This window comes from Prauserella halophila (genome assembly GCF_024171895.1).
Lineage (GTDB): Bacteria > Actinomycetota > Actinomycetes > Mycobacteriales > Pseudonocardiaceae > Prauserella > Prauserella halophila.
Genome location: NZ_JAMTCQ010000010.1, coordinates 57,397 through 172,739, shown reverse-complemented (window position 1 = coordinate 172,739; position 115,343 = coordinate 57,397). Strand labels below are relative to the sequence as shown.

Below are 115,343 nucleotides of genomic sequence, written 5' to 3'. Positions count from 1 at the left end.
GCGAGAACCTCAACCTGATCCTCGACGCCACGAAGTACGCGGCCGACTCGTGCCAGATCAAGTCCGGCGAGCTGGGCCCGCTGATCAACACGTTCCAGACCACCCACGACATGGATCTGCTCCGCACCCTGCTCGGGCGCGACACGATCAACTGGGTCGGCTACTCCGCGGGAACGTGGCTCGGTGCACACTACGCGCAGCGGTTCCCCGAGCACACCGGCCGATTCGTGCTGGACTCGGCCACCGAGTTCACCACGACGTGGCAGCGCTCGTTCGACTGGCAACCGCTGGGCTTCGAGCGTCGCTGGCGGGAGGACTTCCTGCCGTGGCTGGCGCGCTACGACGAGCAGTACGGCTTCGGCGATTCCGGCGAGCGCACGCGGCAGACGTACGAGCAGGTGCGCGCGGCACTGGCCGAGAAGCCCGTGAAGCTGGACGGCAAGAAGGTCGGGCCGAACGAGCTCGACTCGGCGATCGCGGGCATGCTCTACAGCAAAACGGCGTTCCCGCCGCTGGCCGAGTACCTGGTGTCGGTCCGCGAACTGACCGGCAACGACACGCGCATCGCGTCCACGACGGCGATGGACAACGTCCGCAAGCTGCTCGAGAACACCAAGGCACGCGGGCCGCAACCGCTCGTCGTGGACAACGGCCACGGCGCGCAGCAGTACGACGACGCCTACGACGCCAGCTTCTGGACGATCCCCTGCAACGAGGGCCGCTGGTACGGCAACCGGATGACCGCGATCTGGCAGTCCGAACTGATGGGCCGCCAGTGGCCGCTGCTGGGATGGGGCTGGCTGATCCAGCCGTGCATCTTCTGGAAGGGCAAGCCGATCGACCTGCCCGAGCTGGACGGCGAGGGCGTGCCGCCGACACTCATCGTCCAGTCGGAGAACGACCCGGCGACCCCGATCGAGGGTGCCCGCCGCGCCCACGAGAAGTTCGCGGGCTCGCGGATGATCACCGTGACCGACGAGGGTGATCACGGCATCTACGCGGGCGACAACCCGGCTGTGGACGAGGTCGTCGAGGACTACCTGGTCGACGGCGTCGTGCCGGAGGACCAGAGCATCCCCGGCGCACCGATGCCCACACCGAACGGATCCTGACCGGGCGTCGGCTCCCGGGGATTCCGTAGCCGACGGTGCCCGCCTTCCCGGCAACACAGCAGGGGAGGCGGGCACTGTCGTCGGCAGGTCCACCGCCCGCAGGCACCGCCGTTCACAGGCACCGTCGTCGGCAGGCCCTGTCGTCGGCGTTGGGCGGGCACGGGTCCACGACGGGCTACCGACACGTACACAGGCTTGTGCACAACTTCCCCATGCTTTCCACAGAGTTGTCCACAAGCTGTGTTCACCGGTGCACGAATCCTGTGCACACCCTCGTCGCCGGCCCGCATCTGCGCCTGTCGGTATTGCTGCCTGTCGGTATTGCTGCCTGTCGGTATTACTATTGGCGCCGTGGTGCGAGTGCCGCTGAGCGAAGCCGAACGCCTGCGCGGGGAACGACTCGGCCTCGCCCTGCGCAGCGCACGCGGCGCACGCAGCATGGTCGGGGTCGCCGCCGACGCGGGTATCTCCGTCGAAACGCTGCGCAAGATCGAGACCGGGCGCATCCCGACGCCTGCGTTCTTCACGGTGCTGGCGATCGCCGACAGCGTCGACCTACCCCTCGACGACCTGCGCACGGCGCTCGCGGCGCCGCCCGGCGAGACGGCCGACTCGGCCCTGTCCCGCCGGGCCGACGCCGGTTAGATTGCTGCGCATGTCGTCCGATCCGAGCCACGGCAAGGTGGCAGAGCCCGAAGTCCCCATCGGCCTCAAAGCGAAAGCGCGCCAGATCGGCCCCGGCATCATGGCCGCAGCGACCGGTGTCGGCGCAGGCGACCTCGTGGCCACGATGGTCGCGGGCTCGCGCTACGGCTACACCCTGCTGTGGGCGGTGATCGTCGGGACGATCTTCAAGATCGCGCTCGGCGAGGCCGTCGGCCGGTGGCACCTGACGTCCGGCCGCACGATGCTCTCGGGCTGGCGCACCCTCGGCCGCTGGGTGCTCGTCTACTTCGGCATCTACGCCGTGGTCTGGGGCTTCGTCTACGGAGCCACCGCCATGTCGGCGAGCGGCCTGCCCCTGAACGCGCTGTTCCCCGCCGTCGACGTGCGCTACTGGGCGATGCTCTGCGGCCTCGCCGGGTTCGTTCTGGTGTGGTTCAGCCGGTACGCCGTGATCGAGAAGGTGATGACCGCGCTCGTCGGCGTCATGTTCGTCGCCGTCGTCGGCACCGCGATCCTCGTGACGCCGAACCTCGTCGAGACGTTCCAGGGCTTCGTGCCGCGGCTGCCCGACGGCTCGTTCGTCTACGTCCTCGGCCTGATCGGCGGCGTCGGCGGAACGATCACCATGGCCGCGTACGGCTACTGGACGCTCGCCAAGGGATGGCGCTCGTCGCGGTGGCTGTCGATGATGCGGCTCGACAACGCGACCGGCTACGTCACCACGGCGATCTTCGTCGTCGCGATGCTCATCGTCGGTGCGGAGCTGCTCGCCGGGCACAACGTCGTCGACGGCGACGAGGGCCTGCTCATGCTCGGCAACACGCTCGCCGCGGACTACGGCCAGTGGGCGCGCATCCCGTTCCTCGTCGGATTCTGGGCCGTGTCGTTCAGCTCGCTCGTCGGCGTGTGGAACGGCGTCAGCCTGCTGTTCGCCGACTGGTGGCGCACCTGGCGCCTGCCGCGGTACACGGTGGGCGAGGCCGAGGAACTCGCGGACTACGACCACCGCGCCGGCATCGGCAGCCCCGTGTTCCGGGGTTACATCGTGTGGCTGACATTCCCGCCGATGGCGCTGCTGTTCCTCGACCAGCCGTTCCAGCTGACCGTGACCTACGGCGCGCTGGGTGCACTGTTCATGCCGTTCCTCGCGGGCACGCTGCTGTTCCTGCTCAACTCCAACCGCGTCGAGCGCGTGGGACGGTCGGGCTGGTTGTCGAACACGCTGCTTTCGTTGTGCCTCGGCCTGTTCGGCTATCTGGCGGTGGACAAGCTCATCGGCCTGTTCTGACCGGGCCCGGTTCTGCACGGACGCGCCCCTGAACCAGCGCATCCCTGAACCGGAACGTCCAGAAAAGCACGTCCCTGAAACAGCTCAGCGCAGCAACGCCCAGCCGATGCCCGCGGCAGGCACGATCAGTGCCGCGGGCATCGGCAACGCGGCGAGCAGCGCCACGCCCATCACCAGGAGGTCCGGACCACGCACCAGCTGCGCTATGAGATGCACCGGTGCCTGACCGAACGGTGTGTCCGTGGCGGCGGGCGTGGCGTAGTCGACCGGCGGGCGGGTCGCGGTGCGGACCACGGCTGCGGCCACCACGGGCAGGAGCGCCCAGGTACCGGCCGGGACCGAATCGCCGCCCGCCAGCGTGACGACCAGCAACAGCGCCCCCGCCCACACTGCGGCGACGGCGAGCAACGCGACGAGGGTGCAGGCACGCAACCCGACGTCCGATTCGTCCAGCCATCGTCGCAACCCCGGCGAACGCCAGAGCGAGGCGGCACCGCCACCGAACGGCACGAGCGCGGCGAACGCGCACCCGCCCGCGAGCACCACGTCCGGAACGGCGGGGAGCACCGGACGGGCGAGTGCCGCCAGCACGGCAAGTCCGGCCGCAACCGGCACGAACCGCGCTCTGCCCACCATGCCCGCGGCGACGAACGACCACACCGAGCGCAGCCTCGTCGAAACCGGGGACGCAGGTGGGAACAGCATCCCCGGATCGAGGAACGTCACGCCGACCGCACGGACGACGCGTTCGCGCCAGCCTGCGACGAGACGTTCCCGACCGGCCTTCGCAGCCGCGGGAAGCCGCCACGGAACGCCGACACCCGCGGCCGCCGGAAGCACGAGTAGCCCGCATACGCCGACGGCGCCCACCATCACCTGCCACGCCCACGGCGGTATCCACCAGACGGTGCCGAGGAACGCGCCGACGTACGCCAATCCCGCGATCCGGGCCAGCCAGCCGAACCAGACGCGGCCGCTGATGACGAGCACGCGGTCCTGTCCACCGCCGAAGTCGCGCCACGTCAGCGCGGCGGGGTCGGCCCAGAGGAATCGCCGCCGCAGCAACGACGACCAGACGGCGACCGCCGACACGCAGAAGAACGCCACCACTGCCACCGCGCGCGTGCCGGTATCGACCTCGAGGACCTCGCGCCACCACTCGATGCGGTAGAACGCGCTCACCAACCATGCGCCTGCGAACAGGGCGAGCAACGAGCTCGTGTCACCACTGAAGAGTCTGCGCAGCGTCATCTACGGGTCGTCCCTGCTACCGGACCGGTTCGAGCGCTCCGAGCTCGAGCACGTGATCGGCCGCGCCGAGCAACGGCGGGTGATGCGTCGCGAGCACGACGACCGCGCCGTCTCCTGTCGCACGGGCGATGACGTCGGTCAGCCACCGTTTTCCCGCGGCGTCGAGCGCACGCTCCGGTTCGTCGAGCAGGAGCACGTCGAAGGGCCTCGCCGTGGCCCCGAGCAGGAGCAGCCGCCGCCGCTGGCCCGCCGACAGCGAACCGGCCGTGACATCGGCGCGGTCGGCGAGTTCGGCGCCGGCGAGCAGCGTATCGACGTCGAGGTCGACACCGAACGACGTCGCCAGCAGGTCCAGGTGCTGTGCCGGCGTGAACTCGGCGAAGAAGTCGGAGTCGTCCAGCAGCACGGACAGGCGTCTGCGGAAGTTCCGGTCACGTTCGTCCGGGGCGGCACCTCCGACCGTGACGATGCCCTCCGCGGGTTCCTGCATGCCGTACACGGCTCGGAGGAATGTGGACTTGCCGCTGCCGTTGGGACCGGTGAGCACCAGGCATTCGCCCGGGCTCACTCGCAGGTCGACGTCGCGCAGCAACCACACCTCGCCCGCGCGCATGCCGAGGCCGTCCGCAACGATCTCCATCGGCCCGGCACTTTCCCTCAGCGCAGCTGTTCGACGACGGGCGCGAAAGCGGCCATGTCCTTCTCCATCACCGTGATGTAGGTGAAGCCGAACCGCTCCCGGTGTGCGCGCAACCGGTCGGCGATCTGCGCGGCGGTGCCGACGAGCAGCATGGGCAGCTCGCCCAGCTCGTCGGCGGACTTCGTCGTGTCGTACTCCCGCAGGCGCTCGAGCGCTCCCGCGCGGTCGTCGGTGACCTCGACGTGCTGGATGAGCAGGTTCAGCTCGGGATCGCGGTCACCGGCCTCGGTGACCGCGAACGCCACGCGCTCGTCCAGTTCGGACGGTCCGGCGAGCGTCGCCCCGTCACCGTCGCGGGTGAAGTGCGCGCCCGTGAACCCGACGACGTCGGCCTCCCGCGCCGCGATGCGCAGCATCCGGTCACGCTGGCCGCCCAGAACGATCGGCGGCAGGCTGCGATCGCCGTAGTGCTGGCGGAGCACGGTCAGGCACTGTTCGAGATGGTCCAGACGTGCGCCGGGGCGGGGGAACGGCAGCCCGGCGGTGTCGAACTCCGCCCTGGCGTACCCGGTGCCGAGACCGAGTTCGAGCCTGCCGTCGAGGAGGAGATCGGTCGTGTCGACGTCACGGGCGAGCAGGGTCGGGTTGTAGAAGGCGGTGTTGACGACGAACGTGCCGAGCTGCACCCGCTCGGTGGCCTCCGCCGCCGCGACCAGCGACGGGAACGGCGACGGCATGCCGAGGTGGTCGGCCACCGCGACCACGTCGAAGCCGAAGTCCTCGGCCCTGCGGCACTTGTCCAGCCACTGGGGCCGCTCCCCAGAAGCGAGCATGTTCACGCCGAATCGGAAATCCATGACCCCGACGGTACCGACATCCGCGCAGGGCCACGGTCGTTTCGAGCGGGGTCCACTCCGCTTCCGCAGTGCGCGAAAATCCGTTCGCCCGCCTGCGATTCCCGGCCGTACGTTCCGTGAATGCCCGACGCGATCTTCGCCGACCCACGGCTCGCTGCCCTCTACGACGTGTTCGAGAGCCCCCGCGACGACCTCGCGCTGTACCTGGGCCTCGCCGACGAGGTGGGCGCGGCTCGCGTGCTCGACGTCGGCTGCGGCACCGGCGAGCTGGCGGCAGCGCTGGCGAGCCGCGGCTGCGAGGTCGTCGGCGTCGACCCGGCCGAAGCGTCGTTGGAGATCGCGCGCGCCAGGAACGCCGACGTCACGTGGCTCCGCGGAGACGCAAGTGCCGCGGCAGCGCACCTGGCGGAACTCTCACAACGGGCCGAGTTCCGCGCCGACCTCGCCGTGATGACCGGCAACGTCGCGCAGGTCTTCCTCACCGACGACGACTGGCACGCAACGTTGACGGCCGTGCGCGCGACACTGCGCCCTGGCGGCCGCCTCGCGTTCGAAACGAGGAGGCCCGGGGCCCGCGCCTGGCAGCGCTGGGCGGCCGCTCCCGACGTGACACGGGACGTACCCGGCGTCGGCGCCGTGGCCATGGCGACGAACGTGACCGACGTGGCACTGCCGTTCGTGTCGTTCCGGCACGCCTATCGGTTCCCGGACGGCTCGGTGGTCACGTCGGACTCGACGCTCCGCTTCCGCAACCGCGACGAGATCACGGCGAGCCTGGACGCGGCGGGCTTCACCGTGACCGACGTACGCGACGCCCCTGACCGCCCCGGCGCCGAGTACGTCTTCCTCACGCAGCGTGCAGACGCCCCGAGACCGTAATTTGCCCCCAAGGGCACCTTCGGGGCACTGAGTGCCCCGAAGGTGCCCTTGGGGGCGTGGAGCGTGAGACGGACGTTGTCACGCCCTGTTACGAAGTTCAGCCGAGGCGCTGCTTGAGAGCGGCGAGCTCGTCCTTCAGCGCGGACGGGATCTTGTCCTCGCCGATCGAGGCGAACCACTCCTCGATGAGCGGGATCTCCTGCTTCCACTCCTCGACGTTCACGTCCAGCGACGCCTGGATGTCCTCGAGCGGCTCCGACAGGTCGGACGTCTCGATGTCCTCGGCGGTCGGCACGAGGCCCACCGGCGTCTCCTGGGCGTTCGCCTTGCCCTCGAGGCGCTCGACGATCCACTTGAGAACGCGCGTGTTCTCACCGAAGCCCGGCCACAGGAACCGGCCGTCGTCGCCGCGGCGGAACCAGTTGACGTAGAAGATCTTCGGCAGCTTCGACTGATCGGCGTTCTTGCCGGTGTCCAGCCAGTGCTGGAAGTAGTCGGCGGCGTGGTAGCCGAGGAACGGCAGCATCGCCATCGGGTCGCGGCGCACCTCGCCGACCTTGCCCGCAGCGGCCGCGGTCTTCTCCGACGACATGGTGGCGCCCAGGAACACGCCCTGCTGCCAGTCGCGGGACTCGTTGACCAGCGGCACCGTCGTCTTGCGGCGGCCACCGAACAGGATCGCCGAGATCGGCACGCCCTGCGGGTCGTCCCACTCGGGCGCCAGCGTCGGGATCTGCGAGATCGGCGTGCAGAACCGCGAGTTCGGGTGGGCGGCGGGCTCGTCGGAGTCCGGCGTCCAGTCACGGCCCTTCCAGTCGGTCAGGTGGGCGGGCGCCTCCTTGGTCAGGCCCTCCCACCAGACGTCGCCGTCGTCGGTCAGGGCGACGTTGGTGTAGACCGTGTTGCCCTTCTCGATGGTCTTCACGGCCACCGGGTTCGTCTTCTCGCCGGTGCCGGGCGCGACGCCGAAGAGACCGAACTCGGGGTTGATCGCGTACAGCCTGCCGTCCTCGCCGAACCGCATCCACGCGATGTCGTCACCGATGGTCTCGGCACGCCAGCCCGGCAGGGTCGGCTGCAGCATCGCCAGGTTGGTCTTGCCGCAGGCACTCGGGAACGCGGCCGCGACGTAGTAGGCCTTGTTCTCCGGCGAGATGAGCTTGAGGATCAGCATGTGCTCGGCGAGCCAGCCCTCGTCCCGCGCCATCGCCGAGGCGATGCGCAGCGAGTAGCACTTCTTGCCGAGCAGCGAGTTGCCGCCGTAGCCCGAGCCGAAGCTCCAGATCGTGCGCGACTCCGGGAAGTGCGTGATGTACTTCGTGTCGTTGCACGGCCACGGCACGTCCTGCTCACCGGGCTCGAGCGGCTTGCCGACCGAGTGCAGGGCGGGCACGAACGAACGCTCGGTGCCGTCGGCCTTGACGAACTTGTCCAGTGCCTTCCGGCCCATGCGGGTCATGACCCCCATGGAGGACACCACGTACGCGAAGTCGGTGACCTCGATGCCGAGCTTCGGGTCGTCGTCGCCGAGCGGACCCATGCAGAACGGGATGACATACATCGTCCGACCACGCATGCAGCCCCGGTAGAGCTCGGTCATGGTGGCCCTCATCCGGTCCGGGTCCATCCAGTTGTTGGTGGGCCCTGCGTCCTCCTCCCGCTCGGAGCAGATGAAGGTGCGCTCCTCGACCCGCGCGACGTCGCTCGGGTCGGAAGCGGCCCAGTAGGAGTTCGGCCGCTTGTCCAGCTCGACGAACGTGCCTGCCTCGACCAGTTCCCGGTTGATGCGCTCGGCTTCTTCCTCGGAGCCGTCGACCCACACCACCCGGTCGGGCGTGGTCAGCTCCGCGACCTCCCGCACCCAGGACAGCACGCCACTGTGCGTGGTCGGTGCGTCGTCCAGTCCTGGGATGGCTACTGCAGTCATCTCTTCTCCTGTCTTCGACGACAAGAGCCCACACCGAACTGCAGCGTCCTGGTGCGGGCTCCGTTGCCGGCGACCGAAATGGCTTCACCCACCGCGGCCAAGCGGTGCGTGCGTTTCTTGGGGATTCCCAGAGACTAACGGCCGTATCGCGGCTTCAGGCAGGTCAGCGCTGTCGGTTCTCTCACAAGAACGATCAGGGAATCGATTCAGTTACAGCCGATCGGCCCAGTCGGAGGAAGACTTTCGCCAGGTGGGAACGGCGAGATCGCCACGGAAATGCCCGCGAACGGGTGCGGCCCGGCTCCCACTGGGGAACCGGGCCGCAAAACCCTCGCAATTCGCGTGCGGTCAGTTCTGGCTGATCCACTGACCGGTGGCCGGATCGATCTTCGCCACGCCTTCGACGCCGGCACCGGCCGCGGCGCCCTCGCCCCACGGGTCGGCGGTCTCCGGCACCCGTGCGGCACCCGAGGAACCGCCGTAGCCGCCGGTCTCGTCGGTCTCGGTCCACTCGCCGTCGCCGTCGCTCTCGAGCACGACCTCGTTGCCATGCTCGTCGATGACCACGGCGATGTCGGCCTCGCCGTCGCCGTCGGCATCGGTGAAGGCGATCGTGTCGCCGTCCTCGGTCTCGACGATGGCGGTGTCGTTCGTGCCGTCCTCGTTGGTGTCGATCGTCGCCGGGCCGACCTCGACGTCCCCGTCGCCCAGGTCGGCGGTGATCATGCCGCCGGCGCCGGCGTCGGTCTCCGGGGCGTCGTCGGCGGACCCGCCGCCCATCTCGACCCACTGGCCACTGGCCTCGTCGTACTCCGCTTCCACGACCACGTTGCGGTCGGAATCGGCTTCGGCGTACGCGTCGGCATCACCGTCACCGTCGGTGTCGACGAACAGCTGCGCGGTGCCGTCCTCGTGCTCGATCAGGGCGGCGTCGTACACGCCGTCGCCGTCGACGTCCTGGTTGAGCTCGGCCGTGTACTCCTCACTGTCGACCGTCACCGTCATGTCTTCGGCGGTGGTCGTGGCGTCAGCGCTGCCGTCGTCGACCCACACTTCAAACTCCCCCTAGCTCAGGGCTGCTGATCCTTTCGGCACCTACCGGCCGCGCCGCGGACTCCGCGACGACCACCGGCCTCCCCGGTGCACCCGCCGTTGCGGGTCGTGTCATTGGGACTCACGTTATGCCGGTTCGGTTCCCTGCACCAGGCGACACCGCCCGAGCGGATGGGACCGTCACCCCTGCTCGCCCGCCCGGGGCCGATCCCGCAGCGCCCGGATCCGTCCGAGCAGCGTTTCGGCACGTTCCCGGCCGTCGGCCAGGTCCTTGACCCGCTTCGTCGCCACCGCGAGCTTCTGCTTGCGCTCCTGGGCATCCATCTTGATGTTCTTGTCGACCTCTTTGAGCTCGGCCTCGATCGACTCGATCCGCCTGCTGACCGCCTCGTCGAGCGCCAGCGACAGCTGCTGCTCGGCCTCGATGAGCTGTTCGGACACGAGCTGGTCCAGCGTGGAGCGGGCGTCGGCGATCGACTCGATCAGCCATTGCTTCGAGTGCTGTTTGTCCGCGGAGTGCCTGCGCGTCCGGCCGACCCACCAGCCCGCGCCGAGACCGACGACGACCGTCGCGGGCAACACGACCGGGTTGAACAGTGCGAACCCGGCCAGCGGCGCGGCTGCGAGCTTCGCGGCACCCGCACCGCTGGTCAGGCCCATGAACACCAGGAGCTTGTCCTCGGCCGACGACGGGCGCTTGTCCGGCGGCCGCAGCTCCACCGGCGGCGTCACCCCGCGCAGGAACTGCGAGCGGATGACGGCCAGCTCCTCCTCGGAGAACAGCTCGGCCAGGGTCGCGTCGGCGACCTGGTTGAGCCGCTGCGCCAGCAGCCCCGAGAGCTGTTGCGACGACGCCTGCAGCACGGCGTCGACCTGCGCGGGAAGGTCCTTCAGATCCTGCCGTCGCGCCCCGTCGATCTCCTGCCGGAACCGGGCCTGGGCATCCCGCATGCGCCGGGCCGACTCGTGCGTCAGGTCGCTGCGGGCCCGCTGGATCTCGCCGCGCAGCTTGAGCTGCCACCCGCGGGTCGACGAGCGGCGGGCGGCGTTCAGCTCGTCCCTGCGCGCCCGCAGCGCGGCCGCCTCGTCCTCGCCGGAGGTCAGCGCACGCTGATCGGCGACCGCCCTCGCCTGCCGTTCCGACAGCGCCGTGGCCAGTGCACGCATCGTGTTCGCCTCGGCCAGCATCGCGGCCCGCCCGACGAGCGCCTCCTGCAGCGCGCCCTGCAGCTCGGCCACGCCCGACTTCTCCCGCAGCGTCACCGCGGCCTGCTCGCTCGGGGCCTTCCCCGCCATCTCGAACATGCGCGCCGACACCGGGTGGAACGGCGCATCGGTGAACCGGGGCGCGTGCTCGGCCAGCAGCCTGCGGTCGGCCTCGAGGATCTCCCGCCAGCCGCGGAACTGGTCGGTCTTGGCGAGCGCGAACAACACGGTCTCGACGCGATCGCTCATCTCGGCGAGGAACTGCAGCTCGCTCGACGTGAACGGCGCGGACGCGTCGACGACGAACAGCAGCGCCGTCGCGTTGGCTGCCGCTTCCATGGCGAGGTCGGCGTGCCCCGCGTCCAGCCCGCCGACGCCGGGGGTGTCGACCACGGTGATGCGCTCCAACAGCGGAACCGGACCGTCGACCTGCACATACCGCGGCGGAATCTGCCCGGCCGGCAGTTCGTGCGACACCGATGACCACGCGGGCAGTTCGGCCAGCGGGAACCCCACCGGCGCGAGCTGCCCCGGATAGCACGCCTCGGCCGACCACTCGTCGGCGTGATCGAAGACCAGATACGTCGACGTCGCGACCTCGGCGTCCACGGGCGAGAGCCCCGGCGCCGCCAACACGGCGTTGACCAGGGAGCTCTTGCCGCGGTTGGTCTCACCGACCACGACGACGGTCGGCTTGGCCGCCGCCGACTTCCGCTGCCGCTCCACCCAGTCGGCCGACTCCGCCGCCTCGCCGCGCAGCAACGTGAGCAGCGACTCCCGCACCTGCTTGACCTGCGCGGGCAGACCCGCCTTGCCGAGCGAACGTGTGGATGCCGTCACAATGCGCAGCCTATCGGGGACCCGCCTGCGGGCTCAGCGACGCGTGTACACCGTGACGACGGGTGCGCGCAGCAACCGATCGTGGTCGACGAAGCCGGGTACCTCGGTCTCGGCAACCGTGCCTTCGAGGTTCGCGTCGTCGGTGCGCACCGCGCCACCCGCCTCGTGCTGCGCCGGGTCGAACCGCGCACCGTCGGGCCGCAGCGCGTGCACTCCGATGGCGGCGAGCCCCTTCTCGATGCGCTCGGCGACACCGCCACTGTGCGCGCGATCCATGGCGTACAGGCAGAGCTGGATCAGCGCCTGGCGATCGGCCAACGCCTGCTCCGGCTCGATGCCGCTGGCGAGAGCTACTGGGTCCACATCGGGTTCTGACGCGCCGTCCGCCGGACCGGTTCCCTCCCCGTCGGGAGGCGAACTCACCGGCGTGCCCGCTGCGGACCGGGTGCCGGACCCGGGTTCACCCCGGGCTGCGGTGCGGACGGCACGTCGGGACGGCGGTTGCCGGGGTGCGGGCCATCGGGGTGCGGGTTGCCGGGTCGAGCATTGCCGGGAGCCCCGGCGGGTCCCACAGGTCTCCCCGCGTTGGGACCCGCGGCCTGACCGTCGCCGGAACCGGCTGCACCGCCGCCCGCGGCCTGGCTCACCTGCGTCTTGAGCCGCTGCCACAGCAGGAAGTACGCCCGGTGCACCACGTGCGCCACGCGCGCCTGCGCGGGCGTCGCCCCGAACGACGCGAAGGAGCGCCACCAGCCGGCGCGCTCGAGCGCGAACGCCGACAGATCGTCGGCCGGGGCGCCGGGCATCCCGAGCTGAGCGGCGATGTCGGCGCTGCTGCCGACGCGCAGTACCTCGTCGGTGAGATCCTGCGGCATGTCGACGGCACCCGACGTGACCAGCGTCAACGCCTCCAGCAGCCGCAGCTGATGCGCCTCGGGGCGGGCGAGGAGCACCTCGATGGCATCGTGCACCCGCTGCCGTTCGGCCTGGTCGCCGGAATCGTGGGCGAATGCGGTGATGGAGGCGAGCGCGGCGGCGGCCTTGATGCCGTCCGCACGCGCTGCGAACACGCTCGACAGCCGCCGGTGCACCGCGTCCAGCCCGGAGACGTCGAGCAGCCGCCGGTGCAGCGCACCCACCGTCACCTGCTCGTCCGCGCGGATGACGTCGATCGCCCTGCGGATGCCGAACAGGTCCAGCTTCTCCAGCAGGCGCACCCGCACGCCCGCGGGCACGTCGCACTCCCACGTGGTGAAGATGTCGGCCGAGACGAGCATGACCTCCAGGTCGCCGTCGTCGAGACCGGCGAGCGTGCGCAGCGCGTCGGCCTCGGTGTCGGTGAACGCGCCCGTCTCCGTCGACTCGGCGAGCAGCCCGATCACCGGCAGCACGTCGGCCACCCGCGGCCGCAACAGGCTCGCCTGCTTCTCGGCGAGCGTCGTCGCGGCCCGCCACACGTCTCCGTCGGCCCCTTCCACCGACTCGGGCGGGATCGTGTCGGCCTTGTTCAGCACCGCGATGGCATTGACCGGGCCTGCCTCGCGGCTCGCCGTCGCGGCCGTGAACGCGGCGAGCGCCTGCTGATCGTCGGCCCGGATGCCCTGCGTGACGACGTACAGCACCGCCTCGGCGCCGACCAGCGCGCTGCGGGACGTCTCGTCGAGCGCATCGGCGTCGGAACCGGCGGTGTCCCCGGAACCGCCTGCGCCGTCGGCGCCGGGGGAGGGCCCGGCGCCCGGGGAGATCCCGGCTGACCCGGCTGCTGCCGGTTCGTCCCCGTCGGAGAGCGAACCGCTCAGCCGCGCCGCACCGAGTGCCTGCTGTGTCCGCGCCACCGACGAGGTGTCGAGCGACCCCAGGCCCGGCGTGTCGATCACCGTCATGTCGCGCAGCACCGCGTTCGTCAGATACGCCTCGATGTGCGACACGCTCTCGATGTCGACGCCCAGTTCGGCCGGGATCCCGCCGTCGGGCGCAAACGGTTGCACCTGCTTCGAACCGTCGGTGAACACGACCTCGATGCGGTCGACCGTGCCGTACTGGAACCGGGTGACGAGCCGCGTGCACTCGCCGACGTCGGTGGGCGCCACGCGACGTCCGATCAGCGCGTTGACCAGCGTCGACTTGCCCGATTTGATCCGCCCCGCCACCGCGACCTGCAGCGGCGCCTCCAGTCTGCGCAGCACCTCGGCCAAACCCGCCGCCGTGCGCTGGGAGACCTGACCACGCAGCCGGTTGCACAGATCCGCCACCGACTCCGACAGCGGGCCGGCCGGTCTGCCTCCACCTGCCGCCGTCATCGAACCCCCTGCTGACCGTGCCTGCCGCCGCTACTTGCGGGCATATCCTCCCACCCGAATCCCACCCCGACCACCTCGGACGCGCGGCCCCACCGGAGCTGCGACACCGGGTCAGCCAACACCGGGTCAGCCAACACCGAGTCATCCCACGCCGAGTCATCCCACGCTGGGTCATCCCACGCGACGACCCGGCGTGCGACCTCAGGGCGACGCGCAGCCGGCCCTCGACCGCCTACCGTGAGCCGGTGCGCCGGATCAGTCTCTGGATGAGGGCCCGCCCCATGGTGGGCGACAGCCTCATCGCCATCGTGCTGTTCGCACTCGACGCGCTGGTATACAGCCTGTTCGTGGCCTTTCCGGCGCCCGGCGTGGCCACGCCGCCGTGGTACGTGGGCCTGCCACTGGCCGTGTGCCTGCTGGCCGTTGTCCCGTTCCGGCGCAAGTACCCGCTGGTCATGGCGTACTGGATACTCGTGTGGACGATCCCGTACGTCGCGTCCGGGTTCGGCGACGTGGGGCTCGGCGTCGCTGTGGTCAGCTGCATCGCCCTGTACACGGTGGTCGTCTACAGCGGACGCCGGCAGGCCGCGCTCTACACCGCGTTGACGCTGGTCGTGATCCTGACCCACCAGATCCTCCAGTACCCCGGCGACTGGATCGTCAACACGGTGACGGTCGTGCTGTCCCTCGCACTGTGCTGGGTGCTGGGTGAGTTCGTCGGCGCTCGGCGTGCCTACCAGGCCGAGGTCGAGGCGCGGCTGCACCTGCTGGAGAACGAACGCCACCAGGCCACCCGCATCGCCGTCGCCGAGGAGCGCGAACGCATCGCCCGCGAGCTGCACGACGTCGTGGCGCACGCGGTCAGCGTGATCGTGGTGCACGCCGACGGCGCGTCCTACGCCGTCCGCAAGGATCCCGACCTGGCCGAACGCGCCATCGGCACCATCTCCGACACGGGCCGCAGCGCGCTGAGCGAACTGCGCAGGCTGCTGGCGATCCTGCGCGACGACGACCGCGACGGAGACCACGACGACGAAGGCAGCCGCGGCGGTGGTGAGGGTGCGCGCACCCCGCAGCCGACGGCAGCCGACCTCGTCGAGCTGGCCGACCGCATCGAAACGGCGGGGCTGACGGTGCGGCTCGACCTGGACGAGGCCATCGACGAGCTGCCCGCGGGCGTGTCGCTCGGCGTGTACCGGATCGTGCAGGAGGCGCTCACCAACAGCCTCAAGCACGCGGGCATCGGCACTCGCGCGCAGGTACGCGTGCGCTGGGATCGCGGGGCGGGACGCAACGCCGAGCACGCCGGGTCGGTGCACGTCGACGTCGACGACGACGGCGCCGGAAAGGCCAATCCCGTACTGGCAGGCGGGTCGGGTGCACGAGCCAGGAGGACCGCGGACCGCGCGCCCTCGACGTCGGGCGGGAACGGGCTCATCGGCATGCGTGAACGCACGAACGTCCACGACGGCACCCTCATCGCCGGGCCGGCACCCGGCGGCGGCTGGCAGGTCCGCGCCGAGCTCACCGCGAGGTTGGGCGATTGACGTGCTCCCCGTCTGATGATCCCCGTCTGATGAACTGGTTCCCGGCCGCTGGACCGGACTTCCCGGTCGATCCCGGCGTCCTACCCACCGGCAATGCCGGGTTCCGCCGATTGGAGTTCCGATGATCCGAGTGCTCGTCGTCGACGATCAGGAACTGATGCGCGTCGGCTTTCGCATGGTGCTCGACGCCCAGGACGACATCGAGGTCGCGGGGGAGTCGGGCAACGGTGAGGAGGCGGTGCGCCTCGCCGCGGAGCACAGCCCGGACGTCGTGCTGATGGACGTGCGCATGCCCGTGCTGGACGGGGTCGAGGCGACGCAGCGGATCGTGGCGGCAGGCAGTTCGCGGGTGCTGGTCATGACGACGTTCGACCTGGACGAATACGTCTACTCGGCATTGCGGGCGGGCGCGTCGGGATTCCTGCTGAAGGACACGCCGTCCGGTGACCTGGTGTCGGCGCTCCGGTCGGTGGCAGGCGGCGATGCGGTCGTCTCACCTGCGATCACGCGGCGACTGCTGGACCGGTTCGTCGACACGGGACGGATCGCGCCGCGGGATGCCGCCGCGCTGGAGGCTCTGACCGGCCGCGAACGCGAGGTGCTGGCCCACGTCGCGAAGGGGTTGTCGAACACGGAGATCGCGGGGGAGCTGTTCCTGTCGGAGGCGACCGTCAAGACCCACGTGGGCCGCATCCTGACGAAACTCGACCTGCGCGACCGGGTCCAGGCCGTCGTCCTCGCCTACGAAACCGGCCTGGCCAGCCCCGGGAGCTGATCCCACCGCGTCCGAACCGCCGACGGTTGATCACAGCTACGGTTGTTGTTGCCGCCACCGCGAGGAGGGGACCGTTTCATGAGCAGCGCTTTCGACGACAGCGCTGTCGGCTCCGATGGCAGGGTTGTCGGCTCTGATGGCACTGTCGGCTCCGATGATTGGGACGCGCTGCGGGAACGCAGCAGACGTCTGGACGAGTGGCTCGGCGCCGACGGACTCAGCACGCGTGAACTTCTTCGCCGGGTGAAGACCGCCGACACGTCGGTGTGGTGGGAGGCCGCGCAGGTGTCGAGGCAGGTCGCGGCGGACAGCAGGCGCTCGACCGACCTCTCCGATGAGATGACCGACCTGCTGGAATCCGGATGGACCGGCGACAGCCCGCAGCCGCCGACCTCCGAGATGCGCGAGTCCGCGGCCGCCGCCAGGAGGATGGCGGACGTGTACGACCGCATGGCCGAGCACTACGCCGCGAACGCCGCGGAGCTGGAACGGCTGCAACGAGAACTGCCCGACGAGATCCCCACCCACGACGACCGGATCCTCGACGCGGAGCCGTGGTACGACGGCGACCCGGCGGTGCGGCAGCACGAGATCAACGAGGCACTCGAACGAGTCCGCGAGCTCTACGGCGACTTCGAGGCGCGGATCCAGCGCTCCATCCACGAGATCGGCACCGAGGACGTCTGAACCGCCAGGAGGCGGCAGCGACCGCGGTGACGATTTCGCCATTTTTCCTTCCGCTGTGTCCGGGTTCGACTACTCTGCGGCGCGGACTGTGTCGTGAATGACCGCGAGATGGGGAGGGGCCATCAGTCATGGCCGAGAACACGCAGTCGGACGACTTCTGGGACAAGATCACGCCGTGGAAGTCGTCGGATTTCGTCATCACACCCTGGTTCGACGTCGACGACGGCGGCGCGGGTGGCGCGAGCGGCTTCGTGCTCGACGAGGAAAGCGCGGACGACATCTACAAGGCCCTGCTGAAGGTCGTGGACAAGTTCGACGTCCTCAAGCGTGAAGCTGGCTGGTTGACGCGGACGGAACCGCCGGCGCAGGACCCCGCGAGCGTCGACTTCAACACCGTGGGCAACAAGGCCTTCGAGCTGGGCTCCGATCACGTGGCCGCCGAGTACATGTACTGGCGCAACCTGACCCAGGCGCTCGGCAAGGCGCTGGAGGCCTACCGCACGGCGGACGAGGACGCCAAGGATGATATCACCAAGACTGGCGGTGACGGCGACTCCGGTGGAGGACTGCTCGGATGAGGCGAGCGATGGCGGCAGCGGCGACCGGCGCCCTGTTGGTGCTGGTCGCGGGCTGTTCAGACGGCGCCGAGGGCGAGGCGCAGCCCTCACCCGAACCGTCGGCACCGGCATCCGACTCGACGACCGCCGCGCCCAGCACATCGGCACCGGCGCAGGAACCACCCCACAGCGGCGCACCCGCAGTGACCAACCCGCTGCCCGAATCGGTCCTGTCCGCCGAGCCGTGCGACGTGGTCACCCCCGAACAAGTCACCGAACTCCTCGGGAAGTCCGTCGAAGGCACCGATCGCGATTTGGACGAACTCGGCGAGGGCTGCGAATGGAAGAACCCGCAGCGGATGTCCGCGTTCGACGTGCAGTACGACACGGTCATGCGCCAAGGCCTCAGTTCGGCGTATGCGAACTCGCAGCCCCAGATGGAGCACTTCGAAGCAACCGGACCGATCCAGGGGTTCCCGGCTGTCGAGTACAACAACGACCAAGGAGATCTGACCTGCCATGTAGTCGTTGGACTCGCCGACGAGTACAGCGTCGGGACCGCCGTCACGCTCGGCCAGGATGCGGAGATGCAGGATTCGTGCGAAGCGGCTAACCAGGTCGCCGACATAATCGTGGGAAACCTGAAGAACAACGCAGGGGGGTAACAGCAATGGGGAAGCTCTTCGGTCCGGACAATCCGGAAGAGCGGTGAGGCGAGCGATGGCGGCAGCGGCGACCGGCGCCCTGTTGGTGCTGGCCGCGGGCTGTTCGGACGACACGACCGGCCAGGCCCAGCCCTCGCCCGAACCGTCGGCACCGGCATCCGACTCGACGACCGCCGCGCCCAGCACATCGGCATCGGCGCAGGAACCGCCCCACAGCGGCGCACCCGCGGTGACCAACCCACTGCCCGAATCGGTCCTGTCCGCCGAGCCGTGCGATGTGGTCACCCCCGAACAAGTCACCGAGCTCCTCGGGAAACCTGTCGAAGGCACCGAAGCGGATTTGGACGAACTCGGCGAGGGCTGCGAGTGGCAGAACCCTCAGCGGATGTCCGGGTTCGACCTGCAGTACAACACGGTGATGCGCCAAGGTCTTAGTGCCGCGTATGCCAATGTGCCGTCCCAGATGGAGCACTTCGAGGAAACTGGTCCGATCCAGGGGTTCCCGGCTGTCGAGTACAACAACGGCGAAGAAGAAAACTTGTGCACGGTGGTCGTGGGACTCGCCGACGAGTACAACGTGTCGACCAACGTCACGCTCGGCCAGGATGCGGAGGACCAGGACTCGTGCGAAGCGGCTAACCAGGTCGCCGACATCATCGTAGGCAATCTGAAGGACAATGCAGGGGGGGTAACAGCGATGGGGAAGCTTTTCGGCATCGGCAATCCGGAAGACCGCAGCTTGCAGGACGAGCAGGACCGGATCCAGTTCGAGAACTCCATCCCGTTCTTCAATGATTCGCCCACGATCCAGGAGATCGTCACCCGGGTGAAGGCGGGCGAGTCGGCCAAGTGGCAGAACGCGTCCAACGGCACGGACCGGGTGATGGCAGGCCACGAGGAAGCCGTCGACCTGGCGAAAGGCGCTGCACAGGCGCTGGAAAGCTCGTGGTCCGGTGCGGGGGCCGACGCCGCGAGTGAGAAGATCAAAATTGGTTCCGACGCCGCCGCGAAGACCTCCGACGTGTACCGCCAGAACCGGCAACATTACGACGAGAACATCTCCGCATTCGACGCGTTGAAGGCGAAGCTTCCCGAGAACCTGCCTGCGCAGGAGCCGGAACTGTCCGCGTGGGACAGCGTCACCCCGTGGGACACCGACCAGGAGGACAAGGCCAACCAGTACAAGGCGCAGGTCCAACAAGCGCAGAGCCAGTACAGCACCCACCAGTCGAGCTCCCTCGACTCCAGCATGGCTGTCGAGGGCAACTTCGGCCAGCTGCAGGAATTCGACGGCAAGTTGGGCGACATCTTCCAGGGTGGGGACGCCGATGGGCCGACGGATTCGGGCGTGATCGACATTCCCGATCCGGACTCCGGTGGCGGGGATGGTGGTGGCCCGGTGGCCACCGGTGATCCCGCAGGTGGTCGCCCTGTCGGTGGCGATCCCGTCGGTGATCGCCCCGTCGGTGGTGGTTACCAGTCGCCCGACAGGCCGGGTGATGTTCCGGCTCCCAGTTACGCCTCACCCGACGACAGCACGGGCACAGCCGGGTACACGCCGCCATCGACGGCGATGCCGCCTGCGGCGAACTATCCGGGGTCGAGTTACCCCGGGTCCGGCGGTTTCGGCCCCGGCGGTCCCGGTGCGGCCACCCCGGGTACGGGCGGCGCCGGCCCGATCGGGACGACGGGTTTCGGTCCGACCGGTGGCGGCACGTCCGGTTACGGCGGTTCGGCCGGTGGTGCGGGCGGTTCTTCCGGCGGCGCGGCAGGAGGTTCCGGAGGTGCCGGTGGTGGCGCCCGCGCGGGTTCTCCGGGTGCGGGCAGGATGACCGGCGCCGCTCCCGGTGGCTTCGGCCCGACCGGTTCCGGTGGTGCCGGTACCGGTGCCGGATCCGGAGCGGCCGGTTCCGGTGGTGCCGGCGCGCGTGGTGGCATGGGCGCGATGGGCGGTGCCGGCAAGGGCGGCGGCCAGGGCAGCGAGGACGAGGAGCATCAGCGCAAGTACGTCGCCGATACCGACGAGGCGTTCGACCTCACCGAGGGCGACGAAGTGCTGCGCGACCCCAGAACCGGCTTCGTCGCCACGCCGCCCACCATCGGCGAGTAACCGATGGCGGTACTCGACAGACCCGTGACGCTGCCGCGGGTGATCGCGCTGTATGCGTGGGAACTCGAAGAACTCGGCGAGGCCCACCCGATCCTCGGCGCACGGGAGACGTACATCCACGTGGACCGCACCGGCGAGGCCGAGCGCCAAGCCCTCGGCCTGCTGCAGGACCTCGGCCTGTCCGACGGGCAGATGCCCACACGGGAGCTGCGGGTGGCATTGCGGGTGCTGCGCTCGCCGGTCCGGGAACTATACTCGCACTCCAAGATCCACACCCGTGACGGCGGAACGTTGGAGTTCAAGTCCGCCGCTGCGGTCGCGGGCGACGTCGGTGTGGCGCTCGAGGTGCGCGGGGACATGGTGACCCTCAGCCGGTTCGACGCCGACGACCTCGTCGACGGGTTCCTGTCCGAGCTACCGGCGCTGCGGCCCGCGCAGATTCCCGAACTGCACACCACGAGGCGTGACTACGAACTCCGCGACGAGAACCACGACATGTTCGCCGCCCGCGAGTCGCCGGAAAAACGCATCGAAAAACTCGTGAAGGCCCCTCGCCTCGGCGTACACCAGGTGTTCGTCGCCGGGCGCACCACCGGCGGCGGCCACGAACGCAGCCTCCCGTTCACGCTGATCGATGCCCGCGACCAGGGCCGCATCCTGACCTTCACCGACCCCGGCGGCGGCATCCACTGCCTGCCGGCCGATTCCGGAACCCTGACGAAAACCTTCCTCGCCACCTGGCAATCCATCCCCTGACGCAGCGTCAGGGGAAATCTTCCGCACCCTCCCGTGATGCGGGCGCCCCGAAGGGCACCTTCGGGGCGCTCAACGCCCCCAAGGTGCCCTTCGGGGCATCACCCGGAAAGGTGCGGGGTGGAGGAATTGCGGTGGGGCGCTCAGCGGTACACCGACATGTCGACCGTCTGCGGGTCGAGTCCCGCCTGGAAGACCTCGCGGAAGCAGCGGCCGAAGTCGGGGCGGCTGCCGTCGACGTCGGTGATGCCGTACCTCGACGACAGCGTCCACGAGGCGAGCGTCCGCCCCGCCAGCCGCGCCACGTCGGGATCCGTCGCCAACGCCGCGACACCCCGCGCCAGGTACGCGGGCGTCTCCGACACGGCGAACTCCGGACGCTCGTCGGTCACGGCATCGCGCCAGTTCTCCTCCGTGACGCCGAACAACTCGAGCATCGCCTCCGAGCGCAGAAATCCCGGCGTGACCGACAACCCGGTGCAGCCGTGGGAGGCCAGTTCGGCGCCCAGCGCCCGCCCGATCGCCCGCACCCCGCATTTGACCAGGTAGTACGGGATGCCCGCGCCGAGGTACTCGTCGTCCTCACCGTCGGTCACCTCGACGACGAGCCCGCCCGGATTGCGCACGACGAGCGGCAGCAGCCGGTGGAGCGCGATCAGATGCGTTTCCAGCCCGCCACGCACCAGCGTCAGCGCACTGTCCACAGACGAGTCCCAGTACGCGTTGCCGAAGTCGACGTACGGATCGCCGCCCCACACGTCGTCGACGAGCACGTCGATCCGGCCGCCCGCTTCGGCGTCGACCCGCGCGACGAGAGCGTCCACATCGGCCACGTTCGAGAAGTCGCAGCGCACCGCGATCCCGTGGCCCCCGGCCTCGTCGACGAGCGCAGCCGTCCCCTCGATCGTCTCGGGCCGCGCCATCGGCGACGCCTGTTCGCGCGTCGTCCTGCCCGTGACGAACACGGTCGCCCCGCAGCGCCCGAGTTCCACGGCGATCGCCCTGCCGCATCCTCGCGTCGCACCCGTCACCACGGCGACCTTGCCCCTCAGTGGGCCCGTTCCGGTCATGGCAGCCATCCCTTCATGATCACGTCGACGGTCTGGGCCAGGCAGGCCGACAGCGTGCCCCTCTCGGACGCCGTCTCCCTTTCCTTCGCCACCGCCTCACCCGCAGCAACCGCCTCATTCGCAGACGCCGACTCGTCCGCCGGCGCCGACTCGTCCGCCGGCGCCGGCTCATTCGCAGACGCCACCTCGCTGGTCGACGTCGTGTCAGTCGTCCTCAGTGACCAGTCCAGCGCCGCCCCGTTGACCGCCGACAGCAGTACGCGTGCGGCGACCCCGGGCGGCGGTCCGCACCACCGGTCATCTGCCGCCACCCGCAGCAGCACGGTCAACTCCTCCCGGCATGCCGCGTAGTGCTCACCGAGCAGTCCGCGCAGTTCCGGGTCGGCGAGGTCGGTGCCGAGCTGGGCCAGATGGTTGGCCACTCCGGAGTCGCCTGCCGTGTCCAGCTCGGCGAACACCGCGAGCAGTGCCGCCCTGACGGCCGTCGCCGGGGAGTCGGCCGCACCGCCCGCGCTGCGCATCCGCTCGACGGCCTGCACCCGGCCGAGCTCCGTCAGCGCCCGCAGCAGTCCGGCTTTCGAACCGAACCGGTGCGCCACGCTGCCGACAGCCACCCCCGCCTGGCGAGCGACCTGCGCGAGCGTGAATCCCGGCCCGGCCTGCTCGATGACGGTGGCGGCCGCCGTCAGCAACCGTTCGTCGGTGATGGTCCGCGGTCTCGCCACCCCATTAATGAATCATAGTTCAATAACTATCGCAACCGTATCCGTGCCGTATCCCGTGCCGCCGCGTTCCACGGCCGCCACCCGCGCGCCCCGACGTCCGAAACGGACGGTTCAGGGAGAACTCAGGGTTGTCACCGATCGCGTGCACACCCGCGGATGACCGAAGCTGTCACCACACCGAACACGGCCGGGGCACCACCCCGGGCCGGCACAACCGGCCGCCTACGACCGCAGGCCAACCCGATTTCGACCTACAGGATGACGCGCGAGCGGGCGGGTATCCGGAAAGATGAAACCTGCCACGGGCGATGACCGGCGACATCGCCGCACCGGGGACGACACCGGCGTTCGTCGCGGCCACCGCAGTGACCACGGGACCTTCCGGGGCCATCCCGCGCACCCGGATCCCGCCACACCGACGGCCGCTCCCGCGCCGCCACAGGAGGAGAACACCATGATCGAGGCGCACAGCCTCACCAAGAGGTACGGCGGCAAGGTCGCCGTCGACGACCTGTCGTTCAGCGTCAAGTCCGGACGCGTCACGGGCTTTCTCGGGCCGAACGGTGCGGGCAAGTCGACGACCATGCGGATGATGCTCGGACTGGACAACCCGACGGGCGGCTCGGTCACGATCGGGGGCAAGCGCTACACCGAACTGCACCATCCGCTCAGGACCGTCGGCGCCCTGCTCGAGGCGAGTTGGGTTCACCCCAACCGCTCCGCACGTGCGCACCTGGCGTGGATGGCGAAGTCGAACAAGATCTCGCCGAAGCGCGTCGACGAGGTGCTCGACATCGTCGGCCTTTCCGAGGTCGCGAGCAAGCGTGCGGGCGGGTTCTCGCTGGGCATGTCGCAGCGGCTCGGCATCGCGGCCGCGCTACTCGGCGACCCGGAGGTGCTGCTGTTCGACGAGCCGGTCAACGGCCTCGACCCCGAAGGCATCCTGTGGATCCGCAAGTTCATGCAGCGCCTCGCCGACGAGGGCCGCACCGTGTTCGTCTCCAGCCACCTGCTCTCGGAGATGGCGTTGACGGCCACCGACCTCGTCGTGATCGGCAAGGGCAAGCTGGTCTCGCAGAGCACCACCGAGGAGTTCGTCGCACGCGCCACCGACAGCACGGTGAAGATCCGCAGTCCGCACCTCGACCGGCTGCGCCCCGCCCTCGACCGGGTCGGCGCGACGGTGACGGCCGCCGACGACGGCCTGATCGTGTCGGGCGCCAGCAGCGACAAGATCGGCGAACTGGCGATGGAGAACCAGGTGACACTGCACGAGCTCGCCCCGCAGCAGGGCTCGTTGGAGCAGGCGTTCATGCAGATCACCGGCGACTCGGTCGAATACCACGCCGACCTGGAGACCGAGGACGCCGCCGAGCAACCCGCCGGTCACGCAAGCACCACGAACTGACGGCGGCAGCCACGAACCGGCGGCGCCACGAACCAACAGGGGAAAACGATCATGACTCTTCTCGCAGTCGAACGCATCAAACTGCTCAGCACACGGTCACCGTGGTGGTGCGCGCTCGCCGCACTACTGATCACGGCCGGCTTCTCCACGCTCGTCGTCAGCAACGCCGGTGGCGGGTTCCCGGCGACGGTCTCCGCGACACAGTTCGCCTACACCTTCGGCATGGCCGTGATCATGGTGCTCGCGACGCTCGCCGTGACCACCGAATACCGCTTCGGCACCATGCGCACCACGTTCCAGGCCATACCCAACCGCGCCGCGGCACTGCTGGCCAAGGCGACGGTCGTCGCCCTGGTCGCACTCGTCATCGGCGAGGTGATGGCGTTCCTGTCCTGGGGCCTCGGCAATCTGCTCAGACCCGAGGACGACCTCGCGCTCAACAGCACGGCCGACTGGCTCAACGTCGCCGGCGTCGGGCCGGTGTGTGCACTGGGCGCGGTGATCGCCGTGGCCACGGGTATCCTGATCCGCCACTCGGCCGGTGCGATCTCACTGGTGCTGATCTACTTCCTGGCGGTCGAAAGCCTGGTCCAGGCCATCCCCACCGTCGGTGCCGATATCTACGAATGGATGCCGTTCAACGTCGCGCACAAGGTCATCACCGGCGACGGAGAGTCGGCGGGCGCCTCGGGCGAGATGCTCACACCGCTGTCGACGTCGACGCTGAGCCCGTGGTGGGCGCTGGCCTATTTCGCAGGCTTCGCCGCGGTGCTGCTGGCCGTCGCGATCACGACGGCCCGCAAGCGAGACGCGTGACCTGCGCGGCGCCCTCGGGGGAGGACGCCGCGACGGGAAGACCGCCCACCAGCGAACGGGGCTGCGGGTGAGCGGTACCCACCGGGGAAGAACGGGCCCGGGCCGCGATTCGGGGGCGGCCCGGGCCCGTTCGCGTGTTCGGGGCGTTCGGGGCGTTCGGGGCTACGGGAGGGTGGGCTCGCGGGTCGGCTCGCGGACGGGCTCGGGTGACGTGCGAGTGGGCTCGAATCGTTCCCGGCGGTTTTCCCGTCGGTAGAATGTGAGGTGAGCACTCCCACGGAGGACGCGCACAGCCGGCCGTTCGAGGATGCTGGATGCCAGCCCGTCGGGACTCTACGGAGGTGATCCTTGGCGGTGTCCGAAATTCAACAGGAGTCCGACAGCACGCGATCGGACAAGAGCACGCGACCCGATGACGGTGCGCGATCGGGTTACAGCGCGCCGTCGGGCGGCGACGCGCTGTCCGCTGGTGCCCTGTCCAACGGCGCCCTGTCCGACGGCGCCCTGTCCGACGGCACCCTGTCCGCTGGTGCCCTGTCCGGCGGTGACCTGCCCGGCGGTGACCCGTCCGGCGGTGACGACGCGTCGCTCAGTCTGGAACCGATGGTCGGCCTGGAATGGTCGCAGGCCATCGAGCTTCCCCTCGTGAGCGGCGACGCCGCGAGCCCGGCCGACCTGCGCAAGGCATGGGTCCACCGCGGACCGCTGAGTCAGGTACTCGCGCTCTACCGGGCCGTACAGAAATCCGACGAACCCGTGCCGTCCCCGTGGTGGTTGCGCGCACTGTCCGACGGCCGGCTCGAATCGCGCGAGGCCGGTTTCCGCGTCGAGGACCGCGTGCACAAATTGCTCAGCCGCCGCCCCGGATGGGAATTCGTGCCGTGGGCCGACGACGGCGAATCCGGGTACTGGGAGTTCATGCCGTCCGAGGGCACGGGCGGGAACCGGCGCACTCCGACGACGATCGTCAACACTTCCCGCCACACCGGGTGGATCGACATGCTCCCTGCTCACGCGGCTGCCACGCCGGAGCCCGCCGCGATCGACGGGCTCGCCGGACTGCGGGCACGACTGGGGGAGATCGAGGCCGTCCGCTGAACCGCGGCTATCGTCGGCATCCGTGGAGAGTCAAGAACAGCCCCGGCTGCGCAGCGTCGTCAGTTACGTCAAGCGCGGCGGGAGGATGACGGTCGGGCAGCAGCGCGCGTGGGACACCCGGTGGCCCGAGCTGGGCGCGGCGGTGTCCGAGCTCGAACCGGGGCCGATCGACTTCGACGCGTGGTTCGGCAGGCCCGCGCCGGTGGTGTTGGAGATCGGCTCCGGCATGGGCGAGGCGACCGCCCAGCTCGCGGCCGCCGCGCCGGATGTCAACTACGCCGCGACCGAGGTCTACGAGGCGGGTCTCGGCCAGCTGATGCTGCGCGCCGACAAGCTCGGCGTGACGAACCTGCGCCTGCTGCACGGCGACACCGTGCCGCTGCTGCGCGACCACGTCGAGCCCGGCTCGCTGGCGGGCGTGCGCGTCTTCTTCCCCGACCCGTGGCCGAAGAAGCGCCACCACAAGCGGCGCCTCGTGCAGCCCGCCTTCGTCGAGCTCGTGTCCTCCCGGCTCGCAGACGGCGGCACGCTGCACCTCGCGACGGACTGGCAGGACTACGCCGATCAGATGCTCGAGGTGTGTTCGGCGGAGGAATCGCTGGTCAACCGGTTCGACGGCTGGGCCCCACGCCCCGAGTGGCGCCCCGTGACCAAGTTCGAACAGCGCGCCGAGGAGGAGGGCCGCGTCTCCCACGACCTGATCTTCGAGAAGCACTGAACCACGGCGGCCCGGCGACGGACACGAGCAGCCGCGCGGAGGTGTCGACGGAGTACCGGTCGGCACCCGTGTTCCCGATCACCTGTCGCTGATCATCGGCGGAAAGCAAGCAGAGCTGGCACCTGCCCCGGCCGCCTGACACGCGCGAAGGTGCACGGCGGGGCGTCCCCCGATGAACGCCCCGCCGTGTCTCCCCGATCCCCTCGGTTCCCCAACCCCCTGTTTCCCGTCCCCCTGTTTCCCCGGCTGTTCCCCGTCGCGGTTGCCCGCCCCGGTTACTCGTCGGCCAGGGGTTCGGCCTGTACGCGGCGCAGGGCGGGCGTGCACACCGACGACGCGATCAGCGCGACACCGATCCCCAGCACCACCGGCGCCGCGAGCCACGGCGTGAGCACCCTCGCGCCGTCGTCGACGACGACGGCGAACAGCCCGATCCCGACGAGCGTCCCGGCCACGCCGGCGCCGACCGTCGCGACCAACGCGGGCAGCGCCGCCTCCGCGCGCAGCGCCCTCGCCAGCACCCGCACCGGCGTGCCTGCCGCCATGAGCGCACCGAACGTGCGCCGCCGGTCGAGCACCGATCCGGCCGTGCTCACGGCCGCGCTACATCCGCCGAGCACCGCCGCCACGATCAGACCGATCACCGTGACCCGCTGCAGATCGTCGAGCTGCGAGTTCTGCCCGGCGAGGCGCGCCTGCCTGCTCTGCACCTGCAGTCCGTCCGCGGCGGATGCCAGCGCCGTCCGGACGACGTCGACGTTGACGGGCGTCGACGGCACCGCAACCACACCCGTGCTCGGGGTGAAGTCCGAGGGGATCACCGCCGAGTCGACGATCGCCTCGGGTGCCGCCTCGGACGTCGCCGTCATCGGCCGCACCGGCACGTCGGCGGCCAGCGATGTTCCGGGCCGATCGAAATCCGCCGAAACGGTGAGCTCGCCCCGCGAAACACCCGGGTACGGCGTGTACACGCCCGGCTCGCCCTCGCACGCCCCGCGCATGTCGACCGCCAGGAGTTGCTCGGCCGCGTCGCAGTCGACGACCTTGGCGAGGGCATGCTCGTCACCGAGGAAGGCGTCGCCGATCGTCGCCGCACGCTCGTCCTGGCCGTAACGCGCCAGCGCGTCGTTGGTGTCGGCCGCGATCTGCCGCAGTGAGTCGTGGTCGGTCTCGACGTACAGCACGCCGTCGGCGTACTCCCGCAGCGCGCCCGCCTGGCCTTCGATGCTCGGCAGCACCGTCAGCGCCATCGAGCCGGTGAACACGGCCAGCACCACACCGGCGGTCGCCCGGTAGGCGCCGCGGGGATCGTCCCGCAACCTGCGACCGGCCAACAACGCCGACGGCTTGCGCCAGCGCCGCACGAACAGACCACCGATCGCCGCGGTGATCCACGGGCCTGCGAGCGTCAGCGATCCGATCACCATCGCCATCGACAGCAGCAGCAGCGTCCCTTCGAACTGGCTTTCACCCGTCGCGACCAGGAAGGCGAACAGCGCGCCCGACACCGGCAACGGCACCAGCCGCCACCAGCGCAGCGGCTTGGGCGTGTGCCCACCCGCAGCACCCAACGGTGCCGACAGCACCCGCCGCAGTCCGAGGACCGCGGCCAGCAGAACCAGCACCGGCACGCCCACGACGATCGCCACCGTCGGCGCGGGGCCGAGCACGAAGTCGGCGGCCTGCCACGTGCCGCCGTTCCAGGGCACGACGGTGGCCGCCTGCCGCAACAGCGGGCTCACCGCCCAGCCGAGCAGTGCACCTCCGGCCGCGGCGATCGCCGTCTCGGCCGTGACCATGCTGATCACCTGGCGTGGCGTCGCGCCCGCCAGCCGGAACGCGGCGAGCCTGCGCTCCCTGCGCGCCGCGATCAGCCTCGCCGACGACGCGACCAGCACCATGCTCGGCACCGTCAGCACCACCACCCCGACACCGGCGAGCAGGCCGAGAAACGAGTCGGCACCCTGCCCGGAGGGGTTGAACCCGTCCTGCGGCATCGCCGTCCCGGGCAGGTCATCGGGCGTGTGGCCGACCAGCGCGACCAGCTGCTCCGGATACTCCAGCGCGTCGTCACCGAGTACCCCCGCCTTCTCGCCGAACCGCTCACCGAGTTGCGAACCGGCCGTGTGGTCGACCACGTCGGCCAGTTCGGGAGACAGCAGCGTCTCGCCGGGTGCGGGCAGCCGGTCGATGCCGGGTGGAAGGTCGATCTGCGTGGGGTCGGCCAGGGCGGCGACGTCCACCCGCTGGATCTCCCTGCCGTCCGGCGCCACGTCGTCGCTGACGGCCAACTCCAGTGACGCCCCGTCCTCCGACAGCTCGCCGTAGTGCTGCCACGCGGCCCGGTCCGCGCGCGTCTCGGTGGCGCCCGGCAACGCGACGAGCAGCAGCACCAGGGCCGTCGCGACGGCCACGCCGACGGCGATCAGGATCGCCGAGACGCGGGTGCGGCCGTCGGTGCGCAACACGCGCAGCGCGAGCTGGAAGCTGTTCACGTCGGCACCACCGCTCCCGTACGCGTGTCGGCGTCGATCCGGCCGTCCCGCAGGCTGACGGTGCGCGGCACCGACGCTGCCAGGTCGCGGTCGTGCGTCACGACCACCACCGCCGCGCCGGATCCGGCCGCCGCGTCGAGCAGTGCCTGCATGGTTTCGCCACCGGTTCGGGTGTCGAGCGCTCCGGTCGGCTCGTCGGCGAAGATCACGCTCGGCCGATGCGCCAGCGCCCGCGCGATCGCCACGCGCTGTGCCTGCCCGCCGGACAGTTCGCCGGGGCGGTTGCGTTCCTTGCCGGAGAGGCCGAGGTGTTCCAGCCACCGGCGCGCCCCGGCCAGTGCCTCCCTGCGACCGGTGCCCGCCAACAGCGTGGGCAGCGCGGCGTTCTCCTCCGCCGACAGCTCGCCGACCAGCATGCCCGACTGGAACACGAAGCCGAACTCGGTGCGCCGCAGCTCGCTGCGTTTGGTCTCGCCCAGCGAGTCGATACGCCTGCCGCCGAGCGCCACCTCGCCGTCGTCGGCGGGAAGGATGCCCGCGAGCACGTGCAGCAGCGTCGATTTGCCGGACCCGGAGGGCCCGACGATCGCCATCGCCTCACCAGGCGTGACGTCGATATCCACTCCGGACAACGCGTACTGCGTGCCGTACCGCTTGCTGAGGCCGCGGCCGCTCAGCGCGGGCCGGGCCCGATTCTCCGATGAGGGTGGTCGTTCCGAGGTCCGTGTCGTCATGGCTGTGCAGCTTGCCGTGGGCGGACGGCCGCCCACTTCGGACGGACGGCCGGAACGGTCCGGTGGGGCATCGGCCGATCGGCCGACCCGACGCGAGCCGTCCGGCCGGGCCGCACCCGGAACCGGCTCGACTACCGTCCGCGGCATGCCCGACACGTCCCCGGTCCGCGACCGCGCCACCCGCCTGCTGCGCCAGGTCGATCCCGCGGACATGGTGCTGCTCGCCGCCGTGCTGGCGGACCTCGCCGTGCTGCTGCCCGCGTCGGTCGACGGCGCGGGCTCGCCCGGCCTCGATCTGCTGCCGTTCCCGGGGATCCTGCTGCTGGTGGCCTGTGCGGTGACCGGCAAGTCCAGACCCGTGCTCGCGGGCTGGTCCGGCGCCTGCGTGCTCGGCGCGAACTCGGTGCTGATCGACTTCGCCGACGCCCCGACGTTCTCGACACTGCTGCCGGAGACGTCGTTCGCCGAATGCGTCGCCGGCATGCTGCTCGTCTACTACTGCGCGCGGTCGGCGCCCGCCCCGATGGCGATCGTGACGATCTCCGCGCTCGTGACGGCCGAACTGGCGACCGCGGTGCTGCGCGATGCGAACGTGCACCTACTGCAGCTGGCCGGTATCGGACTGGTGCTGCTGGTCGTGTCCGTCGTTCCCGGCGCCAGTGCCCGCCAGGGGATCGGCGACGGCGCGCTGGGCACGCTGCTGCGACAGCGGTGGCTGCTCGTCGGCGTGCTCGCGGTGGCGCTGTTCTTGGACGCATCGATCCTGCTCTCCGAGCTGTGGCCCGAGCTGGTGATGGCCGTGCCCGCGATCGTCGCCGCGGTGCTGGCGCTCCGCGCGCCGAACTCGCCCCTGCGATCCGCGTTCGGCTTGGCCGGCGTGGTCGTGGCAACCACGGTGCTGGCGGTGGCGGTCGACACCGACCGGTACGTCTCGTTCGGCGGACTGCCCGTCGCGGCCACCGTTTCGGGCATGATCGTCACGGCGCTGCTGGTGCGCCTCGAATCGCCGCGCCGTGCCGTCACGGCCATCATCACGCTCGCCGTTGCGGTCGCCGCAGGGACGATCGCGCAGGTCGTGACGTTCATCGAACCGGCCGTGTACGGGACAGGCCTACGGGCCGAGCTGCTGAACGGCATGAGCATGTTCGCGGTGCTGCTGCTCGGCATCAGCGTGGCGGTCGGCCTGTTCCTGCGAGCCCGCGACTCCGAACGCAAGACCACCGTCGAAGCCGCGGTCGCCGAGGCGCAGACCGCCGAGCGGATGGCGCTTGCCCGCGAACTGCACGACGTCGTGGCACACCACGTCACGGGCATCGTGGTGCAGGCGCAGGCGGTGCGGATCGTCGCCGAGCAGAATCCGCACGTCGTCGCCGATTCGCTGGGGCAGATCGAGCACGCCGGCACCGAGGCGCTCGCGGCGATGCGACGTCTCGTGCGCAGCATGCGCGGGGAGACGGGCGAAACGAGCGAGTCCGCCACCGGGGAGCAGCCTGCGGCATCCGGGGAGCAAGCGACCACGAACCTCGATGCCGACCTGCGCAAACTCGCCACCTCGGCGGCACACGGCATGCCGGTGGAACTCGACGTCGAGGTGCCGCCGGAACTACCGCAGGAGGTGGCGCGCTCGGCACTGCGCATCGTGCAGGAGGCGCTCACCAACGTCAGCAAGCACGCCGCGGGTGCCTCGGCGGTCTGGGTGAGCGTGCACGGCGAAACCGGGGACGGCTTGCCCGGCGGCGATTCCGGTGGCGATTCCGGTGGCGGCCCCGGCAGCGGAGCGCGCGACCTGCTGCACATCCGGGTGGCCGACGACGGCGCACCCGGCGACCCGGGACCGCTGGCTGCGGTCGGCGGCTACGGTCTGGTGGGCATGCGCGAGCGGGTGGAACTGCTCGGTGGCACGCTCAGCGCCGGCCGGATCGACGACGGGCACGGCAGCGGCTGGGTCGTCGAAGCGTCGCTGCCGTTGCGGGGAGAAGGAGAATCGCAGTGATCCGGGTACTGATCGCCGACGACCAGGACATGGTGCGCACCGGCTTTCGCATGATCGTGGACGCCTCCGAGGACATGGAGGTCGTGGCCGACGTGGCGGACGGGATCGACGCCGTGAGCAAGGCACGCGAGCTGCGCCCGGACGTGTGCCTGCTCGACATCCGCATGCCCGGCATGGACGGCCTCGAGGTCACGCGGCACCTGGCGGGCCCCGGCGTCGCCGACCCGCTGAAGGTCGTGGTCGTGACGACGTTCGACCTCGACGAGTACGTCCACAGCGCGCTCACCGGAGGGGCGTCGGGATTCCTGCTCAAGGACGCGGGGCCCGCGCTGCTGCTGGAGGCGATCCGCGCGGCCGAACGCGGGGACGCGCTGGTGTCGCCGCAGATCACGGTGCGGCTGCTGCAGCACTTCGCCGACGCCCCTGCCGACGATGCGCCCACAGTGGAGGAGCCAGCGGAACCGCTGACGGCGCGGGAACTCGACGTCGTCCGGGCTGCGGCCCGCGGGCACACGAACACGGAGATCGGGGAGGAGCTGTTCCTGTCACTGTCGACGGTGAAGACGCACCTCGCCGCGGTGCAGAACAAGATCGGCGCCCGAAACCGGGTCGAGATCGCCGCATGGGCCTGGCGGAGCGGCATCGTCGCCGACTGAGCTGCACCCGGCCACGCGATTGGTGACAGTGTGTCTGATCGAACGTGGCGTGGAGGGGTGGCGATGGCTCGACCTGGCCTCGCTGTCGATGTCGCTGATCAAACCGCATGCATGGCCGGGGCTCGCTCGGAGCGACTGTATAGCTGAGGACACAAGACCCGGGTGACGGGCGAGTCGCTCGATAGAGTGGGCACATGATCCACCGCCTGACAGCGCCCGTGGTGCTGCCCGCCGATCCGGAGTGTTCCGTCATCCGCGATGGCGCCGTCGACATCGACGAACACGGCCGCATCACGTACTGCGGACCGGCGAGCGAAGCCCCGGCGACGGCCGCGACGACGACCGCCAAACAGGGAATCCTGCTACCTGGTCTGGTCAACACGCACGCGCACAGCCCGATGGTGCTGCTCCGCGGCATGGGCGGCGACCTCCCGTTGCTGCGCTGGCTCCGCGAGGTCATCTGGCCCACCGAGGCGAAGCTCCAGCCCGCCGACGTGCACGCCGGCATGGTCCTGGGATCGGTCGAAATGCTCCGCCGCGGCGTCACGACCAGCGCGGAAATGTACTTCCACGCCGAACAGCTGGCCGACGCAGTGCTCACCACGGGCGCACGCGGCGTCATCGGCGGTCCGATCATCGACCTGCCCGGCCTCGACTGGCGCGCGCTGCTGGCCGACGCGAGCAAGTGGATCGACGCCGACGGCCTGCGCTTCGGGCCGGGCGAGCGCATCGAGCTGTCGTACGCGGGCCACTCGGCGTACATGCTGCCCCCGGAGGCGCTCGGCGCGATCGCCGACGAAGCCGCCGCGCGCGATGCCCTGGTGCAGATTCACGTCGCCGAAGCCGCGGACGAGGACGCCGCGCAGCGCTCCGCACACGGTTCGGTGCCGAAGCTACTCGACGAGGTCGGCCTGCTGCGCGGCAGGATCGTGGCTGCCCACGCGGTTCATCTGTCCGATGAGGACATCACACTGCTGGCCGACCGCGGCGCCGGTGTCGCCCACTGCCCCGGATCGAACGCCAAGCTGGCTTCCGGTATCGCCCGGCTGGCCGACCTTCGCGCCGCGAACATCCGCATCGGACTCGGCACCGACGGCCCTTCCAGCAACGACGACCTCGATCTGTGGGAAGAGGTGCAGCTGTCGGCGATGCTCTCGCGCCTCTCGCAACAGGACGCGACGGCGCTGACGGCGGCCGCAGCGCTCCTGCTCGCCACCCGCGGCGGCGCCGACGCCCTGGGCCGCAACGACATCGGCGCGCTCGAACCCGGCCGTTGGGCCGACCTCGTGCACGTCGACGTCGACGACCCCGCGTTCGCCACCGGCCTCGACGTTCCCGACGAACAGCTGCTCGGCAACCTCGTGTGGGCCGCGGGTTCCCGCCGGGTGCGGGACGTCTGGGTCGCGGGCGAGCAGGTCGTCGCCGACGGCGAGTCGTCCCGCGTGGACCGCGGGCAGGCTCAGGCGGACGTCGCCGCCGCGGCTCAGCGCCTCCGCACGGCCTGACCGCACCCGACGCGACGCCTGCGACGACGGCACGTCAGCGCGGGCGATCACACGGCGGACTTCCTCACCGTGATCGCTGTTGGGTTGTCGAAGGCCGGTCGTAGGCGGAGGCGTTGTTCGAGTGCGCTGTCGGTAATGCTCAGGTGTCGCTTGCTGTTGTCTCGACGCTGTGGATGGGCATAGCGGTGGCGTTCAAGGCGGCGGTGAGTGCGTGGGTGGGATCGGGCGGGGCGGCGATGGTGCGCCAGGCGATGTAGCCGTCGGGGCGGACCAGGGTGACCCCGGTGGATTCGAGGCCGTAGGCGGTGCGGAAGGCGTTGGGCTCCACCGGTTTCGCGTCAGTGCCGAGGTGTACGAACGTGACCGGGATATCCAGCTGCTCGGCGGCGCGGGCCGCGGCGGCGGCCCAGCGGTCGTCCTCGGACAGCAACACCCAGTCGCGCCGGAACAGATCCAGCGTCGAGTTTTCCTCGCCGTCGATGGTGACCCACAGGTGCGGGGCCCGGGTGCCGGGCTGACCGGCCCATTGGTCGGGTCGCTGCGCGGGCGGCAGGTCGGCGTCCGCGCCCAGGACCGCGGCCGAGCGGTAGAGCTGGCCGAGTTCGATGGACGCGTCGTCGAGCACCGGCACGTCTGTTCTGGGGGTCGCCAGGTAGGCCTTGTAGTCGGCGCGGGCGAAGAGCTGGTCGTGGCGCAGGTCGGCGATAGGCTGGCGTTCGGCGTCGTAGGTGTCCAGCAGTCGCGGCTCGGATTTCCCGGCCAGCACGGCGGCCAGTTTCCAGGCCAGGTTGTGCACGTCGTCGATACCGGTGTTGGCGCCGAAACCGCCACGGTTGGGCGGCAATTGGTGGGCGGCGTCGCCGGCGAGCAGCACCCGGCCACAGGAGAAGCGGTCAGCGATCAGCCCGGCCAAGTCCCAGCGGCCGGTGGTCACCAATTCGATGGGGATGTCGGTGCGGCCGATCGCCTGCTGCACCACCTGGATCTGCTCGTCGACGGCACGCTCGACGTCGTCGCTGAGCATCAGCACCCAGCGCCCGTCGGAATAGGTGGTCAGGAATGCCTTCAGGTCGGGCTGCTCGATCTCGAACTGGACCACACCGCGTCGCAGGTACTCGTCCAAGGGGGCGCGGAACAAGATGCTGCGCTGCACCGACAGCGGACCTGCCCCGTGGCGGCCGATGCCCAACGCCTCACGCACGACACCGGTCGCGCCGTCCGCGGCCACCACATACTGGGCGCGCAGGCGGTACTCGTGACTGTCGTCGCGACGGCGCAGAGTGGCTGTCACGCCGTCGACGTCCTGGACGAAGCCGAGCAGCTCGGTGCCCGGTCGCAGGTCAGCGCCCAGTTCGACCGATCGGTCACGCAGGAGGGGTTCGAGCCGGTCCTGGGTGATCGCGATCGCGTGCACCGGGGAGTCTTCCGCGCCGTAGGCACCCTTGCCGCCGGGCGTCCACGGGTATTCCTCGAGCCAGGTCCCGGTCAGGCTCTCCACCCGAGCCCGCCGCGGCGGCTTCATGCCCTGCAGCGACGGTGGCACCTCGACCCCGACCTGCCGGAAGTGTTCCACCGTACGGGTCGTGAAACCGATCGCCCGCGGATGCGGGGAGCTGCCGCGGTGCTTGTCGACCACCACGACCGGAACGCCCTGCCAGGCCAGAAACACCGCGGCGGACAGCCCGACCAGGCTGCCGCCGACGATCAGTACCGGTGTCGTTTCGTTGCCGTCCATCTCGATCATGCCTTCGCACCGTTGAGTCGAACTCTGACCCACCCAGGAAAACACAACCTGATTAAAAAGACAACTGAGTTAATATATTTAGTGACTTAAGCAAGGTGCTAGGGTGGTGACATGCCTGTTGAGCCACCCGGACGCCGGGAACGCAAGAACGCCCAGGTTCGCCGGGCGCTGGCCGAGGCCGCGCAGCGACTGTTCCTGGAGAAGGGCTACGACCAGGTCAGCGTCAAACAGATCGCCGACGCGGTGGACATCTCGGGCCCGACGGTGTTCAAACACGTCCCCGACGGCAAGGAGGCGTTGATGTTCGACGATGGCGTCGAACGCCGGGAAAGCCTGCTGTCGGCGGTGCATGAACGCCCCGCCGGAGTGTCGGTAATGGCGGCACTGCGGGAGTTCATGGCCGGGCGTGGGCCGTTCGTGGCCGACCCCACCCCGGAGGTCCGCAGACTCACCGAACTGATCATGGGCACCCCCGCCCTGCGCGACTACTCCCGCAAACTGTGGATTCGCTGTGAGGAACCCCTGGCCGAAGCCATCGCCACCGAACTCGGCCGCGACCCCGACGATCTCACCGCCCGCGCCGTCGCCCGCTACGTCCTCGAGATCCCGCAATTCCTCAGCGACGAACCCGCCCCCCGCGCCGCCCTCGACACCGTGTTCGACCTGCTTGAACACGGACTCCACGGCGCACCCTGACCGCACCGGCGCCTTTCGCCGAGACGGCCAACACGGGTTCGAACAACGATCTCGACATCCTCATTGGGATTCCCCTCGGCCTTCGCCGGGCCCAGCGAGCTGCGTGTTCGCCGGAGAAGGTGTTCGCCGGGGCAGGCCTTCGGCGCTGGGTGTTCGGCCAGCTGGGTGTTCGGCCAGCTGGGTGTTCGGCCAGCTGGGTGTTCGGCGCGTGTCGGGTACTCGACGTCGGGCAGGCTTCCCCTCGACACCAGTCTGCGCCGGTTCCGGGCATCCCCCGATGCCCGGAACCGGCGCAGATCCCCTCTTCCTCTTTACCGGAAGGCGCCGACGACCACTGCGGCGGCACCGGCCTTCACCTCACCGGCCTTCACATCACCGGCCGTCACGTCACCGCCGGTCACGGAACCGCGCGACGGCTGGTCGCATAGGTCGCGGCCGCCAGTATCGCGGCGATCAACGTCGGATAGCCGGCGAACATCAACAGCGTCGGCGTCTCCGCGAAGAAGTCGAAGACCTGTTGCCACCAGCCCTGCGACCCGACCAGCGCCATCAGGCCGACGAGCAGGGCACCGAGGGCCAGCCCCAGCACCCACACGCCCAGCTGTCCCCAGCGGTGGAACACGATTCCCGCCCACAACCCGGCGAACGACAGCAGCAGGAACGGTCCCGCATACACGAGAACCTGCGTCACCACGTTGCTCTCCTGCAGGAACGGCAGGTCGAACATCGCGAGGCCGAGTCCCCAGCCACCGGTGGCTCCCTCGATCAGCGCCATGACCCAGATGATGACGCCGTACAGCAGCGCCTGGCCGACGACGACGAGTCCCGCAGCGGCGACGAAATCGCGTCGTGTGACGCTGATTCCGAGCGCGAACGGGAACATCTGCGTCATCGTCTGGATGTGCGTCACCAGCGTCACGATGTAGACCGACACCAGCGCGCCGGTGATGGCGGGCTCGCCCGGCATCTGGATCGCCATGAAGATCACGATGTTGGCCGCCAGCACGCAGGCGAGCACCAGTAGCGGCAGGCCGAGCACCATGCGCGCGTTCACGAGCTGGATACGCGCGACTTTCACGAGCTGTGCCGGCGTCATGACCGGACCCCCTTGCCGTTTCCGTTACCCGCGCCCGCGAGCGCGGCGTCGTGGAACTGTGTGGTTCGGACGACGAGCTGCTGCAGCGACACCGGTTCGACCTGCAGGCTCGCCGTTTCACGATCGGTGGGAACCCCGGAGACGAGCACGCGCGTGAAGCCGCCCAAGTCCTCCCGGTGCAGTACCTCGTGGCCGTCGGAGAACTGTTCGACCGCCTTCGTGGGACCGCTGACCGTCACGGCCTGGCTGCGCAGGTTCTCGGACGAGTCGTCCATGACGATGCGGCCACGGTCGATCACGGTGACGTCCTCGATGATGTCCGCGACCTCGTCGATGAGGTGTGTCGACAGCACGATCGTGCGCGGGTGTTCGGCGTAGTCGGCGATCAAGTGGTCGTAGAACGCCTGCCGTGCCACGGCGTCCAGTCCGAGGTACGGCTCGTCGAACAGCGTCACCGGCGCACGCGCCGCGAGTCCGATGATCACGCCGACGGACGAGAGCTGCCCGCGCGACAGTTTCCTGACCCGCTGCTTGACCGGCAGCCGGAACTCCTCGATGAGCCGTTCGGCGAAACCCTGGTCCCAGTTCGGGAAGACCATCGCGGCGGCCTCGAGCGCGTGCCGGGCCAGGAAGATGTCGGGATAGCGCTGCGACTCCTTGATGAAGCACACCTGGTGCAGCACGTCGGCGTTCTCGTACGGGTTCTCCCCGAACACGCGGATCTGCCCCGACGTCGGCACTTCCTGGCCCGTGAGCATCCGCATCGCCGTGCTCTTACCCGCGCCGTTGCGGCCCAGCAGGCCGTGGATCCGGTTCTCGTGCAGGTCGAAGGAGACGTCGTCGACGGCCCGGGTGTCGCCGTAGCGTTTCGTCACCCCACGCAGACTCACCGCGCTCATCAGTCGTCCCTCCAGGTGTCGATCATCTTTTTCACGTCCTCGGCGTCCATTTCGAGTCGTTTCGCCTCGGCGAGCAGCGGAGTGATGTAGGAGCGACCGAACGCTTCCTGCCTGCGTTCGACGAGCTTTTCCCTTGATCCCTCCTGCACGAACATTCCGACTCCCCGTTTCTTGTAGAGCAGGCCATCGGCCACGAGCTGGTTGATGCCGTTCGCCGCGGTGGCCGGATTGATCCGGTGGAAGGCGGCCAGCTCGTTCGTGGACGGCGCCCTGCTCTCCTCCGGCAGGGATCCGTCGATGATCGAGTCCTCGATCTGCTCCGCGATCTGCTGGAACAGCGGTCGCGCGTCGTCCATCACGATCGCCACCAGATGAACCACATTGGTTCATTAGTCATGTAGGTAACCATGGCACCAGGGTGGTCGGGTGTCAACTCGGTGCGGAGGCGAGGGGATCGAGGAAACACCGCAGGCGGCATCCGCCGTTAGGGTCCGTGTTGTGGGACCGATCGCAGCCGCGGGGGAGTTTTCCCCGTACGGGGTGTCGCACTGGCTGGCCGTGGGAGTCTTCGCGGTCGGTGCACCGCTGGTCGTCCACCTCGGCCTGCGGCAGCGGCCGGCTGCGCGAGCACGGCGCTTCAGCCGGGCGTTCGCGGTGACGATCTTCATCGCCAGCGTGGCGGACCTGTGGTACGAGCTGGTTCCCCCGACTCTCGAACGCTCGGTGCCGTTGCACCTGTCCGACCTCGTACCGCTGGTCGCCGCCTACGCCTTGTACTTCCAGCGCGCGTGGGCCCACGCGCTCGCCTACTACTGGGGGCTGGTGCTGAGTACCCAGGCGTTGATCTCACCGGCGCTGACCGGCCCGGACTTCCCGCACGCCAACTACATGCTGTTCTGGGGGAGCCATCTACTGGCCGTGTTGGCCGCGATCTATCTCACCTGGGGGCTGGGGATGCGCGTCGACTGGCGCAGCTACCGGCTCGCGGTCGCCGTCACGCTGACGTGGGCGGCCGTGACGATGACCTTCAACGCCGCCGCCGGCACCAACTACGGTTTCCTCAACGGCACATCCGACACGGCGTCCGTGCTGGACCTGTTCGGCCCGTGGCCCTGGTACCTGCCGCCCGTCGCCGCGCTACTGCTCGTGACGTGGGCGCTGATGACCTGGCCGTGGGTACGGCTCCACGATCGCGGCCGCGTCACGTGATGCCGGGGTATCGGAGTCCGGCCATGACGAATCGCGCAGGGGACGGCGCGTGGCCGGTGTGACCGAGCCGGACCGCTGGCGGCACCTGGCGGAGGGCAACGCCCGGCAGGCCCGTAAACGCGTCGCGGCGAACGTGCTGATCCGCGACGCGGCCGGACGTGCCCTGCTGGTGAACCCGACCTACAAGGACTTCTGGGACCTACCCGGCGGTATGGCCGAAGCCAACGAACCACCCTGCGCCGCTGCCGAGCGCGAGTTGCGCGAGGAGCTCGGACTGACGATCACGACGGGGAGCTTGCTGGCACTGGATTGGGTCGCGGCCCACGGCCCGTGGGACGACCAACTGGTATTCGTGTTCGACGGCGGCACACTCTCCCCGGAGCAGACGGCCAACCTCCGGCCCACGGATGCCGAGCTGGAGGAGCTGACGTTCGCGGCGCCGCACGAGGCCGGGAAGCTTCTCCGGCCGGACGTGGCAAGCCTGCTGGAGCGGGCGCGGAGCGCGCTTGCCGACGGAACCGTGCGCTACACCGAACGCCCCGGGTACGTCCCGGAGTGAGTCGCCGGGGCCGACCATCCGCAGGACCCGGCGTAGACCTACCGGTGGGGGCGGGGACGGACGGTGATGTCGGTCAGATGAGCGTCCGCGCCGGCCAGCACGGCTGCCGACACCGCACCCGCGACCGACTCCGGTCGCAGGTACTTCTCCGGCCGGTACTCGCCGCCCTCGCCCGCGACCACGGCCTGCTGCATCTCGGTGTCGGTCCGGCCCGGGTACACCGACGTCACGCGCAGGCCGTTCGGCTCTTCCTCCGCGCGCAGGGCATCCGCGAACGCACGGACGCCGAACTTGCTCGCCGCGTACGGTCCCCAGCCTTCGCGTGCGGACAGTCCCTGGCCCGAGTTGATCACCACGACGTGGCCGTGGGCGCTGCGCAGCGCGGGCAGCAACAGCCGGGTCAGCTCGGCAACGGCGACGACGTTGACCTCGAAGTTCGCGCGCCACGACTCGGCGGGCGAATCGACCACGTCGCCGAGCCGGGCGAGGCCCGCGGAGTGAACGAGCACGTCGAGCCGGTCGAGCCGCGCGGCGGCGTCGGCGACGGCGGTCTCGTCGGAAAGATCGACGGCCCAGGGGTGCGCGTCGGGCAGCTCGCTCGCGAGGGCGGCGAGAGCGGCCTCGTCCCTGCCGCCGAGCAGCACCCGGTGAGTGTCGGCGAGTTCGCGGGCGACGGCCGCGCCGATACCGCGCGACGCTCCGGTGACGAGTGCAAGAGGACGATCGGTCATGGCAGCCACGGTAGTTCGCGTGTGCCGGCCTTGAACAACGAGATCAACAACGATCGAGGAGAAACACGGCATGCGCACGGTCGGCAGCGGCGAACACGTCGTCATCGCACTGCACGGATCGTTCGGCTCGAGCCGGGCATGGACGGCGTTCGAACCTCACCTCGACCGGCGGCAGTTCACCTACGTCTTCCCCGATTACCGCGGCTACGGCGATCGGCGCGGCGTGAGCCGCCCCGACCGGGCCACCCGGTCGGGGTGACCCGGTCAGGGTGACTCAGACGCCGATGCGGCCGCCGTCGGACTTACGGACCGCGACGATCGCGGGCCGGGCGTGGCCGCCGTCGGGCCAGCTCGAACCGGGCTCGCCGCCCTCTCCCGGGTGCTGCACCGCCACGAGCACGAGGTCGTCGCGCACCACCGGACCGCACGTCTCGGCACCCACCGGCACGGTCAGGAACTGCTTGACCTGCCCCCGGTCCGGGCCCGTGACCGGCACCGAGAACAGCCCGTCGTTCGAGCCCAGCTCGTTGCCGTCCGTGGAAATCCAGAGGTTGCCGTAACCGTCGAAGGCCAGGTTGTCCGGACACGAGATCGGGCTGACCCGGCTCTTGTCGAACCCGCCGAAATACGTGTCGGCCGCAGCCGGATCGCCGCACACGAGCAACAGCCGCCAGCGGAACCTCGTCTCGGTGCCGTCCTCGTCCCATTCGAGGACATGGCCGTTCTTGTTGCCGTCCCGCGGATTCGGCTCGTCGGCACCGGCCTTGCCGGCCGCACCGCGGTCGCTGTTGTTGGTCAACGCGGCGTAGATGCTGCCGGTGACCGGGTTCGGCTCGATGTCCTCGGGACGGTCCATCTTCGTGGCGCCCACCTTGTCGGCGGCCAAGCGCGTGAAGACGTACACCTCCTCGGCGGTGAAACCGTCCACAAACGACTCGTTGCCGCTGGCGAGGGCGAGCCATTCGCCGGTGCCGTCGAACTCGCCGTCCGAGGGAAGTGTGCCGCTGCCGTCGATCTCGGAAGCCGGGCTGTCGCCGGTGAACTTGGCGACGTACAGCGTGCCCTCGTCCAGCAACGCCATGTTGTGCCTGCGGGCATGCGCACTGCGGCCCGGCTTGTACCGGCCCTTGGAGACGAACTTGTAGATGTAGTCGAACCGCTCGTCGTCACCCGAATACGCGACCACCCGGCCGTCGGCAGCGATCTTGATGTTCGCGGCCTCGTGCTTGAACCGGCCCAGCGCGGTGTGCTTGATCGGCTTGGCGTTCGGATCGTTCGGGTCGATCTCGACGACCCAGCCGAAGCGGTGGACCTCGTTCGGCTCCCGCGAGATGTCCCAGCGCTCGTCGAAGCGCTCCCACTTGCGGGTGCTCTCACCGGCGACGAGGCCGTACCGGTCGAGACGTTCGGCCTGCTGCGGGTCGGTGATCCGGTCGCCGTGGGCGAAGTACTGGTGGAAGTTCTCCTCACCGGACAGCACCGTGCCCCACGGCGTGACGCCGCCGGCGCAGTTGTTCAGCGTGCCGTGGACGATCGTGCCCGTCGGGTCGGCGGACGTCGTCAGCAGCTCCGAACCCGCGACCGGTCCGCGTACCTCGAACTCGGTGTCGAGCGTGATGCGGCGGTTGTACCGGCTGTGCCTCACCTCGAGGCCACCGTCGCGGGTGCGGTCGGCCTGCATCACCGAAAGGCCGTGCGCGGCCCACCCGATGCGCACCTGCTCCTCGGCAGGGTTCGCCTCGTCGTACGTGCCTTCCGGGAACATCTCCGTCTCGGAGGTGTACTCGTGGTTGACCACCAGGAAGTTGCGCTTGCCGGAGCCGTCCTGCGGGATGAGGCCGACGAAGTCGTTGTTGTAGCCGAACTGCTTCGCCTGCGCCGCCGCCGTCTGGTTGTGGACGTCGAACTTCGGCGCGTCCGCCACCACGGGATCGCCCCAGCGGATGACGACCTGCTGCTCGTAGCCCTCCGGCACGGTCACGGCGTCGCGGGTGTTCGGCGCAACGGGATCGAAGTCCGTGCCCGGACCGGGGTGTCCACCCGGGCGGCCGTTGCCGTTGCCGCGCCCCGGCTGCGCGGCGAGCGCCGGGACCTCGGCCGCGGCGGTACCCGACAGCGCCGCGAATCCGGCGGCCGCCGCGGCCATGACGCCACCGGCACGCAGCGCGCCGCGCCGGGACACGACGTCTCGCACGACATCGCCGAAGTACTCGTTGCCGGAGGTGTTCGGGGCTGGGTGGGAACACTGATTGCCGCACCGGTATTCACACGTCACCGGCGAACGACCGGTTCGGTGGGTAGTCAGCAGTGGGAGAAAACGCCCAGGCTTGGCGGACACACGGCCTCCAGTCACTCGGTCAGGGGAACAGTCGTGACGTTAGGTGCCGAACTTGAGTACCTCTCATCTGCGACATGAACGACGAGAGAACGCCGCCGCAGACGTTCAGACCTCCTCACCGACAAACCCGGCCTCCGCAGGCACCTGAGTGAAGTCCTCCTTACCGGCCCCGGGAACGAGGAGCAAGCCCGCCGCGATCGCCGACAGCACCGCCGCGGCCAGGAACGGCGCACGGTCGAATCCGGACCACTCGGCGACATGCCCCACGAGCGTCGCCGCAGCGGCGCCGCCGAGCCAGCGGCAGAAGTTGTACCCGGCGCTGGCCACCGGGCGCGGCGCATCGCTGACCGACATCGCCGTCCCGGTGAACAACGTGTTCAACAACCCGGAGATCAGGCCACTGACGACGATCGCCACTACGAGCAGCGCCTTGCTGGGCACCACCATCACCAGCAACAGCACCGCGTAGCCGGCGACGGCCAGCGCCGTGGCGTGGCGTTCGCCGAGCCGTGCGGCCAGCTTCGGCGCGAGCACCACGCCTGCGATCGCCACGCACAGTCCCCAGCCGAAGAAGATCAGCCCGATCTCGATCGCACCCCATTCGAGTACGAACGGCGACCACGCGAGCACCGCGAAGAATCCGGCCGTGTACAGGGCCGATCCGACGGACGTGCGCAACAGCTCGGCATCCCCGAGCGCGCGCAACGGGTCGAGCAGCCGCACCCGCGACCGCGGCTGCCCTGCGTCGCTGGTCAAGAACACGGAACACAACACCAGCGCTGCACCCATGAGCACCGCGGTGCCGATGAACGGCCCCCGCCACGACAGGTGGCCGAGCACCGCGCCGAGCAGCGGCCCGACCGACAGCCCGAGACCGAGCGCCGCCTCGTACAGCAGGATCGCGCCCGACTGACCGCCCGCGGCAGCCCCCACGATCACCGACAGCGCCGTGGCGATGAAGAAGGCGTTGCCGAGCCCCCACACCGCGCGCAGTCCGATCAGCTGCTCGATCGAACCCGCCGCGGCGCACAGCGCGGTGGCCAGCACGATCAGTGTCAGGCCGACGACGACCGTGCGTTTGGCGCCGAACCGCGTGCTCGCCGCACTCGTGAACAGCATCGCGACGACCTGGATCGCCAGATACGACGAGAACAGCAACGTAGTCTGCTGCGGTGTCGCGTCGAGTCCCTCGGCGATGGACAGCAGGATCGGGTCGACCAGGCCGATCCCCATGAACGCGATGACCGCGGCGAACGCGGTGATCCAGACCTGTTTCGGCTGACCTCTGACGGCCGACAGCAGCGAATGCTGCTCACTCATCGGCGCGAACCTCCTGACGCGGATGTCGATGTACTGCCCGGAGTGCCGGCACGGGCCCGACTGCGGTCGCGGGGGTGGCGCCGCGAACCGCAGCGGCAGTGGCTCCGCGGTGAGCGGCACTACGCGACGTTTCAGTTAGCTATGCTAATCAACAACACTTAGCTATACGAAGTAAGTTCGCTCACGCGGGTGCCATGCCTGCCGGACGATGTGGCCCCGGCCCGCGGGGCCGTGACTGCCTAGGATTCGGACATGCAGGCAGTGATATTCGACATGGACGGCGTGCTCGTCGACTCCGAGCAGCTGTGGGACGAGGTCCGGCGATCGGTGGCGGCCTCCCACGGCGGCACCTGGAACGCCGAGGCCACCCGCGCGATGCAGGGGATGAGCACCCCGGAATGGGCGGCGTACCTGGCCGAGGAGGTCGGCGTGGCGCTCCCGCCCGACGAGATCGCCGACACGGTGATCGCCGAGATGCGCAACCGCTACGCGGACGCGCCGCCCGTGCTGCCCGGCGCGTCCGAGACCCTGAGCCGCATCGCCTCGGAATACCCGGTGGCGATCGCCAGCTCGTCACCACCGGTACTGATCGAGTCGTTCCTGACCGCCACCGGACTCGCACCGCAGGTACCGGTGGCCGTCTCGAGCGAACAGGTCGCGAAGGGCAAACCGGCACCGGACGTCTATCTCGAAGCGGCGTCGCGGCTGGGGGTCCACGCGCGGGAGTGCGCTGCCGTCGAGGACTCGACCAGCGGATTGCAGGCAGCGCTGGCTGCCGGGATGACCGTGTTCGCCGTGCCCAATCCACACTTCCCACCGGACAGAACGGTCGTCGCGAAGACACACCGCACCCTCGACGGCATCTCCGAGCTGCCCGCCGCCCTGGGTTTCTGAGACCGGCGCCCGCTCGCGGGCCACGGCCACGAAGGGCGCGCCGGCAGCCCGGATGCAGAACACGCGGGTCCGAGCGCAGGTAACGCGCGAGGGCGGGGCGGGTGCTGCACCCGCCCCGCCCTCGCGCGTTACCTACCTGACTTACTGCCTACCTGACGTATTGCCTACGTGACTACTTGTCGACTGCAGCTTCGTTGTCGATTGCGGCTTCGTCGTCGGCCGCGGGGTCGATGAACTTCTCCACCGCGTCGCGGGCGGTCGAGTCGTCGTACTGCACCGGCGGCGACTTCATGAAGTACGACGAGGCCGACAGCACCGGGCCGCCGAAGCCGCGGTCCTTGGCGATCTTCGCCGCACGCAGCGCGTCGATGATGATGCCCGCGGAGTTGGGGGAGTCCCACACCTCGAGCTTGTACTCCATGTTCAGCGGCGCATCACCGAACGCACGACCCTCGAGGCGCACGTACGCCCACTTGCGGTCCGACAGCCACGCGACGTGGTCCGAAGGGCCGACGTGCACGTTCGACCTGCCCATGTCGCGCTCGACCTGCGAGGTGACGGACTGCGTCTTCGAGATCTTCTTCGACTCGAGACGCTCGTTCTCCTTCATGTTGAGGAAGTCCATGTTGCCGCCGACGTTCAGCTGCATCGTGCGGTCGAGCTGCACGCCGCGGTCCTCGAACAGCTTCGCCAGCACCCGGTGCGTGATCGTGGCGCCGACCTGCGACTTGATGTCGTCACCGACGATCGGCACCCCGGCCTGCTCGAACTTCTCCGCCCACACCGGGTCGGAGGCGATGAACTCCGGGATGGCGTTGACGAACGCGACGCCTGCGTCGATCGCGGCCTGCGCGTAGAACTCGGTCGCCTCCCGCGAGCCCACCGGCAGGTACGACACGAGCACGTCGACGTCGGCGGCCCGCAGCGCGGCGGCCACGTCCACCGGAGCCTCGTCGGACTCATCCATGACCTCGCGGTAGTACTTGCCGAGACCGTCGAGCGTGTGGCCGCGCTGCACGGCCACGCCGACCGGCGGTACGTCACAGATCTTGATCGTGTTGTTCTCGCTCGCGACGACCGCTTCGGCCAGGTCCTGGCCGACCTTCTTGGCGTCCACGTCGAACGCGGCGACGAAGTCGATGTCACTGATGTGGTAATCGCCGAACTGGACGTGCATCAAGCCGGGAACACGCGAACCCTTGTCGGCGTCGCGGTAGTAGTGCACACCCTGAATCAGCGAGGCCGCACAGTTGCCAACACCCGCGATGGCCACCCTCACGCGGCGATTCTCGCCCATGCCGGTATCTCCCTTACTCGTGTTCCGTACTACCTGGGTCACGCCGAGTGGTCGCCTGTGTCGACGTCTCCTGCTCGGCCTGTTCATGCGCGATGAGCTCGTTGAGCCAGCGCACCTCCCGCTCGCTGGTCTCGAGTCCCAACTCGTGCAGCTCGCGGGTGTAGCGATCGATCTTTTCCTCGGCCCTGGCCAGCGCTGCCCGAAGGCCTTCGCGACGTTCCTCGACCCGCCTGCGCCTGCCCTCCAGGATCCGCATGCGGACGTCCGCGGGCGTGCGCGAGAAGAACGTCAGATGGACGCCGAAGCCCTCGTCGTCCCATGTCTGCGGACCGGCGTCGGCGAGTAGTTCGCCGAACCGCTCCTTGCCTTCCGCTGTGAGCTTGTACACGCGCTTGGACCTGCTCGCCCTGCGATTCCACGGCGTCGTGGCGGAGGCGTGCGCTGCCGAAGCGGGACCGCCCGCCGAGGCGGCCGCGGCGTCCACGTCGGCCGTGTCCTCGGCGATCCAGCCGGCCCGCTGCATCCGGCGCAGTGTCGGATACAGCGATCCGTAGCTGAACGTGCGGAACATCCCCAGCGATTCGTGGAGACGTTTCCGCAGTACATAGCCATGCATGGGGGCCTCGTGCAACAGGCCGAGAATTGCGAATTCGAGCACACGGGCACCCCCTTCGGGAACCAATCGACGTCGCCCGGCGTTTCGGTCTGCCGGGTGACCGGCGCGGCCGGTCACTACGACCCGTCGGTGACTACGACCCAATGTACCGGCTCATTATATCGCGTTGATACATCGCAGTGGTGTAGCTAACCGACGGGCAACCCGAGAGGCGGACAACCGTCACCCGACCGTTATCCACTGCGACGGCGTGTCGCCTCGCTGCTGCGGTGCCTCATCGGCGAGCGGCCGGTGGCCGATCGTCCGGAACCACGTACTCTGTTGAGGTGCAGAACCAGCGGCAAGTCGTCGACTACGCGCTTCGGCGTCGTGCGTTGCTGGCCGAGTTCCGGACGGGACGGGCCAGCACCATGGACGTCTGCGACGCCACCCCGCAGTTGCAGCAGGCAGCCAAGTTCCACGGCGTGCCTGACGACAACGCCTGCCCGGTGTGCGGAAAGCACTCCATGGCGCAGGTCAGCTGGGTGTTCGGCGACGAGCTCAAGCACGCAGCGGGTTCGGCGAGGAAGCCGGACGAACTCGAGCGCATGGCCTCGCTTTTCGCCGAGTTCACCGTCTATGTCGTAGAGGTCTGCCGCGCGTGTGCGTGGAACCACCTGGTGCTCTCGTACGTCCTCGGGACGGCGGAGACACCGGAGGCCGCTCCCCGCACCACGCGGAACACACGGAGGACCGCGGGACAGTGACGACGTGACGACCGCGACCACGCGGCCGGGGTCCGGATGCCCTCGGCCGCTCGGACAAGAGGGTTGGGTCCGCAGAACGGCGTTCCCCGACGCGCCGATCTGGGAGGGTCTTAAGTGAACGACCAGGGAAATCACGGCTGGCCGGAACAGGAGCCAGGCCACCCGCGGCAGCCCCGGCGCCCCGAAGCCGGTGACACTCCGCAGTGGCCCGGTGACGGACCGGACGAACCGCCGAGACCTCAGGGCGCACCGCGGCAGGCACCACAGGGCGACCAGCCCCGCCGGCCCGAGCGCCCCCCGCAGCAACACCCCGAGCAGCAGCAACACCCCGAACAGCAGCACCCCCGGCAGCAGCGGCCCCCACAGCACCAGCGGCCGCCGCAGGACGGGCAGCAGCCACCGCGCGGGCAGCGGCCACCACAGGACCCCGGTCAGCAGCCTCCCCGTAGACCGCAGCAGCCCGGTCACCCCGACCAGCCGCGACCGCCCCGCGACGGTGCGCAGGGCGGCAGGCCGCCGGGACAGCCGCAGCAACCGCGGCAGCCCCGCAACCCCGGACAGCACCCGCCACCCGCGTGGCCGGACGCCGAAGGCGATCGCGGCGGCAGGCACGCCGCGCCGGAGGGCGGGCAGCCTCAACGACCGCAGCAGTCCCAGCCCCCGCAGCAGTCCCAGCCCCCGCAGCAACCCCGGCGTCCCCAGCAGTCCCAGCGCGCGCCCGAGCAGCAGGGACGGCCGCAGCACCCGGAGGCACAGCACCCGGAGACGGGCCGTGCCGCAGGAGGCCGTCCGGCCGGCGGCCCGCAGGACGCCCCGCAGCAGGACCCGAGGCAGGACCCGCGACGCAGGCAGGCACCGCCCGGTGGCGCAGACCGACCCCGCCACGACCGGCGCGGGCCGGACGACCGGCGTCGCCCCGAGGACCGCCGGCCCGACGGACGTCCCGAGGGGCGTCCCGGGGAACGCCCGCCTCACCACCCCGGAGCCGGTACGGCCGGTGCCGCGGGAGGGGCGGCAGGTGGATACGCCGCGCACCCGTCCGAACAGCCCGAGCCGGGGCTGATCACGCACGAGGGCGTCGGCCGACGCGACTACTCCGACCCGTACGGCCAGCAGGCGTACCGCGCGGACCCGCTCACCGGTGCCTACGACGAGGACGACTTCTCCGACGAGGACGCGGCGGTCGCGTCGAGCTCGCACGCCGAGGGCGGCCTCGACCCCGACGACGAACCCACCGGCCGCAAGGCCAAGAAGGTCCTCACGCCCGCCCAGCGCAAGAAGCGCCGCTGGCGCCGGGTTCGGCGCACGCTCTACGCCGGTGTCGGCGTGTTCGTCGTGATCCCCGCGATCGCGTTCGTCGTGACGTACTTCCTCGTGGACGTGCCGACCCCGGAGGAGGTCGCCGCCCAGCAGGGCAAGGTCGTCAACTACTACTACTCCGACGGCGAGAAGATGGCCGAGGAGGCACCGCCCGAGGGCAGGCGCGTCACCCTGCAGCCAGGGGACCTCCCGGACACGGTCAAACACGCGGTGTACGCGGCCGAGGACGCGACGTTCGAGACCAACTCGGGCTTCGACGTCACCGGCATCCTGCGCGCGGTCTGGAACCAGGCGACCGGTGGCACCGGCGGCGGTTCGACGATCAGCCAGCAGTACGTCAAGGTCGCGACCGAGAACGACGAATACTCGTACACGCGGAAATGGACCGAGCTCGTCAAGTCGTTCAAGATGAACAACGAGCAGTCCAAGGCCGAGATCATCACGGCGTACCTGAACACCATCTACTTCGGTCGCGGCGCGTACGGCATCGAAACGGCGGCGCAGTCGTACTACGGCAAGAGCGCGAAAGACCTGAACGCCTCGGAGTCGGCGCTGCTGGCCGGCATGATCCAGCAGCCGGGCCGCGTCGAGGACGAACAGGTCCGGGAGCAACGCTGGTCGTACGTGATGGACCAGATGGTGGCCAACAACTGGCTGTCCGGGCAGAAGCGGGAAGCCGCGGAACCGCCGACGCTGATCCCCGACGAACAGGCCAGGCCCGAGGCGCTGACGGGCCCGGACGCGTTCGTCAAGAACCGGGTCATGGCCGAGCTCGCCGCGAAGGGCTACTCCCAGGAGAAGATCCAGACCAGCGGCTACAAGATCCACACCACGATCGACAAGCGCGCCCAGGCCGCGGCCGAACAGGCCGTCAACGAGGTGATGGAGGGCGAGCCGGGCGAGCTCCGCAAGTCCCTCGTGGCCGTCGACCCGAAGAGCGGCGGGGTACGTGCCTACTACGGCGGCCCGAACGAACCCGGCGTCGACGAGATGGACTGGGGCAACGTCCAGCGCAACCCCGGCTCGTCGTTCAAGCCGTTCGACTTCACGGCCCTGCTGCAGCAGGGCGAGAAGGGGCTGTACTCGACGTACGACGGCAGCTCGCCGCGGCAGTTCGGCACCGTCACGGTCGGCAACTCGAGCGGCGTGGAATGCAACCCCTGCACCGTCCGCGAGGCGATGGAACGGTCCATCAACACCGTGTTCTACGACATGGTGACCAACGACGTCGGCCCCCGTGCGGTGGCCGACGCCGCGAAGGCGGCGGGCATCCCGGACAAACACGGCGAGCAGCCGACGATGGGCAGCCTCGACGGCAACATCTCCATCGGCGGCGGTCAGACCCAGGTGACGCCGACCGACATGGCCGGCGCGTACGCGACGTTCGCGGCCGACGGCATCCAGCGTGACAGCCACTTCGTGGCGAAACTGGAAACGGCCGACGGCGAGGTGCTGTTCGACGAGACGACCCCGGCCGCGAAGAAGGGCGAGCAGGCGTTCGACCCCGATCCGGAGGAGAACCGTCAGATCTCGCGCAACGTCACCGAGTCGATGCTCGATGTGCTGCCCGGCTCGGGCCTCGCGTGTCCGAGCGAGCACTCCTGCGCGGGCAAGACCGGTACGCACCAGTACGACCAGGGCGACGTCGACTCGGAGGAGAACTCGCAGGCCTGGATGGTCGGCTACTCACCGCAGATCTCGGCGGCCGCGTGGGTCGGCACCGGTGGCGGTGAACCGATCCGTGACGCGAACGGCGGCCCGATCTACGGCAGCGGTCTGCCCGGTTCGATCTGGGAGAAGTTCATGACCCGCTACCTCGAACCGCTCGATCCGGAGGAGTTCAGCGACCTCTCGTCCGAGCAGATCTTCGGGCCTGCGCAGGCGTCCGTCGCCGACGACTCGTCGCCCGTTCCCGAGGAACCGACGGAGCCGTCGTCGAGCGAGGAGTCGACCAGCGAGGAATCGAGCAGCCCGGAATCGACGACGCGGCCGTCGCGCCCGAACCCGTCGCACGGACCACCGACCAAGTCCGAATCCCCGACCTCGGCCAGCGAGAGCGACGAAGAGGACGGCGACGGTGGCTGGTTCGGTGGCCCGGACGAACCGGCCGACGACGTGAACGGCAACGGCAACGGCAACGGGTCATCGGACGGCTGATCGTCACCGGAGGGCCGATCGCGTGACGGAACGCCCGCCACGGTTACCGGAACGCCGCGGTCGCCGCTTGTAACATCCGACGCGTGCCCAGCGATACGCCTTCTTCCTCGTCGCGGTCCGGCCCGGCGGACGGACCGGACCGCGATTCCGGGGACGAACCGGCCCCGACGGGCACAACCGAGCAGGAGCACGAACCGGGCTCCGAACCGGACGTGACCTCGGACGGCGAAGCGGCGGACCGCACTCCCGAGACGGCGTCGCTGGACCCGTCCCAGCGGGTGGTGCCGAGCCGCATCGATCCGCTGGCCTCGCGGGTCACCACACCGATCGGCGGCCCGCTGGGGGAGCACGCGGCCGTCGGCAGGCACTGGTTCTGGTCGCCCCTGCGAGTGTGCCTGCTGCTCGGCGTGCTCGCGCTGATGCTGTCGTGGTTCGGCAAGGCAGCCTGCATCCAGCAGTACGAGGACGCCGCCGGGAACCTGCAGCTGGACTGGCAGTCGAACCGCCAGTACGTCGCGATGTGCTACTCCGACATCGTCCCGCTGTACACGGCGGAACGGCTCGACCAGCCGGACACGTTCCCCTACGTCACGCACTGGAGCGAGGAGGTCGGCGAGGGCGAGTTCCAGCGCCGCTACATGGAGTATCCGGTGCTGACCGGCCTGTTCCAGTGGGTCAACGCGAAGCTCACCCACGGGTGGGTGGGCGTCGCCGACGAAGGCCTGCTGCCGGGGGCATTACCGGTGGCGGTGTACTTCAACATCACGGCACTGTTCCTCGCCGCCGCATGGCTGACGACGATCTGGGCCACCGCACGCATCGCCCGGCGCAGACCGTGGGACGCAGCACTGGTGGCCGTATCACCGCTGGTCGTCGTACACGCGTTCACCAACTTCGACGCGCTCGCCGTCGCACTGGCGATGTGCGGACTGCTCGCGTGGTCCCGGCACAGACCCGTGATCGCCGGACTGCTCCTCGGGCTCGGCGCCGCGACGAAGCTGTATCCACTGCTGCTGCTCGGCCCACTGCTCGTGCTGTGCATCCGGGCGGGCAGAGCCGGCGAGTGGACGAGGACGGCACTGGCCACGGCGGGTGCCTGGCTGGCGGTGAATCTGCCGTTCCTGGCCGTGTTCACCGAGGGATGGCGCGAGTTCTTCCGGCTCAACACCGAACGCGTCATGGATCCGGACTCGATCTACAACGTGGTCTCGCACTTCACGGGGTGGGCCGGGTTCGACGGGCCACTCGAACCCGGCCAGGCGCCGAGCGTGCTCAACACCGTCAGCGCCGCGCTGTTCCTGCTGGGCTGCGTGGGCGTGGCGTACGTGGCGCTGACCGCGCCGCGGCGGCCGCGCCTGGCACAGCTGTGCTTCCTCGTCGTGGCGGTGTTCCTGCTGACGAACAAGGTCTGGAGCCCGCAGTACTCGCTGTGGCTCGTGCCGCTGGCCGTGCTCGCGATCCCGCGCTGGCGCCTGCTGCTGAGCTGGATGCTCATCGACGCGTGCATGTGGGCTCCGCGGATGCTTTCCTACGTCGACGTCGAGGACAAGGGCCTGCCCGACGGCTGGTTCCTGGCGACGGTCGTCGTGCGCGATCTGGCCGTCGTCGCCCTGTGCGTGCTGATCCTGCGGGAGATCTACCGCCCGTCGGCCGATCCGGTGCGCTGCCCTTCCGGCCCCGGTTCCGGGGACGACGATCCGCTGGGCGGAGCGCTGTCCGGGTCGGCCGACGCCGTCGTCGTGCCCGGGCTGTCGGCACTGCTGCCGCGAAACCGGTCCGCGCGATCGCGGTCGCCGGCGTCCCTGCGGTCGCCGGAGTCGGACACCGAATCGGCACCGAACGGGCGGTGACCGGGCAGCAGCGACCGCGCCGGATCGTGATCGGTGACCGCGCGGGCTCCCAGGAACGCCGCGAACAACCCCACCAGCAGCGCCGCCTTGCCCCACACACCGATGACGACCGCCTGCGCCGCGAAGCCGTCGGCGATGGACTGGCCGAAATCGCCGTACCAGCGGAAGACACCCACGCCCAGCGCCACGTCCGCCACGAGGTAGGCCGCGATCCAGCCCCATCGCACGCGCAGCAGCACGAACATCGGCAGCAGCCACAGCGTGTACTGCGGCGAGTGGACCTTGTGCAGCAGCAGGAACCCGCACAGCGCCGCCGCGCACACCGGCAGCAGCGGAAAGCTCCCCTCCCGCCGGGCCCGGTCCCAGCCGATGCCGCACGCCAGTGCCAGCGCGGTGAGCACCGCCAGCGGTGACACGACGTCGGTGAACTGCTGGAACGCCACGTCACTCGAGAACAGGTGCCGCACGCCCCAGTACCAGATCGAGTTCGTGGTGACGTCCGCTTCCCGCTGCCCCTGGAATTCGATGGAGGCCCACCAGCCGTCGAACCCGGCCAGCACGAACGGCAGGTTCACCGCGGCCACGACACCGCCTGCCAGCAGCGGCACCCGCAACGCCTCCGACAGCGCCTCCCGGACGCTGCGGCCGGTCTCGCCCCCGCGTCTGCTCTCGGCGCCGCGTGAGCTCTCCGCACCACGCCTGCTCTCGACGAACACGTAGAGCGCGAGGGGCACCACGAACAGCCCGGGATACAGCTTCAACGCCGTCCCGGCACCGAGCAGTACAGCCGCCCACCCGGCGCGGCTGCGCAGCGAACCGCGGGTGCGGTGGAGCACGAAGAAGGCCGCCACCGACGCCGCGACCACCGGCAGGTCCCAGTTGTGGAACCCGTACAGCACCAGCGGCGGGCCGAGCGCCCACAGCAGCGCACGCCACCCGGCGAGCCTGCCCAGCAGCCACGCCGTGACCAGGCCGAACGGCGCGAGCAGCACCGCGGACCAGAGCAGGAACTCGGCGTCGGTGTCGGCGAAGACCGCACCCGCCCAGATGAGCACGCCGGTCAGCACGGGGTATTCGAGCGTGCCGCCGACCAGCTGCCCGTCGGCGGTGATGTCGCCGTGGACGTACGGGAAGACGTGGTTGTCGACGTCCCTGCCGAGCCAGAGGAACTGGATGTCCGAGTAGCACGCGTCGTGGTAGTTGCGCTCGGCGTAGTTCGGGGTGCTGCGCCCGTTCTCGTCGAACTCGGGACCGGTGCAGCGGTGCTTGTTCAGCAGCCCGAACACCAGCGTGATGCCGCACAGCAGGATGGCCGCCGCGGCCACGGCACGCGTCGACGGCGAAGGGCCGAACCCGGTGGCCGGATCGTGCCCGGAACCGCCGGGCGGGTCGCTATCCGCGGAGGTACGCGATGTCGTCTCGCTGGCCATCGGGAGGAGTCTCCACGATCACCGGTGCCCGGGCGGCGAGCGCCACGGCCCGCAGCACCTCGGCGTCGATCGCGCCCCCGCCGCCGACGACGCCGGCGTGCCGGTCCCGCTGCGAGCCCGCCTCGTCACGCGAGTTGTTCAGGTGCACCAGGTCGATCCGCCCGGTGATCGCCAGTACGTCGTCGACCACCGTCGTCAGGTCCCAGCCCGCCGCGTGCGCATGACACGTGTCGAGGCAGAACCCCGCACCGAACTCACCGATCGCGTCCCACAGGCGCGCGAGCATGTCCAGGTCGCGCGCCATGGCGCCGTCGCCGCCTGCGGTGTTCTCGACGAGGATCGGCACGTCGAACGACGACCTCTCGAACAGCTTCCGCCAGTTCGCGATGCCCTCGGCCGGGTCCTCGCCCTTGCGGACATGCCCGCCGTGCACGACGAGTCCCTTCGCTCCGACCGTCGCGGCCGCCTCCGCGTGCTGCGTCACTGCCTTGCGGGACGGGATCCGGATGCGATTGTTCAGCGACGCCACGTTGAGCACGTACGGCGAGTGGATGAACACCTCGACGTCGCTCGCGAGCAGCTCGTCGGCACGAGGATGCGGTTGCGGCTTCTTCCAGCCCTGCGGGTCGGCGAGGAAGAACTGGACGGCGTCCGCCCCGACCTCACCCGCCGTGGTCAGCGGATCGTCGTCGCGGACATGCGCGCCGACACGCGTAGTCAGCTCCATCGGCCGAGGGTATCGATCACCTCCGACACCCATCGAGTACCTTCACCCTGCAACGCTGATCGTTCGGTGCGGCACGCAGAGTGACACCTGCGGCGGCCGACGCGACCTCGCCGCGGCAGCGCATCGAACGGCAGAGCGGCAGCGGGAACGAACGGCACCGCGGCAGCGCATCGAACGGCAAGGCAGTTGACACGAGGGTGGGTCCTGTGAGGAACGTCCGGAAGACGAGGCGCACGACCGGTGCCGTGCGCACGGGCGTCGTGGCGGCGGCGGCCGGCATCGCCGCGTTCGGCTTCGGCGGCGTGGCGCATGCCCAGGACAGTGCACACCAGGACGGCGCACGTCAGAACAGCGCACACCAGAACAGCGCACGTCAGGACGGCGAGCCGAAGGTCGTCGACGGCGAGTGCGACTCCACGCTCAAGGGTCAGGCCGGCGAAGCGCTGACCGTCGACGCCGGCGCCGCGGCGGGCGTCGACGGCGTCGCCGACATCGGCACCGCCTCCACGGGCAACGGCCCGGGCGGAGGCACGGGCGGCGAGAGCACGCTGGTGTCGCTGCCGCTCAAGGAGACGCTCGTCGGCACGGGCCTGAGCGAGTCCGGCGTCGTGGTCGACTCGCTCGGCCGGGTCTGCGACACCGCACAGGGCACCGTCAACACCCTCGGCGCCACCACCCGCGACGTCGCCGACGGCCTCACGCCCGGCGAACCGGCGCCGGATGAGCCCGGCGACCCGGAACAGCCCGGCGACCCGGAGCCCGAACCCGAACCGAACCCGGACCGCCCGGCACCCGGCGGCCCCGGCGGCCCCGGCGAGGACGCTCCCGGCACGGACGTCCCGCCCGCACCCGGCGCACCGATCCTGCCGCCCGCCGGCCAGGGCGTGCTCGCCGAGCCGCTCGATCCGGTATCGCTGCCGCCCGCCGCGGACGTCACGGTGCCGAAGGCCCCCGTCGGCCCGAGCATGGACGTGCCGGACCGGGGCAGCAGGCCCGGCCAGCAGGAGAACACCACGCGCCAGTCCGGAACCGCCAGGGCGATGCCGCAGGCCGCCGAGACCGACCGCACTCCGCTCGTGCTGTCGGTCGGCGCACTGCTGGCGGTCGTGGCGGGCCTGAGCAGAGCCTGGATCACGCGCAAGAACGCCTGATCGCCACGCAGTGCGTGACGCTTTCCCGTGTGATTCGTTGGTCCTAGTGAGCCGACCTGGGGAGGCCCCGGAATGCGCACACCCGGCAATGAGGCCGACAACCGCGCCCGCGAGGACGTCGAGACCGGCAACGCGGGCCACTCCACCAGGGGAAAGGTGGCGTCGGCCGTGGCGAAACCGGCCGCCGTGGCCACCGCAGGCCTGCTTCTCGCGGCCGGTGCCGGCCTGGCCGCTCCCGCGACGGCGGCCGCCGAGACCAAGCAGGTCCGCTGCGGCGGCACCGTGACGGTCGAGCCCGGCGACCGCGTGCAGGGCATCACCGCGCTCGGCGTACCGCTCGACCTCGGCGTCGTCACCGATACGGTCGGCTCGCTGCTCGACGGGGTCTGCAAGGTGACGGTCAACGTGGTCGACACGGCGGTGCGGCCGGTGCCCGAGGTCGGCGATCCGGTCGCGGACGGCGTGAACGACGCGGTCGACGAGGTCACCAGCGGCGCGAAGCGGGTCACCGACACGGTCGGCGGGCGCGAAGCCGTCGTGCCCGACCCCGGCGAGGACGCGGACGAACCGGCCGATCCCGGAGACGACGACGCGAACTCCGGATCCGGCTCGGACCCGGGTTCGGATCCCGGCTCAGGTTCCGGCAACGGCAACGGCTCCGGTTCCGGCAACGGGGCTGGCGGTGACTCCGAAGCCGATCACGGCGCGTCGGGCACCCGCGAGCCGAACAGCCCCGTCGTGGCCGCGCCGGGATCGGGATCCTCCTCCGGCGGCGCAGGCGGCCCTTCCGCGATGGCCGCACCCGCAGCCGTGTCGCCACAGCTCCGGTACGCAGGCATCCCGGTGGCACAAGGCGCTGACTTCGACACCGCACCGGGCCTGCGCTACGGCGGTCAGATCCCCGGTTACAACCCGGAGTTCGGCGTACTGGGCAGCCCCGACGGATCCGGGAACACGACCGACGGCGCGGAGCGGAACGCCGGGAACTCCGAAGCCGTCCCCGACCGGCAGGCCGCCGCGCCCGCCCGGGAGAACGCCGACCTGCGCACCGCGGGCGAGGCGGCATCGCTGCCGTCGGCAGCGGGCGACAACGAAGGAGGTCCGTCGATGCCGCTGCTGCTCGCGGTACTCGCGCTCGCCAGTGTCAGCGCGGGCCTGGTCCGCACCTGGGTCCTCCGGCGCGCGAGCGTGGCGTGACCGGCCGAGACCGTCGCACCCGGCCACACCCGGTCGACACCACACGGACCGGCGATGACGTGCACCAGAAACCGTCACCGTACCGTGGGCCGCACCACGCCGATTCCGCGACGGTGAGTGACTACCGGCCCGTAACCGTCCGCCCACACGGTCGTTTATCTTGATAACGCCTTGCCGCACCGACGCTGAAGGCTTCAGGTCCGGGCCGGGCATCGCCGTTCGGAAAGGGATACCGTTCGAAGTGCGTACCAAGACCGCTCTGACCCGCGCGATGGGCACGGCCGCTGCCACGGCGGTCGCCGCGGGCCTGACCGCGATCGCCGCGCCGGCCGCCAATGCCGAAACCCAGACGATCGTCGACTCGTGCACCTCGACGGTCTCGGCTCCGATCGACGCGAAGGTGCTGGTCGACGGCGCTGTACTCGCGGGCCCCGTCGAACGAGGAGCCGAAGAGGCCGATCGGTTCCTGCAGTTCACCTACCCCGACCGGCTGGCCGACGAGATCTCGGAGCACCAGCTCGAGGTCGGTACGGTGCCGAACAAGGCCGCCACGACCATCGGCGGTGAGTCCGTCGCCGCGGCCGTCGCCGAAGTACTCGACGGCCACTGGGCGCTCGGCACCAAGAAGGAACGCGTCCTGGAGTCGATCAAGAACAAGGTCGCGGGCGTCTGCGGCATGCCGGTGGAGGCGACGAACTACTCGGCGCCGACGAGTTCGCGGCCCACACAGTCTCCGGACCAGAGCTCGAACCCGCAGCAGAACGGCGGCTCCGGCGGCCGGCAGCAGCAACCGCAGCAGTCGTCGCAATCCGGCGGCGAGCAGCGCGGCGCGCCGGCCACGCCGGACGGTCCGCAGGGCAGTGGCGACGCCTACGCGGCTCCGCGGGACTACAGCGACCTCCCCGAGGCCTCCGTGCCGACCGGGGGCGACGCCGTTCCGCCGGACATGCGGTACTCGCCGCAGGACGGCGTCCCCGGCGCGCCCGATTCGCCGGAGTACGGCGTGCTGAGCGACGGCGGCATCGGCGAGGGCGGCATCGGCGAGGGCGGAAAATCGGGTGCAGGCGATGTGCGCAACGCGGGCAACGCCGACGCGCTCGCCGCCGACGACGCGGCTCCGAACCAGGTGCAACTGCCGATGCTGCTCGCCGTGGTCGCCCTCGCGGGTGTCACCGCCGCGCTCGTGCGCACCTGGGTCCTCCACAAGACCACCTGACACCCCGCACCCCTCGTGCCCCGAAGGGCACCTTCGCGGCACTCAACGCCCCGAAGGTGCCCTTCGGGGCGTCACCATGCGGGGCGTCACCATGCGGGGCGGTGGCCGGGCCCACGGGCGGGCATGTGGGTGTTCCGGTGCGGTGACCGGCCCCGGAGCCGGTCCGGTCGGCCCCGGCGGCTAGACTGCCGGTTCGACATTGCCCTCCTGCCACGGATCGTCCGTGGCCGCCCGAGCCCATAGGAGGTGAGTGGTTGTGTCACGCCATTACGAGGTAATGGTCATCCTCGACCCGTCGCTCGACGAGCGGACGGTCGCACCCACCCTGGAGAACTTCCTCAAGGTCATCCGCGACGCGGGTGGCAGCGTGGAGAAGGTCGACATCTGGGGTCGCCGCAGGCTCTCGTACGAGATCAACAAGAACGCCGAGGGCATCTACGCCGTTCTCGAGCTGATCTGCGAGTCGGACGACGTCCAGGAGCTCGACCGGCAGCTGTCGCTGCAGGAGACCGTGCTGCGCACCAAGGTGGTCCGCCGCCAGGAAGTGCGTGGAGCCAAGCGCGCCGCCAAGATCGCCGCGAAGGCCTGAGGCGGCAGCCATGGCCGGAGACACCATCATCACGGTGGTCGGCAACCTGACCGCGGACCCGGAACTCCGGTTCACGCCGTCCGGCGCCGCCGTTGCGAACTTCACCGTCGCCTCCACCCCGCGCCAGTTCGACAAGCAGAGCGGTGAGTGGAAGGACGGCGAGGCGCTGTTCCTGCGCTGCAACATCTGGCGCCAGGCCGCGGAGAACGTCGCCGAGACGCTCACGCGAGGCGCCCGGGTCGTCGTGCAGGGCCGGCTCAAGCAGCGGTCGTTCGAGACCAAGGAAGGCGAGAAGCGCACCGTCGTGGAGCTCGAGGTCGACGAGATCGGCCCGTCCCTGCGGTACGCGACGGCCAAGGTCAACAAGGTCAGCCGCGGTGGCGGTGGCGGCGGCGGTTTCGGTGGCGGTGGCGCTGCGGCGCCCGCGTCCGCCGGCTCCGGTGCTCCCGCCGACGACCCGTGGGGTAGCGCGCCCCCCGCCGGCGGCGGTGGCGGCGGTTTCTCCGACGAGCCGCCGTTCTGAGCCGCTCGCCAGTCCCGACATCAGCATCCACGCACTAAGTTCCCCAGGAGTACACAGTGGCTAAGCCACCGGTTCGTAAGCCGAAGAAGAAGGTCTGCGTCTTCTGCAAGGCCATCAAGCAGGGCCAGCCTGAGGCCATCGACTACAAGGACACCAATCTGCTGCGGAAGTACATCTCCGACCGCGGCAAGATCCGTGCCCGTCGAGTCACCGGTAACTGCAGCCAGCACCAGCGCGACGTCGCCATCGCGGTGAAGAACTCGCGCGAGATGGCGCTGCTGCCCTACACGTCGACTGCGCGCTGAGAAGGGAGTCAGTCATGGCGAAGATCATTCTGACGACCGACGTCGACCACCTGGGCGGCCCTGGCGACATCGTCGAGGTCAAGGACGGCTACGCACGCAACTACCTGTTGCCGCGCGGCTACGCGATCCCGTCCTCGAAGGGCGCGGAGAAGAACGTCCGCACCATTCGGCGTGCCCAGGAAGCCCGGCGGATCCGCGACCTGGACCACGCGAAGGAGCTGAAGACGCAGCTCGAGGGTCTGGGCCACATCGCCGTCGGAGCGAAGGCGTCCCCCGGGGCGAAGAAGCTGTTCGGCTCGGTCACCACGGCCGACATCGTCGGCGCCATCAAGGCCGCGGGCGGGCCGCTGCTCGACAAGCGCGTCATCCACGTCGACGGTCACATCAAGACCGTCGGCAAGCACGCGGTCACGGCCCGGCTGCACCCGGACGTGAAGGCTGACGTGAAGCTGGACGTGCAGCCCAAGTAGGCACGAGCTCACGCGAACGAGTGGCGGGTCCTCCGATACGGAGGGCCCGCCACTCGTCGTAGGGCGACCGCAGGCCCCGGCCCGGTGGGTGACACCGGGCCGGGGCCTGAAAGATTTTCGGACGCGAACGAAACCTTTCCGCCGCCGGGATCGTCCTACTTTCGACACGGTTGACGCCCTCGGCCGGGGGCGTGAAGCTTGCGGACAGACGGTGTGGACCGCTCTGGGGGACGACGAGGAAGGGGCAGGACGTGGAAGCGGATTTCGCCGGCGGCGCCATCACGAGAATGCCGGTACCGATGGTGCACCTGGCAAAGAACGCTGCGAGTCCGGGCGAGTTCGCCAAGAAGGCCGCGAGCTCCACGGCCGGCGGTGGCTATTCCTTCAGCCCCGAGGAGATCGACGCGGTGTTGAAGCAGTGGGAGGACCTACGCGACGACCTGCAGAACGACCTCGACGAGGCCAACAAGATCGCAAACGTGCAGGCGCCGGGCAACGAGCCGGCCAGCAACACGTTCGTCGGCTCGGCCAACCCGGCCGGGCAGGCACTCCTGCAGCAGACCAAGAGCATGCTCGAGCACACCAAGCAGTACATCGACGCCTTGAAGCAGGCCAAGGGCGTCACCGAGCAGGCGGAGGAACAGGCCACCGAAGACGCAGGCAAGGCGGGCAACGGAGTCCTCGGATGAGGCACCGCCGTTCCGCAGGTGCGGTAGTCGTCGCCGCAGTCGCAGGCCTGGTGCTGTCGGCCTGCGGGTCCGAGACCGAGGGTGACCCGGTCGGTGCGGGAGGCCCGTCCGCACCGGGCACATCGGCGACCGTTCCGGCCCCGTCGTCGACGGTGGGCGGATCCGGACCGGCACCGCAGGTGAGCGATCCGGTCGACGTCGCCGCCCTCGAACAGAACCCGTGCGCGGCACTGTCGGACGAGCAGACGCAGGAGCGCAACCTCGAGCAGGGCGAATCGGAACCGATGTCCGACGGTTCGCCCACATGCATCTACCGCTACTCCGACGACTCGGGCAGCCGGATCCGGTTCGTCCAGGTGCAGGATTTCGCGAACGGTCTCGACGACGTCTACGCCCGCGCCGACAGTCTCGCGGTGTTCGAGCCGACCGAGGTCGAGGGCCATCCGGCGGTGATCACGCAGACGCACCAGGACGACCGCGGAGACGGTTTCTGTGACCTGCAGGTCGGCCTCACCGACGAGTACGTGGTGTCACTGATGGCCCAGATCGACGAGGCCAGCGACGACTACCCGCAGGGGTGCGAGGTCACCGAGGTACTTGCCGGCGACATGATCCACAACCTTCGGGGGCAGGCGTGACACGTCAGGAACCGCGCACCGATGCGTCACGTCAGAACCACACCGACCAGGGGAGTTGAGCTGAGATGGTGCTGCCAGTCCTAGTTCCGATCGCCGCCGGTGCGGGCGGCTACGTCACCGGTTCGGTGGCGAACAGCCAAGACGGCCAACCGCAGGTCAGCTCGTCGGGCTGCATCGACGCACACCAGATCTACCAGGCCGTCACGAGCGGTCCCGGCACGGCGTCGCTGCACGACGGGCAGCTCGCGACCAGCACGCTGCAGAGCAAGTACCAGCAGCGGGTGGCGCAGATCGATCAGCTCGACCAGCAGATGGACGCCGCCTGGACCGGCGAGGGCGCTTCGAGCGCACGGATGGGCGCCGAGCCGATGAAGGTCTGGATGGAGGACTCCAACGCCAACCTCGCCAAGAGCGGCGCGGTCCTGAACAACCAGTCGGGCGCGTTCGAGAAGGTCCGCACGACGGTGAAGCCCCTGCCCGAGAACCCGCCGGAGAGCGGCTTCTGGAACGACGTCGCCCCCTGGGAGACGGACACCGACAAGAAGATCGCCGAGTACAACGAGAACGCCAAGCTGAACGTCGCGGCGTTCGAGGCCTACAACACCCAGAGCACGCAGAACGCAAGCATGATGCCGCAGTTCAGCGAGATGCGGGGTTCGTTCGGCGACGTGTCGATGACCGAGTCCGGTGTCGTCGAGAGCGGCACGGCCAAGGACTTCATCCACGACGGCGGCGGCTCCGGCGGCAGCGGCAGCGGCTCGTATCAGCCCGGTCCCGGTGGTTCGGGTTCCGGCGCACCCGGTTCGGGTGGTTCGGGTTCGGGTGGTGCGGGTTCCGGCGCGCCCGGTTCGGGTGGTCCCGGTACGGGTGGTCCCGGTTCGGTGAACCCGGGTCCCGGTTACCCTCCCGGCACTCCCGGCCCCGGCGACCCGAACAACCCGAACGATCCGAACGCGCCATGGGGCTCCGTCGACCCCTGGGATCCGTCCGCCCCGGGCAACCTGCCCGAGGACGACAGCACCGGTTCGTCGGGCTTCGACCCGACCGTGCCGAGCGTTCCGAACAGCCCGATCGGCACCGGCCCCTACCCGCCGGGCACGCCCGGTCCGGGCTCGGGCGGTTTCGGCCCGGGCGGTAGTGGCTTCGGTCCCGGTGGCGGCTCGTTCGGCCCTGGTGGCAGCGGATTCGGCCCCGGCGCCGGCTCGTTCGGTCCCGGTGGCAGCGGCTACGGCTCCGGTTCGGGCTACGGCTACGGCTCGGGTTCCGGTGCGGGTTACGGCTCCGGTTCGGGCGGCGCGGCAGGTGCCGGTGGCGGCGCAGGCGCGGGCGCGGGCGCGGGCAGCGGCGCAGGTGCCGCCCGCGGCGGCATGGGCATGAGCGGTGCCGGTGGCGGCGCGGTGGGCGGCGCCTCGGGTGCCGGCGGCGCAGGCGCATCGGGCCGCGGCGGCATGATGCCGATGGGCGCCGGTGGGCGTGGCCAGCAAGGCGATGACGACGAGGAGCACGAGCGCAAGTTCATGATCGACGAGGACGGCAACAAGCTGTTCGGGACCGATCAGAAGACCGCTCCGCCCGTCATCGGCGAATAGGACACGCCACCAGGACGGGTCGAACACCCCTGCAGTCACTCGATCGGGCCGCTGCCACGTAGCTTTTCGGCAGCGGCCCGATCTCTGGTCCGTCCATCCCCACGACTCAACCCCTGGCCCGATTCCGCGGTCCGAACCCCGGCCCGCGGCCCCGTGGGCCGTGCACCCCGAAGAGGTAGCACCGTGCTCGAGCACCAGGAGATTCTCCGTACCCGCACCCTCGTCCGCCTGCTCCAGCGGGCGGGCACCGAACCACACCCGACCATCGAGAAGGGCGCCACGTGGTACAGCCGCGACGTGCTCCAGCAGCTCGACGCCGAGGTCCACGCCGAGCTGGCCCGCGTCGGGCTGGCGAACGACAGCGGTGTGCACCCGGATCTGCTCGCAACGGTCGAAGCCATCGCCCATCCCGAACTGGAGTTCTACGGCTGGATCAGCAGCCTGAACGACGGAGCACCCGTCGACCTTTCCGTGCTGGCGGGAAGCGGTCGCGGCGAGGCGTTCACGCTGGTCAACAACGAGGCGGCAGGCGTGGTCGTGCTGGCCAGCGTGCCCGCGCGAGAACTGCTCGACGCGTTCCTGTTGCAGCTGCCGCAGCAGGCCCCCGCGAACTCGCCGACGATCTCCGTACCCAAGGCCACGGTGGAGGGGCGGGCCCGTCCTGCGGCCAACGAGGACATGCCGTTGATGCGCTCCAACGTCCCGGACGCGGCCCAGCAGGACGTGACCGAGTTCAAGCGCATCATCGGACTCGAGCGCACCGGCGGCGGGCAGCTGTACGTGGCGGCACGGTACCGCTCCGGGCAGCGGCAACGCGCGGAGAAGCCGGTCACGTACCTCGACACCGTCGAGGGCCGCTGGCTGGTCGAGGAGACGCCGGGCGCGGGCGAGCCGATGCTCGCCGCCGCACCCGCGACACCGGATCTGCTGCGAACCCGACTGCGTGAGGCACAGAGCACGCTTGCCGGCTGACGGGCGACAGCACCGGCGGGCCGATCAGCTGAACGCCGGCAAGCAGGCCGATCGCCGGTCCGTCACCGGCGGTGACGGCAGCCGTCCGCCCGATCGGTCGCTGGACAACCCGCCTGCAGCACCGGCCGTGATCGCACGGGCATCCCCGGTATCCACAGGTGGGTACCGCGGCCACCTCGCCGCGACACGCCGAAGGAGCAACCCCGGACGACACGCCGGAAGTGTGACCACAAACTTATCCACAACCTACCCACAGGGTTTGCGCAGGTGTTTTCCCTCGACCGGACGACGGATTCCCCACGTTGTACACAGGTAGACAACCGCTTGTGGCCGGATCGGCCCACTCATCCACAGGCAATGCACAACGCGGCACGGACCGGTCCCCAGGGCCGATTGCACTGGGCCGTCCGAGCGATCTAGCGTGCACCTCGCGCGCCCGTCCACCGTGCACGAGATGTCGTCCCAGCGCCGCAGGCGACGGCGCGACAGTGCGACAGTGCGACAGTGCGACCGGACTGCGCTGGACCGGACTGCGCTGGACCGGACTGCGCTATAGTAGTTCGAACCCCCGTTCGATGATGTCCTCGGTTCGGAACGGATGCCCTGACGACGAAGGAGGTGTGTGAACCGGTGGCGATCACCGACGACCGCGGTCCCGCGACGACCGGTGGCGAGCACGGCACGTTCGACCGGCAGCCGCCACAGGACGTGGCCGCGGAGCAGTCCGTGCTCGGCGGCATGCTGCTGTCGAAGGACGCGATCGCCGACGTCGTCGAGGCGCTGCGGCCCGGCGACTTCTACCGGCCCGCGCACCAGGCGGTGTACGACTGCGTGCTCGACCTCTACGGCCGCGGCGAGCCCGCCGACCCGATCACGGTGTCGGCGGAGCTGGAGCGCCGCGGCGAGCTGAGCCGCGTCGGCGGGGCACCGTACCTGCACACGCTCATCGCGACCGTGCCCACGGCGGCGAACGCCGGGTACTACGCACAGATCGTCGCGGAGAAGGCGGTTCTGCGGCGGCTCGTCGAGGCAGGCACGCGGATCGTGCAGTACGGCTACGGCGCCGACAGCAACGGTGGCGACGGCAACGACGTCAACGAGGTGGTCGACCGCGCACAGGCCGCGATCTACGAGGTCACCGAACGGCGCACCAGCGAGGACTACGTCGCGCTGGAGGAGCTGCTCCAGCCGACGATGGACGAGATCGACGCCATCGCCTCCCGTGGCGGTGACGCACAGGGCATCCCCACCGGCTTCCACGACCTCGACGACGTGACCAACGGCCTGCACCCCAGCCAGATGGTCATCATCGCGGCCCGGCCGGGCGTGGGCAAGGCACTCGCGCTCGACACGCAGCTGGCGACTCCGTCCGGGTGGACCACGATGGGCGAGGTGCAACCGGGTGACCAGCTGATCGGCTCGGACGGGGCGCCCACGACCGTCGTGGCCGCGACCGACGTCATGCACCGCCGCCCGTGCTACGAGGTGGAGTTCTCCGACGGATCCGTGATCGTCGCGGACGCCGAGCACCAGTGGCTGACCGACACGCGCGCCTCCCGGCGGGGGAACGCCCGCGCCGAGGTCCGCACCACCGAGCAGCTTGCCGCCACGGTCCGGTGTGACACCGCGGACAGCCGCATCAACCACTCGGTGCGACTCACGCAGCCGCTGGATCTTCCCGAACGCGACCTCCCGCTGCACCCGTACGCACTCGGTGCCTGGCTCGGCGACGGCCACGCCGCCGGCGCACGGTTCACCACCGCCGACCCGGAGATCATCACCTACCTCGAAGCCGAGGCGGGGTTGTTCGTCCCCGCGAGGGGCCGATACTCGTACACCCTGCGCTTCCCGAAACCCGAACCGACGGAATGCCGGTCCTGCGTCGTATGCGGCGTGGCGTTCGTCCCGCGGACCAGCGACGTCAAGACGTGCGGCCGGTCATGCGGCGGCAGAGCCCGCTTCGTCTCAGAACCCGCTACTCAGCCGTCCTGCCCCGACTGCGGGATGCCGTCGTCGGGTCTGCGGCAATGCCAGGAATGCCGCGATCACCACGGCACGGTGCAAGCGGTGTTGCGGAACCTCGGTGTCCTCGGCTCCAAGCACGTCCCCACCGACTATCTGCGCGCGTCGGAAACACAGCGGCGGGCACTGTTGGCGGGACTGCTCGACACCGACGGAACCGTGGCCCCTTCGGGCAGCGTCCAGTTCTCCGTCACCGACGAACGTCTCGCCGACGACGTGTACGAGTTGATCGCCGGCCTCGGTTACCGATGCTCCCGGGCCACCAAGCAGGTGCGCGGACGGACCGAGGCGACGTCGGTGGCGCACACGCTCACGTTCACCACCCATGACCGCGTCTTCTGGCTGCAGCGCAAACATCTGCTGCACAAGGAACGGCTCACCGGACGCAGCCCGCGGCCGACCCCGCGGTACATCGTGGCTGTCCGCCCCGTGGCCAGCGTGCCGGTGCGGTGCGTCGAGGTCGGCGCCGACGACCACCTGTATCTGGCCGGACGCTCCATGGTCCCGACACACAATTCGACACTGGGTCTGGATTTCGCCAGGTCGTGCTCGATCAAACACGGCATGACGAGCGCGATCTTCTCGCTGGAGATGAGCCGCACCGAGATCGTCATGCGCATGCTGTCCGCGGAGGCGCGCATCCGGCTGGCCGACATGCGCGGTGGCCGGATGTCCGACGACGACTGGACGCGGCTGGCGCGGCGGATGAGCGAGATCAGCGAGGCGCCACTGTTCGTGGACGACTCGCCGAACCTGACGATGATGGAGATCCGCGCGAAGGCCCGCCGCCTCAAACAGCGCAACGACCTGCAGCTCGTCGTCGTCGACTACATGCAGCTGATGACGTCCGGTAAGCGCGTCGAGTCGCGGCAGCAGGAGGTGTCCGAGTTCTCGCGGCAGTTGAAGCTGCTGGCGAAGGAACTCGAGGTGCCCGTGGTGGCGATCAGCCAGCTGAACCGTGGTCCGGAACAGCGGACCGACAAGCGGCCGATGCTGTCGGACCTGCGTGAATCCGGTTCGCTGGAGCAGGACGCCGACATCGTCATGCTGATCCACCGGCCCGACGCCTTCGAGGGCGACGACCCGCGTGCGGGTGAGGCCGACCTGATCCTGGCCAAGCACCGTGCCGGTCCGACGAGCACGATCGCCGTCGCCCACCAGCTGCACTACAGCCGCTTCACCGACCTCGCCCAGGAGTAGCCACCTGCGGGTTCACGTCGCACCCGACTGCGGAGCGGCCAGTTGTACCACCACCGCGCCTGCCAGCAGTGCCGCCGCGCCCACCAGCTGCAGGGGGCCGAGCGCCTGGCCGAGCAACACCCAGGCCAGCCCGGCGGCGACCAGCGGCTCCACCAGGCTCAGCACGCTGGCCAGAGCGGGCGGGAGATCGCGGAGCGCTCGCAGCCCGGCCAGGTAGGGAAGCGCCGTGCCGAGCGCTGCCAGGAGCACCAGGATCAGCCACACCGGAGCGTGCAGACCGCCGATTCCCGCGGACACGTCGAGCATCCCGGAGCCCGGCAGCCAGGGCGGCGCAACGACGATCACCGCCACCGCGCCGATCGCGAGACCTCCTGCGGTCAGTCCGAACGAATCGTGCCGGTTCGCGCCGCGTTCGCCGATCAGGAAGTACCCGGCCGAGCAGACCGCCGCTGCGAGCCCGGCCGCGAGGCCGATCAGGTCCAGTCGGACGCCGTGCCAGATCTCGGCGACCAGCACCAACCCGGCCACGGCCAGCCCGATGCCCAGCCACACGAGTCCCGGCAGCCGGGTGCGGCGCACCAGCCGCACCCACAAGGCGACCAGCGCGGGCGCCAGGTTGACCAGCACCATCGCCACTCCGACCGGAACCCGGGAGATGGCCACGAAGAAGAGCAGCTGCACTCCGGCCACACCGAGCAGGCCGTAACCGAACAACAGACCCAGCTCGGCCCGGCGGAACCGCAGCGCCTGCGGCCGCATCACGGCGACCACTGGTATCAGGATCGCCGCGGCCAGCCCGATCCGCGCCGAGGTCACCGCTGCCGGGGACCATCCGGCCGCCATGACGGTCTTGGCCACCGGCCCGGACGTCGCGAACAGCACCCACGACGTCGTGCTCAACACGGTCGCGCGGGCTCGGACCGATACCCGCGCGGGCTTCTGCAACAGGCCCACCACCGGAGTCTGCCCACGGCCTCGCCGCCGTGGGCAACGGATTTTCAGGCAGGAAGCGACGGCCGGCTCACTCCGTCACGAGTAGCTCACTCCGTCACGGGTAGGCATTCGGCGAGCAGGTCGACGACGTCGCGCCACGCCCGCTCGGCGTGCTGCGGGTGGTGGCCGACGCCGGGAAGCACCGTCTGATCCACCGTCGGATGGTGGAAGGCGTGCAGGGCTCCGCCGTAGACCACGAGGCGCCAGTCGAGGCCCGCGTCCTGCATCTCTGCGGTGAACGCGTTCCGCTGCTCGGGCGCCATGATCGGGTCCTCGGAGCCGACACCGGCCCACACCGGGCACCGGATGTTCCGCGCCTCGCCCGGGCGGCCCGTGACCAGACCGTTGACCGTGCCGATGGCGCGCAGGTCGACGCCGGCACGGCCGAGTTCCACCGCGACCGCGCCGCCGGTGCCGTAACCGACGGCGGCGATCCGCCCGGGGTCGGTCCGTGGCTCGTCGCGCACCACGTCGAGTGCCCCGTGGCCGATGTCGCGCAGCCGGTCGGGGTCGGCGAGCAGCGGGCCCACCCGCGCCAGCATCTCTTCCGGGTCGGTGAACCAGTGCCCGCCGTGGAGATCGAAGGCCAGCGCCACGTACCCGAGTTCGGCGAGGGCATCGGCCCTGCGCCGCTGGACGTCGTTCAGACCAGGACCTTCGGGCCCGAGCAGAACCGCGGGCCGGGGTCCGGAACCGGCGGGGAGTGCGAGGTGCCCGATCATCGTCAGGCCGTCGGCGGGGTAGGTGACCGTGCGCGTGGCGACAGGTGGCATGCACCCGAACGTAGGCCACACCGGCGCCGGGCCGGCCGGTGTTCACCGCGGGCGGAACCCGCCCTGCGCGTTTCACCGGGCTCAGCCGGGCCGGCCGACGCGGGTGGCAGGTCGCGGAGGGCCACTGGCCCCGGCCGGGTAAGGCCCGCTGCGGATCGTCAGGGCCGGTAACTGGCGCGCACGTGGAAGCGTTCGCCCTGCGGGCCGAGGATGCTGAGGAACTCGGCGGGGTGGGCATCGGCGTTGCCGAACCAGTGCGGCAGATGGGTGTCGAACTCGGCGACCTCGCCCGCGATGAGCACCAGGTCCTGCTCGCCGAGGATGACCCGCAACCGTCCGTTGAGGACGTACAGCCAGTGATAGCCCTCGTGGGAACGGGGCGTCGGGGTCCGGTCATTCAGTTCGCCCGGCAGGATGTGCTTGAACGCCTGCAGCCCGCCCGGCCTGCGCGTCAGCGGCAGGACCGTGAGCCCGTCGTACTGTATCGGCCGTGGGTACACCCGCGGATCGCCGACCTCGGGCGCTCCGACAAGGTCGTCCAACGGCACCCGGTACGCCTTCGCCAGCGGCAGCAGCAGATCGAGCCCCGGCTTGCGCTGCCCCGATTCGAGGCGCGACAGCGTGCTCACCGAGATGCCCGTCGCCTCGGACAGCGCGCTCAACGTCAGGTCCGCCTCCGCGCGCAGCTTCCGCAACCGCGGCCCCACGGCCGTCAACACGGCGTCGAAATCATCGTCCACGCCCGGATTGCAGTTCCGGCAACTCATTTTGTCAACTCGGCTGGGGCGCGATGAACCAGCTCTCGCTGTGCGGCCTTGCGGTTTCGGCAAGAGAGTTTGCCGACTCGCCGCAGTCGGACGCACCGTGACGGTATGACTCAACAGCAGACCGGCGCCGAATTCTGGGACGAGCGCTACCGCGAACAGGACCGGCTATTCAGTGGAAACCCCAACACCGTCCTCGTCACCGACACCGCGGACCTGCCGCCGGGGCAGGCGCTCGACGTCGGCTGCGGCGAGGGCGGCGACGTGGTGTGGCTCGCCCGACGCGGGTGGCGGGTTACCGCGATCGACATCTCGCGTGTGGCGTTGGAACGAGCGGCCGCGGCAGCGCGCGAATACGACCTCGGCGAGCGCGTGAGCTGGGTCCACGGCGACCCCACGACCCTGCCGCCGCCCGCGGGTTCGTTCGACCTCGTGTCCGTGCACTACTTCCCACTGCGCCGGGATTCGGGCCAGGGCGCACTCCGCGGCCTCCTCGACGCCGTCACACCTGGCGGGACACTGCTTTTCGTCGGTCACAATCCACGTGGAGCCGACAAGAGTCACGACCCGTATGCCTACTACCAGCCCGAACAGGTCGCGGAGCTGCTCGACGACGACTGGATCGTCGAATGCCACGAGACTCGCGCCCGCACGACGGCCCCGCCGGAAGGCACGCACCACACTCATGACGTCGTCCTCCGCGCCCGCCAACGACCCTGACGACACGCGCATCACCCCGGCCAACGGCACCGTCGAACAGCTGCTATCAGGTAGCTGACCAGCGCGATCCGGACCAGACGGCGTGTGGTCTCGACGACGGCCGCGATCAGCCCCACCGACAGGGCCAGGCTCACCGCGCAAGCCCGGCACCCGTCCACAGATCGCCCCGTACCCACTCGGGGCTCCGATCACCCGCGTGCCCACGACTCAGCACCCGCACGTCGTGACCGGCGGTCACCCTGTCCACAACGGCTCTGCCCAGGGTTGCCGTACCGCGCGGAATGTGACGGCCGCAGAGTCTGGGCGGAGGCGAAACCGAGCTTGTCCGGGGTCGCGGCGATCCGGATTCCGGTGATGACGCCGTCGCTCGCCTCCGGGCCGACCTGCGGCGACGGACACCTCGATGCGTGAATCGCGAACCGGACGTAGGCTTGTTGAAAGTTCAACAATGTGCGCGAGAGTTGGCGACCACCAGGGAGGCGTCATGACCGACCGGATGCCCGTGCTGTACCTGAGCCACGGGGCGCCGCCGCTCGCCGACGACACCACCTGGACCCGCCAGCTCGCCGACTGGGCCGCCGACCTGCCGAAACCGACGTCGATCCTCGTCGTCTCCGCCCATTGGGAAGAGGCGCCCGCCACGATCGGCGCCACCACGACCGTCCCGCTCGTGTACGACTTCTGGGGCTTTCCCGACCGCTACTACGACGTCACCTACCCGGCACCCGGCGCGCCCGGCCTCGCTGCCGACGTGCGGAAACTACTCGGCGGCCACGTCCACGACGATCCCGTCCGCGGCCTCGACCACGGCGCCTACGTACCGCTCGTCGAGATGTACCCCGGCGCCGACATACCCGTTCTCCAGGTGTCCCTGCCGACCCTCGACCCCCGCGCGCTCTACGACTTCGGCCGCCGCCTGGCCCCGCTGCGGGACCGCGGTGTGCTGATCATGGGCAGCGGCTTCTTCACGCACAACCTCGTCGCGATGCGCCAGACCGACGGCTCCGCAGGAGCACCTCCGGCGTGGTCGGCCGAGTTCGACGACTGGGGCGCAGACGCACTCGCCACCGGCGACGTCGACGCGCTGCTCGACTTCCGCCACAAGGCCCCCGCCGCCCAGCTCGCACACCCGAGGACCGAACACTTCGCGCCACTGTTCGTCTCCCTCGGTGCCGGCGAGGACCGCAGGCACCGCACCGTCATCGACGGCTACTGGCACGGCCTCGCGAAACGCTCCGTCCAACTCGGCTGATCCGCCCGCGACCACCCCGCACACGGAAGCGGGCCCCGGAAGCGACGTTGCTTCCGGGGCCCGCGGTTCGGTCAGCCGACCTCATGCGGCCGGCAGGGGATGGGTTCGGCTCAGACGAACGCACCCAGGCCGTAGCCGTTGAGCGCCACCTGGTCCGCCGCGGATCCGGCCGCGCCCGACGCGGAGTCGGCGCCCAGCGACGGCGCACCCGCCGGCAGCTCCGGGGCCGACGGCGCGTCGGCCGGCAGCTCCGCGGAACGCATGTCCGTGCCACCCAGCTCGACGCCGTTCAGCGACACGCCGTCCAGCGCACCCGCGAACTCACCCTGCGTCGGGTCGGCCGGCAGCGCCGGCATGTCCGCACGCTGGGCGGGCATCGCCGGCATCTCGGGCACGGCCGCCCCGGACAGCTCCGGCAGCAGACCGTTCACCGGCAGGTCACCGGCGCCCGGCATGGCCGGCAGCGCCGGGGCCGACGGCATGGCTGCCGGCGCGGCCGAACGCTGCATCGGCGACGACGCCCCCAGCTCGCTCGCCCGGTCGGCCAGCGCGTCGAGGTGCGACGTCGTCGGCATGCCCGTCGCCGGCATCTCCGAACCGGTGATCTGCTGGTCGATGACCGGGTCGATGGGCGCGTCGGCGACGGTCAGGTCCGTGTCGTTGCTGGCCACGGTGGTCGCCTGGCCGAGCAGCTCGAGCGGCACGTCGTAGACCTGCGCCACGACGCCGATCGGACGCTGGAAGTCCACACCGGACAGCGACTGCGGGTCACCGGCCGTCGTGGTGGTGCCGCTGGACTCGCCCACCGTCGTGTTCTCGCCGATGGCGTTGGCGACACCGCCGAGCGTGGCGGCGTTGCCGAACAGCTGCGCCACCGCGGTCACCGGCACGTCGACGATCGATCCGGAGATCGCGCCGTCCACGCCGGAGGTCTCCTTGTCGCCACCCGAGGTGACGTCCACGAAGTTCGCGCCGGCACCGTTGGAGACGCCGGTCAGGCTGGCCGCGTTGCCGAAGGCCGACACGATCGGCATCGCGTCTGCGCTGACGATGTTGCCCGCGATCGAACCGCCGTCACCGACGGTCTCCGAGTCGCCGCCCGCCTCGGACACGACGTCGTTGACGCCCGTTCCCGACGCGGTGCCGATCCAGTTGGCGCCGTTGCCGAACACCGACGCCGCGCCACCGGCGGGCACCTCGACCAGGTTGCCCGCGATGGAGCCTTCCTCACCCGAGGTCATGGCGTCGCCGCCTGCGAACGAGTCGGTGAGGTTGCCGCTGGTGCCGTGACCGTTGCCGATCCAGCTGGCGCCGATCCCGTGCACCTGAGTCGGCAGCGACACCGGCACGAAGCCGATGTTGCCCGCCACCGTGCCCTTGTCGCCCGCGGCTGTCACGTTGCCGCCGGACTCGCTGATCGTGTCGGTCTCACCCTCGCCGATACCGTTGCCGATCCAGCTGCCGCCGACACCGAAGACCTGCGCGGGCAGCGACACCGGCGTCTGCACCAGGTTGGAGTTCGCGAAGCCGTAGTCGTCCACGGTGTTGCCGCCACCGCCGGCGCTGACCTCCTTGGTCTCCTCGCCGTAGCCGATGCCCTGGCCGATCCAGCTGCCGCCGACACCGAACACCTCGACCGGCGTCGCGACCGGCACCTGCACCAGGTTGCCCGAGCCGGAGGAGTCGTTGGCCAGCGTGCCGTCGTAACCGCCCGCGTCGACGAGCTTGTCGGACTCGGCGTTGCCCGAGGCGTTGCCGATCCAGCTGCCGCCCACGCCGAACACCTCGGCGGCCGACCCGATCGCCGGCGACACCGTGTTGGACGAGAGTGCCGACTCGTCGCCCGGCGTCAGCGTGTCACCGCCCGCGGTGGCCTCGGTGCTGTTGACGTGGTCCTCGGCGTGGGCGTTGCCGATCCACGTGCCGCCGACCCCGAAGATCTCCACCGGCAGCGCCACCGGGGCGTTGGCGATGTTGCCCGAGCCCGCGGCCTCGTTGCCGTTCGTGTTGGAGGTACCGCCCGCGGTCATCGCCGCGTCGGACGCCGTGTCGACGGTCTGGGAGTTGCCGATCCACGAACCCGCGACGCCCGTGACCGACGCCAGCGACGCGACCTGCGGCTGGGCGATCGTGCCGGAGGCGAAACCGTTCTCGCCCTCCGTCTGGATGAAACTGTCGATGTCGTGCATGCCCGGCGACGTGTCGTCACCGGCGGCGGCGTCGACCATTGACGAACCGGTCGCGTCGGCGTCACCGCCCCACGTGGCCGCGTTGTTGGCGACCCGCACCGGCAGCGCGACCGGCGCGCCCACCACGTTGCCCGCGATGGAGCCGCCCTCGCCGTTGGTGGCGAGGTAGCCGCCGCTCTCGGCCGAGCTGCTGGGGTCGAAGTCGGTCTCGGAGTGGCCGAGGAACCACGCAATGGCGTTGCCCGACAACTGCACCGGCGTGGCCAGCTGCGGCGAGACGATGTTGCCCGCACCGGCGCCGTTGGTGCCGTCGGTGTCGACGTCTCCCGTGGTGATGGCGTCCTGCGAGGCGCTGCCCGTGGCCTTGCCCGAACCGAACAGGCTGCCCGCGTTGCCGGAGATCTGCACCGGCGCCGCCCAGTCGAGGGCCACGACGTTGCCCGCGAGCCCGCCGGAGGAGCCGTCGGTGCTGACGTCGGAGTTGTTCTCGTAGGACTGCTCGGCGTCCGAGTGCGCCTCGGCGTCACCGAGGATGCCCACGGCGTTGCCCGTGATCTGGATCGGCAGCGCGATGTTGCCGACGAGCTTGTTGCCCATGAACGGGTCGCCGGCGGGGTCGGGGGACGGCGCGGGCACCTGACGCGGGTCGGTCCCGTCGGCCTGCTGCGTGAGAGTGCCGGCGGCCTGGTCGCCCTGCGGCACGCCCTGCGGCACGGCCTGGGTCACGGCGTCGGTGACGCGGCCGGCACCGGACTCGGTCGTCTCGGTGTGCGGGCCCGTCTGGGTCAGGGCCTCGGTGCCGCGATCGGCCACGGGCTCCACCCCGTCGGCGGCAGGGCTTGCGGCCTCGCCACCACGGTCGGCGGCGGGCTGGGACTGCGTCTTCGCCGTCGAGGCGGCCGCGTTGACCTTGTCCGTGACAGGCTTGGAGCTGAATTCCCGGTCGACGTCCGGCAGGTCGTACTGCCCCATCGGGGTGCCGACCGCGTTGTCCTCCATCTGCACGGGAACGCTGACGCCCATGTCGACCGGACCGGCAGGGGAGTCGGGGTCGACGTTCTCGTCTGCGGAAGCGATGCCGGTGCCCAGCATCATCATGCCACCGGTCACCAGCGCGGTCTGCAATCCACGCTTCGCCCAGGTATGCATCGTGTGGTTCTCCTTTTCCTAGGTTCCCTAGTTGAGGGGTTGGTGCGCTCCGCCGTACGCGCGGGGACATGAGGCGGATTGCGAGCACGCCGAACGACGCGTCGCGGGAAATGCGGGACAGGAAAAGCCGACGCGGAGAAAAGAAAAGCGGAAATAAAAACCGCAGGGGCGCGCCGGCTACCCCGCGGAAGTGATCAGTCGGGCGTCACACCGGGCTGCGAACCCGGCGACATCGACTTGTGCAGCAGGCCGGAGCGCGTAACAGCGCCCGCAGCGGCCACGGCGAACGGCCGGGCCGTCGTGATGACGGCGCCGGACGGTGCGTCGGCGTGCGCGTTGCCTGCGATCGAGGAGTGCGACGGCACGGAGGCCGGCACGTACTGCGGGTCGAACTCGGGAGCCGGCAGTGTTGCCGGCTGACCGGGCTCGGTTCCGACGGCGGAGCCTTCGATGCTCACACCGTCGCTACCGGCGTCGAACACGCCGGGGGTCATGGGGTGGCCGTGGTCCGAAGTGGACGGCACGGGCTGCTGCCGTTCGCGGCCGGACGCGCGGGTGTCGGCGTCGTACGCCGAGGTCTGGGGCCGGGATTCGGGCGCCTGCGCACCGGAGCCCATCGGCACGTCGTACGGCGACGGAAGGTCCGCCGGATCTGCCGTGAAGTCGTCCCACGGCAGGTCGAAGCCGGACCACTCGGGCTGCCAGTCGGGCGTCCAGTTGACGGACCGGTCGCCGGACAGGTCGTCGAAGCCGGTCAGGGCATCGAGCGTGTCGCCGAAGTCGTGGAGCGCATCGCGAGTCGGGTCGACAATGCCCGATGCGCCGTGCCCGTCCGCGGTTTCCGTCCCGCCGGAGCTGCCCGGACGGTCGGGCTCGGCGTCCGGGCACGTTCCGCCCGCGACGTCGTCGCCCTCCGCGAGCTCGGCGGCGACGGTCTCGCCTGCCGGATCCGGTCCGGGCACGTCATCGCCGACTGCCCCGAGCTCGCCGCTGTCGAGACTACCGCTGTCGAGCTCGCTGCTGTCGAGACTGCTGCTGTCTAGTTTGCTGCTGTCGAGACTGCTGCTGTCTAGTTTGCTGCTGTCGAGTTCGCCGGCGTCGAAACGATCGGCGTGCTTGCCGTCGAACAGGCCGCGCAGGTCGGTCGGCCCACCCGCGGAGTCGTCGCACGTGCCGAGCCCTGTCGCGTCCCGACCGCCATCGGCGAGCTGCCTGCCGGCCGCGTGGCCTGCGGACTGGGACTCGCCGTCGGCTGCACCGGCTTCGACGGGAGCGGCCGCGCGCGGCGCATCCGCGCCGTCGTGGTCCGCACCGTCGCAGTCTGCAGCACCGTGGTCTGCACCACCGGTCGGCCGTTGCTGCGGCGAGTGGGGGCCGGACGAGCGGGAGTCGTCGGACTCGGAGTCGAACGGGACGGCCGCGGCCGGATCGGCATCGCCGGCGTCGCCGAGCGGGTTCTCCACGGCGGACGCCGATGTCGCACCGATACCCCACAGGATCGCCGTGGCGGCCGCCGCGCCTCCGGAGACGGCGAGCGCGCGCGACAGCCACCGACGGACGCGCCGGGCGTCCGGTGTCGGGGTCGTCGCTGCCACGCACACTCCTCGCGAATCTCGAACCTGAGCCTCATCCGTGCAGAACCTCTCGATCCTGCGCGGCGGGCTGTGCACTTCACAGTGGACTCTGTACTTCACGGCGGACTCTGCACTTCACGTCCTGCCAACACCCGGCTGCCAACGCCCGGACCCGCAAAACGTGAAGAAGAATCGGAAAATGAATTCCGACGGTTTTCACCGCGTGCCGACGAGAGTGGCAAACCCGAGCCGCAGAAATCACGTCTCGCGCAACTTGATGACACGAAGGTGTGAAAATTACGCGCTGTATCAACCTGTGACTCGGCGTAGTGCCACTGCCCGTAGATCGCCTCGTCGCCCACGGCAACGTCGATCTCGATACGGTTACCGCGTGGACGACGACACGGCACAGCAGACCGGGAACACCACCACCGGCGGCAGACCCCACGACAGCCCCCTCGACGCCGATGTTGCCTACGCGGTACCGAGGGGATTCCGGGTAGCCGCCGCGCTGGCCTGGCGGTTCCTGGTGATCGTCGCCGCGCTGTACGTCATCGGAGAAGTGATCGGCTACCTCCCCGTCGTCGTGATCCCGCTGTCGGTGGCGCTGCTGCTCGCCGCGCTGCTGATCCCGGCGGTACACCGGCTGACGCGGATCGGCCTGCCGCAACCGGTGTCGGCGGTGATCGTGCTGATCGGCGGGCTCGGCGTCGTCGGCGGACTGCTGACGTTCGTCATCATCCAGTTCACCGAAGGCCTGCCCGCCCTGCAGCAACAGGTGTCGCAGAGCCTCGAACAGATCGAGGACTGGCTCATCAACGGGCCCCTGCACCTGCAGCAGACGCAGATCCAGGACGCCATCAACAACGGCGTCCAGTTCATCCAGGAGAACCAGGCCGCGGTCACCTCGAGCGCACTGACCACGGCAGGCACCATCGGCACGTTCCTGACCGGGTTCCTGCTGACGCTCTTCATTCTCATCTTCTTCCTGACCAGCGGGAACCAGATCTGGACGTTCCTCATCCGCGGCGTGCCCCGCAACGCGCGCACCCGGGTCGACGTCGCAGGCCGCCGGGCGTTCACCTCGCTGATCAACTACGTGCGCGCGACCGCCGCCGTCGCCGTCGTGGACGCCGTCCTCATCGGCGCCGGCCTGTGGATCATGGGCGTTCCCCTCGTGGTGCCGCTGTCCACCCTGATCTTCCTCGGCGCGTTCGTCCCGATCATCGGTGCCGTCGTCACCGGGGCGGTAGCCGTACTCGTGGCCCTGGTGACCAACGGCTTCCTCGCCGCGCTCGTCGTGCTGGCGATCGTGGTCGGCGTGATGCAGGTCGAAGGCAACGTGCTGCAGCCGCTGCTGCTGGGCCGTTCGGTGCAGCTGCACCCGCTGGCCGTCGTCCTCGCGATCACCGTCGGCCTGACCGTCGCGGGTATCCCCGGTGCCCTGCTGGCCGTTCCGCTGCTCGCGGTCCTGAACGCGGGCATCCAGTCACTGGTGCACGGCACCGAACCCGGAGAGGGAACCGATGCGGACGACGCCGAGTCGGACTCCGGCGGTACGGACCACGGCGGTACGGACTCCGACGGCGAACCGGACGCCGGATCCCGTGCCACGACCACCGGCACTACCGTGACAACCGGCGAATCAGACAGATCCGAGGAGTAGCCAGGCGGCCCCGATGACGACCGCACAAAAACCGAACCTGCACGACGCAGTGACCCCACTGTGGTGGGGAACGATCGTGCTGCGCTGGATGACGCTGGCGTTCGCGCTGGGTGCGGTGATCGTCCACCTCGACGAGTACCGCAATCTGACGCTGGCGTGGGCCGCGTTCGCCGTGATGGTCGTGTGGTCGATCGTGACGACCGCCGCGTTCGTGCGCGTGCGTTCCCGGTGGGCCGGCCTCGTCGTGGCGGACGTGGCGGTGACCTGCACGATCATGTTGCTCTCGCCGCTGGCGCTGTCGGATTACCAGTTCGCCATCACCGCGCCGCTGCTGACGACGGTGTGGGCGTCCGTCGCGCCGTTGACGGCCGGGGCGCGGTTCGGTGCCGTCGGAGGGGCGGCAGGCGGGCTGATCGTCGCCGTCTCCACCGGTGTCTCCCGGTGGACGTTCGACCTCGACGTCGCGCGTGACGGGCTGCTGCTGTTCGCCAGCGGCATGATCATCGGTATGGCCGCGACGACGGCCCGGCGGTCGCAGGCCGCGGTCTCGCGGGCGATGCGCACCGAGGCCGCCACCGCCGAACGCGAACGCCTCGCCCGCTCCATCCACGACAGCGTGCTGCAGGTGCTCGCGCGGGTACGCAGGCGCGGCGCCGAACTCGGCGGCGAAGCGGCGGAACTCGCCAATCAGGCAGGCGAACAGGAGATCGCGCTCAGGGCGCTCGTGACGTCGGAGCCGCTGGGCCCCAGCGACGGTGACGCCGACCTGCGCGCCGCGCTCGGCGTGCTGGCGACGTCACGGGTGCAGGTCTCCGGACCCGCCTGCGAGGTGCGACTGCCCGCGGACACGGTCACCGAACTGCTCACGGCCGTGCAGGAAGCCCTGTCCAACGTGGACAAGCACGCGGGCGAGGGCGCGAAGGCGTGGGTGTTGCTCGAAGAGCTCTCCGACGAGATCGTGCTGACCGTCCGGGACGACGGCCCCGGCATCCCCGAGGGCCGGCTCGAAGCGGCAGCCGAGGAAGGACACCTCGGCGTCGCGCAATCCATCAGGGCCCGCCTCGCCGAACTGGGTGGAACGGCTCGGCTCGACACCGCACCCGGTGCGGGAACCGAGTGGGAAATACACCTGCCACGACCGGTCGACCGAAGGAGGACCACCCGATGACGGTGTCGGTGATGATCGTCGACGACCATCCGATGTGGCGGGACGGCGTCGCGCGCGACCTGGGCGAACACGGCTTCGACGTGCGCGCCACGGCGGCCGATGTCGACTCGGCGGTGCGGGTGTCGGCCACGGTCACACCCGACGTCGTGCTGATGGACCTCAACCTCGGCGAGCAATCCGGGGTGGACGCGATCAGGGCGATCGTGCAGCAGCTGAGCGACACCCGGGTGCTCGTCCTGTCGGCGAGCGGCGAGCACGCCGACGTGCTGGAGGCCGTCAAGGCCGGAGCGTCGGGCTACCTCGTCAAGTCCGCGTCCGTGACCGAGCTGGTCGACGCCGTGCGGCGCACCGCCGACGGTGACCCGGTATTCACCGCCGGTCTGGCCGGGATGGTGCTCGGCGAGTACCGGCGGATGGCCGAGACCCCGAGTTCGGGCGGTCCGCCGCCGCAGCTGACACAGCGCGAACAGGATGTGCTGCGATTCGTCGCCAAGGGCCTGACGGCGCGGCAGATCGCCGACCGCCTCGTCATCTCGCACCGCACCGTGGAGAACCACGTGCAGTCGACGTTGCGGAAACTCCAGCTGCACAACCGCGTCGAGCTCGCCCGGTACGCCATCGAGCACGGCCTCGACCAGGAGCAGGAGTGACCCTCGGGAGCCGGGGAGCCACTGGGGCAGCCGGGCGGTCCGGGACCGCCCGGGCAGTGTCGGTGTGGCGCCGTCGCAGTCCGGATCCGCGGGCGTCCCGGCGGAGATTCCGGGGCGGTTCTCAGGGGTTTCCCGGATCCGGCGCGAGCGCGCCGGCCGTACCGTGCTCGGTGTGACTGAGAACTCCGGCGACGCGACGGACACCGGCGGAAACGCCCTCGGTGGGACGGGTGCTGTTCCTGCGGGTGCCACTCCTGCGGGTACCACTCCTGCGGATGCCACGGCCAACACCGGCCCGGCCGCGACGGCCGACGCGACCCGGTCGGCTCCCGGACCCGAGCCGGCGCCCGAGAGCGGGCCGGCGCCCGGCGCGACCGAGCGGGAGCGACTGCGGAACCTGCGCGTGTCCGATGCCGAGCGGGAGCACGTCGTCGAGCTCCTCCAGCGCGCGATCGGTCACGGCATGCTGAATCTGGACGAGTTCACCGAGCGGACCGACACGACGCTCGGCGCGCAGACACGGGGTGAACTGAACGCGGTACTGACCGATCTACCGGGGCTGCGGCACGAGGACGCGGTACCGGCACCGGGCACGGCCGGGGCCGCAATGAGTGGGAGCGCAGTGGGCGGTCAGCAGCTTCCCGGAGAGCGGCCCGTGTCGGGCAGGCGCGTCGAGATCAAGGGAGTCGGCAGCACGCTCGTGCGACGCGGCCGGTGGCAGGTGCCGCCGGAAATGCTGGTGCGCAACAAGTACGGCGAGACGAAGCTCGACTTCTCGTCGGCCGAGTTCACGAGCGGCACGGTGCATGTCGACCTGGACACGAAGTGGGGTTCGGTGAACCTGATCGTGCCGGAGCAGGCATCCGTGGACCTGAACGGGCTGGACGAGCTGAAGTGGTCGTCGCTCACCGACAAGACCGACTCGACCCGCGCCACGGGAACCCCGCGGATCGTCGTGACGGGCCGGGTCATCGGCGGTTCGATGACCGTCCGGTACTCGCGCCGCAACTGGTTCGGCTGACGAGCCTCGAGCCGACGGAGCCGCCGCGGCCTCGATGTCTCCGTCAGTGTGCCCTGCTCACGGACCGAGCTACTTCGCTGCGGTGCGGGCCGCCTGCGCGGTCGGGGCGGCCAGTGCCTTTTCGGCGGCGCGTTCGCATTCGGCCAGCGTCACGCCGGCCAGCCCGGCCCCGACGGCACGCACCGACGCGGCGTTCATCGACAAGCTCGTCACGCCGAGACCGGCCAGCACCCTGGCGAGCCCCGGGTCGGCGGCGGCCTCACCGCACACGCCCGCAGGCTTGCCGGTCGCCTTGGCCGCCTCACCGACCAGGCCGATGAGCCGCAACAACGCGGGCTGCCACGGGTCGTTGAGCGTGGCCACGGCACCGAGCTGCCGATCGGCGGCGAACGTGTACTGGGCGAGGTCGTTGGTACCGACGGACACGAAATCCACGGCGTCCAGCACCTCGCGAGCACTCAGCGCCGCGGCGGGCACCTCGATCATCACGCCCGCGCGCGCGATCCCGGCCGCCCGCGCCCGCTCGGCGAACCACGCGGCCTCGTCGGCGGTCGCGACCATGGGCGCCATGACCGCGACCTCGGCACCCGAATCCGCGGTCGCACCCGCGATGGCCTCGAGCTGGCGGTCGAGCACGCCGGGCCGGTCGAACGCCACGCGCACGCCACGGACGCCGAGCGCCGGGTTCGGCTCCGCCTCGGGCGAGAGGAACGCCAACGGCTTGTCGGCTCCCGCGTCGAGGGTGCGCACGATGACCGGCTTACCGCGGAACGGCTCGAGAACCGCGCCGTAGGCCGAGCGCTGCCCCTCGACACCGGGTTCGTCGTCGGCGTCGAGGTAGCAGAATTCCGTGCGGAACAGGCCCACACCTTCGGCGCCCGCGTCGGCTGCGGCGCGGGCATCGGTGGGCGCTCCGACGTTCGCCAGCACCTTCACGGCATGGCCGTCGGACGTTTCACCGGTGCCGTTCCACTCGGCGGCGCCTCCCGCGGTGGCGGTGACGACGGGTGCCGCCGGATCGGCCGCTTCGACGGTGCCCGCGTCGCCGTCGACGACCAGCGCCTCGGCGTCGAAGCTCAGCGCACCCCGCACGGCCACGATCGCCGGGATGCCGATCGACCGCGCGAGAATCGCCGTGTGGCTGGTCGGACCGCCCTCCTCGGTGACGAGCGCGAGGACCTTCGCCGGGTCGAGGCCGGCCGTGTCCGCCGGGGCCAGGTCGCGGGCGACGAGCACGCTCGGGGTGGTCAGCTCCGGGACGCCGGGCGGAGCGACGCCGAGGATCTCGGCGATGATCCGGTCACGCACGTCGTGGACGTCGCGAACCCGTTCGGCCATGTACCCGCCCGCGTTGGTCAGTGCCTGCGCGAAGTGGCCCGCCGCCTCGTAGACGGCGCGAGCCGCGGGGATGCGCTGTGCGGTGACGAGCTGCTCGGCCTGGCTGACCAGCGAAGGGTCCGCGGCCATCGCGGCGGTGGTGGTGAGGATCGCGGCGGCGTCACCGGTCGCGGCGGCCGCCATCGATTCGAGCCGGCCGGCCACCTTTTCGGCCGCGGGCCCGATCAGGGCGGAGTCGGCATACGGGTCGTCGGGCCCCGGTGTGCTGGCCGGTTCCTCGATGGAGTCGGTGACCCGTACGACCGGGCCGCTCGCGCGGCCGGGGCTGACGCCGACGCCGGACAACTTCGCCTCGGCCATGTACCTGATCCTCCCAAACTGATCGGAAAACTCAGCTTAAATCGTCGAGCTGCGGGTACGAGGGCTGGGCGCCGCGCTTCGTCACCGACACCGCGGCCACCTCGGCGGCCCGGCGCGCCGCGTCGGCCACCGTCGCACCGGAGGCCAGCCACGTGGCGAGGGCACCGGCGAAGGCGTCCCCGGCTCCGGTCGTGTCCACGGCGGTGACCTGCGGCGACGCCACCGTGATCTGCTCGACCCGACCGTGTTCGTCGCGGGTGGCGACGACCGCGCCGTCGGGGCCGCGCGTGATCACGACCGCGTCCGGCCCGAGGTCGAGCAGCCTGCCGTGATCGGCAGCGCCTGCGCTGTTCGCACCGTCGGCGCCGTCGGCGGCATCTGCGCTGTCGGCGCCACTGTCGGCACTGTCGGCGCTGTCGCCGCTGCCTGCGGAGTAGGTCCCCAGCAGCCAGGAGGCCTCGTGTTCGTTGACCACCAGCACGTCGAGCGCCCGCAAGGTGTCGTCGGACAGTTTCGCCGTGGGCGAGAGGTTCAGGACCGTGCGGACGCCGGCACGTGCGGCCGCGGCAATGGCGTGCTCGACGACATCGATCGGCACCTCGAGCGAGGCAACGAGCACCTTGGCACCGGCCGGGTCGCCCACGTCGGCAGGCGCCGGTGCATGGTTGGCGCCGGGGGAGACGAGGATCGAGTTCTCGCCGTCGGGGGTCACGGTGATGTACGCGGCGCCGGTCGGCCGGTCGACCACGAGTACGCGGTCGGTGCCGACCCCGGAGCCGCGGAGCGAGTCGAGCAGGAGCCTGCCGTGTGCGTCGTCGCCGACGGCGCCGATCAGTGCCACGTCGGCGCCGAGACGGGCCGCGGCCACGGCCGTGTTCGCGCCCTTGCCGCCGGGAAGGATCCGCGTGTCGCCTCCGAGGACGGTCTCCCCGCCTGCGGGACGGCGATCCGTGGCGACGACGAGGTCGGCATTGGCGGAGCCGACGACGAGAACAGCTGCGGTCACCCCTACACCCTGCCATGCCCGCGCGACGGCATTTGCAAATGCAGATACCCGGCCGCGGATGTGAAAAGTTTTGTAATTACAGAGTCGATCAGTGCAACAATCGGGTGGACCACCCAGCGCAGGCGTACCTACTTTCGAGTGACACAGGAACGTCGGCGTCATGGTTCGAGTCCGGATGGACTCTCTCAGTCATACCGCGATCGCGCGGTGTGTTGTCCGGCTGGGCCGTTCGGTCCAGTCGGGCGTCGGGTCGCCGGCATCGGTCACGTAGCCCCCCGAGTGATCGGTGCCGGCGGCGCCCCGACTTCATGGCGAGGACTCACGAAGCGTCCGGCGTGCCCCGGCCAGGCGTGCCCCGAAGGGCACCTTCGGGGCGTTGAGAGCCCCGAACTCTCCCTTGACCAAGCACGCCCACGCGCACGGCGGTGTCCCGTCGGCGGCATAACAGCTTCCCATCGACGGCACAGCGGCGTCTGCCGGATGGTCACTCCCGCAGAGCCGGCCCCTGCTCACCGTCACAGACGATCCGCACGTCGGGCCGGGTTCGCGCGGCCGCCTCGTGGTAGGCCTCGTCCAGACTCCGCAGAACCCCGTCGGGATTGCTCCGCAGCTCCGACGGCAGAGTGCAGACCACCGGAACGCTTGATCGGCCGTAGCGGGAATTGCGGTTCACCGTCCGATTGAAGGCATCGCGGGAGTAGTGAAAGGCCGCCGAATCGATCTCCCATGCGAGCCCGACGTCGTCCCACCATGCATCGGGGGTCGCGACATATCGCCCGTTGGCGGTGAACAACCTGGGGTTCCAATGCGTCGGCGGACGTGCCGTCGCGGCGACCAGCCGTTTGGCATCCAGTTCCGCGACGGATCGCAGGTGACGTGTCTCGCCGAGAATTCGACGAGGTATCGCGGTACCTCGCTGACCACCGACGTCGAGTTCCTCGCGGAGCAGTTCGCGCGAGCATCCGCCGTGCCGGGCCGCCTCGAACAACAGGTTGGCCACGGGCTCATCGGCTCGCATGCGCCGCGCAGCATCGAGAGCTGCACGTGTGACGGGCGTCACCGGAACATCGCGAATGTGCCGCGCTTTCGGCATCCGGAGCGTTCGTTCGACGAGTACGAACCCGGAACTCTTGATGCGGTGCGCATGCGGAATCAGAAGGTGAATCTTGTCGCCGTGCGCGGACACCTCGCGCTCTCCGACGTTCAAACCCTGTCGCTGACATGCGTCGAGTCCGGTGATGACGGCGTTCGGACCGCCGTACAGCAGCGCGGCGATCAGCCGTTGCTCGTGAGTGGGCTCGGCGTTCTGGAGCATGATGATTCCGGGCAGCAACCACCGCCACGGCCCGCCGGGCAGACATCGCCGATATACGGTTCGCCGGTCCATTGTCAGTTCCTGCAGCGTTGCGGCCCGGACGACCTCGAGCCTGCTGCGGATGCGGAGCGTCTCGAGGTCGTCTGCCCATCGTCCTCGTCTCACACATCCGATACTGATGTCCGACGAGCACCACCGGAACGGATTCTCCGCCTACCTGTGGACAACTCGGTCGTTGTGGACAACTCAGATTTCAGGATCAGAGTTTCCGGATCAGTGTCTCCGGAGCGCGCAAGGTATCCACGCCGGACATCGTCGTCTCGCGGGATGCGACCAAAACCCCGAGGTACAGCCACACGCTGGATGCCCGTCGGCTGTTGATCGTCGTTCGATGACGCCATCGGCTTGCCGCGACCCACCGTGAGCCGCGGCAAGCCGTTGCGAGCGGCGGCGAGCCGTCGTGAGCGGACACCGCGACGGACACACCGCGACGGATGCGAAGGGAACTTTAGGGGCGTTGAGCGCCCCGAAGGTGCCCTTGGGGGCACCCAACCCCGGCGGCTCAGACGACGACGTTGACCAGCTTGCCCGGCACGACGATCACCTTTTTCGGCTCGCCTCCGGACAGGGCCTCCACGACCTTCTCGTCCGCCAGCGCTGCCGATTCGACATCGCCCTGGCCGGCATCGGCGGTCACCGTGATCCGCGAACGCACCTTGCCGTTGACCTGGATCGGGTACTCGATCGTGTCGTCGACCAGGTACTTCTCGTCGGCCACCGGGAACGGGCCGTGCACCAGCGTGTCCGGGTGGCCCAGGCGGTACCACAGCTCCTCGGCGATGTGCGGGCACAGCGGCGCCAGCATCAGCACCATCGGCTCGGCCAGCGCGCGCGGCGTGGCCCCGGCGGAGCTGTACGTCTTCGTGACGTGGTTGTTCAGCTCGATCAGCTTCGCACCGGCCGTGTTGAACCGCAGCTCCGCATAGTCCTCGCGCACGCTCGCGACGGTCTTGTGCAGCTGTTTGAGGTCCGCCTCGGACAACTCGTCGTCGGAAACGCGCAGCTCACCCGTGGTCTCGTCCACGATCAGTCGCCACAGCCGCTGCAGGAACCGGTGCGCACCGACGACGTCCTTCGTCGCCCACGGCTTCGAGTCCATCAGCGGGCCCATGGACATCTCGTAGAACCGGAAGGTGTCGGCGCCGAAGGTGTCGGCCATCTCGTCCGGCGCGACCGAGTTCTTCAGGCTCTTGCCCATCTTCCCGTACTCGCGGGTGACCTCTTCGTCACCGTAGAAGTACTTGCCTTCCGACTCGGTCACCTCCTCGGCGGGCACGTACACGCCGCGGGAGTCGGTGTAGGCGTAAGCCTGAATGTAGCCCTGGTTGTACAGCTTCCGGTACGGCTCGGCCGACGAGACGAAGCCCAGGTCGTGCAGCACCTTGTGCCAGAACCGTGAGTACAGCAGGTGCAGCACCGCGTGCTCCACGCCGCCGACGTACAGGTCCAGCCCGCCCGGATCGTCGGCGCCGTGCTCGGCGGCACGCGGACCCATCCAGTACTGCTCGTTCTCCGGGTCGACGAACTGCTCGTCGTTCGTCGGGTCGATGTAGCGCAGCTGGTACCAGCACGAACCGGCCCACTGCGGCATCACGTTGGTGTCGCGGTGGTACGTCTTCGGCCCGTCGCCCAGGTCCAGCGTGACCTCGACCCAGTCGGTCGCCTTCGCCAGCGGCGGCTCGGGTTCGGACTCGGAGTCGTCCGGATCGAACGTCTTCGGCGAGTACTCGTCGACGTCCGGCAGCACGACGGGCAGCTGGTCCTCGGGCAGCGGGATCGCCGTGCCGTGCTCGTCGTAGACGACCGGGAACGGCTCGCCCCAGTACCGCTGCCGCGCGAACAGCCAGTCGCGCAGCTTGTACTGCACGGTGCCCTCGCCGTGACCCTTGTCCTCCAGCCAGCCGATGATGGCCTTCTTGGCGTCGTCGACGCCGAGGCCGTTCAGGCTGATGTCCTCGTTGGTCGAGTTGATCGCCGTGCCGTCACCGGTGTAGGCCTCGGCGGTCGAGTGGCCGTCCGGCGCCTCGACGGTGTACAGGATCGGCAGCTCGAACTCGGTTGCGAACTCGAAGTCGCGCTCGTCGTGCGCGGGCACCGCCATGACGGCACCCGTGCCGTACCCCATCAGCACGTAGTCGGCGATGAACACCGGCACGGCCTCGCCGTTGGCCGGGTTCGTCGCATGCGATCCGGTGAAGACGCCGGTCTTGTCCCTGGTCTCCTGCCGGTCCAGGTCGGACTTGCGCGCGGTCTCCTTGCGGTACGCCTCGACGGCCTCGGCCGGGGTCGCGGCGCCGCCGGTCCACGCCTCCTTCGCGCCCTCCGGCCAGGCGTCGGTGGTCAGCTTGTCGACCAGGGGGTGCTCGGGCGCCAGGACCATGTACGTCGACCCGAACAGCGTGTCCGGCCGCGTGGTGAACACCTCGATGGTGTCGTCGCCGACGGGGAACCGGACGTTCGCACCGCGGGAGCGGCCGATCCAGTTGCGCTGCATCGACTTGACCTTCTCGGGCCAGTCCAGCAGTTCCAGGTCGTCGACAAGGCGGTCGGCGTAGGCGGTGATCCGCATCATCCACTGCCGCAGCGGTTTGCGGAACACGGGGAAGTTGCCACGCTCGGTCAGGCCCTCGGCGGTGACCTCCTCGTTCGCGACGACCGTGCCCAGGCCGGGGGCCCAGTTGACGGGCGCCTCGGAGATGTACACCAGCCGGTACTCGTCGATGATCTGCCGCTGCTCGTCGGCCGACAGCTCCGACCAGGCGCGACCGTCCGGCGTCTCGCGCTCACCGGCGGCGAACTGCTTCTCCAGCTCCGCGATCGGGCGCGCCTTGTTCTCGCGGTCGTCGTAGTAGGAGTTGAAGATCTGCAGGAAGATCCACTGCGTCCACTTGTAGAACTCGATGTCCGTGGTCGCGATGCGGCGGCGTTCGTCGTGGCCGAAACCCAGACGGCGGATCTGGTCCAGGTACCGCTCGATGTTGTTCTCGGTCGTGGTGCGCGGGTGCGTACCGGTCTGCACGGCGTACTGCTCCGCGGGCAGACCGAACGAGTCGAAGCCCATCGTGTGCAGCACGTTCCGGCCGATCATGCGGTTGTACCGCGCGAACACGTCGGTGCCGATGAAGCCCAGCGGGTGACCGACGTGCAGCCCCGAGCCCGACGGATACGGGAACATGTCCTGCACGAACAGCTTGTCGGACGGCATCGGTGCGGACTCGTCGGAGAGCGGGCCCGCCGGGTTGGGCGCATGGTAGGTGCCGTGGTCGGACCAGTAGTCCTGCCAGCGCCGCTCGATCTGCCCGGCCAGCGCCGCGTTGTACCGCTGCGCCGGGGTCGTGTCGCTGCCGTCTGTCATCTCGCCGGAACCTTTCCGCACTCGTGGCCTGCCGCCTGTGGCATGGGATTGAACGCCCTGAAAAGCAATCGACCCCTCAGCCTGGAGGCATGAGGGGTTCGCCGCGCCGACCGCCGGTCGCGGTCAGCGCGGCCGGCTAAGGAGCAGGCTCGCCGAATTCACGTCCCCATGATAACTCCCGACGTCACCCGGTTTACGTAGGCGTGCTGGTCCGGAGGCGTTCCGGCGGCGTCCGGGGGGGGCGTCCGCGGCCTGCCCGGGGCCGGCACACCGTGCGGGCAACGGCCACGGGTGTCGCAAAGGCCGGGTGCTGCAAAAGGCCGGGTGCTGCAAGGGCGCCGCCGGGATCGCCGGGATCGCCGGGGCACATGCGGACATGACGCCGCGCACAGCGGATTCGGGTGTCGACATGACGACCGGTGCGACTGCGTATTCTCGGGTTCGTGACCGTCGTGATCGTCGCCTCGTTGATTCCCGCAGTCCTCGGCATCCTGGTCGGCTGGGGCGGTGCCCTCGGCCTGCGCGAGAAGCTGCCCCGTGACCGCGGGGCCGGCGTGCGCACGCGGGCGACGCTGCGCAGCGACGAGGCGTTCCGGGTGGCGAACCGGGTCGCCGGACTGCCGACCGTCGTGGCAGGTGCCGTCGGCGTGCTGGCGGGCGTGGCCGGATTCGTGATGCCGAACGTCTGGGGAACCGTGATCGCCGTGGTGATCGGCCTCGTCGGCATGTTCGCGCTCGTCGCGGGTGGAGGTGCGCTGGGACACCGGGCGGCGCTCACGGTGCCCGAGCCCGCACCGGAGCCCGCGGGGTGCGGCGGCTGTGCCTGTGGCGGAGGCGGCTGCGGCGCTCTTGCAGCTGCGCAAGCCGACGAGGCGTAGTCCCCGGCATCGTCCCCGGCGTCGAATGCCCCGAAGGGCACCTTCGGGGCATTCAGTACCGCAACGTCACGGGCGTTCGAAGGTCCGCAACGGGCGGTCGGTGAGCGCCAGCACGCACAGGCCCGCGACGCAGCCGAGCCCGCCGCCTGGAAGCTCAGACTCGACAGCGCCAGCCCCGCGCTGAGCTGCCCGGACGAGAGGAGCTTCACGGCCAACGTCCGCCGGGCGGGCGCCCCGAGCCCCGCCAGTGCACCCTGCACACCGACCAGTACCAAGATCAACGCGAACGATCGCACTCCCGCAAGCGCTTGCGCGGCGAGCAGTGTCGCCGCCGCCGTCTGCCCGATCGTGGTGAACAGGACGAGCCGTCGCCGATCGAGGGCGTCGGCCAGCGAACCGCCGACCAGGCCGCACACCACCATGCCGATCGCTTGCGCCAGCCCGACTGCGCCGACCGCGAACGAACTGCCCGTCAGCGCCCACGCCTGCGCGAGCACCGCCACCACGGCGACCTGCTGCCCGAGGGTCGACGCCGACGTGCTGATCCACAGCCTGCGAAAGTTCGCACTGGCTCGCAGCGGCCGCACATCGACGAGCGCGCCGAGCAGGCTCATGACCCGGCCACACGGTGCGGTTCGGCAGAGATCCGAGGCGTGCGCGGAGCCGCCGCGCTCACGGGACGTCCGTCAGGCGGTCCGCAATGCGGTCGCGGAACGATCGGCGTTCGAGAGCGGCGGTCATGTCCTCGACGACGCGGGTGAGGGAGTAGGGCAGTTCGGCGTCGAGCTCGGCGGCGGCCTCTTCGGTGGCTCGCCATTCGGCCTCGAGGAACGGCAACAGCTCGCGGCCGGCGTCGGTGAGCTCGACGACGCGGGTGCGCGCGTCGTCGCCGGGACGCGTGGTGACCAGGCCGTCACCGCGAAGCGAGGCGACCGTCTGGCTCATCGCCGAATGCGTGACCTCCGTGGACTCGGCAAGCCTGCGGATGGTCATCGGCCCGCGCCTGCCGAGGCGGATCAGCGGCATCGTGTGCCTCGGCCGGACGTCGACGCCGCGCTCGGCGTAGAGCCGCACGATCTCGGCGTCCATCGCATCCCGCAGCCGTCGCAGCGGGCGCCAGAAGTCCAGTTCCGTGGGGTCGGATTCATCGGCCATTCCACGATCGTAACAGCACTTATATAAGCACTGTCAGGTCCGATGGCCGCACCGGCGCGGCGGCAGCCGACAGGACTAAGAACGGCACAGCGACCGGCACGGCACAGCAACGACCGGCACGACAACGACCCACACAGCAACGACCCGCACGGCGGCAGGGAGCACGTCGTGACCCGGCGACCTCACGACCCGCGGCCGGCCACGCCACGCGGAAGCTACACCGCGCGGACCCGCAGGAACTCGTTCAGCGCGAAGACCTTGGCCCCGAGCCGAACGCTGCGCGGTAGCAGACCGGCGACCTCCTCGTAGGACAGGACGACCGGGTCGGTGACCTCGTGGCTCGCGCCGTCGAACTCCACCGTGGCCCCGCCCGCGGCGAGGATGTTGCGTGCCCAGTCGACGCGCGCGGTGTAGGGCAGCCCGATGAGGAAACCGTCCGCGACGGGCATCGGTGTCACCGGCGTGGCGTACTCGCGGCCACTCGTGCGCCCGCGGTGGTGCACCACGCCGTTGCCCTGTCCGGCATTGCCCGCGGTCGGGAGCACGACCGGCGTCATGACGCGCTTGCTGAACTGCCGGAGGCGATCCTGCAGGACCGGCGATTTACGGCGCATCCCGACGACGAATGCACCCAGCGCAACGGCCAGGACCGAGAGGACGACAAGCAGCAGACGACGCATCACCCAACCGTACGGCGTATCCCTCGCCGGTGCAGGGCTCGAAGGCCCGATCACCGGCGGCGGGGGCCGATCCCGGGATGCCGAGCACGAATCCCGGCGTGCGGGCTACGGGGCGTGCGAGCTACGGGTGTGCGGGTTTACGGAGCGTGCGGGCTACGGGGCGTGCCGGGTCGCGCGGGACAGGGCACGGTCATGGGCCTCGCGCAGCAGGTCGGCGACAAGATCGCGCGTCCGTTGCCCCGGATTGACGACGGCCACCAGGCCGGTGCGCGCGTACACCGGATGCGGCAGCACCGTGTCGGTCGCCGCGAGGTCGACGCCCGCAAAGTCCACAGCGGCCGCCTGCTGTCCGATGAGGTGCGCGAACCGCTCGCGGGTGACGTGCACGTTGATCCGCCACCGTCCGTCGACGTCGAGCCGGGACGCCTCGTCTCCGGGATAGTTCTTCGTGACGATCGTGGCGTAGGGCTGTATGCGCTGCGGAACCCGCCCGTCCGGGGAGTAGTAGAAGAAGTGGTCGCCCCACGCGATCTCCGGATATTCGCCGCCCGGCTCCGGTGAGAGCACCAGCGAACCGGGCAGGGATCGGGCCAGTCCGAGAATGTCGTCGATGGTCATGGCTCAAGTCTGTTATTGAAGTGCTTATGGAGGGTTCGACGACCGGCGATCGCCCGCTGACCACGGTGGCAGTCGCCTCGGCCTCGGGATACAGCCCACAGCAGGTTCGCGACCTCGAACGTCTCGGCGTGATCCCACCGGCGACCAGGGCACCGAACAACTACCGGCGCTTCGGCCGGCAGCACATCGTGGCGCTGCGCGCCTACCGCGGGCTGGCGGCGGCGATGGGCCCCGTCGTCGCACGGCGCACCCTGCGCGAGCTCCGCACCCTGCCGCTCGACGAGGCCGCCGCCGTCGTCAGCGCCTTCCACGTCGACCTGGCCCGCCTGCGCACCCGGGCACTGGACGCGATCGCCGCGCTCCGGGCGATTCGCATCGAGGCCGATCCCCATGCGGAGGAGACACCGAACGACGCGATGTCGGTCGGCGAGCTCGCGGAGGCGCTCGGCGTACGCACCTCGACGTTGCGGTTCTGGGAGCGCGAAGGGCTGGTCCTACCGGAGCGAGTGACGTCGTACGGCGCGCGGCGGTATCCCCAGCGAGCCATTCGCGAAGCACGCATCACGGTCGCGTTGCGCGCTGCGGGCTACGGCATCCCGGCCGTACGCGGCACCCTCGACGCCGTCCGCGAACTCGGCGACGTCGACGCCCCCATTCAGGCACTGCAAGTGCGGTTGACCGACATCGCGCGCCGCACCGTGACTCTGGTCTCGGCGGGCGCCGACGTCGCGGCACTGCTCGGGGACACGGAGCAGGGATGAGGTACCGACGCGCCGGTCGGAGCCGCCGCGGGTGCAGAACACGCGGGTGCAACACGGTCCCCGACAAGCGCGACACGGACGCATTCGCCGGGGTCAGTTGAGTTGCAGGTCGCCGGGGTGGGTGGCCAGCAGGGCGGTCGGCAGGCCCTGGCGGCGGAGGACGTGCGCCCACAGATCGCGATGCGGCGTGGCCAGGACGTCACCGGGCAATGCAGGCACGATCAGCCAGTCACCGCGGTTGATCTCCGCGGCGAGCTGTCCCGCGTCCCAGCCCGCGTAGCCCGCGAACACGCGCATGCCGCGGACCTTGGCGACGAGTTCGTCGGGATCGGCATCGAGGTCGACGAGCGCCACGGGTCCGCGGACGGCGATGAGCCCTTCGAGGTCCGACGCGTCCTCGCCGGTACGCAGGGCAGCCAGGCACAGGGCCGTCTTCTTCTCCACCGGACCGCCGACGAACACCGACTCCGGTTCGACGACGTGCGCACCCCAACCGGGCAGGACCTCGCCAACCGGCACCTCGCTCGGCCGGTTCAACACCACCCCGAGCGTGCCCTCGTCGCGATGATCGATGACGAACACCACCGTCCGCCGGAAGTTGTCGTCGAACATCGTGGGGGCGGCGACCAGCAATGTTCCCGGTTCCACCTCGGAGTCCGCTTGCACGTCTGCCATGATCCCACCCACCTGGGTGCCCCACGGGAACGGAGGGGATGTTTGCGGCGTCGCCAACGTCCCTCTGGACCTCGCGTGGAACTTGCTGTAAGTGAGCGAACCGGGCCTCACCGTCACGGCTAACCCGTTAAGGTGAGGCCGGGAGAGTGGTCCGGACCATGCCGGCCGTGCACTGGGGACGAACTGGGACCGGGCCGTGTCCGTCGAACCGCCGTGTCCATCGAACCGCCGTGTCCGTCGAACGCGAGCGACATCGGAAAGCACGCTCCCGTGGCCGGACGGACGAGCCCGACGGGTGTGGTTACAGTAAAACTCGCGCGAACTGCGGGTGGGGACCGGAGCGAAGACCGAGGCGAGGGGGCGAGGAACGCGTGCGACATCGAGTCGAAGTGGCGGAGCGTCCGGACGCGCTGTATGCGCTGTGGAACGGGCAGATGTTTCGCGCACAGCGTTCGACCACGGATTCCAGCGTGCTGCTGACACCGTTGGCGGGCGAGGACGCGCCCGAGGAGTTCGACACCGAGGCCCGCGGCACCCGCGGCAAGGTCGTCCCCGCTGAGGAGGCGCCCGCGACGTTCGCGCTGCACACCTACTGTCTCCGGGACGACGAGCCGTACCTCGTCGAGCCCACGTCCGACGACGGTGAACTGATCCTCCGCTGGACCGGCACCGACGAGCAGCGCGCCCACGATCTCGGCCTCACCGACTTCACCACCCGCGTGCAGGACCCGGACACGATCACCGCGCTGTGGCAGGAGCGGCACGATTTCGCCGCCGCCCACGCGCCGCGGACCGAACCGGGCACGGGCGAGGTCCAGCCGCTGCTCAAGGCCATCGGACAGACGCTGCTGGGCTTCCTGCCGTCGGGGTGGCAGCGGGTGGCCGCACAGTTCCGCCAGGTGGGCGACTACTCGGAGCTCGAAGTCAAGGCCGACGCCGGCGAGGACACCGCGGTGTCGCTGTCGGCCCCGCCGCAGCTCGGCCAGCTGATGTCGCAGCTGCGGTCGGCGATGTACACGCCCGAGGACGGCACCTGGTTCCAGGGCACGTACGCGCTCGACCCGGAGCGCAACTTCGATTTCGACTACGACACCACGGGCGAACCGCAGTGGCAGCTGCCGCCCGCTGGCAGGCGCACGGCGCGCACCTACGACGCCGAGCTGGAGTACTTCCCGCGCAAGGACCCGCCGCCGTGGCTCGCGGCCAAGGCGGGCAAGCCGCTCGACGTCGAGTTCCGGCATGCGCACATCGTCGACAGCGGTGGCGGCGAGGGCGAGCAGCCGGTCGTCAACCGGCCGCCACTGCCGCAGGAGGAAATCCCGCGGGTGCTCGGGTACCTGTTCCGCGCCCCGGTGGTGCTCGCCCGGCAGGGCGGACTGAGGGACCTGTTCGCCCCGCAGGGGGCGCCGCACGACGTGCCGGATGCGTTCCACACCGACGGCACGTGGGTCTGGCCCGCAGCCGTACCGCACTACCTGCGCAAGTACGGCGTCCCGCCGGAGCAGGACCTGCTCGATGCGATCAGGGCGAAGCAGTACACCGTGCCGTACGCGAGCCGGTCGGTGCGCGCCACGGCCGAGGCCGACCTGCTGGGCAAACCCCGGCCGCCGCGCGCGCCGGAGGACGTCGCCGAACCGAGCACCGTGACGAAGGTGCAGCGCGGTGAGGAACCGAGGCGGCTGCGGGCATCGGAGGTGCTGTCGGCGCTGCGGCTGCGGCTCGCCGAACACGGCATCGCCGACTCGGCGTTCCGCATCGGCGAGACCGCCGACGACGCGTGGTGCCTGCACCGTGCGGTCGACGGCTGGGAGGTCGCGCGCTATGCGGACGGGGTGCCGGTCGAACCGCGCCACTTCGCGCGCGTGCACGACGCCGCGGAAGCTCTGCTCGGAGCGTTGCTGCTGCTGCCCGGCCGCATGGGCGCCGGCACGTCGGCCGAGCAGCAGCACCCGACGGACTGGCCGATCCAGCCGGTGCGCGGCGAACCACCGCTGCCGTTCTTCCGCAACAAGCGCATGGTCACGCTGCCCGTGGGGATGCGACTGCGGCGGTTCGGAGGCGAGCAGGGCAACCTGCTGCACCCGGACCGGACGCCGTTCCCCGAGACGTCGTTGCCGGTCGAACGCGAGGGCGACCTGCGGACGTTCGTCGTCAAGCGGCCGGTGCACGTGCTGACCGGCGTTACGTCCCCGTGGGGGCCGCTGCCCGGCGGCGCGGTCGCCTACCTGCTGCCGAACCCCGTCGGTGCCCACGTCGAATCGGGCGCGCTGGAGCGCGTGTAGCCGCCACGAACGGCCCCTTCGCACCCACCCTCCCGGTGATCTTCACGCCCCCAAGGGCACCTTCGGGGCACTCAACGCCCCCAAGGTGCCCTTGGGGGCACTTCACGGCATGGGCCGGACGGGGGGAAGGGTTGACGCGGGGATCGGGATCCCGCTAGCCGGCGGGGTCGATGCCCTGGTCGGCGGCCCAGCGGCGGAGTTCGGCCACCGCCTCGTCGTGGTCGAGCGGACCGCGGTCGAGGCGCAGTTCCTTGAGGTGCTTCCACGCCTTGCCGACGATCGGCCCCGGCTCCACGCCGAGGACACGGATGATCTCGTTGCCGTCGAGGTCGGGGCGCACCCGCTTCAGGTCCTCCTCCTCGGCGATCCGCGCGATCCGGCTCTCGAGGTCGTCGTAGGTGCGCTGCAGCGCGGCGGCCTTGCGCCGGTTTCGCGTCGTGCTGTCGGCGCGCACGAGCTTGTGCAGCCGCGTCAGCAGCGGGCCCGCGTCGTTGACATACCGACGCACCGCCGAGTCGGTCCACTCGCCCTTGCCGTAGCCGTGGAACCGCAGGTGCAGGTACACGAGCTGCGACACGTCCTGCACGATCTCCTTGGAGTACCGCAGCGCGCGCAAGCGTTTGCGCGCCATCTTGGCGCCGACGACCTCGTGGTGGTGGAAGCTCACGCCACCGCCGGATTCGAACCTGCGCGTGTCCGGCTTGCCGATGTCGTGCAGCAGTGCCGCCAGCCGCAGCACCAGATCCGGTTCCGACGTCGGTTCGTGCGCGGTCTCCAGGTCGACCGCCTGCTCCAACACCGTCAGCGAGTGCTGGTAGACGTCCTTGTGCTGGTGGTGCTCGTCCATCGCCAGGCGCATGCCGGGCACCTCGGGCAGCACGACGTCGGCGAGCCCGGTGTCGACCATCAGCTCCAGCCCTCGTCGCGGCGCCTTCCCGAGCAGCAGTTTCGACAGCTCGGCCTGCACCCGCTCGGCGGTGATCCGCTCCAGCTCACCCGCCATGTCCCGCATCGCCGCGACCACCCGGTCGGACGGCGTGAAGTCCAGCTGCGCCACGAACCGTGCCGCGCGCAGCATCCGCAGCGGATCGTCGGCGAACGACTCCTCGGGCGTCGCGGGAGTGTCGAGCAGCCCCGACGCCAGGGCCGCCATACCACCGTGCGGGTCGACGAACGTCTTCGTCGACAGTTCGATGGCCATCGCGTTCGCCGTGAAGTCGCGGCGCACCAGGTCGCCCTCGATCGTGTCCCCGAACGACACGTCGGGGTTGCGGCTCACCCGGTCGTAGACGTCGGCGCGGAACGTGGTGATCTCCAGCTGCACGCCGCCCTTCGCCGCGCCGAGCGTGCCGAACTCGATGCCCGTGTCCCACACGGCTTCGGCCCACCCGGAGACCAGCCGCTGGATCGTCTCCGGCCGCGCGTCGGTCGTGAAGTCGAGATCCGACGACAATCTGCCGAGCAGCGCGTCCCGGACGCTCCCCCCGACCAGGTACACCCGGTGGCCCGCGTCGGCGAACCTCGTGGCCAGCTCGTCGGCGACGGGGGAGACCCGCAGCAACTCCGCGACGGCGTTGCGCTGCGCCTCCTTCATGGCTCGCAGCTGCGATTCTGTGGTGTTCACGGCGGCCTGGTTCACGCCTGCGCGACCTCCGCGACGTCTGCGGCACCCGCGGCAGGGCGGGCGATCGGGTTCAACACGGACACAGCAAGCCAGCCTACCGCCGCCGGGATGTGATCTAGCATCGCAGCATGCCTGGATCGGCCGGTCGCTCCGGTGACGCCACACCACGGCGCCGACCGCGGCGCCGGCGCGGGCGGCGCATGACGACTGTCGACGAGACCTCAGCAGGTGGTCTCGTGGTCGATCACGCGCGCACGCACGCCGCGCTCATCGGCAGGCTGAACCGGCACGGCCGCCTGCTGTGGTCCCTGCCGAAAGGCCACATCGAGGACGGTGAGACCGTCGAGGAGACGGCCGTACGCGAGGTTCGGGAGGAGACCGGCATCGTCGCGCAGGTGATCCGCCCCCTGGGTTCGATCGACTACTGGTTCGTGGCCGAGCGCAGGCGGATTCACAAGACGGTGCATCATTTCCTCCTCGAGGCACACGGCGGCGAGCTGTCCGACGACGACCTGGAGGTCACCGAGGTGGCCTGGGTCCCGCTGGAAGAACTGGATTCACGGCTCGCCTACACCGATGAGCGCAAGCTCGTGCGCAAAGCACGGGAGTTGTTCGACTAGGCGGGCCCGCTGTCGCGGGCCTGCTGCCGCGGACGAGCGGCGGTACCCGGGGCGGACACGCACGCGGGCAGGCACGGACAGGCACGGAGGCGGCGAGCAGTGAGCAGGTTCAGCGCATTCGCGCTGGCGTTGGCCTTCCTCCTCACGCAGGGGCTGTTCGCCGCACCGGCCGCCGCAGCCTCACCGGCCACCGCAGCTGCCGACGGGGCCGCACACCTGCAGCCCGGCCGATCACAGCCGGATCCGGCGCAGCGGCTCAGCGGCCCCGACCTGCTCGAACTCGACATCGACACGTTCTCGCCGCGTATCCTCACCGCACCGCAGGCGGACCGGACTCGCGTACGGGTCACCGGCACGGTCACCAACACCGGCGACCGTGACGTCTCCGGTGTCGTGGCACGCCTGCAGGTCGGCCAGGCCGTGCCGACGGCGTCGGCGTTCCGGCGGTCCGTCACCCAACCGCCTCCCGCCGAGGCGGGCACGACGGAGTGGGCCACGCTCGCCGACGCGCTGGCACCGGGGGAGTCGGCGCCCGTGCGGTTCGACGTTCCGGCCACGGACCTGCCACTGACCAATCCCGGTATCTATCCACTGCTGGTCAACGTCAACGGCACGCCCGAGTACGGCGGACCGGCGCGGCTGGCGTCGATGAACCTGCTGCTGCCGGTGATCGACCCGTCGAGCGAAACCACCTCTGCGCGGAGCACGCTGCTGTGGCCGATCACGGCGACACGCCCGCGAGTGGTGTCCCAGCCCCACGACAACACGATCGTGCTCGCCGACGACGGCCTCGCCACCGCGCTCGCCCCGGGCGGCCGCCTCGACGCGCTGGTCGAATCCGCACTGGCCAAGCAGGACGACTCCGCCCTGTTCGGCTCGATGTGCTTCGCCATCGACCCGGAACTGCTCGACACCGTCGAGGCCATGACCGGCGGCTATCGCGTGCGCACCACCGGCGAGGACGTCGAAGGACAGGGTGCCGAGGATGCCCGCAACTGGCTCGGCAAGCTCCGCTCGCTCGTGGCGTCGCACTGCGTCATCCAGATGCCCTACGCCGATGCCGACCTGGGAACGCTCGCCGAGGTCGACGCCGAGGCCGACCTGACGCGCATGGCCGTCGGCGGCGAGGCGTCGATCCTGCGGCGAACCGGGGTGCAGCCGCGGCCCGGCGTGGTGTGGCCCTCCGGTGCGCTCGACAAGGACGCGATGGCGGCGGCGACCGAGGCCGGTGCGCGGACGTTCGTCACGCCGCCCGCGGCGTCGGCCACCGCCGACGAGATCGGCCGCGTCTCGGCCACCGACCAGGCGCAGACGCTGACGTACGACCCGCTCGTGTCGGCGGCGCTGACCGGGCGCAAGCCACGCGGCAACCGGCTGACCGCGGTGAACGACGCCGAGGTCGCCACGCAGAACGGCATCGCGGCGCTGGCGCTGCGCGGCGGGCTCGGCGAGCAGACCGGCGGTCCGGTGGTGATCGCACCGCCGCGGCGGATCAGCGCCACGACCGGCGAGCTCACCGCGTTCCTCGACGCCTACGCGCGGCTGCAGGGCGCGAACATGCTCACCCCGACGACACTCGACGACGTGCTGGCCGCCCCGCCGCAGGACGCGGCACGATCACCGGAACCCGGCGACGGCTCCGCCGCGGCGGCACTCGAGGGCGATCTGCTCGATTCGCTGTCGGCCACCGAAGCCACGACCGCCGATCTCGGCCGCGCGATGCGCGTCGACCCCACCCGGCAGGTTCCGCCTGACCGGCTGCTGCGACCGCTGCACAACGCCGTGATCCGCGCGACCTCGTCCGCCTGGACGGTCCGCCCGAACGCCGCGATGGCTGCGGCCCGCAGCGCCGAGAACCAGCTCACCGACCTGACCGGGCGCGTCACCGTCTCGACGCTGGCCCAGCCGGTGCTGCGCGGGTCCGAGTCCGCACCGCTGCCCGTGAGCGTCAGCAACGACCTGCCGGTGCAGATTCGCGTGCGGCTGCAGCTGGAGAACATCGCGGGCCTGCGCCCGGCACACATCCCGGTGCAGACGCTGTCGGCCAACAGCACGTTCAGCCCGCAGGTACCTGCCGAAACGCTCCGGTCGGGCCGGTTCAAGATCACGGTGTCGCTGACCACACCCGGCGGCACGTCCCTCGGCGAACCCGCCGAACTCGAGCTCAGCTCGACGGAACTCTCGACCGTGACGGTCGTCATCACGATCGTCGCCGGCGTGGCGCTGGTGCTGCTGGCGGGCAGGCGCATCGTCCGCAGGCTCAGGCACCGGGGTGACGACGGCGATCCGGCTTCACAGCGCAGTTGACAGTGGCCGCGGGCTCCCCTCGACTCGGTCACCCGGACCACGGTCGCCGCTGACGGGGTCACGCTCGGTGCACGCCGTCGCCGGGAACCGGCGCCCGCCGCTCCATGAGCCTCACCGAAACACTCTCCACGCGACCTGAGTTTTACCGCTGCGCGCATTACCCTGAACCGAGCTTGACGCCGAGTTGATGGGGCACGCGTTGGACAGACAGCCGGGCCGGCCACCCGAAGGGGGCGGGCCGGGAGGACCGGCGAGGCCAGGGGGGCCTGCAGCATCCGAGGGGGATGACGCCATGCAATGGCCGGGTGACTCTGCGGAGCGGCCCGGGGCCGATCCGCGTGCCGTCGACCCGGACGGCCCCGACGCCCATCGCAGGGAACCCCGAAACCCCGAACAGCGCGACCCCGAACAGCGCAGTCGCGAACCGCGCAGTCGCGAACCGCGCGGTCCCGAACCCCGCAATCGACAGCCGCGCAGTCACGAACGACGCGGCCAAGAACCGCGCAGCCAAGAACCGCGCAGCCAGGAACCGCGCGGTCGAGACCGGCGGAGTCGAGAAGCTCAGGGGCGCGAACCTCGCGACCACGACCCCCACGACGGGGATCCGCACGCACGCGAGGTCCGGCATCCACGCGGGGACCGTCCTGCCCCGCCACCGGGCACGGCCCCGCCGCCGGGCGCCGGGCCACCGGCTCCCGGCGGGCCACAGCCACCCGCCGGACCGGACGATCCGCAACGGAACGGTCGCCGTGCCCCCGAGGCCGGCGACCGGCGTATGCCGCCGCCCCCGGACGGCGAACGCCGCCCCCGTCGCGGTCCACCGCCGCCTCCTCCGGGAACTCCTCCGCCTGGAACACCGCCGCCGGGAACGCCCGCACCCGGAACGCCTCCGCAGGGAGCGCAAGCACCGCAGGGCCCACCCGCCGGCAGGCCACCGGCCGATCCCCGGGCCGGACAGGAACCGCCGCAGCGGCGCGGGCGGCCTGCGGGTCCGCAGGCCCCGGGACCGGGCGGTCCTGCGGGGCCGCCCGGTCCGCCGCAGGCGCAGGGCAGGCAGGCACCACCGCCTGACCGCACCCGACGTGACCGGCCTGCGCCGCCACCTCCGGAACAGCACCCGCCCGAGCACCGCCCACCGCAGGGGCGGCCACCCGAACCGCATCCCGGCAGGTCACCCCACGCGGCCCCGGCACCGCCACCACCGCCCGCGGACCGGTGGCCGCCACCGGACGAACCGCTCCCGCCCGACCCGCGCGGAAAGCCGCCACGCCGCGGCAGACCGCCCGAGGCCACGCGGCGCGGTCCGGTGCGCCCGTGGCAGGGCAGCGGCCCGGCAGGCGGGTCCGGCGAGACCGACAGGCCCGCCGAGGCGGGCGGGCCCGGTCCCGGCGACCCTGCACGCCCGCCACAGGGCGGGGACCGCGGCCTTCCACCGCAGGACCGGCCGGCCCCGCGCGGGCCGCAGGGACGCCCGGCACCGCCGCACGAACCGGACGCGACGGTCTACATCCCGCCGCGCTCGGCGCGCTGGCCGGGCATAGACCCGGACGTGCAGGGTCCGTACGACGAGCTCGCGACCCAGATGATGCCGCGGATCCTCGACGGTCCCCGGCACACGGAGATCGGCGAACGGATCCCGGCGGTCGGCGTCGACGAGCGCGCCGAACCCGAGGCCGAGCCGCAGCCCGCGGCGAAGAAGCAGTCGCTGGCCAAGGCCACGGGCCGCATGGCGATCGCGACCATGACCAGCCGCATCACGGGGTTCCTGTGGAAGGTGCTGCTGGCGTGGGTGGCCACGCTCGGCGTGCTGTACGACTCCTTCACGGTCGCCAACACGATGCCGCTGATCATCAACGAGCTGCTGCTCGGCGGCGTGCTGACCAGCGTGGTCGTGCCGCTGCTCGTGCGGTCGCAGGACGATCCGGACGGCGGCGAGTCGTACACGCAGCGCCTGATCACGATGGCGATCACGATCCTCGGTATCGGCACGATCGTCTCGACCGCGGCCGCGCCGTGGCTGACGTCGCTGCTGATGGACGACTCGGGTGCGGCGAATCCGCAGCTGGCGACGTGGTTCGCGTACCTGCTGCTGCCGGGCCTGCTGTTCTACGGACTGTTCGCGGTGCTGTCGGCGGTGCTCAACGCCAAACAGATCTTCGGGCCCGCCCAGTGGGCCCCGGTGATCAACAACATGGTCATCATCGCCACGATCATCGCGTTCGCGCTGGTCCCCGGCGATCCGACGATCGTGCCGACGAGCATGAGCGACCCACAGGTGCTCGTGCTGGGGCTCGGCGTGCTGACGGCGATGACCGCGCAGGCGCTGTTCCTGGTGCCCGCACTGCGCCGGTCGGGATTCCGGTTCAAGTGGAACTTCGGCCTCGACGAGCGGCTGAAGGAGTTCGGCGGGCTCGCGGCGTGGATCCTCGGGTACGTCGTCGTCAGCCAGATCGGCATGGTCATCAACACGCGCGTGCTCACCGCGGGCGCGGCCGGTGGCGCGTCGATCTACTCGAACGCGTGGCTGCTGTTCCAGCTGCCCTACGGCGTCATCGGCGTCTCGCTGCTGACCGCGCTGATGCCGAAGATGAGCAGGGCCGCGGCCGACGGCGACCACCGCAGGCTCGTCGGCGACCTGTCCTACGGCTCGCGGCTGACGACGCTGATGCTGCTGCCCGTCTCGGCGGTCATGGCCGTGGCGGGCACCTCGATCGGTGTGGCGCTGTTCGCGCTGGGCAAGGGCTCGGTCGAGAACGCCGAACGCTTGGGGCAAGCGCTTGCGGTGTCGGCGTTCGGCCTGCTGCCGTATGCGCTGGTGATGCTGCAGATGCGCGTGTTCTACGCGATGAAGGACTCGCGCACGCCGACGCTGATCATGGTCGTGATGACAGCGGTGAAGATCCCGCTGCTGTACCTGGCGCAGGCACTGCTGTCGCCGACCCACGTCGTACTCGGCGTGATGATGGTCAACTCGCTGGTGTTCGTCGTCGGCGCGGTCCTGGGGCAGGTGTGGCTGTGGGTGAAGCTGGGCAACCTGCGCAGCAAGCGTGTGGTGGGCGTCATCCTGTTCACGGTCGTCGCCAGCGTGCTCGGCGCGGCCGCCGCGGCGGCGGCCGGCATGCTGGTTCCGGACTTCTTCGGGGCGATCGGCGGTGCCTGGGTGACGCTGATCCTGCAGGGCATCGTCGGAATGGGTGTCTCGTTCGGGGTACTGATGGCGCTCAAGGTGGATGAGCTCGCACCGGTGACCAGGAGAGTCACCCGGTTGCTCGGCCGCGGCTAGCGACGGAAGACACCGCCCTCGCACTTCGTGTTCACGTACCCTCTTCTTGAGACAGCCGAGAGCGAGAGCCAAACCTAGGGGGTCAGGCCGGATGGGCACGAGAGCGCAGCGTGGTGCGCTGGCGCCCGGCGGGGTCGTCGGTGACGGCCGCTACCGCCTGCTCGCGCAGTTCGGCATCGACGAACGCGCGGGGGCGCACCTGTGGCGTGCGCGCGACGGGCAGCTCCGCCGCGACGTCGCGCTGACGATGCTGGTCGGCGATCCCGCCGACCCCGAAGCCGCTCTCCTCGGCAGGCGCACCCTGGAACGCGCCGCGCACGCCGCGACGTTCGAGCATCCCGGCGTGGCCCGCGTACTCGACGTGCTGTCCCTCGGCAGCGGCATCTCCTCGTCGGAGGGGCTGCTGGGCATCGTCGTGGCCGAATGGACCAAGGGAACCGACCTGATCGACCTCGTCGCCGAACGCCCCGTCGAACCGGGCGCGGCCGTTCGCATGGTGCGGGCCCTCGCCGAATCGGTCGACCAGGCGCACCAGTCCGGCCTGGTGCTCGGGATCGACCACCCGCAGCGGCTCCGGCTCACGCCGGACGGCAGGCTGCGGCTGGCGTTCCCCGGCCCACTGCCGGACGCCACCCTGCGTGACGACGTCAAGGCACTCGGCTCGGTGCTGTACCTGCTGCTCACCGGCCGCTGGGCGCTGCCGGGCGGCCCGCCCGCGCTGCCGCCCGCGCCCAAGTCGCCGACCGGCAGGATCGTGCCGGCGAAGTCGCTGCAGCCCCGCGTGCCGCAGGAGCTGTCGGCGCTGTCGGTGCGCACCATCGAGGACGGCGACCACGGCGGCATCCGCACCAGCGCGGCGATCCTGCGGGCCCTCGACAACGCCGCAGAGGCCGCCGAACGCGCCAAGCAGGCCGCCGCCGAACCGGCCGAGCCCGACGGCAGCGTGTGGACCACGAAGAAGCCGTCCAAGGACAAGGCACGCCGCCGCAAGCTCGCACTCGGCGTCACCGCACTGGTGTGCGCAGCCGTCGCCGTGCTCGCGTGGCTCGGCATGATGGCCATCAACTTCTTCCAGGACGACGGCGACAGCTCCGGCCCGCCAGTCAACCTCGCCGATCCGCCATCCCAACAGCAGGGCGGCGATCAGAACGGCGGCGACGGTGGCAACGGCGGCGACGGCGGGAACGGCAACCAGCAGGCGCAGACCGGCAAGCCGGTGCAGCCGTCGGAGATCACCGTCTACAACCCCGAGGGCGAGGGCGACAGCCCCGGGGACGCGCCGAGGGCCGTCGACGGCGACCCCGCCACCGTGTGGCGCACCGACCTGTACAAGCAGCAGCTGCCCGCGCTGAAGCCCGGCGTCGGCCTCCTTGCGACGTTCGACGAGCCGATCGACCTGTCGAAGGTGCGGGTCATCGCCGACAGCCCCGGCACCGAGGTGGAGATCCGCACCGCCGGCTCGCCGGAGGCCCCACTCGACGACACGCAGATCGTCGGCCGCGGCACGCTCGAGGACGTCAACACCATGATCTCGCTCGACCAGCCGGTCGACAGCACGTACGTGGTCGTGTGGGTCACGACGTTGTCCGGCCAGGAGCCCGAGTTCACGTCGGAGTTCGGCGAGGTCAAGTTCCTGCCCTCGGGCTGAGCCCGCTTGAGTGCCCGCCGTGAGAGGCCGCCGTGAGAGCTCCTGACACGGTGACGGCGGACGCGGCGACAGTCCCGGCACAGCGATCTCACCCGGACGATCCGCGCAGGGCCTGCTCGCGCCGTGACGCTCCTTAGTAATCTCATCCGGGTGACAGCGCCCACCGCCGAGCCCACGGATGCGGATCTGATCAAGGCGCACGCCGCCGGCGATCCACATGCGTTCAACGAGCTCGTACGCCGACACCGAGACCGCATGTGGGCCGTCGCCCTGCGCACGGTCCGTGACCCGGAGGAAGCCGCCGACGCCCTGCAGGACGCGTTCATCTCCGCCTTCCGCGCGGCGTCGAACTTCCGTGCCGAGTCGCAGGTCACAACCTGGCTGCACCGGATCGTGGTGAATGCGTGCCTCGATCGCATCCGCAGGCGTCAGGCCAAGCCCACCGTGCCGCTGCCCGAGGAGGGCCACCAGGAACCGGCCGTCCCCCGCGACTCGATGGCCGAACGCGAGACGTCGCTGGTCATCAAGGACGCGCTCGACCGGCTACCGGAGGACCAGCGCGCCCCGATCGTGCTCGTCGACGTCGAGGGATACTCGGTGTCGGAGACTGCGGAGATGCTCGGCATCGCTGACGGCACGGTGAAGAGCAGGTGTGCGCGAGGTCGCTCCAAACTGGCGAAACTTCTCGGCCATCTGCGGAACCCGGCAGAGGAAGGCGGCGTCCCAACTTACGAAAGCAAACACGGGGAGGGACGACGATGACGGACGAGTTCAGGGGGAATGGCGGGGCCGACGGTTCCGTGTCTGTCGACGTGCTCGCCGATCTGCACGCCGGTGCGCTGAGCGAGAGCGAAGCGGCCGAGCTGTGGCCTCGCGTCAACGCCGACCCGGAGGCGCGAGCCGTCATCGAGGCGCTGGAAGCGGCCCAGGCCGACCTGGGATCGCTCCAGGACGAACCGGCCGAGCCGATGCCCGCCGACGTGGCGGCGCGGATCGACGCGGCACTCGCCGACGAGCAGCGCACCCGTGAGCAGCAGGACGCGGGCACGAACGTCGTCAGCCTCGACCGTGCTCGCAGCAGGCGGAAGAAGCAGGGCATGGCGGCCGGCTTCGTCGCGGTGGCCGCCGCTGTCGTGGCCGCGGTCGCGATCGTCGTGCCGAATCTCGGCGGGGGCGACGAGACATCCGGCGTCGCACAGCCGGCACCGTCGGAGCAGTCCGGCGACAGTGACGCAGGCGCTCCGTCGGACGGTTCCGGACCGCTGGCGCTGACGACGGACGACGGCGACCTGACCTCGGCGATCGACGACATCCAGACGATGCGTGACTACGGCCCGCTCGAGACCAGGAGCCGCTTCGACGCCTGTGTCCAGGCGGCGGGCGCCGACACGAACAAGGAACCGGCCGGGGTGCGCCCGGTCACGATCGACGGTGAGGAAGCCGTGCTGGCGCTCTACACGACTGGCGAGCTCGCCCAGTTCCGCATGGTCGCGGTGAGCCCGGACTGCAGCTCGGCTCCGGTACTCGACCGGGTCGTCGGCGCGGGCGGCTGAGCAGCAGCGGACAAGCAGCAGGCGGCCGAGCAGCACCCGGCCCAGCCCCGTATCCTCGAGACAACACGACAGGCCCGCTTCTCCAGGTGAGAGGCGGGCCTGTTCGCTGTTCCGTCCCGGCCGCAGTCAGGGAAGCACCACGCTCGCGACACCGGCGATCTGCTCGAGCTCACGTCGGGGTGCGCCGTCACGCGCCCGCTGCACCAGGCCGCTGAGCACGGCCATCACGTAGCCGGCCTGCCCTGCGGCGTCGATGCTGCCGGCCAGCCGCCCTGCCGTCATGTCCGTCTCGATCTTGCGCCGGATGTCGTCGGTCTTCTGCTCCCGGAGCCGTGACAGCGTGGTGCGGATCCGCTCGTCGTCGGTGCCCTGGTCTCCGGCCGCGACGAGGCAGCCACGCGGCAGCCCCTCCCGCGTGTACCGGGCCGGGGCTTCGGCAAGGATGCGCCGGATCGCCTGCGGGGCGGTCGGTTCCTCGTCCAGAGCGGCATCGATGAAACCGCCGTACCGACGGTCGTATACGCCGACGGCCTCCTCGAAAAGCGCGTGTTTGCCGCCGAACGCGTTGTACAGGCTCGGCTGCCGCAGGCTCAGCTCCTCGCTGAGATCGCGCACCGACGTCGCCTCGTACCCCTTGCGCCAGAACAGGCGGATCGCCTGATCGAGCGCCGCGTCGCGGTCGAATCCGCGGGGACGTCCGCGCGTCGTGGTGGAAGTCATGCCCCTCATTTTATATCGGTCGATACACAACATGCTAGGGTCGCCTATTAAATAGCGATCGATACAAAAAGGAGCGAGTAATGACGGCGAAGCGCGGCGGGATACCGCTCGCGATCTGGGGCATCGGGTTCGGGATCTTCGCGCAAGGCACGAGCGAACTCATGCTCGCCGGCCTGCTGCCGGAGATGGCGGCCGATCTGGGGGTGACGATCCCCGCGGCAGGGTGGCTGATCAGCGCATTCGCACTCGGCATGCTCGTCGGCGCACCGGTCCTGGCCGTGCTGACCCTGCGCTGGCCCCGGCGCTCCGCGCTACTCGTGTTCCTGGCCGCGTTCGTCCTCAGCCACGTGGTCAGCGCCCTGACCGACAGCTACGGGCTGCTGTTCGCGATGCGGTTCGTCGGCGCCTTCGCCTACGCGGGATTCTGGGCCGTCGGCGGCAGCACCGCGATGGCGCTCGTCGGGCCCGACCGGCGCGGACAGGCGATGAGCATCGTCGCGGGAGGACTCACGATCGCGATCGTGCTCGGCCTGCCCGCCGGCACCTGGATCGGGCAGCACCTGGGCTGGCGCGGCGCCTTCTGGGCGGTCGCGGCCCTCTCGGCCGCCGCCGCGGTCGCGATCATCGCCTCGGTTCCTCCACTCCACCCGGAGAACCCGCCGAGCGTGCGCGAGGAACTGCGCGGGCTCAGGCCACCCCGGCTGTGGCTGTCCTACGCGATGACGGCGGTCGCGACCACCGCGCTGCTGGGCACCTTCTCCTACCTGGCCGCCATGCTGATCGAAACCACCGGCATCGACTCCGCGTGGGTGCCTGCCGTGCTGTTCGGCTACGGGCTCGGTGCCCTCATCGGCATCGCGATCGGCGGAAAGACGGCCGATCGCTACCCCAGGGCAATCCTCGGCATCGGCTTCACTGGGCTACTGGTGACGTCCCTGCTACTCGCCCTCACCGCACACCACGCGGGCGTGACCGTCGCGGGCGTGATGGCACTCGGCCTGCTCGGGTTCGGCACCAACCCGGCACTGAACTCCCGCTTCATGTCCATCGCCCCCGACGCACCCACGCTCGCCTTCTCGGGGAACGTCTCCGCGTTCAACGTCGGCATCACACTCGGCCCCTGGATCGGAGGTCTCGTTCTCGCGGCGGGCCACGCCTACCCGGCGATCCCGGCCGTCGGCGCCGCGGTCGCGGGGCTCGCGCTCCTGCTCTGGGCCTGGGACCTCGTCCTGCGCGCCCGCGCCCGCCGTCGAACGCGCACGCGAGAGCACGTCGTTCGGCAGGAGCCGAGCGCGGCACGGTAGCGACGGGCTGCCGCGTGGACGCGCACGGTCACCAGTGGGTCCGGCCGTCCACATCGCGGGAGGACACCCGGCGAAAGCCCCGTCACATGCGGGCACCGCCGATGGCGGGAACAGACGCACCTACGATTCTGTTGGACCCGGTGTCAGGCGTTATCGAAGCGGAGGAGACCAGTGGCTGCAGAGGACGTTCGGAACCTGATCATCGTCGGGTCGGGTCCCGCGGGGTACACCGCGGCCGTGTACGCGGCCCGCGCACAGCTCGAGCCGCTGGTGTTCGAGGGGTCCCAGTTCGGCGGTGCCCTGATGACGACGACCGAGGTCGAGAACTACCCCGGCTTCCGGTCCGGCATCCAGGGCCCGGACCTGATGGAAGAGATGCGCGAGCAGGCCAAGACGTTCGGCGCGGACCTGCGTGCCGAGGACGCCGAGCAGCTCGAGCTCACCGGAGACATCAAGTACGTCACCGCGAACGGCAAGCGCTACGCCGCCCGTGCCGTCATCCTCGCGACCGGCGCCGCGCCGCGCTACCTGGGCGTGCCGGGTGAGCAGGAACTGCTCGGCCGCGGCGTGTCGTCCTGCGCGACCTGCGACGGTTTCTTCTTCCGCGAGCACGACATCGCCGTGGTCGGCGGCGGCGACTCGGCGATGGAGGAGGCGACGTTCCTGACGAAGTTCGCCAAGACCGTCACGATCGTCCACCGGCGTGAGGAGTTCCGCGCCTCGAAGATCATGCTCGAACGCGCCCAGCAGAACGACAAGATCCGCTGGCAGCTCAACTCACAGATCACCGAGGTGCTCGGCGACGGAACCGTGGGCGGGCTGAAGGTCGAGGACACGGTGACGGGCGAGGAGTCCACGCTCGACGTGACGGGCTTCTTCGTCGCGATCGGCCACGACCCGCGCAACGAGCTGTTCCGCGACCAGATCGAGGTCGACGAGTCGGGCTACGTGCTCACCAAGGGCCGCAGCTCGTACACGAACGTCGACGGCGTATTCGCCGCGGGAGACCTGGTGGACCAGATCTACCAGCAGGCCGTCACGGCGGCAGGCAGCGGCTGCACCGCAGCCATCGACGCCGAGCGCTGGCTCGCCGAGCACGCTCACGTGGCCGAGGCCGCGGAGACCTCCGAACTGGTCGGCGGCGGCTATGCCACCGCCGGCGCCACCAACTGACCGACCGAATTCCGGTTTCCGGGGACAAGCCGGGCGAGTAGGGCCCGGACGAGAAAGAAAGAGGCACCATGACTGACACCGTGAAGGTGACCGACAGCAGCTTCGCCGACGACGTGCTCAGCAACGACAAACCCGTGCTCGTCGACTTCTGGGCCACCTGGTGCGGCCCGTGCAAGATGGTCGCCCCGGTGCTCGAGGAGATCGCGGCCGAGCACCCCGACAAGATCCGGATCGCCAAGCTGGACATCGACGAGAACCCGAACACCGCCCGCGACTACCAGGTCATGTCGATCCCGACGCTGATCCTGTTCCAGGACGGCAAGCCGGTGAAGCAGATCACGGGCGCCAAGCCGAAGGCCGCTCTGCTCGACGACCTGTCGGAAGTGCTCTGACCCGGACGTCGACACGCGCACGCAGGCGAAAGCCCGGGACCGGCGAGAATCCGCGTCCCGGGCTTTTCGCATTTTTCGTCCGGTACGCGTCACACGGCGCCGCCCGGACCGTCACCCGGGTGAAGGGCTCATCGGGACGGGCCTGGCGCGCTCGGCGCGTAGGCACAAGGCACAATAGTCAGGCGCAGGGCCTCGCGCCCTGTATTGGTTTGCACAGCATCGAGCACCGGATCGGGCGGGCATCCGCCCGCCGGTCGGATGCCCAAGGTAGAGCGAGGAGTGCATGCGGGTACTCCGCCGCGGCGACAGCGGACCGGACGTCGCCGACATCAGGTCCATGCTGGTCAGCCTGGATCTGCTCCCGGATTCAGGCGCGAACGGTGCGCACGGCGACCCCGGCACGGGCGTCGCCGCCCACGGCGCGGCCGGGGCGGACACCGTGTTCGACGCACGGACGGAACACGCCGTCCGTGCGTTCCAACAGCACCGCGGCCTGATCACCGACGGCGTGGTGGGTCCTGCGACATACCGTGCGCTCCGCGGATCCTGCTACCACCTGGGCAGCCGCCCGCTGGCCTATCTCGTCTCGTCACCCGTTCACGGGGACGACGTCTTCTCCCTGCAGGAGCGCCTCACCGAGCTCGGCTACGACGCGGGCAGGCCGGACGGGCATTTCGGACCGCAGACCGAGCGCGGCCTGCGGAACTTCCAGCGCGACTACGGGTTGACCGTCGACGGCATCTGCGGCCAGTCAACGGTGCGTGCCCTGCGACAGCTGTCGCCGCGTGCGCGGGGTGGCCGTCCGGTGTTCCTGCGCGAACAGGAACAGGTGCGGCAGGCCGGGCCGCGGCTCCGCGGCAAACGCATCGTCATCGACCCGGGTCACGGTGGCGACGACCCGGGAGTCGAGGTCGACGGGGTCGCCGAACGGGACATCGCCTGGGACCTGGCACGCCGTCTCGAAGGGCGCATGAAGGCCACGGGGATGGAAGCGCTGATCTCCCGCGGGCCCGCGCAGGGCCCCTCCGAGGCCGACCGGGCACAGTTCGCCAACGATGCGGGCGCCGATCTGTTCCTGTCGCTCCACAGCGACGGCAACTCCTCGCCGCACGCCCAGGGCGTCGCGAGCTTCCACTTCGGCACCGGCAACGGCACGACGTCCACCGTCGGGGAGCTGCTCGCCGGCTATATCCAGCGCGAGCTCGCCGCCCGCACCCGGCTGCGCGACTGCCGCACCCACCCCAAGACGTGGGACATCTTCACGCGCACCCGCTGCCCCGCGGTCCGTGTCGAGATCGGTTACCTGACGAACGGGCAGGACCGCCTCAGGCTCTCCGACCCGGCGTTCCGCGACGTGGTCGCCGAGGGCATCCTCATCTCGGTCAAGCGGCTGTATCTGCTCGGGGAGGGCGACCAGCCCACCGGCACGTTCACCTTCGCCGACGTCCTCGCCCACGAACTGGCCAAGGCGGAGTAGACCCGGACCCGGTGGGCGCCGAACAGGTGACTGTGCACAAGCCACTGCCAACCTGTGGATAACCACGTCAGTTGTGCACAGAACTGTGGATAACTCGGTACGGTGACGGACGGGAGCGGTGGTCCGGGGGAGCGGTGGCTCAGGCGCGCGAGCTGGACGACGTCGCCGTCGTCATCGTGACCTCGCCGAGCAGCTTCTCGAGCGCCGCCTCGACGTCTTCCTTCCACGAGATCGACGACCGCAGCTCCAAGCGCAACCGGGGCCAGCGGGGATGCGGCCGCACGGTCTTGAACCCGACGCTCTGCAGGAACGCGGCCGGCACCACGCACGAGTGCCCGTCGGAATCCCCAGCACCGGAATCCACAGCACCAGAGGTCACAGCGCCGGAGGTCACGGCACCCGCGCCCGCTGCACCGTGAGCTTCAGCGCTCTCGGCGGCTTCGGTGTCGGTGTCCTCCGGACCGGCGTCGCCGAACGCTTCGATCGCCTTCACGCCGCGACGAGTGAGGTCCTTCGCGACGGCCTGCACCAGCGTCCGGCCGAGACCGCTGCCACGGAACTCCGGCAGGATGTGGAACGCCGTCAGCAGCACCGCGTCCGGGCTGGGCGGAGAGGTCGGAAAGGCATCCGACCGGGGGACCGCATTCGGCGGCGCGTACAGGACGAACCCGACGGGAAGCTTCCCGCTGTAGACGATCCGGCCGCACGCGCCCCACTCGAGCAGTACGCCGGAGACCCAGGCTTCCTTCTCGACCTCGGTCTCGCCGAACTCCTCGGCCTGCTGTGTCAGATGCGGAGCGAGCTCCCAGTACACGCACCGCCGGCAGCGCTGCGGCAACTCCTCGAGGTTGTCCAGCGTGACGCCCACGATGCGACGTGACACCAGACCTCCCGGGCTGCAGGGCTGCGCGACCGCAGACGACCGCGTACACCGGCGCTGACCGACGCCCCTGCGCGCGCCGGACGCGCAGGGCGAGTGACACCGGCAAGCATAGGCCGATGTGACGAGCACGCCAACGGCGGGAGGCGCACTACCACCTGTGGTTACACTCGAACAACTACCGGTAGGTAGAGCCCAGCCGCCGAACGCTTTCCCACGAAAAGCAGACGGAAGTATGCCATGAGCGAACCCCAGGTCCCGGATTCGCAGAGCGCGGAGCCGGATCTCCCCGAGCCCAAGCCCGGCGCCGAGCCGGGCAGCCGCACCAACCTCGACCCGCACGTCGAGCGCTACGCCGCCCGCACCGCGGGCATGACGGCGTCCGAGATCCGCGCCCTGTTCGCCGTGGCCAGCCGGCCCGAGGTCGTCTCACTGGCGGGCGGCATGCCGAACCTCGCAGCGCTCCCGCTCGAGTCGCTGTCGGAGCAGATGAGCGAGCTCATCGCCGAGGACGGGCTCACGGCCCTGCAGTACGGTTCCGCGCACGGCGTTCCGGCGCTGCGCGAGCAGATCTGCGAGGTCATGGCCATGGAGGGCATCACCGGCCACCCGGACGACGTCGTCGTCACGGTCGGGTCGCAGATGGCGCTCGACATGGTCACGCGGTTGTTCTGCGACCCGGGTGACGTCGTGCTCGCCGAGGGTCCGTCGTACGTCGGCGCGCTCGGCTCGTTCGCGGCCTACCAGGCCGAGGTCGTGCACGTCGCCATGGACGACGACGGCCTCGTGCCCGAGAACCTCCGCGCCGCACTCGCCGAATGCGAGAAGGCAGGCAAGCGGGTCAAGTTCCTCTACACGATCCCGAACTTCCACAACCCGGCCGGCGTGACGCTCGCCGCCGACCGCCGCGGCGAGATCCTCGAGATCTGCCGGCAGTACGACGTGCTCGTCATCGAGGACAACCCGTACGGCCTGCTCGCCTTCGACGGGCAGACCTACCCGGCCCTGCGGTCGATGGACCCGGACAACGTCGTGTACCTCGGCTCGTTCTCGAAGACGTTCGCCTCGGGCCTGCGCGTCGGCTGGGTGCTTGCGCCGCACGCCGTGCGCGAGAAGCTCGTGCTGGCTTCCGAATCGGCCACGCTGTGCCCGCCGACGCTGAACCAGCTCGTCGTGTCGAAGTACCTCTCGACGCACGACTGGAAGGGCCAGATCAAGACGTTCCGCGAGAACTACCGCGAACGCCGCGACGCGATGATCGGCGCCCTCGAGCAGTACATGCCCGAGGGCTGCAGCTGGACCCACCCCGAGGGCGGGTTCTACGTGTGGCTGACCGTTCCCGAAGGCGTCGACGCGAAGGCGATGCTGGCACGCGCCGTCACCGCACGCGTCGCGTACGCCTCGGGGACGGGCTTCTACTCGGACGGCCTGGGCAGCAG

General features: G+C 70.2%; 95 protein-coding genes and 2 pseudogenes (2 of these 97 only partly in view). 58 read left to right on the top strand and 39 right to left on the bottom strand.

Annotated elements, in window-relative coordinates; all coding sequences use genetic code 11:
• The 3 genes from LY41_RS13155 to LY41_RS13145 all read left to right on the top strand — a co-directional run.
• Positions 1-1,112, top strand: the 3' portion of a protein-coding gene (locus LY41_RS13155; RefSeq protein ID WP_253864579.1) for an alpha/beta hydrolase. It extends 550 nt beyond the left edge of the window; 1,112 of the gene's 1,662 nt are visible here — the last part of the coding sequence; its start codon lies beyond the left edge, outside the window; it ends in the stop codon at positions 1,110-1,112.
• A gap of 351 nt (positions 1,113-1,463) precedes the next feature.
• Positions 1,464-1,757: a helix-turn-helix transcriptional regulator gene (locus LY41_RS13150; RefSeq protein WP_253864282.1), complete on the top strand. Its 294-nt coding sequence runs from the start codon at positions 1,464-1,466 to the stop codon at positions 1,755-1,757.
• Between the two features lie 10 nt (positions 1,758-1,767).
• Positions 1,768-3,066 (top strand): Nramp family divalent metal transporter, encoded by a 1,299-nt coding sequence (locus LY41_RS13145; protein ID WP_253864281.1) that lies wholly within the window; start codon positions 1,768-1,770, stop codon positions 3,064-3,066.
• Positions 3,067-3,150: 84 nt separating this feature from the next.
• Here LY41_RS13145 and LY41_RS13140 read toward each other — a convergent pair whose 3' ends face one another.
• Genes LY41_RS13140 through LY41_RS13130 form a run of 3 tightly spaced genes read right to left on the bottom strand, consistent with a single transcriptional unit; the run spans position 3,151 to position 5,814 of the window.
• Complete coding sequence (locus LY41_RS13140; protein ID WP_253864279.1) at positions 3,151-4,317, bottom strand: hypothetical protein; 1,167 nt, start codon at positions 4,315-4,317, stop codon at positions 3,151-3,153.
• Between the two features lie 16 nt (positions 4,318-4,333).
• The gene (locus LY41_RS13135; protein WP_253864277.1) at positions 4,334-4,957 is read right to left on the bottom strand and encodes an ABC transporter ATP-binding protein; all 624 of its coding nucleotides are present in this window, start codon (positions 4,955-4,957) and stop codon (positions 4,334-4,336) included.
• A gap of 17 nt (positions 4,958-4,974) precedes the next feature.
• The gene (locus tag LY41_RS13130) at positions 4,975-5,814 is read right to left on the bottom strand and encodes a TIGR03621 family F420-dependent LLM class oxidoreductase (RefSeq protein WP_253864276.1); all 840 of its coding nucleotides are present in this window, start codon (positions 5,812-5,814) and stop codon (positions 4,975-4,977) included.
• 120 nt (positions 5,815-5,934) lie between these two features.
• On the opposite strand from LY41_RS13130, the gene LY41_RS13125 reads away from it, so the two are divergent.
• Entirely contained in the window at positions 5,935-6,693 is a 759-nt protein-coding gene (locus LY41_RS13125; RefSeq protein WP_253864274.1) for a class I SAM-dependent methyltransferase, read from the top strand.
• A 97-nt stretch (positions 6,694-6,790) separates the two neighbouring features.
• Here LY41_RS13125 and LY41_RS13120 read toward each other — a convergent pair whose 3' ends face one another.
• The 5 genes and pseudogenes from LY41_RS13120 to LY41_RS13100 form a co-directional block, all read right to left on the bottom strand.
• Positions 6,791-8,620, bottom strand: coding sequence for a phosphoenolpyruvate carboxykinase (GTP) (locus LY41_RS13120; protein WP_253864272.1), 1,830 nt, complete (start codon positions 8,618-8,620; stop codon positions 6,791-6,793).
• Between the two features lie 348 nt (positions 8,621-8,968).
• On the bottom strand, positions 8,969-9,673 hold the full coding sequence (locus LY41_RS13115) for a hypothetical protein (protein WP_253864270.1): 705 nt from the start codon (positions 9,671-9,673) through the stop codon (positions 8,969-8,971).
• Positions 9,674-9,853: 180 nt separating this feature from the next.
• Positions 9,854-11,719, bottom strand: a complete 1,866-nt coding sequence (locus tag LY41_RS13110; RefSeq protein ID WP_253864268.1) for a dynamin family protein — start codon at positions 11,717-11,719, stop codon at positions 9,854-9,856.
• A gap of 33 nt (positions 11,720-11,752) precedes the next feature.
• On the bottom strand, positions 11,753-12,142 hold the full coding sequence (gene grpE / locus LY41_RS13105; RefSeq protein ID WP_253864266.1) for a nucleotide exchange factor GrpE: 390 nt from the start codon (positions 12,140-12,142) through the stop codon (positions 11,753-11,755).
• Between the two features lie 230 nt (positions 12,143-12,372).
• Positions 12,373-14,019, bottom strand: a pseudogene (locus LY41_RS13100) (dynamin family protein); the annotation flags it as partial.
• 266 nt (positions 14,020-14,285) lie between these two features.
• Between LY41_RS13100 and LY41_RS13095 the strand changes: the two are divergent.
• The 7 genes from LY41_RS13095 to LY41_RS13060 all read left to right on the top strand — a co-directional run bounded on the left by LY41_RS13095 (position 14,286) and on the right by LY41_RS13060 (position 21,116).
• Positions 14,286-15,566, top strand: coding sequence for a sensor histidine kinase (locus LY41_RS13095; protein ID WP_425563729.1), 1,281 nt, complete (start codon positions 14,286-14,288; stop codon positions 15,564-15,566).
• Positions 15,567-15,687: 121 nt separating this feature from the next.
• Positions 15,688-16,341 (top strand): response regulator, encoded by a 654-nt coding sequence (locus LY41_RS13090; RefSeq protein WP_253864261.1) that lies wholly within the window; start codon positions 15,688-15,690, stop codon positions 16,339-16,341.
• Between the two features lie 78 nt (positions 16,342-16,419).
• The gene (locus tag LY41_RS13085) at positions 16,420-17,028 is read left to right on the top strand and encodes a hypothetical protein (RefSeq protein WP_253864259.1); all 609 of its coding nucleotides are present in this window, start codon (positions 16,420-16,422) and stop codon (positions 17,026-17,028) included.
• Positions 17,029-17,156: 128 nt separating this feature from the next.
• Positions 17,157-17,606, top strand: a complete 450-nt coding sequence (locus LY41_RS13080) for a hypothetical protein (protein WP_253864258.1) — start codon at positions 17,157-17,159, stop codon at positions 17,604-17,606.
• 8 nt (positions 17,607-17,614) lie between these two features.
• Positions 17,615-18,250, top strand: coding sequence for a DUF3558 domain-containing protein (locus tag LY41_RS13075; RefSeq protein WP_253864257.1), 636 nt, complete (start codon positions 17,615-17,617; stop codon positions 18,248-18,250).
• A gap of 55 nt (positions 18,251-18,305) precedes the next feature.
• The gene (locus tag LY41_RS23640; RefSeq protein ID WP_301297049.1) at positions 18,306-20,360 is read left to right on the top strand and encodes a DUF3558 domain-containing protein; all 2,055 of its coding nucleotides are present in this window, start codon (positions 18,306-18,308) and stop codon (positions 20,358-20,360) included.
• Between the two features lie 3 nt (positions 20,361-20,363).
• Complete coding sequence (locus tag LY41_RS13060; RefSeq protein ID WP_253864256.1) at positions 20,364-21,116, top strand: ESX secretion-associated protein EspG; 753 nt, start codon at positions 20,364-20,366, stop codon at positions 21,114-21,116.
• A gap of 140 nt (positions 21,117-21,256) precedes the next feature.
• Here the strand turns inward: LY41_RS13060 and LY41_RS13055 are convergent, their stop codons facing one another.
• Together LY41_RS13055 and LY41_RS13050 are read right to left on the bottom strand one after the other, a co-directional pair.
• Complete coding sequence (locus LY41_RS13055) at positions 21,257-22,183, bottom strand: SDR family oxidoreductase (protein ID WP_253864255.1); 927 nt, start codon at positions 22,181-22,183, stop codon at positions 21,257-21,259.
• Positions 22,180-22,908 (bottom strand): TetR/AcrR family transcriptional regulator, encoded by a 729-nt coding sequence (locus tag LY41_RS13050; protein WP_253864254.1) that lies wholly within the window; start codon positions 22,906-22,908, stop codon positions 22,180-22,182. Before LY41_RS13050 ends, LY41_RS13055 begins: the two co-directional genes overlap by 4 nt.
• A gap of 454 nt (positions 22,909-23,362) precedes the next feature.
• On the opposite strand from LY41_RS13050, the gene LY41_RS13045 reads away from it, so the two are divergent.
• From LY41_RS13045 to trmB, 4 genes are all read left to right on the top strand, one after another.
• Positions 23,363-24,316, top strand: a complete 954-nt coding sequence (locus LY41_RS13045; RefSeq protein WP_253864252.1) for an ABC transporter ATP-binding protein — start codon at positions 23,363-23,365, stop codon at positions 24,314-24,316.
• A gap of 51 nt (positions 24,317-24,367) precedes the next feature.
• Entirely contained in the window at positions 24,368-25,132 is a 765-nt protein-coding gene (locus LY41_RS13040; RefSeq protein ID WP_253864251.1) for an ABC transporter permease, read from the top strand.
• Between the two features lie 603 nt (positions 25,133-25,735).
• Positions 25,736-26,230, top strand: a complete 495-nt coding sequence (locus LY41_RS13035) for a hypothetical protein (RefSeq protein ID WP_253864578.1) — start codon at positions 25,736-25,738, stop codon at positions 26,228-26,230.
• A gap of 22 nt (positions 26,231-26,252) precedes the next feature.
• Positions 26,253-26,948 (top strand): tRNA (guanosine(46)-N7)-methyltransferase TrmB, encoded by a 696-nt coding sequence (gene trmB / locus LY41_RS13030; RefSeq protein WP_253864250.1) that lies wholly within the window; start codon positions 26,253-26,255, stop codon positions 26,946-26,948.
• A 275-nt stretch (positions 26,949-27,223) separates the two neighbouring features.
• Here trmB and LY41_RS13025 read toward each other — a convergent pair whose 3' ends face one another.
• Complete coding sequence (locus LY41_RS13025) at positions 27,224-29,443, bottom strand: FtsX-like permease family protein (RefSeq protein WP_253864249.1); 2,220 nt, start codon at positions 29,441-29,443, stop codon at positions 27,224-27,226.
• Positions 29,440-30,177: an ABC transporter ATP-binding protein gene (locus LY41_RS13020; protein ID WP_253864248.1), complete on the bottom strand. Its 738-nt coding sequence runs from the start codon at positions 30,175-30,177 to the stop codon at positions 29,440-29,442. Before LY41_RS13020 ends, LY41_RS13025 begins: the two co-directional genes overlap by 4 nt.
• A 145-nt stretch (positions 30,178-30,322) precedes the next feature.
• Here LY41_RS13020 and LY41_RS13015 point away from each other — a divergent pair, with 145 nt between their 5' ends.
• From LY41_RS13015 to LY41_RS13005, 3 genes are all read left to right on the top strand, one after another.
• Positions 30,323-32,170, top strand: a complete 1,848-nt coding sequence (locus tag LY41_RS13015; protein ID WP_253864247.1) for a sensor histidine kinase — start codon at positions 30,323-30,325, stop codon at positions 32,168-32,170.
• Positions 32,167-32,826: a response regulator gene (locus LY41_RS13010; RefSeq protein WP_253864246.1), complete on the top strand. Its 660-nt coding sequence runs from the start codon at positions 32,167-32,169 to the stop codon at positions 32,824-32,826. Before LY41_RS13015 ends, LY41_RS13010 begins: the two co-directional genes overlap by 4 nt.
• A gap of 194 nt (positions 32,827-33,020) precedes the next feature.
• Positions 33,021-34,331, top strand: coding sequence for an amidohydrolase family protein (locus LY41_RS13005; protein WP_253864245.1), 1,311 nt, complete (start codon positions 33,021-33,023; stop codon positions 34,329-34,331).
• Between the two features lie 139 nt (positions 34,332-34,470).
• Here the strand turns inward: LY41_RS13005 and LY41_RS23635 are convergent, their stop codons facing one another.
• Positions 34,471-36,075, bottom strand: a complete 1,605-nt coding sequence (locus LY41_RS23635) for an FAD-dependent monooxygenase (RefSeq protein ID WP_301297048.1) — start codon at positions 36,073-36,075, stop codon at positions 34,471-34,473.
• A gap of 111 nt (positions 36,076-36,186) precedes the next feature.
• Between LY41_RS23635 and LY41_RS12995 the strand changes: the two genes are divergently transcribed.
• The gene (locus LY41_RS12995; protein WP_253864244.1) at positions 36,187-36,771 is read left to right on the top strand and encodes a TetR/AcrR family transcriptional regulator; all 585 of its coding nucleotides are present in this window, start codon (positions 36,187-36,189) and stop codon (positions 36,769-36,771) included.
• A 397-nt stretch (positions 36,772-37,168) separates the two neighbouring features.
• Here LY41_RS12995 and LY41_RS12990 read toward each other — a convergent pair whose 3' ends face one another.
• From LY41_RS12990 to LY41_RS12980, 3 genes are read right to left on the bottom strand one after another with little or no spacing between them, the layout of a single operon-like run.
• Entirely contained in the window at positions 37,169-37,867 is a 699-nt protein-coding gene (locus LY41_RS12990) for a hypothetical protein (RefSeq protein ID WP_253864242.1), read from the bottom strand.
• A complete protein-coding gene (locus LY41_RS12985) occupies positions 37,864-38,766 on the bottom strand; it encodes an ABC transporter ATP-binding protein (protein WP_253864240.1) in 903 nt (300 codons plus the stop codon). Before LY41_RS12985 ends, LY41_RS12990 begins: the two co-directional genes overlap by 4 nt.
• Entirely contained in the window at positions 38,766-39,122 is a 357-nt protein-coding gene (locus LY41_RS12980) for a GntR family transcriptional regulator (protein ID WP_253864577.1), read from the bottom strand. The genes LY41_RS12985 and LY41_RS12980 overlap by 1 nt, the downstream gene beginning before the upstream one ends.
• A gap of 142 nt (positions 39,123-39,264) precedes the next feature.
• On the opposite strand from LY41_RS12980, the gene LY41_RS12975 reads away from it, so the two are divergent.
• Both LY41_RS12975 and LY41_RS12970 read left to right on the top strand, forming a co-directional pair.
• On the top strand, positions 39,265-39,975 hold the full coding sequence (locus tag LY41_RS12975; protein WP_253864239.1) for a YwaF family protein: 711 nt from the start codon (positions 39,265-39,267) through the stop codon (positions 39,973-39,975).
• 49 nt (positions 39,976-40,024) lie between these two features.
• The gene (locus tag LY41_RS12970) at positions 40,025-40,534 is read left to right on the top strand and encodes an NUDIX domain-containing protein (RefSeq protein WP_253864237.1); all 510 of its coding nucleotides are present in this window, start codon (positions 40,025-40,027) and stop codon (positions 40,532-40,534) included.
• Positions 40,535-40,572: 38 nt separating this feature from the next.
• Here LY41_RS12970 and LY41_RS12965 read toward each other — a convergent pair whose 3' ends face one another.
• Positions 40,573-41,265: an SDR family oxidoreductase gene (locus tag LY41_RS12965; RefSeq protein ID WP_253864236.1), complete on the bottom strand. Its 693-nt coding sequence runs from the start codon at positions 41,263-41,265 to the stop codon at positions 40,573-40,575.
• A 70-nt stretch (positions 41,266-41,335) separates the two neighbouring features.
• Between LY41_RS12965 and LY41_RS12960 the strand changes: the two genes are divergently transcribed.
• A complete protein-coding gene (locus tag LY41_RS12960) occupies positions 41,336-41,524 on the top strand; it encodes an alpha/beta fold hydrolase (RefSeq protein ID WP_253864235.1) in 189 nt (62 codons plus the stop codon).
• Positions 41,525-41,539: 15 nt separating this feature from the next.
• Here the strand turns inward: LY41_RS12960 and LY41_RS12955 are convergent, their stop codons facing one another.
• Both LY41_RS12955 and LY41_RS12950 read right to left on the bottom strand, forming a co-directional pair.
• Positions 41,540-43,603: a PhoX family protein gene (locus LY41_RS12955; protein WP_253864234.1), complete on the bottom strand. Its 2,064-nt coding sequence runs from the start codon at positions 43,601-43,603 to the stop codon at positions 41,540-41,542.
• A 105-nt stretch (positions 43,604-43,708) separates the two neighbouring features.
• Positions 43,709-44,923 (bottom strand): MFS transporter, encoded by a 1,215-nt coding sequence (locus tag LY41_RS12950; RefSeq protein WP_253864233.1) that lies wholly within the window; start codon positions 44,921-44,923, stop codon positions 43,709-43,711.
• Positions 44,924-45,175: 252 nt separating this feature from the next.
• Between LY41_RS12950 and LY41_RS12945 the strand changes: the two genes are divergently transcribed.
• Positions 45,176-45,817, top strand: coding sequence for an HAD family hydrolase (locus LY41_RS12945; RefSeq protein WP_253864232.1), 642 nt, complete (start codon positions 45,176-45,178; stop codon positions 45,815-45,817).
• A 172-nt stretch (positions 45,818-45,989) separates the two neighbouring features.
• Here LY41_RS12945 and LY41_RS12940 read toward each other — a convergent pair whose 3' ends face one another.
• Positions 45,990-47,114 (bottom strand): inositol-3-phosphate synthase, encoded by a 1,125-nt coding sequence (locus LY41_RS12940; RefSeq protein WP_253864231.1) that lies wholly within the window; start codon positions 47,112-47,114, stop codon positions 45,990-45,992.
• Positions 47,115-47,127: 13 nt separating this feature from the next.
• A complete protein-coding gene (locus LY41_RS12935) occupies positions 47,128-47,772 on the bottom strand; it encodes a PadR family transcriptional regulator (RefSeq protein WP_253864230.1) in 645 nt (214 codons plus the stop codon).
• A 284-nt stretch (positions 47,773-48,056) separates the two neighbouring features.
• Between LY41_RS12935 and LY41_RS12930 the strand changes: the two genes are divergently transcribed.
• From LY41_RS12930 to LY41_RS12920, 3 genes are all read left to right on the top strand, one after another.
• Positions 48,057-48,476, top strand: coding sequence for a DUF5318 family protein (locus LY41_RS12930; RefSeq protein WP_253864229.1), 420 nt, complete (start codon positions 48,057-48,059; stop codon positions 48,474-48,476).
• A 114-nt stretch (positions 48,477-48,590) separates the two neighbouring features.
• Complete coding sequence (locus LY41_RS12925) at positions 48,591-51,953, top strand: transglycosylase domain-containing protein (protein WP_308292244.1); 3,363 nt, start codon at positions 48,591-48,593, stop codon at positions 51,951-51,953.
• Positions 51,954-52,165: 212 nt separating this feature from the next.
• A complete protein-coding gene (locus LY41_RS12920; protein ID WP_253864575.1) occupies positions 52,166-53,803 on the top strand; it encodes a glycosyltransferase family 87 protein in 1,638 nt (545 codons plus the stop codon).
• A 1,392-nt stretch (positions 53,804-55,195) separates the two neighbouring features.
• Here the strand turns inward: LY41_RS12920 and LY41_RS12910 are convergent.
• Complete coding sequence (locus tag LY41_RS12910; protein ID WP_253864228.1) at positions 55,196-55,960, bottom strand: deoxyribonuclease IV; 765 nt, start codon at positions 55,958-55,960, stop codon at positions 55,196-55,198.
• A 206-nt stretch (positions 55,961-56,166) separates the two neighbouring features.
• On the opposite strand from LY41_RS12910, the gene LY41_RS12905 reads away from it, so the two are divergent.
• The 12 genes from LY41_RS12905 to dnaB all read left to right on the top strand — a co-directional run bounded on the left by LY41_RS12905 (position 56,167) and on the right by dnaB (position 68,521).
• Positions 56,167-57,111 carry a hypothetical protein gene (locus LY41_RS12905; RefSeq protein ID WP_253864227.1) on the top strand — a complete coding sequence of 315 codons (945 nt, stop codon included), beginning with the start codon at positions 56,167-56,169 and terminating at the stop codon, positions 57,109-57,111.
• 72 nt (positions 57,112-57,183) lie between these two features.
• Positions 57,184-58,308, top strand: a complete 1,125-nt coding sequence (locus LY41_RS12900) for a hypothetical protein (protein ID WP_253864225.1) — start codon at positions 57,184-57,186, stop codon at positions 58,306-58,308.
• Between the two features lie 241 nt (positions 58,309-58,549).
• Complete coding sequence (locus LY41_RS12895; RefSeq protein ID WP_253864224.1) at positions 58,550-59,524, top strand: hypothetical protein; 975 nt, start codon at positions 58,550-58,552, stop codon at positions 59,522-59,524.
• 256 nt (positions 59,525-59,780) lie between these two features.
• Positions 59,781-60,113, top strand: coding sequence for a 30S ribosomal protein S6 (rpsF, locus tag LY41_RS12890; protein WP_253864223.1), 333 nt, complete (start codon positions 59,781-59,783; stop codon positions 60,111-60,113).
• Between the two features lie 10 nt (positions 60,114-60,123).
• Complete coding sequence (locus LY41_RS12885) at positions 60,124-60,636, top strand: single-stranded DNA-binding protein (RefSeq protein WP_253864221.1); 513 nt, start codon at positions 60,124-60,126, stop codon at positions 60,634-60,636.
• A gap of 56 nt (positions 60,637-60,692) precedes the next feature.
• Positions 60,693-60,941, top strand: coding sequence for a 30S ribosomal protein S18 (rpsR, locus tag LY41_RS12880; RefSeq protein ID WP_183647620.1), 249 nt, complete (start codon positions 60,693-60,695; stop codon positions 60,939-60,941).
• 14 nt (positions 60,942-60,955) lie between these two features.
• Complete coding sequence (gene rplI / locus LY41_RS12875) at positions 60,956-61,411, top strand: 50S ribosomal protein L9 (protein WP_253864220.1); 456 nt, start codon at positions 60,956-60,958, stop codon at positions 61,409-61,411.
• Positions 61,412-61,662: 251 nt separating this feature from the next.
• Positions 61,663-62,100 (top strand): hypothetical protein, encoded by a 438-nt coding sequence (locus LY41_RS12870; protein WP_253864219.1) that lies wholly within the window; start codon positions 61,663-61,665, stop codon positions 62,098-62,100.
• On the top strand, positions 62,097-62,738 hold the full coding sequence (locus tag LY41_RS12865) for a DUF3558 domain-containing protein (RefSeq protein ID WP_253864218.1): 642 nt from the start codon (positions 62,097-62,099) through the stop codon (positions 62,736-62,738). Before LY41_RS12870 ends, LY41_RS12865 begins: the two co-directional genes overlap by 4 nt.
• A gap of 65 nt (positions 62,739-62,803) precedes the next feature.
• Complete coding sequence (locus LY41_RS12860; RefSeq protein ID WP_253864217.1) at positions 62,804-64,327, top strand: PPE domain-containing protein; 1,524 nt, start codon at positions 62,804-62,806, stop codon at positions 64,325-64,327.
• Positions 64,328-64,510: 183 nt separating this feature from the next.
• Positions 64,511-65,299, top strand: a complete 789-nt coding sequence (locus LY41_RS12855) for an ESX secretion-associated protein EspG (protein ID WP_253864216.1) — start codon at positions 64,511-64,513, stop codon at positions 65,297-65,299.
• A gap of 630 nt (positions 65,300-65,929) precedes the next feature.
• Positions 65,930-68,521, top strand: coding sequence for a replicative DNA helicase (dnaB, locus tag LY41_RS12850; RefSeq protein WP_253864215.1), 2,592 nt, complete (start codon positions 65,930-65,932; stop codon positions 68,519-68,521).
• A 12-nt stretch (positions 68,522-68,533) separates the two neighbouring features.
• Here dnaB and LY41_RS12845 read toward each other — a convergent pair whose 3' ends face one another.
• From LY41_RS12845 to LY41_RS12835, 3 genes are all read right to left on the bottom strand, one after another.
• A complete protein-coding gene (locus tag LY41_RS12845) occupies positions 68,534-69,475 on the bottom strand; it encodes an EamA family transporter (protein ID WP_253864214.1) in 942 nt (313 codons plus the stop codon).
• An 86-nt stretch (positions 69,476-69,561) separates the two neighbouring features.
• Positions 69,562-70,287 carry a dienelactone hydrolase family protein gene (locus LY41_RS12840; RefSeq protein ID WP_253864213.1) on the bottom strand — a complete coding sequence of 242 codons (726 nt, stop codon included), beginning with the start codon at positions 70,285-70,287 and terminating at the stop codon, positions 69,562-69,564.
• A 158-nt stretch (positions 70,288-70,445) separates the two neighbouring features.
• Positions 70,446-71,027, bottom strand: a complete 582-nt coding sequence (locus LY41_RS12835; RefSeq protein ID WP_253864211.1) for a helix-turn-helix domain-containing protein — start codon at positions 71,025-71,027, stop codon at positions 70,446-70,448.
• A gap of 132 nt (positions 71,028-71,159) precedes the next feature.
• Between LY41_RS12835 and LY41_RS12830 the strand changes: the two genes are divergently transcribed.
• On the top strand, positions 71,160-71,771 hold the full coding sequence (locus LY41_RS12830) for a class I SAM-dependent methyltransferase (protein ID WP_253864210.1): 612 nt from the start codon (positions 71,160-71,162) through the stop codon (positions 71,769-71,771).
• A gap of 484 nt (positions 71,772-72,255) precedes the next feature.
• The gene (locus LY41_RS12825) at positions 72,256-73,023 is read left to right on the top strand and encodes a dioxygenase family protein (RefSeq protein WP_253864209.1); all 768 of its coding nucleotides are present in this window, start codon (positions 72,256-72,258) and stop codon (positions 73,021-73,023) included.
• Positions 73,024-73,133: 110 nt separating this feature from the next.
• On the opposite strand, the gene LY41_RS12820 is transcribed toward LY41_RS12825, so the two are convergent.
• Together LY41_RS12820 and LY41_RS12815 are read right to left on the bottom strand one after the other, a co-directional pair.
• Entirely contained in the window at positions 73,134-76,361 is a 3,228-nt protein-coding gene (locus tag LY41_RS12820) for a hypothetical protein (RefSeq protein WP_253864208.1), read from the bottom strand.
• Positions 76,362-76,555: 194 nt separating this feature from the next.
• The gene (locus LY41_RS12815; RefSeq protein ID WP_253864207.1) at positions 76,556-77,956 is read right to left on the bottom strand and encodes a hypothetical protein; all 1,401 of its coding nucleotides are present in this window, start codon (positions 77,954-77,956) and stop codon (positions 76,556-76,558) included.
• 490 nt (positions 77,957-78,446) lie between these two features.
• Here LY41_RS12815 and LY41_RS12810 point away from each other — a divergent pair, with 490 nt between their 5' ends.
• From LY41_RS12810 to LY41_RS12795, 4 genes are all read left to right on the top strand, one after another.
• Complete coding sequence (locus LY41_RS12810; RefSeq protein WP_253864574.1) at positions 78,447-79,601, top strand: AI-2E family transporter; 1,155 nt, start codon at positions 78,447-78,449, stop codon at positions 79,599-79,601.
• A gap of 13 nt (positions 79,602-79,614) precedes the next feature.
• Positions 79,615-80,769 carry a MacS family sensor histidine kinase gene (gene macS / locus LY41_RS12805; protein ID WP_253864206.1) on the top strand — a complete coding sequence of 385 codons (1,155 nt, stop codon included), beginning with the start codon at positions 79,615-79,617 and terminating at the stop codon, positions 80,767-80,769.
• Entirely contained in the window at positions 80,766-81,419 is a 654-nt protein-coding gene (locus LY41_RS12800) for a response regulator (RefSeq protein WP_253864205.1), read from the top strand. The genes macS and LY41_RS12800 overlap by 4 nt, the downstream gene beginning before the upstream one ends.
• Before the next feature lie 172 nt (positions 81,420-81,591).
• Positions 81,592-82,440 carry a DUF1707 SHOCT-like domain-containing protein gene (locus tag LY41_RS12795; RefSeq protein WP_308292243.1) on the top strand — a complete coding sequence of 283 codons (849 nt, stop codon included), beginning with the start codon at positions 81,592-81,594 and terminating at the stop codon, positions 82,438-82,440.
• 69 nt (positions 82,441-82,509) lie between these two features.
• On the opposite strand, the gene ptsP is transcribed toward LY41_RS12795, so the two are convergent.
• From ptsP to leuS, 4 genes are all read right to left on the bottom strand, one after another.
• The gene (gene ptsP / locus LY41_RS12790) at positions 82,510-84,138 is read right to left on the bottom strand and encodes a phosphoenolpyruvate--protein phosphotransferase (RefSeq protein ID WP_253864204.1); all 1,629 of its coding nucleotides are present in this window, start codon (positions 84,136-84,138) and stop codon (positions 82,510-82,512) included.
• A 31-nt stretch (positions 84,139-84,169) separates the two neighbouring features.
• A complete protein-coding gene (locus LY41_RS12785) occupies positions 84,170-85,144 on the bottom strand; it encodes a ribokinase (RefSeq protein ID WP_253864202.1) in 975 nt (324 codons plus the stop codon).
• Between the two features lie 484 nt (positions 85,145-85,628).
• Positions 85,629-86,624 (bottom strand): hypothetical protein, encoded by a 996-nt coding sequence (locus tag LY41_RS12780; protein WP_253864201.1) that lies wholly within the window; start codon positions 86,622-86,624, stop codon positions 85,629-85,631.
• A gap of 397 nt (positions 86,625-87,021) precedes the next feature.
• On the bottom strand, positions 87,022-89,874 hold the full coding sequence (gene leuS / locus LY41_RS12775; RefSeq protein ID WP_253864199.1) for a leucine--tRNA ligase: 2,853 nt from the start codon (positions 89,872-89,874) through the stop codon (positions 87,022-87,024).
• Positions 89,875-90,326: 452 nt separating this feature from the next.
• Here leuS and LY41_RS12770 point away from each other — a divergent pair, with 452 nt between their 5' ends.
• Positions 90,327-90,752 carry an SdpI family protein gene (locus LY41_RS12770; protein WP_253864572.1) on the top strand — a complete coding sequence of 142 codons (426 nt, stop codon included), beginning with the start codon at positions 90,327-90,329 and terminating at the stop codon, positions 90,750-90,752.
• 146 nt (positions 90,753-90,898) lie between these two features.
• Here the strand turns inward: LY41_RS12770 and LY41_RS12765 are convergent.
• The 4 genes and pseudogenes from LY41_RS12765 to LY41_RS12750 all read right to left on the bottom strand — a co-directional run.
• A pseudogene (locus LY41_RS12765) lies at positions 90,899-91,366 on the bottom strand (MFS transporter); the annotation flags it as partial.
• 58 nt (positions 91,367-91,424) lie between these two features.
• The gene (locus LY41_RS12760; protein WP_253864198.1) at positions 91,425-91,907 is read right to left on the bottom strand and encodes a MarR family winged helix-turn-helix transcriptional regulator; all 483 of its coding nucleotides are present in this window, start codon (positions 91,905-91,907) and stop codon (positions 91,425-91,427) included.
• A gap of 215 nt (positions 91,908-92,122) precedes the next feature.
• On the bottom strand, positions 92,123-92,587 hold the full coding sequence (locus LY41_RS12755) for a PNPOx family protein (RefSeq protein WP_253864196.1): 465 nt from the start codon (positions 92,585-92,587) through the stop codon (positions 92,123-92,125).
• A 153-nt stretch (positions 92,588-92,740) separates the two neighbouring features.
• Positions 92,741-93,205, bottom strand: a complete 465-nt coding sequence (locus LY41_RS12750) for a DUF6194 family protein (RefSeq protein WP_253864195.1) — start codon at positions 93,203-93,205, stop codon at positions 92,741-92,743.
• 26 nt (positions 93,206-93,231) lie between these two features.
• On the opposite strand from LY41_RS12750, the gene LY41_RS12745 reads away from it, so the two are divergent.
• Positions 93,232-93,966 carry a MerR family transcriptional regulator gene (locus tag LY41_RS12745; RefSeq protein ID WP_253864194.1) on the top strand — a complete coding sequence of 245 codons (735 nt, stop codon included), beginning with the start codon at positions 93,232-93,234 and terminating at the stop codon, positions 93,964-93,966.
• 93 nt (positions 93,967-94,059) lie between these two features.
• On the opposite strand, the gene LY41_RS12740 is transcribed toward LY41_RS12745, so the two are convergent.
• Positions 94,060-94,641 carry a YqgE/AlgH family protein gene (locus LY41_RS12740; RefSeq protein ID WP_253864193.1) on the bottom strand — a complete coding sequence of 194 codons (582 nt, stop codon included), beginning with the start codon at positions 94,639-94,641 and terminating at the stop codon, positions 94,060-94,062.
• Positions 94,642-95,012: 371 nt separating this feature from the next.
• Between LY41_RS12740 and LY41_RS12735 the strand changes: the two genes are divergently transcribed.
• On the top strand, positions 95,013-96,923 hold the full coding sequence (locus LY41_RS12735) for a TNT domain-containing protein (protein WP_253864191.1): 1,911 nt from the start codon (positions 95,013-95,015) through the stop codon (positions 96,921-96,923).
• A 154-nt stretch (positions 96,924-97,077) separates the two neighbouring features.
• Here the strand turns inward: LY41_RS12735 and LY41_RS12730 are convergent, their stop codons facing one another.
• Positions 97,078-98,517 (bottom strand): CCA tRNA nucleotidyltransferase, encoded by a 1,440-nt coding sequence (locus LY41_RS12730; protein ID WP_253864571.1) that lies wholly within the window; start codon positions 98,515-98,517, stop codon positions 97,078-97,080.
• 158 nt (positions 98,518-98,675) lie between these two features.
• Between LY41_RS12730 and LY41_RS12725 the strand changes: the two genes are divergently transcribed.
• The 6 genes from LY41_RS12725 (at position 98,676) to LY41_RS12700 (ending at position 107,958) form a co-directional block, all read left to right on the top strand.
• Complete coding sequence (locus LY41_RS12725) at positions 98,676-99,167, top strand: NUDIX hydrolase (RefSeq protein ID WP_253864190.1); 492 nt, start codon at positions 98,676-98,678, stop codon at positions 99,165-99,167.
• Between the two features lie 99 nt (positions 99,168-99,266).
• Complete coding sequence (locus tag LY41_RS12720) at positions 99,267-101,474, top strand: DUF6049 family protein (protein ID WP_253864189.1); 2,208 nt, start codon at positions 99,267-99,269, stop codon at positions 101,472-101,474.
• A 1,507-nt stretch (positions 101,475-102,981) separates the two neighbouring features.
• Positions 102,982-104,757: a murein biosynthesis integral membrane protein MurJ gene (gene murJ, locus LY41_RS12715; RefSeq protein ID WP_308292251.1), complete on the top strand. Its 1,776-nt coding sequence runs from the start codon at positions 102,982-102,984 to the stop codon at positions 104,755-104,757.
• 91 nt (positions 104,758-104,848) lie between these two features.
• Positions 104,849-106,405 carry a protein kinase family protein gene (locus tag LY41_RS12710; protein WP_253864188.1) on the top strand — a complete coding sequence of 519 codons (1,557 nt, stop codon included), beginning with the start codon at positions 104,849-104,851 and terminating at the stop codon, positions 106,403-106,405.
• Positions 106,406-106,555: 150 nt separating this feature from the next.
• Positions 106,556-107,167 carry an RNA polymerase sigma factor SigM gene (gene sigM, locus LY41_RS12705; protein WP_253864187.1) on the top strand — a complete coding sequence of 204 codons (612 nt, stop codon included), beginning with the start codon at positions 106,556-106,558 and terminating at the stop codon, positions 107,165-107,167.
• Entirely contained in the window at positions 107,164-107,958 is a 795-nt protein-coding gene (locus tag LY41_RS12700; protein ID WP_253864186.1) for an RsmA family anti-sigma factor, read from the top strand. The genes sigM and LY41_RS12700 overlap by 4 nt, the downstream gene beginning before the upstream one ends.
• A gap of 126 nt (positions 107,959-108,084) precedes the next feature.
• Here the strand turns inward: LY41_RS12700 and LY41_RS12695 are convergent, their stop codons facing one another.
• The gene (locus tag LY41_RS12695) at positions 108,085-108,678 is read right to left on the bottom strand and encodes a TetR/AcrR family transcriptional regulator (protein WP_253864185.1); all 594 of its coding nucleotides are present in this window, start codon (positions 108,676-108,678) and stop codon (positions 108,085-108,087) included.
• A gap of 80 nt (positions 108,679-108,758) precedes the next feature.
• Here LY41_RS12695 and LY41_RS12690 point away from each other — a divergent pair, with 80 nt between their 5' ends.
• From LY41_RS12690 to LY41_RS12675, 4 genes are all read left to right on the top strand, one after another.
• A complete protein-coding gene (locus LY41_RS12690) occupies positions 108,759-109,982 on the top strand; it encodes a Cmx/CmrA family chloramphenicol efflux MFS transporter (RefSeq protein ID WP_253864184.1) in 1,224 nt (407 codons plus the stop codon).
• A gap of 171 nt (positions 109,983-110,153) precedes the next feature.
• Entirely contained in the window at positions 110,154-111,155 is a 1,002-nt protein-coding gene (trxB, locus tag LY41_RS12685; RefSeq protein WP_253864183.1) for a thioredoxin-disulfide reductase, read from the top strand.
• Positions 111,156-111,223: 68 nt separating this feature from the next.
• On the top strand, positions 111,224-111,547 hold the full coding sequence (gene trxA / locus LY41_RS12680; protein WP_253864182.1) for a thioredoxin: 324 nt from the start codon (positions 111,224-111,226) through the stop codon (positions 111,545-111,547).
• 283 nt (positions 111,548-111,830) lie between these two features.
• Complete coding sequence (locus tag LY41_RS12675) at positions 111,831-113,024, top strand: N-acetylmuramoyl-L-alanine amidase (protein WP_253864181.1); 1,194 nt, start codon at positions 111,831-111,833, stop codon at positions 113,022-113,024.
• 139 nt (positions 113,025-113,163) lie between these two features.
• Here LY41_RS12675 and LY41_RS12670 read toward each other — a convergent pair whose 3' ends face one another.
• Positions 113,164-113,907: a GNAT family N-acetyltransferase gene (locus tag LY41_RS12670; RefSeq protein WP_253864180.1), complete on the bottom strand. Its 744-nt coding sequence runs from the start codon at positions 113,905-113,907 to the stop codon at positions 113,164-113,166.
• Between the two features lie 237 nt (positions 113,908-114,144).
• Here LY41_RS12670 and LY41_RS12665 point away from each other — a divergent pair, with 237 nt between their 5' ends.
• Positions 114,145-115,343 carry the 5' portion of an aminotransferase-like domain-containing protein gene (locus LY41_RS12665; protein ID WP_253864178.1) on the top strand. Its footprint extends 166 nt past the window's final position, so only the first 1,199 of its 1,365 coding nucleotides appear in the window; its start codon is at positions 114,145-114,147; the stop codon falls past the right edge of the window.

Coding starts and splice junctions, on each gene's coding strand:
- rplI (WP_253864220.1), top strand. CDS start 60,956: ATGGCGAAGATCATTCTGACGACCGACGTCGACCACCTGGGCGGCCCT.
- LY41_RS12910 (WP_253864228.1), bottom strand. CDS start 55,960: ATGGAGCTGACTACGCGTGTCGGCGCGCATGTCCGCGACGACGATCCG.
- LY41_RS13095 (WP_425563729.1), top strand. CDS start 14,286: ATGAGGGCCCGCCCCATGGTGGGCGACAGCCTCATCGCCATCGTGCTG.
- LY41_RS13005 (WP_253864245.1), top strand. CDS start 33,021: ATGATCCACCGCCTGACAGCGCCCGTGGTGCTGCCCGCCGATCCGGAG.
- LY41_RS12980 (WP_253864577.1), bottom strand. CDS start 39,122: ATGGACGACGCGCGACCGCTGTTCCAGCAGATCGCGGAGCAGATCGAG.
- LY41_RS12725 (WP_253864190.1), top strand. CDS start 98,676: ATGCCTGGATCGGCCGGTCGCTCCGGTGACGCCACACCACGGCGCCGA.
- LY41_RS13075 (WP_253864257.1), top strand. CDS start 17,615: ATGGCGGCAGCGGCGACCGGCGCCCTGTTGGTGCTGGTCGCGGGCTGT.
- LY41_RS12965 (WP_253864236.1), bottom strand. CDS start 41,265: ATGACCGATCGTCCTCTTGCACTCGTCACCGGAGCGTCGCGCGGTATC.
- LY41_RS12745 (WP_253864194.1), top strand. CDS start 93,232: ATGGAGGGTTCGACGACCGGCGATCGCCCGCTGACCACGGTGGCAGTC.
- LY41_RS12710 (WP_253864188.1), top strand. CDS start 104,849: ATGGGCACGAGAGCGCAGCGTGGTGCGCTGGCGCCCGGCGGGGTCGTC.
- LY41_RS12990 (WP_253864242.1), bottom strand. CDS start 37,867: ATGACGCCGGCACAGCTCGTGAAAGTCGCGCGTATCCAGCTCGTGAAC.
- LY41_RS12900 (WP_253864225.1), top strand. CDS start 57,184: ATGCGCACACCCGGCAATGAGGCCGACAACCGCGCCCGCGAGGACGTC.
- trxA (WP_253864182.1), top strand. CDS start 111,224: ATGACTGACACCGTGAAGGTGACCGACAGCAGCTTCGCCGACGACGTG.
- LY41_RS13060 (WP_253864256.1), top strand. CDS start 20,364: ATGGCGGTACTCGACAGACCCGTGACGCTGCCGCGGGTGATCGCGCTG.
- LY41_RS12945 (WP_253864232.1), top strand. CDS start 45,176: ATGCAGGCAGTGATATTCGACATGGACGGCGTGCTCGTCGACTCCGAG.
- LY41_RS12940 (WP_253864231.1), bottom strand. CDS start 47,114: ATGGGCGAGAATCGCCGCGTGAGGGTGGCCATCGCGGGTGTTGGCAAC.
- LY41_RS13125 (WP_253864274.1), top strand. CDS start 5,935: ATGCCCGACGCGATCTTCGCCGACCCACGGCTCGCTGCCCTCTACGAC.
- LY41_RS12700 (WP_253864186.1), top strand. CDS start 107,164: ATGACGGACGAGTTCAGGGGGAATGGCGGGGCCGACGGTTCCGTGTCT.
- ptsP (WP_253864204.1), bottom strand. CDS start 84,138: ATGGCCGAGGCGAAGTTGTCCGGCGTCGGCGTCAGCCCCGGCCGCGCG.
- LY41_RS12740 (WP_253864193.1), bottom strand. CDS start 94,641: ATGGCAGACGTGCAAGCGGACTCCGAGGTGGAACCGGGAACATTGCTG.
- LY41_RS12820 (WP_253864208.1), bottom strand. CDS start 76,361: ATGCATACCTGGGCGAAGCGTGGATTGCAGACCGCGCTGGTGACCGGT.
- LY41_RS12730 (WP_253864571.1), bottom strand. CDS start 98,517: ATGAAGGAGGCGCAGCGCAACGCCGTCGCGGAGTTGCTGCGGGTCTCC.
- LY41_RS12675 (WP_253864181.1), top strand. CDS start 111,831: ATGCGGGTACTCCGCCGCGGCGACAGCGGACCGGACGTCGCCGACATC.
- macS (WP_253864206.1), top strand. CDS start 79,615: ATGACGACCGCACAAAAACCGAACCTGCACGACGCAGTGACCCCACTG.
- LY41_RS12995 (WP_253864244.1), top strand. CDS start 36,187: ATGCCTGTTGAGCCACCCGGACGCCGGGAACGCAAGAACGCCCAGGTT.
- LY41_RS12755 (WP_253864196.1), bottom strand. CDS start 92,587: ATGCGTCGTCTGCTGCTTGTCGTCCTCTCGGTCCTGGCCGTTGCGCTG.
- LY41_RS13055 (WP_253864255.1), bottom strand. CDS start 22,183: ATGACCGGAACGGGCCCACTGAGGGGCAAGGTCGCCGTGGTGACGGGT.
- LY41_RS12950 (WP_253864233.1), bottom strand. CDS start 44,923: ATGAGTGAGCAGCATTCGCTGCTGTCGGCCGTCAGAGGTCAGCCGAAA.
- LY41_RS13085 (WP_253864259.1), top strand. CDS start 16,420: ATGAGCAGCGCTTTCGACGACAGCGCTGTCGGCTCCGATGGCAGGGTT.
- LY41_RS12760 (WP_253864198.1), bottom strand. CDS start 91,907: ATGGCCGATGAATCCGACCCCACGGAACTGGACTTCTGGCGCCCGCTG.
- LY41_RS12690 (WP_253864184.1), top strand. CDS start 108,759: ATGACGGCGAAGCGCGGCGGGATACCGCTCGCGATCTGGGGCATCGGG.
- LY41_RS13015 (WP_253864247.1), top strand. CDS start 30,323: ATGCCCGACACGTCCCCGGTCCGCGACCGCGCCACCCGCCTGCTGCGC.
- LY41_RS13140 (WP_253864279.1), bottom strand. CDS start 4,317: ATGACGCTGCGCAGACTCTTCAGTGGTGACACGAGCTCGTTGCTCGCC.
- LY41_RS12840 (WP_253864213.1), bottom strand. CDS start 70,287: ATGCCACCTGTCGCCACGCGCACGGTCACCTACCCCGCCGACGGCCTG.
- LY41_RS12830 (WP_253864210.1), top strand. CDS start 71,160: ATGACTCAACAGCAGACCGGCGCCGAATTCTGGGACGAGCGCTACCGC.
- LY41_RS13145 (WP_253864281.1), top strand. CDS start 1,768: ATGTCGTCCGATCCGAGCCACGGCAAGGTGGCAGAGCCCGAAGTCCCC.
- LY41_RS13020 (WP_253864248.1), bottom strand. CDS start 30,177: ATGACGACACGGACCTCGGAACGACCACCCTCATCGGAGAATCGGGCC.
- LY41_RS12825 (WP_253864209.1), top strand. CDS start 72,256: ATGACCGACCGGATGCCCGTGCTGTACCTGAGCCACGGGGCGCCGCCG.
- LY41_RS13035 (WP_253864578.1), top strand. CDS start 25,736: ATGGTCGGCCTGGAATGGTCGCAGGCCATCGAGCTTCCCCTCGTGAGC.
- LY41_RS12960 (WP_253864235.1), top strand. CDS start 41,336: ATGCGCACGGTCGGCAGCGGCGAACACGTCGTCATCGCACTGCACGGA.
- LY41_RS12860 (WP_253864217.1), top strand. CDS start 62,804: ATGGTGCTGCCAGTCCTAGTTCCGATCGCCGCCGGTGCGGGCGGCTAC.
- LY41_RS12865 (WP_253864218.1), top strand. CDS start 62,097: ATGAGGCACCGCCGTTCCGCAGGTGCGGTAGTCGTCGCCGCAGTCGCA.
- LY41_RS23640 (WP_301297049.1), top strand. CDS start 18,306: ATGGCGGCAGCGGCGACCGGCGCCCTGTTGGTGCTGGCCGCGGGCTGT.
- LY41_RS13090 (WP_253864261.1), top strand. CDS start 15,688: ATGATCCGAGTGCTCGTCGTCGACGATCAGGAACTGATGCGCGTCGGC.
- LY41_RS12885 (WP_253864221.1), top strand. CDS start 60,124: ATGGCCGGAGACACCATCATCACGGTGGTCGGCAACCTGACCGCGGAC.
- LY41_RS23635 (WP_301297048.1), bottom strand. CDS start 36,075: ATGATCGAGATGGACGGCAACGAAACGACACCGGTACTGATCGTCGGC.
- LY41_RS13045 (WP_253864252.1), top strand. CDS start 23,363: ATGATCGAGGCGCACAGCCTCACCAAGAGGTACGGCGGCAAGGTCGCC.
- leuS (WP_253864199.1), bottom strand. CDS start 89,874: ATGACAGACGGCAGCGACACGACCCCGGCGCAGCGGTACAACGCGGCG.
- LY41_RS12800 (WP_253864205.1), top strand. CDS start 80,766: ATGACGGTGTCGGTGATGATCGTCGACGACCATCCGATGTGGCGGGAC.
- LY41_RS12750 (WP_253864195.1), bottom strand. CDS start 93,205: ATGACCATCGACGACATTCTCGGACTGGCCCGATCCCTGCCCGGTTCG.
- LY41_RS12985 (WP_253864240.1), bottom strand. CDS start 38,766: ATGAGCGCGGTGAGTCTGCGTGGGGTGACGAAACGCTACGGCGACACC.
- LY41_RS12695 (WP_253864185.1), bottom strand. CDS start 108,678: ATGACTTCCACCACGACGCGCGGACGTCCCCGCGGATTCGACCGCGAC.
- LY41_RS13120 (WP_253864272.1), bottom strand. CDS start 8,620: ATGACTGCAGTAGCCATCCCAGGACTGGACGACGCACCGACCACGCAC.
- LY41_RS13080 (WP_253864258.1), top strand. CDS start 17,157: ATGGCCGAGAACACGCAGTCGGACGACTTCTGGGACAAGATCACGCCG.
- LY41_RS13130 (WP_253864276.1), bottom strand. CDS start 5,814: ATGGATTTCCGATTCGGCGTGAACATGCTCGCTTCTGGGGAGCGGCCC.
- LY41_RS13135 (WP_253864277.1), bottom strand. CDS start 4,957: ATGGAGATCGTTGCGGACGGCCTCGGCATGCGCGCGGGCGAGGTGTGG.
- LY41_RS13040 (WP_253864251.1), top strand. CDS start 24,368: ATGACTCTTCTCGCAGTCGAACGCATCAAACTGCTCAGCACACGGTCA.